At 41.7% G+C, this 115,343-nt stretch carries 106 protein-coding genes, 1 tRNA gene and 1 pseudogene (1 of these 108 running past the window's edge); 57 read left to right on the forward strand and 51 right to left on the reverse strand.

Annotation, left to right across the window (positions count from 1 at the left end):
- The 5 genes from CWC18_RS21265 to CWC18_RS14150 form a co-directional block, all read left to right on the forward strand.
- A partial coding sequence (locus CWC18_RS21265; RefSeq protein WP_212747730.1) for a hypothetical protein occupies positions 1-312 on the forward strand: 312 nt, incomplete at its 5' end.
- Between the two features lie 357 nt (positions 313-669).
- Positions 670-1,674 carry a Fe(3+) ABC transporter substrate-binding protein gene (locus tag CWC18_RS14135; RefSeq protein ID WP_138675507.1) on the forward strand — a complete coding sequence of 335 codons (1,005 nt, stop codon included), beginning with the start codon at positions 670-672 and terminating at the stop codon, positions 1,672-1,674.
- Entirely contained in the window at positions 1,674-3,305 is a 1,632-nt protein-coding gene (locus tag CWC18_RS14140) for an ABC transporter permease (RefSeq protein WP_138675508.1), read from the forward strand. The genes CWC18_RS14135 and CWC18_RS14140 overlap by 1 nt, the downstream gene beginning before the upstream one ends.
- Positions 3,305-4,351 (forward strand): ABC transporter ATP-binding protein, encoded by a 1,047-nt coding sequence (locus CWC18_RS14145; protein ID WP_138675509.1) that lies wholly within the window; start codon positions 3,305-3,307, stop codon positions 4,349-4,351. The genes CWC18_RS14140 and CWC18_RS14145 overlap by 1 nt, the downstream gene beginning before the upstream one ends.
- Positions 4,352-4,363: 12 nt before the next feature.
- Complete coding sequence (locus tag CWC18_RS14150) at positions 4,364-5,278, forward strand: Dyp-type peroxidase (protein WP_138675510.1); 915 nt, start codon at positions 4,364-4,366, stop codon at positions 5,276-5,278.
- 46 nt (positions 5,279-5,324) lie between these two features.
- Here CWC18_RS14150 and argR read toward each other — a convergent pair whose 3' ends face one another.
- A complete protein-coding gene (argR, locus tag CWC18_RS14155) occupies positions 5,325-5,792 on the reverse strand; it encodes a transcriptional regulator ArgR (protein ID WP_119861089.1) in 468 nt (155 codons plus the stop codon).
- A 481-nt stretch (positions 5,793-6,273) separates the two neighbouring features.
- Here argR and mdh point away from each other — a divergent pair, with 481 nt between their 5' ends.
- Positions 6,274-7,206 (forward strand): malate dehydrogenase, encoded by a 933-nt coding sequence (gene mdh / locus CWC18_RS14160; protein ID WP_119861265.1) that lies wholly within the window; start codon positions 6,274-6,276, stop codon positions 7,204-7,206.
- 72 nt (positions 7,207-7,278) lie between these two features.
- Here the strand turns inward: mdh and CWC18_RS14165 are convergent, their stop codons facing one another.
- The 3 genes from CWC18_RS14165 to CWC18_RS14175 all read right to left on the reverse strand — a co-directional run bounded on the left by CWC18_RS14165 (position 7,279) and on the right by CWC18_RS14175 (position 9,610).
- Positions 7,279-8,466 (reverse strand): vWA domain-containing protein, encoded by a 1,188-nt coding sequence (locus tag CWC18_RS14165; RefSeq protein WP_138675511.1) that lies wholly within the window; start codon positions 8,464-8,466, stop codon positions 7,279-7,281.
- A 3-nt stretch (positions 8,467-8,469) separates the two neighbouring features.
- Positions 8,470-9,261, reverse strand: a complete 792-nt coding sequence (locus CWC18_RS14170; protein WP_432760778.1) for an AAA family ATPase — start codon at positions 9,259-9,261, stop codon at positions 8,470-8,472.
- Positions 9,262-9,391: 130 nt separating this feature from the next.
- Positions 9,392-9,610 carry a DUF1653 domain-containing protein gene (locus tag CWC18_RS14175; protein WP_138591615.1) on the reverse strand — a complete coding sequence of 73 codons (219 nt, stop codon included), beginning with the start codon at positions 9,608-9,610 and terminating at the stop codon, positions 9,392-9,394.
- Between the two features lie 61 nt (positions 9,611-9,671).
- Here CWC18_RS14175 and CWC18_RS14180 point away from each other — a divergent pair, with 61 nt between their 5' ends.
- From CWC18_RS14180 to rpoS, 10 genes are all read left to right on the forward strand, one after another.
- The gene (locus tag CWC18_RS14180; protein WP_138591616.1) at positions 9,672-10,151 is read left to right on the forward strand and encodes a DUF2947 domain-containing protein; all 480 of its coding nucleotides are present in this window, start codon (positions 9,672-9,674) and stop codon (positions 10,149-10,151) included.
- Between the two features lie 49 nt (positions 10,152-10,200).
- Positions 10,201-10,836: a hypothetical protein gene (locus CWC18_RS14185; protein ID WP_138591617.1), complete on the forward strand. Its 636-nt coding sequence runs from the start codon at positions 10,201-10,203 to the stop codon at positions 10,834-10,836.
- Between the two features lie 37 nt (positions 10,837-10,873).
- Positions 10,874-11,158 carry a cell division protein FtsB gene (gene ftsB / locus CWC18_RS14190; protein WP_119861095.1) on the forward strand — a complete coding sequence of 95 codons (285 nt, stop codon included), beginning with the start codon at positions 10,874-10,876 and terminating at the stop codon, positions 11,156-11,158.
- A complete protein-coding gene (gene ispD / locus CWC18_RS14195) occupies positions 11,151-11,852 on the forward strand; it encodes a 2-C-methyl-D-erythritol 4-phosphate cytidylyltransferase (protein ID WP_138591618.1) in 702 nt (233 codons plus the stop codon). Before ftsB ends, ispD begins: the two co-directional genes overlap by 8 nt.
- Positions 11,849-12,325: a 2-C-methyl-D-erythritol 2,4-cyclodiphosphate synthase gene (gene ispF / locus CWC18_RS14200; RefSeq protein ID WP_138591619.1), complete on the forward strand. Its 477-nt coding sequence runs from the start codon at positions 11,849-11,851 to the stop codon at positions 12,323-12,325. Before ispD ends, ispF begins: the two co-directional genes overlap by 4 nt.
- On the forward strand, positions 12,322-13,371 hold the full coding sequence (gene truD / locus CWC18_RS14205) for a tRNA pseudouridine(13) synthase TruD (RefSeq protein WP_138675513.1): 1,050 nt from the start codon (positions 12,322-12,324) through the stop codon (positions 13,369-13,371). The genes ispF and truD overlap by 4 nt, the downstream gene beginning before the upstream one ends.
- Complete coding sequence (gene surE, locus CWC18_RS14210) at positions 13,349-14,098, forward strand: 5'/3'-nucleotidase SurE (RefSeq protein ID WP_138591621.1); 750 nt, start codon at positions 13,349-13,351, stop codon at positions 14,096-14,098. Before truD ends, surE begins: the two co-directional genes overlap by 23 nt.
- Positions 14,098-14,739 carry a protein-L-isoaspartate(D-aspartate) O-methyltransferase gene (locus tag CWC18_RS14215; protein ID WP_138591622.1) on the forward strand — a complete coding sequence of 214 codons (642 nt, stop codon included), beginning with the start codon at positions 14,098-14,100 and terminating at the stop codon, positions 14,737-14,739. Before surE ends, CWC18_RS14215 begins: the two co-directional genes overlap by 1 nt.
- A 68-nt stretch (positions 14,740-14,807) precedes the next feature.
- Complete coding sequence (locus tag CWC18_RS14220; protein WP_138675514.1) at positions 14,808-15,635, forward strand: peptidoglycan DD-metalloendopeptidase family protein; 828 nt, start codon at positions 14,808-14,810, stop codon at positions 15,633-15,635.
- Positions 15,636-15,691: 56 nt separating this feature from the next.
- Positions 15,692-16,672 (forward strand): RNA polymerase sigma factor RpoS, encoded by a 981-nt coding sequence (rpoS, locus tag CWC18_RS14225; protein WP_138591624.1) that lies wholly within the window; start codon positions 15,692-15,694, stop codon positions 16,670-16,672.
- A 63-nt stretch (positions 16,673-16,735) separates the two neighbouring features.
- Here the strand turns inward: rpoS and mutS are convergent, their stop codons facing one another.
- Positions 16,736-19,309, reverse strand: a complete 2,574-nt coding sequence (mutS, locus tag CWC18_RS14230; RefSeq protein ID WP_138675515.1) for a DNA mismatch repair protein MutS — start codon at positions 19,307-19,309, stop codon at positions 16,736-16,738.
- Positions 19,310-19,331: 22 nt separating this feature from the next.
- Between mutS and CWC18_RS14235 the strand changes: the two genes are divergently transcribed.
- The 3 genes and pseudogenes from CWC18_RS14235 (at position 19,332) to CWC18_RS14245 (ending at position 22,383) form a co-directional block, all read left to right on the forward strand.
- Positions 19,332-19,820, forward strand: a complete 489-nt coding sequence (locus CWC18_RS14235) for a CinA family protein (RefSeq protein ID WP_138591626.1) — start codon at positions 19,332-19,334, stop codon at positions 19,818-19,820.
- Between the two features lie 67 nt (positions 19,821-19,887).
- Positions 19,888-20,937: a recombinase RecA gene (recA, locus tag CWC18_RS14240; protein ID WP_138591627.1), complete on the forward strand. Its 1,050-nt coding sequence runs from the start codon at positions 19,888-19,890 to the stop codon at positions 20,935-20,937.
- Positions 20,938-21,234: 297 nt separating this feature from the next.
- Positions 21,235-22,383, forward strand: a pseudogene (locus CWC18_RS14245) (IS3 family transposase).
- A 34-nt stretch (positions 22,384-22,417) separates the two neighbouring features.
- Here CWC18_RS14245 and CWC18_RS14250 read toward each other — a convergent pair.
- Entirely contained in the window at positions 22,418-23,581 is a 1,164-nt protein-coding gene (locus CWC18_RS14250) for a DcaP family trimeric outer membrane transporter (protein ID WP_138591628.1), read from the reverse strand.
- A 364-nt stretch (positions 23,582-23,945) separates the two neighbouring features.
- Between CWC18_RS14250 and acs the strand changes: the two genes are divergently transcribed.
- Positions 23,946-25,886 (forward strand): acetate--CoA ligase, encoded by a 1,941-nt coding sequence (gene acs, locus CWC18_RS14255; protein ID WP_138591629.1) that lies wholly within the window; start codon positions 23,946-23,948, stop codon positions 25,884-25,886.
- 92 nt (positions 25,887-25,978) lie between these two features.
- On the forward strand, positions 25,979-26,632 hold the full coding sequence (locus CWC18_RS14260) for a response regulator transcription factor (RefSeq protein WP_138591630.1): 654 nt from the start codon (positions 25,979-25,981) through the stop codon (positions 26,630-26,632).
- A gap of 47 nt (positions 26,633-26,679) precedes the next feature.
- Here CWC18_RS14260 and purU read toward each other — a convergent pair whose 3' ends face one another.
- Positions 26,680-27,510 (reverse strand): formyltetrahydrofolate deformylase, encoded by an 831-nt coding sequence (purU, locus tag CWC18_RS14265; protein ID WP_138591631.1) that lies wholly within the window; start codon positions 27,508-27,510, stop codon positions 26,680-26,682.
- Positions 27,511-27,638: 128 nt separating this feature from the next.
- On the reverse strand, positions 27,639-31,076 hold the full coding sequence (locus tag CWC18_RS14270) for a PAS domain-containing hybrid sensor histidine kinase/response regulator (RefSeq protein WP_138675516.1): 3,438 nt from the start codon (positions 31,074-31,076) through the stop codon (positions 27,639-27,641).
- Between the two features lie 375 nt (positions 31,077-31,451).
- Between CWC18_RS14270 and CWC18_RS14275 the strand changes: the two genes are divergently transcribed.
- The 11 genes from CWC18_RS14275 to CWC18_RS14325 all read left to right on the forward strand — a co-directional run bounded on the left by CWC18_RS14275 (position 31,452) and on the right by CWC18_RS14325 (position 44,346).
- Positions 31,452-31,715 (forward strand): DUF4212 domain-containing protein, encoded by a 264-nt coding sequence (locus CWC18_RS14275; RefSeq protein WP_138591633.1) that lies wholly within the window; start codon positions 31,452-31,454, stop codon positions 31,713-31,715.
- Between the two features lie 9 nt (positions 31,716-31,724).
- Positions 31,725-33,449 (forward strand): sodium:solute symporter family protein, encoded by a 1,725-nt coding sequence (locus tag CWC18_RS14280; RefSeq protein WP_138591634.1) that lies wholly within the window; start codon positions 31,725-31,727, stop codon positions 33,447-33,449.
- 112 nt (positions 33,450-33,561) lie between these two features.
- Positions 33,562-35,400: a DUF294 nucleotidyltransferase-like domain-containing protein gene (locus CWC18_RS14285; protein ID WP_138675517.1), complete on the forward strand. Its 1,839-nt coding sequence runs from the start codon at positions 33,562-33,564 to the stop codon at positions 35,398-35,400.
- Positions 35,397-36,029 carry a 3'-5' exonuclease gene (locus CWC18_RS14290; RefSeq protein WP_249348224.1) on the forward strand — a complete coding sequence of 211 codons (633 nt, stop codon included), beginning with the start codon at positions 35,397-35,399 and terminating at the stop codon, positions 36,027-36,029. The genes CWC18_RS14285 and CWC18_RS14290 overlap by 4 nt, the downstream gene beginning before the upstream one ends.
- Positions 36,030-36,134: 105 nt before the next feature.
- Positions 36,135-37,148, forward strand: coding sequence for an erythrose-4-phosphate dehydrogenase (gene epd, locus CWC18_RS14295; protein ID WP_138591636.1), 1,014 nt, complete (start codon positions 36,135-36,137; stop codon positions 37,146-37,148).
- A gap of 40 nt (positions 37,149-37,188) precedes the next feature.
- The gene (locus tag CWC18_RS14300) at positions 37,189-38,367 is read left to right on the forward strand and encodes a phosphoglycerate kinase (protein WP_138675518.1); all 1,179 of its coding nucleotides are present in this window, start codon (positions 37,189-37,191) and stop codon (positions 38,365-38,367) included.
- A 176-nt stretch (positions 38,368-38,543) separates the two neighbouring features.
- Positions 38,544-39,608, forward strand: a complete 1,065-nt coding sequence (gene fba / locus CWC18_RS14305; RefSeq protein ID WP_138675519.1) for a class II fructose-bisphosphate aldolase — start codon at positions 38,544-38,546, stop codon at positions 39,606-39,608.
- 506 nt (positions 39,609-40,114) lie between these two features.
- Positions 40,115-41,071 (forward strand): porin, encoded by a 957-nt coding sequence (locus CWC18_RS14310; RefSeq protein WP_138591639.1) that lies wholly within the window; start codon positions 40,115-40,117, stop codon positions 41,069-41,071.
- 178 nt (positions 41,072-41,249) lie between these two features.
- On the forward strand, positions 41,250-41,939 hold the full coding sequence (phoB, locus tag CWC18_RS14315; RefSeq protein ID WP_010362411.1) for a phosphate regulon transcriptional regulator PhoB: 690 nt from the start codon (positions 41,250-41,252) through the stop codon (positions 41,937-41,939).
- 34 nt (positions 41,940-41,973) lie between these two features.
- Complete coding sequence (gene phoR, locus CWC18_RS14320; protein ID WP_138675520.1) at positions 41,974-43,308, forward strand: phosphate regulon sensor histidine kinase PhoR; 1,335 nt, start codon at positions 41,974-41,976, stop codon at positions 43,306-43,308.
- Positions 43,309-43,377: 69 nt separating this feature from the next.
- Complete coding sequence (locus tag CWC18_RS14325; protein ID WP_138591641.1) at positions 43,378-44,346, forward strand: PstS family phosphate ABC transporter substrate-binding protein; 969 nt, start codon at positions 43,378-43,380, stop codon at positions 44,344-44,346.
- 449 nt (positions 44,347-44,795) lie between these two features.
- Here the strand turns inward: CWC18_RS14325 and panC are convergent, their stop codons facing one another.
- The 7 genes from panC to sfsA all read right to left on the reverse strand — a co-directional run bounded on the left by panC (position 44,796) and on the right by sfsA (position 50,789).
- Positions 44,796-45,644 carry a pantoate--beta-alanine ligase gene (gene panC, locus CWC18_RS14335; RefSeq protein WP_138591643.1) on the reverse strand — a complete coding sequence of 283 codons (849 nt, stop codon included), beginning with the start codon at positions 45,642-45,644 and terminating at the stop codon, positions 44,796-44,798.
- On the reverse strand, positions 45,644-46,438 hold the full coding sequence (gene panB, locus CWC18_RS14340; RefSeq protein ID WP_138675521.1) for a 3-methyl-2-oxobutanoate hydroxymethyltransferase: 795 nt from the start codon (positions 46,436-46,438) through the stop codon (positions 45,644-45,646). The genes panC and panB overlap by 1 nt, the downstream gene beginning before the upstream one ends.
- Positions 46,439-46,471: 33 nt before the next feature.
- Positions 46,472-46,954 (reverse strand): 2-amino-4-hydroxy-6-hydroxymethyldihydropteridine diphosphokinase, encoded by a 483-nt coding sequence (gene folK, locus CWC18_RS14345; RefSeq protein ID WP_138675522.1) that lies wholly within the window; start codon positions 46,952-46,954, stop codon positions 46,472-46,474.
- Positions 46,951-48,303 carry a polynucleotide adenylyltransferase PcnB gene (pcnB, locus tag CWC18_RS14350; RefSeq protein WP_138591646.1) on the reverse strand — a complete coding sequence of 451 codons (1,353 nt, stop codon included), beginning with the start codon at positions 48,301-48,303 and terminating at the stop codon, positions 46,951-46,953. Before pcnB ends, folK begins: the two co-directional genes overlap by 4 nt.
- Before the next feature lie 242 nt (positions 48,304-48,545).
- Complete coding sequence (gluQRS, locus tag CWC18_RS14355) at positions 48,546-49,451, reverse strand: tRNA glutamyl-Q(34) synthetase GluQRS (RefSeq protein WP_138591647.1); 906 nt, start codon at positions 49,449-49,451, stop codon at positions 48,546-48,548.
- A 12-nt stretch (positions 49,452-49,463) separates the two neighbouring features.
- Entirely contained in the window at positions 49,464-49,907 is a 444-nt protein-coding gene (gene dksA / locus CWC18_RS14360; RefSeq protein ID WP_119861127.1) for an RNA polymerase-binding protein DksA, read from the reverse strand.
- A 174-nt stretch (positions 49,908-50,081) separates the two neighbouring features.
- Positions 50,082-50,789, reverse strand: a complete 708-nt coding sequence (sfsA, locus tag CWC18_RS14365) for a DNA/RNA nuclease SfsA (RefSeq protein WP_138675523.1) — start codon at positions 50,787-50,789, stop codon at positions 50,082-50,084.
- A gap of 82 nt (positions 50,790-50,871) precedes the next feature.
- Between sfsA and pepB the strand changes: the two genes are divergently transcribed.
- A complete protein-coding gene (gene pepB, locus CWC18_RS14370; RefSeq protein ID WP_138675524.1) occupies positions 50,872-52,167 on the forward strand; it encodes an aminopeptidase PepB in 1,296 nt (431 codons plus the stop codon).
- A gap of 78 nt (positions 52,168-52,245) precedes the next feature.
- On the opposite strand, the gene CWC18_RS14375 is transcribed toward pepB, so the two are convergent.
- The 5 genes from CWC18_RS14375 to gpmM all read right to left on the reverse strand — a co-directional run bounded on the left by CWC18_RS14375 (position 52,246) and on the right by gpmM (position 57,568).
- Entirely contained in the window at positions 52,246-52,665 is a 420-nt protein-coding gene (locus CWC18_RS14375; protein ID WP_138596555.1) for a CBS domain-containing protein, read from the reverse strand.
- Positions 52,666-52,813: 148 nt separating this feature from the next.
- The gene (locus CWC18_RS14380; protein WP_249930140.1) at positions 52,814-53,587 is read right to left on the reverse strand and encodes a divergent polysaccharide deacetylase family protein; all 774 of its coding nucleotides are present in this window, start codon (positions 53,585-53,587) and stop codon (positions 52,814-52,816) included.
- 39 nt (positions 53,588-53,626) lie between these two features.
- Positions 53,627-54,850, reverse strand: a complete 1,224-nt coding sequence (locus CWC18_RS14385; RefSeq protein ID WP_138675525.1) for a S41 family peptidase — start codon at positions 54,848-54,850, stop codon at positions 53,627-53,629.
- A 37-nt stretch (positions 54,851-54,887) separates the two neighbouring features.
- Positions 54,888-56,021, reverse strand: a complete 1,134-nt coding sequence (locus CWC18_RS14390) for a peptidoglycan DD-metalloendopeptidase family protein (protein ID WP_171041118.1) — start codon at positions 56,019-56,021, stop codon at positions 54,888-54,890.
- Positions 56,022-56,023: 2 nt separating this feature from the next.
- On the reverse strand, positions 56,024-57,568 hold the full coding sequence (gene gpmM / locus CWC18_RS14395) for a 2,3-bisphosphoglycerate-independent phosphoglycerate mutase (RefSeq protein WP_138675526.1): 1,545 nt from the start codon (positions 57,566-57,568) through the stop codon (positions 56,024-56,026).
- Between the two features lie 264 nt (positions 57,569-57,832).
- Here gpmM and CWC18_RS14400 point away from each other — a divergent pair, with 264 nt between their 5' ends.
- The 4 genes from CWC18_RS14400 to gpsA are packed head-to-tail and all read left to right on the forward strand — an operon-like array spanning position 57,833 to position 60,065.
- Positions 57,833-58,264: a rhodanese-like domain-containing protein gene (locus CWC18_RS14400; protein ID WP_119861133.1), complete on the forward strand. Its 432-nt coding sequence runs from the start codon at positions 57,833-57,835 to the stop codon at positions 58,262-58,264.
- A 12-nt stretch (positions 58,265-58,276) separates the two neighbouring features.
- On the forward strand, positions 58,277-58,534 hold the full coding sequence (gene grxC / locus CWC18_RS14405; protein ID WP_010362429.1) for a glutaredoxin 3: 258 nt from the start codon (positions 58,277-58,279) through the stop codon (positions 58,532-58,534).
- 34 nt (positions 58,535-58,568) lie between these two features.
- Positions 58,569-59,054, forward strand: a complete 486-nt coding sequence (secB, locus tag CWC18_RS14410; protein WP_138591653.1) for a protein-export chaperone SecB — start codon at positions 58,569-58,571, stop codon at positions 59,052-59,054.
- A 3-nt stretch (positions 59,055-59,057) separates the two neighbouring features.
- The gene (gene gpsA / locus CWC18_RS14415) at positions 59,058-60,065 is read left to right on the forward strand and encodes an NAD(P)H-dependent glycerol-3-phosphate dehydrogenase (RefSeq protein WP_138675527.1); all 1,008 of its coding nucleotides are present in this window, start codon (positions 59,058-59,060) and stop codon (positions 60,063-60,065) included.
- A gap of 49 nt (positions 60,066-60,114) precedes the next feature.
- Here the strand turns inward: gpsA and trmL are convergent, their stop codons facing one another.
- On the reverse strand, positions 60,115-60,579 hold the full coding sequence (gene trmL, locus CWC18_RS14420) for a tRNA (uridine(34)/cytosine(34)/5-carboxymethylaminomethyluridine(34)-2'-O)-methyltransferase TrmL (protein WP_138596565.1): 465 nt from the start codon (positions 60,577-60,579) through the stop codon (positions 60,115-60,117).
- 193 nt (positions 60,580-60,772) lie between these two features.
- On the opposite strand from trmL, the gene CWC18_RS14425 reads away from it, so the two are divergent.
- Positions 60,773-61,618 carry a cation diffusion facilitator family transporter gene (locus tag CWC18_RS14425; protein WP_138675553.1) on the forward strand — a complete coding sequence of 282 codons (846 nt, stop codon included), beginning with the start codon at positions 60,773-60,775 and terminating at the stop codon, positions 61,616-61,618.
- Here CWC18_RS14425 and CWC18_RS14430 read toward each other — a convergent pair.
- From CWC18_RS14430 to CWC18_RS14440, 3 genes are read right to left on the reverse strand one after another with little or no spacing between them, the layout of a single operon-like run.
- Positions 61,576-62,544, reverse strand: a complete 969-nt coding sequence (locus CWC18_RS14430) for an alpha/beta fold hydrolase (RefSeq protein WP_138675528.1) — start codon at positions 62,542-62,544, stop codon at positions 61,576-61,578. The genes CWC18_RS14425 and CWC18_RS14430 overlap by 43 nt on opposite strands.
- Complete coding sequence (locus CWC18_RS14435; RefSeq protein ID WP_138675529.1) at positions 62,541-63,944, reverse strand: ATP-binding protein; 1,404 nt, start codon at positions 63,942-63,944, stop codon at positions 62,541-62,543. Before CWC18_RS14435 ends, CWC18_RS14430 begins: the two co-directional genes overlap by 4 nt.
- Positions 63,925-64,611, reverse strand: coding sequence for a response regulator transcription factor (locus CWC18_RS14440; protein ID WP_119861139.1), 687 nt, complete (start codon positions 64,609-64,611; stop codon positions 63,925-63,927). The genes CWC18_RS14435 and CWC18_RS14440 overlap by 20 nt, the downstream gene beginning before the upstream one ends.
- Before the next feature lie 153 nt (positions 64,612-64,764).
- On the opposite strand from CWC18_RS14440, the gene CWC18_RS14445 reads away from it, so the two are divergent.
- From CWC18_RS14445 to CWC18_RS14455, 3 genes are all read left to right on the forward strand, one after another.
- A complete protein-coding gene (locus tag CWC18_RS14445; protein WP_138596571.1) occupies positions 64,765-65,190 on the forward strand; it encodes a Spy/CpxP family protein refolding chaperone in 426 nt (141 codons plus the stop codon).
- Between the two features lie 755 nt (positions 65,191-65,945).
- Positions 65,946-66,263 (forward strand): hypothetical protein, encoded by a 318-nt coding sequence (locus CWC18_RS14450; protein WP_138596575.1) that lies wholly within the window; start codon positions 65,946-65,948, stop codon positions 66,261-66,263.
- Complete coding sequence (locus CWC18_RS14455; RefSeq protein WP_138675530.1) at positions 66,260-67,873, forward strand: PepSY-associated TM helix domain-containing protein; 1,614 nt, start codon at positions 66,260-66,262, stop codon at positions 67,871-67,873. Before CWC18_RS14450 ends, CWC18_RS14455 begins: the two co-directional genes overlap by 4 nt.
- Before the next feature lie 270 nt (positions 67,874-68,143).
- On the opposite strand, the gene yacG is transcribed toward CWC18_RS14455, so the two are convergent.
- From yacG to nadC, 7 genes are all read right to left on the reverse strand, one after another.
- Positions 68,144-68,383: a DNA gyrase inhibitor YacG gene (gene yacG / locus CWC18_RS14460; RefSeq protein ID WP_138675531.1), complete on the reverse strand. Its 240-nt coding sequence runs from the start codon at positions 68,381-68,383 to the stop codon at positions 68,144-68,146.
- A 50-nt stretch (positions 68,384-68,433) separates the two neighbouring features.
- Positions 68,434-70,116, reverse strand: a complete 1,683-nt coding sequence (pilB, locus tag CWC18_RS14465) for a type IV-A pilus assembly ATPase PilB (RefSeq protein ID WP_138675532.1) — start codon at positions 70,114-70,116, stop codon at positions 68,434-68,436.
- A gap of 109 nt (positions 70,117-70,225) precedes the next feature.
- Positions 70,226-70,831, reverse strand: a complete 606-nt coding sequence (gene coaE / locus CWC18_RS14470; protein WP_138675533.1) for a dephospho-CoA kinase — start codon at positions 70,829-70,831, stop codon at positions 70,226-70,228.
- Positions 70,832-70,833: 2 nt separating this feature from the next.
- Positions 70,834-71,718: a prepilin peptidase gene (locus CWC18_RS14475; RefSeq protein ID WP_138675534.1), complete on the reverse strand. Its 885-nt coding sequence runs from the start codon at positions 71,716-71,718 to the stop codon at positions 70,834-70,836.
- 62 nt (positions 71,719-71,780) lie between these two features.
- Positions 71,781-73,013, reverse strand: a complete 1,233-nt coding sequence (locus CWC18_RS14480) for a type II secretion system F family protein (RefSeq protein ID WP_138675535.1) — start codon at positions 73,011-73,013, stop codon at positions 71,781-71,783.
- A gap of 64 nt (positions 73,014-73,077) precedes the next feature.
- Positions 73,078-73,533: a pilin gene (locus tag CWC18_RS21765; protein ID WP_138675536.1), complete on the reverse strand. Its 456-nt coding sequence runs from the start codon at positions 73,531-73,533 to the stop codon at positions 73,078-73,080.
- Between the two features lie 505 nt (positions 73,534-74,038).
- Positions 74,039-74,896, reverse strand: a complete 858-nt coding sequence (gene nadC / locus CWC18_RS14490) for a carboxylating nicotinate-nucleotide diphosphorylase (RefSeq protein ID WP_249930139.1) — start codon at positions 74,894-74,896, stop codon at positions 74,039-74,041.
- A gap of 144 nt (positions 74,897-75,040) precedes the next feature.
- Here nadC and ampD point away from each other — a divergent pair, with 144 nt between their 5' ends.
- Together ampD and ampE are read left to right on the forward strand one after the other, a co-directional pair.
- Positions 75,041-75,580 (forward strand): 1,6-anhydro-N-acetylmuramyl-L-alanine amidase AmpD, encoded by a 540-nt coding sequence (gene ampD, locus CWC18_RS14495; protein ID WP_138675537.1) that lies wholly within the window; start codon positions 75,041-75,043, stop codon positions 75,578-75,580.
- A gap of 14 nt (positions 75,581-75,594) precedes the next feature.
- Complete coding sequence (gene ampE, locus CWC18_RS14500; RefSeq protein WP_138675538.1) at positions 75,595-76,449, forward strand: beta-lactamase regulator AmpE; 855 nt, start codon at positions 75,595-75,597, stop codon at positions 76,447-76,449.
- Between the two features lie 36 nt (positions 76,450-76,485).
- Here the strand turns inward: ampE and CWC18_RS14505 are convergent, their stop codons facing one another.
- A complete protein-coding gene (locus CWC18_RS14505) occupies positions 76,486-78,981 on the reverse strand; it encodes a PilZ domain-containing protein (RefSeq protein ID WP_138675539.1) in 2,496 nt (831 codons plus the stop codon).
- Between the two features lie 206 nt (positions 78,982-79,187).
- Here CWC18_RS14505 and radA point away from each other — a divergent pair, with 206 nt between their 5' ends.
- Positions 79,188-80,558, forward strand: a complete 1,371-nt coding sequence (radA, locus tag CWC18_RS14510) for a DNA repair protein RadA (RefSeq protein ID WP_138590101.1) — start codon at positions 79,188-79,190, stop codon at positions 80,556-80,558.
- A gap of 12 nt (positions 80,559-80,570) precedes the next feature.
- A complete protein-coding gene (locus tag CWC18_RS14515; RefSeq protein WP_138590099.1) occupies positions 80,571-81,491 on the forward strand; it encodes a DUF945 domain-containing protein in 921 nt (306 codons plus the stop codon).
- An 86-nt stretch (positions 81,492-81,577) separates the two neighbouring features.
- Here CWC18_RS14515 and serA read toward each other — a convergent pair whose 3' ends face one another.
- The 15 genes from serA to rsmD all read right to left on the reverse strand — a co-directional run bounded on the left by serA (position 81,578) and on the right by rsmD (position 96,613).
- Positions 81,578-82,807 carry a phosphoglycerate dehydrogenase gene (serA, locus tag CWC18_RS14520; protein WP_138590097.1) on the reverse strand — a complete coding sequence of 410 codons (1,230 nt, stop codon included), beginning with the start codon at positions 82,805-82,807 and terminating at the stop codon, positions 81,578-81,580.
- Positions 82,808-82,819: 12 nt separating this feature from the next.
- Positions 82,820-83,473: a ribose-5-phosphate isomerase RpiA gene (rpiA, locus tag CWC18_RS14525; RefSeq protein ID WP_138590095.1), complete on the reverse strand. Its 654-nt coding sequence runs from the start codon at positions 83,471-83,473 to the stop codon at positions 82,820-82,822.
- Between the two features lie 74 nt (positions 83,474-83,547).
- Positions 83,548-84,135 (reverse strand): 5-formyltetrahydrofolate cyclo-ligase, encoded by a 588-nt coding sequence (locus CWC18_RS14530; protein WP_171041120.1) that lies wholly within the window; start codon positions 84,133-84,135, stop codon positions 83,548-83,550.
- Between the two features lie 26 nt (positions 84,136-84,161).
- Positions 84,162-84,707 (reverse strand): hypothetical protein, encoded by a 546-nt coding sequence (locus tag CWC18_RS14535; protein WP_138675540.1) that lies wholly within the window; start codon positions 84,705-84,707, stop codon positions 84,162-84,164.
- Between the two features lie 129 nt (positions 84,708-84,836).
- The gene (gene purD / locus CWC18_RS14540; RefSeq protein ID WP_138675541.1) at positions 84,837-86,120 is read right to left on the reverse strand and encodes a phosphoribosylamine--glycine ligase; all 1,284 of its coding nucleotides are present in this window, start codon (positions 86,118-86,120) and stop codon (positions 84,837-84,839) included.
- Positions 86,121-86,136: 16 nt separating this feature from the next.
- A complete protein-coding gene (locus CWC18_RS14545) occupies positions 86,137-86,970 on the reverse strand; it encodes a class I SAM-dependent methyltransferase (RefSeq protein WP_138590667.1) in 834 nt (277 codons plus the stop codon).
- A gap of 97 nt (positions 86,971-87,067) precedes the next feature.
- Positions 87,068-88,654: a bifunctional phosphoribosylaminoimidazolecarboxamide formyltransferase/IMP cyclohydrolase gene (purH, locus tag CWC18_RS14550; protein WP_138675542.1), complete on the reverse strand. Its 1,587-nt coding sequence runs from the start codon at positions 88,652-88,654 to the stop codon at positions 87,068-87,070.
- A gap of 248 nt (positions 88,655-88,902) precedes the next feature.
- Positions 88,903-89,193, reverse strand: a complete 291-nt coding sequence (fis, locus tag CWC18_RS14555; protein WP_005491017.1) for a DNA-binding transcriptional regulator Fis — start codon at positions 89,191-89,193, stop codon at positions 88,903-88,905.
- 18 nt (positions 89,194-89,211) lie between these two features.
- A complete protein-coding gene (gene dusB, locus CWC18_RS14560; protein ID WP_138675543.1) occupies positions 89,212-90,183 on the reverse strand; it encodes a tRNA dihydrouridine synthase DusB in 972 nt (323 codons plus the stop codon).
- A 251-nt stretch (positions 90,184-90,434) separates the two neighbouring features.
- A complete protein-coding gene (gene prmA, locus CWC18_RS14565; protein WP_138675544.1) occupies positions 90,435-91,319 on the reverse strand; it encodes a 50S ribosomal protein L11 methyltransferase in 885 nt (294 codons plus the stop codon).
- Between the two features lie 78 nt (positions 91,320-91,397).
- Positions 91,398-93,236, reverse strand: coding sequence for an RNA polymerase sigma factor RpoD (rpoD, locus tag CWC18_RS14570; RefSeq protein WP_119861165.1), 1,839 nt, complete (start codon positions 93,234-93,236; stop codon positions 91,398-91,400).
- Between the two features lie 104 nt (positions 93,237-93,340).
- The gene (dnaG, locus tag CWC18_RS14575) at positions 93,341-95,098 is read right to left on the reverse strand and encodes a DNA primase (RefSeq protein WP_138675545.1); all 1,758 of its coding nucleotides are present in this window, start codon (positions 95,096-95,098) and stop codon (positions 93,341-93,343) included.
- 104 nt (positions 95,099-95,202) lie between these two features.
- Complete coding sequence (locus CWC18_RS14580) at positions 95,203-95,649, reverse strand: GatB/YqeY domain-containing protein (protein WP_138675546.1); 447 nt, start codon at positions 95,647-95,649, stop codon at positions 95,203-95,205.
- Positions 95,650-95,669: 20 nt separating this feature from the next.
- The gene (gene rpsU, locus CWC18_RS14585) at positions 95,670-95,885 is read right to left on the reverse strand and encodes a 30S ribosomal protein S21 (RefSeq protein ID WP_010362466.1); all 216 of its coding nucleotides are present in this window, start codon (positions 95,883-95,885) and stop codon (positions 95,670-95,672) included.
- Between the two features lie 125 nt (positions 95,886-96,010).
- On the reverse strand, positions 96,011-96,613 hold the full coding sequence (gene rsmD / locus CWC18_RS14590) for a 16S rRNA (guanine(966)-N(2))-methyltransferase RsmD (protein ID WP_138675547.1): 603 nt from the start codon (positions 96,611-96,613) through the stop codon (positions 96,011-96,013).
- A gap of 256 nt (positions 96,614-96,869) precedes the next feature.
- Between rsmD and ftsY the strand changes: the two genes are divergently transcribed.
- From ftsY to CWC18_RS14635, 8 genes are all read left to right on the forward strand, one after another.
- Entirely contained in the window at positions 96,870-98,612 is a 1,743-nt protein-coding gene (gene ftsY / locus CWC18_RS14595) for a signal recognition particle-docking protein FtsY (RefSeq protein ID WP_138675548.1), read from the forward strand.
- A gap of 74 nt (positions 98,613-98,686) precedes the next feature.
- Positions 98,687-99,364, forward strand: a complete 678-nt coding sequence (ftsE, locus tag CWC18_RS14600; RefSeq protein WP_138593725.1) for a cell division ATP-binding protein FtsE — start codon at positions 98,687-98,689, stop codon at positions 99,362-99,364.
- Positions 99,361-100,347, forward strand: a complete 987-nt coding sequence (ftsX, locus tag CWC18_RS14605; protein WP_138675549.1) for a permease-like cell division protein FtsX — start codon at positions 99,361-99,363, stop codon at positions 100,345-100,347. Before ftsE ends, ftsX begins: the two co-directional genes overlap by 4 nt.
- 267 nt (positions 100,348-100,614) lie before the next feature.
- Complete coding sequence (rpoH, locus tag CWC18_RS14610) at positions 100,615-101,478, forward strand: RNA polymerase sigma factor RpoH (protein ID WP_138593723.1); 864 nt, start codon at positions 100,615-100,617, stop codon at positions 101,476-101,478.
- A gap of 179 nt (positions 101,479-101,657) precedes the next feature.
- Positions 101,658-102,365 carry a 1-acylglycerol-3-phosphate O-acyltransferase gene (locus CWC18_RS14615; protein WP_432760779.1) on the forward strand — a complete coding sequence of 236 codons (708 nt, stop codon included), beginning with the start codon at positions 101,658-101,660 and terminating at the stop codon, positions 102,363-102,365.
- Positions 102,343-102,678 (forward strand): ribonuclease E inhibitor RraB, encoded by a 336-nt coding sequence (gene rraB / locus CWC18_RS14620; RefSeq protein WP_119861173.1) that lies wholly within the window; start codon positions 102,343-102,345, stop codon positions 102,676-102,678. The genes CWC18_RS14615 and rraB overlap by 23 nt, the downstream gene beginning before the upstream one ends.
- A 224-nt stretch (positions 102,679-102,902) precedes the next feature.
- Complete coding sequence (locus CWC18_RS14625) at positions 102,903-104,177, forward strand: HD-GYP domain-containing protein (protein ID WP_138675550.1); 1,275 nt, start codon at positions 102,903-102,905, stop codon at positions 104,175-104,177.
- Between the two features lie 548 nt (positions 104,178-104,725).
- Positions 104,726-105,991, forward strand: coding sequence for an outer membrane protein transport protein (locus CWC18_RS14635; protein WP_138593718.1), 1,266 nt, complete (start codon positions 104,726-104,728; stop codon positions 105,989-105,991).
- A gap of 76 nt (positions 105,992-106,067) precedes the next feature.
- Here CWC18_RS14635 and CWC18_RS14640 read toward each other — a convergent pair whose 3' ends face one another.
- From CWC18_RS14640 to pepA, 3 genes are all read right to left on the reverse strand, one after another.
- Positions 106,068-108,914: a valine--tRNA ligase gene (locus tag CWC18_RS14640; RefSeq protein WP_138593717.1), complete on the reverse strand. Its 2,847-nt coding sequence runs from the start codon at positions 108,912-108,914 to the stop codon at positions 106,068-106,070.
- Between the two features lie 24 nt (positions 108,915-108,938).
- Entirely contained in the window at positions 108,939-109,385 is a 447-nt protein-coding gene (locus tag CWC18_RS14645; protein WP_119861177.1) for a DNA polymerase III subunit chi, read from the reverse strand.
- Between the two features lie 112 nt (positions 109,386-109,497).
- Complete coding sequence (pepA, locus tag CWC18_RS14650; RefSeq protein ID WP_138593716.1) at positions 109,498-111,006, reverse strand: leucyl aminopeptidase; 1,509 nt, start codon at positions 111,004-111,006, stop codon at positions 109,498-109,500.
- A gap of 195 nt (positions 111,007-111,201) precedes the next feature.
- Here pepA and lptF point away from each other — a divergent pair, with 195 nt between their 5' ends.
- Positions 111,202-112,314: an LPS export ABC transporter permease LptF gene (lptF, locus tag CWC18_RS14655; RefSeq protein WP_138593715.1), complete on the forward strand. Its 1,113-nt coding sequence runs from the start codon at positions 111,202-111,204 to the stop codon at positions 112,312-112,314.
- Positions 112,311-113,378, forward strand: coding sequence for an LPS export ABC transporter permease LptG (lptG, locus tag CWC18_RS14660; RefSeq protein ID WP_138593714.1), 1,068 nt, complete (start codon positions 112,311-112,313; stop codon positions 113,376-113,378). Before lptF ends, lptG begins: the two co-directional genes overlap by 4 nt.
- A gap of 50 nt (positions 113,379-113,428) precedes the next feature.
- Here the strand turns inward: lptG and CWC18_RS14665 are convergent, their stop codons facing one another.
- Entirely contained in the window at positions 113,429-113,926 is a 498-nt protein-coding gene (locus CWC18_RS14665) for an RDD family protein (RefSeq protein WP_138593713.1), read from the reverse strand.
- A 300-nt stretch (positions 113,927-114,226) separates the two neighbouring features.
- On the opposite strand from CWC18_RS14665, the gene CWC18_RS14670 reads away from it, so the two are divergent.
- Together CWC18_RS14670 and CWC18_RS14675 are read left to right on the forward strand one after the other, a co-directional pair.
- Positions 114,227-114,311, forward strand: a tRNA-Leu gene (locus tag CWC18_RS14670).
- Between the two features lie 271 nt (positions 114,312-114,582).
- Positions 114,583-115,343 carry the 5' portion of a sensor histidine kinase gene (locus tag CWC18_RS14675; protein ID WP_138593712.1) on the forward strand. Its footprint extends 1,072 nt past the window's final position, so only the first 761 of its 1,833 coding nucleotides appear in the window; its start codon is at positions 114,583-114,585; its stop codon lies off the right edge, out of view.

The raw sequence follows: 115,343 nt of genomic DNA on the forward strand, positions 1-115,343 counted from the left end.
CTCAGCATCCAGCTGATTGTCCATTTCCCTGTAGTGCTTGCTATATCCTATAGCGTTTCCATAAACCTCAGCATCCAGCTGATTGTCCATTTCCCTGTAGTGCTTGCTATATCCTATAGCGTTTCCATAAATCTCAGCATCCGGCTGATTGTCCGTTTCCCTTTTGTGCTTGCTACATCCTATAGCGTTTCCATAAACCTCAGCATCCGGCTGATTGTCCGTTTCCCTTTAGTGCTTGCTACATCCTATAGCGTTTCCATAAACCTCAGCATCCAGCTGATTGTCCTCTGTCATTGCGTCCGGCAGTTTTAAATAAGCTACACTGAGTACGGCTTTATTTAATCCTGACCTGTACTTGAATACGGTGTAAAGTATAGAGAGTTTTTACGGGTACAAAACAAGTAAAAGTGCTTTGAATTATTGGTGAATAATTAAGCTTTACATTAAATCTAATTATAAACAATTACTTACAGGTGCTTTGGTGGTGTTTTCAGCACTGGTATCATTGATCTCCACATCAGAAGTAAGATATTTCTCACAAGCAACTTCTGATTTGATGATACTGTTATTTGCAACAACATAAAGCTAGTTTTATTCAAAGGGTGTTTTTTAGCATCATAAGAGATATTATTAGCTGATAATAATTATTGTTTTTATCTGGAGGCTTTAATGAAAAAAGCATTAGCGATTGTTTTTACATCTTTGACGTGTTTACCCGCATTGGCAGTAGACGAAGTTAATATCTACTCTTTTCGTCAACCGTTCTTGATCCAGCCAATTTTAGATGACTTTACCAAACAAACAGGCATAAAAACTAATGTCGTTTTTGCTAAGAAAGGGCTTATTGAGCGAGTGAAGCGAGAGGGTAAGCATAGCCGAGCTGATCTAGTATTAACGTCAAACTTTAGTGCCTTGATGCAGTTAGATGATCTCAACCTAACGCAAAAAATAGAAAGCGATGTTGTAAATCGTAATATTCCTGCTGCTTTTCGTGATCCGGCAGGAGAGTGGGTTGCATTAACGAAGCGTGTGCGTAATGTTTATTCGTCAAAGGAGCGTGTTGGCAAACTTGCTGATTTAGGCTACGAAGATTTAGCGTCTTCGACTTATAAAGGTAAAATATGTATGCGTTCAGGAAAGCACCCTTACAACTTAGGGTTAATTGCATCAATGATTGCACATCATGGTGAAGCGGATACTAAGCAGTGGCTTGAAGGTGTAAAAAGTAATTTAGCGCGAAAGCCACAAGGCAATGATCGCGCTCAAGTGAAAGCGATTAAAGAAGGCTTATGTGATGTGGCGTTAGGAAATAGTTATTACTTCGGTAAGATGCTACAAGACAGCAAACAAAAAGCATGGGCGGATGCCGTGCATATTAATTTTCCAAATCAAACAAACCGTGGTGCACATTTAAATGTTTCTGGTGTTGTGATGACCAAATATGCGAAAAATCCAGAAAATGCCTTGAAACTTATAGAGTTTATGACCGACAATAAAGCTCAGAATATGTATGCGTCAATGAATATGGAATATCCAGTAAAGTCTGGAGTAGCATTGTCGAACTTAGTGGCATCATGGGGCACGTTTAAGGAAGACGCATTACCATTGTCTGAAATTAGTAAATATCGTCCATTAGCACTTAAGCTGATCGATGAGGTTAAATTTGATCTTTAATGCAAGTATCGTTTTCTCTGTCTAAATGGCAGGTATTTGCGTGGCTGATAGGCATTTGTCTATCAGCACCGCTGGCTTTTTTGATCTTTGAATCTCTACAAGGAGATTCAGAGGTATTTACACATTTGTGGAACACAGTTCTGTGGGACTACACCTTTAACACCCTGCTGCTCATTCTTGGGGTGATTGCTTTAAGTTGTGTTATTGCATTGCCGCTTGGCTGGTTAACAGCGTATTGCCAGTTTCCAGGGCGCAAAGTATTTGAATGGGCTTTAATGTTACCACTTGCCATGCCAACTTATATTATTGCCTATATTTATACAGATTTATTTGATTACGCAGGCCCGGTGCAGGTGACTCTCCGAGAATGGTTCGGTTGGCACTCGCCTGATGATTATTGGTTTTTCGATATTCGTACTTTACCTGGGGCAATTGTCATGATTGCACTCGTGTTGTACCCCTATTTATATTTGATTTTTAAAACTGCTTTGAGAGAACAATCATTTAAGTTGGTGCAAGCAAGTCAATTGATGGGAATGAGTCCATTGCAAAGTTTTTTTAAAGTGAGCTTACCCTTGGCGCGTGGTGCAATTGTAGCCGCACTTGCTTTGATCAGTATGGAAACAATGGCTGACTTTGCAACGGTACATTATTTTGCAGTAAGTACGCTAACCACCGCAGTTTACGATACGTGGCTAGGTTATTACTCACTCACCGCTGCAGCAAAAATCTCTGGGATCATGTTGTTATTTTTGTTTGTATCTTTAATGCTGGAGCGTTTAAGTCGTAAAAATGACACCCTTCATGAGCGCCAATCGTCAGTGAATGAGACTGCCTTGTATCAACTACAGGGTAAATCAGCGTGGGGAGCAACAGCGTATTGTGTTTTAATATTGATGATTGCCTTTGTTTTACCGGTTAGTATTTTAGGTGGTTATGCAATTGACTACTTTGATGAAGCGTGGAACAGTCAGTTCTTCCTCTATGCATGGCAAAGCCTTAAAGTCTCGCTTTGGGTGAGCGCTATCGCCATTTTATTCAGCGTTTTAGTTGTCTTTTACCAACGAATTGGTAAAGGTAAAAGAAAGTCTTTACCAGGACGTTTTGCCAGTACAGGTTATGCACTGCCGGGGACGGTACTTGCCATTGCGGTATTATTACCATTAACGCTACTCGACACTAAACTCAATGAGTGGTTTGCTGAAACAAGCGTCGAACCAGGTTTATTACTTAGCGGCAGTCTTTTTGCGATGGTATTTGCGTATGTAGTACGATTTTATGCGATAGCGCATGGTGCTGTTGAGGCCAGTTATGTGAGAATAAGTCCGTCACTTGATATGGCGAGCCAAAGTATGGGCAAGGGCTTTTTTCAAACTTTGACTTTGATTCATTTTCCGTTATTACGTCGAGGCATTTTAACCGCCGCTCTGCTGGTATTTATTGAATGTATGAAAGAGTTGCCAGCGGCTTTATTATTAAGACCATTTAATTTCGAAACACTTGCGACACATGTATTTCAATATGTCAGTGATGAGCAATTAGAATTGGCATCGGTGTCAGCTTTGTTTATTGTCTTGGTGGGATTAATTCCGTTATATTTTGTTAATCGGTCTATGGAGCAGCATAATTAATGAGTAGCTTACTTTTACAAAATTTATCGTATCAATATGACGGTCAATCAGTTATTAAGAGCCTAAACTTAACAGTAGAGCAAAATGAAATAGTGTGTTTATTGGGAGCTAGTGGCTGTGGTAAAACAACCACGCTTAAAGCTATTGCAGGGTTAATTCAGCCTCAGCAAGGGAAGGTCGTTATTAATGGGCAATGTATGAGTGATGCAACGCAGTTCGTTGCGCCTCAGCACCGCAATATTGGCATGATGTTCCAAGATTACGCACTGTTTCCTCATTTAACTGTGGCACAAAATATTGCCTTTGGATTAAATAAACTCGACAAATCTGATCGTGAAAAGCGTGTTGCTGAAATGCTCGAACTTGTGCATTTGAATAACTTTAAATTACGTTACCCGCATGAGTTATCTGGCGGTCAACAACAGCGTGTTGCTATCGCAAGAGCGTTAGCCTATCGACCTAATTTATTACTACTTGATGAACCATTTTCAAATATAGATGCACTAGTACGTTATCAATTAATTAATGATATTCGGACCATCATAAAAGACCAGCAAGTGTCGGCAATTTTTGTCAGTCACTCAAAAGATGAAGCATTTGCCTTTTCAGATAAATTGGCGATTATGCATGAAGGGCAAATTGCTCAGTTAGGCTGTGCGAAAACCCTATTTCAGCAGCCGAAAAATAAAGTTGTGGCGGAGTTTTTGGGGCAGGGGATTTACCTCAATGCGACCCGGTATAACGGCGCGCGAGTCACAACCGATTTTGGTGATGTGAGTTCTATAGTGCCATTATCTCAGTCTCAGCAAGAAGGTCAAATATATGTGCGACCACAGCATTTAGAGTTAATTAATGACCCTTTAGGGCAAGTCTTTGTTGAGCAGCAGCGCTTTGTGGGTACTGAATATGTTTATCGGGTACGTTTTGCTGAGCAGCTAATAGAAGTACCGGCTCCTGCAGATACAATCATTGACGCAAACCTCCCTGTTTCTTTCAAAATAAAGTCACATGCGGTAAATTTCTTTTCTGAGCAAGAGCTGAATTAAGGAAGGGCTAGCATGGCGCAAGCGCAATCAGGAGTATGTGCTGAAGCAAACCTACATGGTCTACATTTATTTTTCAATGTACTAGAAGGGCGCGACGAAGTTGTGCGCGCAGCACTGGCGAACTGTGAGCGGTTGCAAAATGAATTGAGTGACCGCTTTTCTGAATCAATGGTAAGCAGCTTTGTTGCCATTGGTGCGCAGTATTGGCCTCACATTTATCCTGAGTATATTCCTGAAGAATTAAAAAGCTTTCCTCATATTAGTCATACTGAACATTTAATACATAGCCAGCCATTTGATTTAATGTATGTGATCCGCTCCGATAGGGAAGATGTTAACCACCTATTTGCGCAAAGTGTATTACATATGCTTGCATCCAATGTCGAGTTAGTGGCCCATGTTAGAGGTTTTCGTTTCCTCGATGGCAGAGACTTTAATGGGTTTATCTATGGTGGTAATGCCCCTCATGGCCGCTTTAAACGTCAAGTGGCACTGGTGAATAACCCACAACAACCAGATCATCAAGGCAGCTATATTCATGTGCAGCGGGTGCGGTTTAACATTGATGCGTGGCAAGCATTGGCACTTGATGAGCAAGAGCAAATAATGGGACGGACTCGATTGGATAACGTATTAATTGAGCCTGCACGTGAGAATAGTCATGCGTCGTTAGCTGAGCTAACCAATGAAGCCGGGCTCGCATTATTGCTCGATCAGAGTATGCCATTTGGTGATGTCTTTGAACAAGGCAGCTTATGGATGAGCTGTTCTGCTCATGCTTCAGCCTTTGATACTGTACTCACTTCTCGATTAGGAACACCCGCTAACTATGATCAGTGGTTAGATTATAATCAAGCTGATATGGGGGCTGCATTCTTTGCGCCTTCGGTGCAATTTTTAAATGCCATGGCCAAAAGCTGCGAGTAATATCCGCAGCTGTCGAAGCCATTATGGATGATAGTGACAGCGGTTTTTAAACATTGTCGAATAAAGTTTTAACTCGCTCGAGTGTCGCGTCTATTTCAGAGATTTGTGCTGGGGCTATAAAAATAGTGTCGTCACCGGCAATGGTACCTAATACACCATCAGCAGTTCCTAAAGAGTCGAGTAATCGGGCTATCAGCTGAGCTGCCCCTGGACTGGTTCTAATGATGATCATCATTTCATTGTGAATGATATCAATGACCAGTTGGCGAAGTGGGCTTTTCGCTGTCGGTACACCCATTTCTGCGGGTAAACAGTACACCATTTCTTGTTTTGCATTACGCGTTCTTACCGCGCCAAATTTACTCAACATACGTGAGACTTTACTTTGGCTGACATTGTCAAAGCCTTGCTCTTTTAACGCGTCAACAATTTCACCTTGTGAACCAAAGTTCTCTTCTTTCAGTAAAGCTTTAAATGCTTTGACCAGCGCTTCTTGTTTTTCTTGAGGCTGCATAACGATCCATAATTCAAATTGCGATGTTGGGATTCTACACAAAAGTGCGTTATGACCCAAATTTTACCGTAGTGATAATTGATTTGCTTAGTGGCGTAAACAGTAAGTGCCGTCAGCTTTACAACTATAGTCGAAAAAATCACGAAAATAACTCGGATTAATTTGTTTTTACCTGCGCTTTTCATTATCTTTACTGCACACTTGAACCCGTTTACCTTTTTTGGCTAGATTTTTAGTAATTTGTATGAATTTTACTGAGATTAACTGCATTTTATGTGGTTACTCAGGATACCAGTTGATTAAAATTCATAGTTCCCGATTACACAAAAATTCAATGATTGAGCGCTCGTGGTTGTTTGGTTTCACACGAGATAAAGTGTGGGTTAATGCGTACCAAAATTGCGGCACGCACCACCAAGCGAATATTAGTCATAAAAGAAAAATACGTTCTAAATTTACCTTCAATGTATGGAGAATTCACATGAAAGTTGCTGTATTGGGTGCCGCTGGCGGTATTGGTCAAGCGTTATCACTGTTACTTAAAAATGGCTTGCCTGCAGGTTCTGAATTATCATTATACGACGTAGCGCCAGTTGTTCCAGGTGTTGCTGTTGATCTTTCTCACATCCCAACGGCAGTTAAAGTTGCTGGTTTCGGTGCTGATGACCTAGACGCTGCACTTGCTGGGGCTGATATTGTATTGATCCCAGCTGGTATGCCACGTAAACCAGGTATGGATCGTGCTGACCTATTCAATGTTAATGCGGGCATTATCAAAACACTTGCTGAAGGTATTGTGCGTAACTGTCCTAAAGCACTAGTTGGCGTTATTACTAATCCAGTAAATGGTACTGTGCCAATTGTTGCCGAAGTATTTAAAAAAGCGGGTACTTATGAAGCATCTCGCGTATTCGGTGTAACAACATTAGACGTAATTCGTTCAGAAGCATTTATTGCTGAATTGAAAGGTGTTGATGTGTCTGAAGTAAAAGTACCAGTAATTGGTGGCCACTCAGGTACTACAATTTTACCGCTTCTTTCACAAGTGGAAGGCGTTTCGTTCACTGATGAAGAAGTTGCAGCTTTAACGCCTCGTATCCAGAATGCAGGTACTGAAGTGGTAAATGCAAAAGCAGGTGGCGGTTCAGCAACACTTTCAATGGGTGCAGCTGCAGCACGTTTCTGCTTCTCATTGGTTAAAGGTCTACAGGGTCAAGATGTTGTAGATTATGCGTACGTTGCTGTTGAAAATGGTGATGCACCATATTTTGCTCACCCAGTACGTTTAGGTAAAAACGGCGTAGAAGAAATTCTTTCTTACGGCGAACTAAGTGCGTTTGAGCAAAAAGCAAAAGAAGACATGCTTGCAACGCTTAACAAAGACATCCAAGAAGGTGTTGATTTCATGTCTTAATAGACAATGAAAATAAAAAAAGCCGCGTATATCGCGGCTTTTTTGTAATTAAATTCCATGTGGATTATGCAATTAGGTCAGTACTTTTATTGCTTTACTAATCCCTTCTAAAGTTAATGGATACATCCGGTTATGCATAAGTTCATCGATGATGCATATAGATTGGTAGTAAGGCCAATGGGTGGTCGGCTGTGGGTTTAACCATGCGACTTTTTCGAAGTGTTGGGTCAAGCGTTGAAGCCATACATTGCCCGCTTCCTGATTCCAATGCTCAACACTGCCGCCGGGGGAGGTAATTTCATAGGGGCCCATTGTGGCATCCCCGACAAAAATGAGCCGATAATCTTTACCGAAGCGGTTTATGAGTTGGTAAGTATCCAGAGCTTCGCTATCGCGTCGTTCATTATCTTGCCAAACTTGCTCATACACACAATTATGAAAATAAAAAAACTCTAAATGTTTAAATTCACTGTGCGCTGCCCCAAATAGTTGTTCGCACAAATGAATGTAGTCATCCATTGAGCCTCCAATATCGAACAGCATAATGATATTAATGGCATTGTGTCGTTCAGGGGTCATTTTGACATCGAGCATACCTCCTTGTTTTGCAGTTGCAGCGATGGTTTCATTGAGGTCAAGCTGATCGCTGGCGCCACTTTTTGCAAACTTGCGGAGTTTCTTTAACGCCAATTTCATCGTTCTGCTGGTGATTTCAGTGTTGGCGTCTAAATTTCGGTATTGACGTTTATCCCACACTTTAACTGCTTTGCGTTGCCGGTTACCATCTTGACCTATCCGAATGCCTTCTGGGTTATAACCATAAGCGCCAAATGGGGACGTGCCGCCAGTGCCTACCCACTTATTGCCACCAGCATGACGCTTCTGCTGCTCAGTGAGGCGCTGCTTAAGTGTTTCTAGTAATTTATCAAGCCCACCGAGTGCATTGAGTTGCTGCTTTTCTTCTTCGGATAGATTTTTTTCAAACTCTTTTCTCAACCACTCATTGGGGAGCTTTGTCGTGGATTGTAATTTCGAGAGTAAGTCTTGTGATTCTATCCCTTGAAAGTAATGGGCGAAGGCACGGTCAAATTTATCAAATTGCGTTTCATCTTTGACAAAAATGATTTTACTTAATTCATAAAAAGCATCGATGTCGGCAAAGGCTAAACCTTTGTCTAATGCACTTAAGCAGTCGAGTAGTTCGCGTGGGCTTACCTTTAGCCCATAGCGTTTAAGCGTGAAAAAAAACTCAATTAGCATGGTTTATCGCTTACTCATAAAAGCCAGCTTTTCAATTAAGCTCACATCTTGTTCGTTTTTTAATAAAGCGCCAAACAGAGGCATAAGACCACCCTGATGCTGTTTATCATGCAGCGTTGCGCTGTCAATATCTTCTGCCATAAGCAGTTTAAGCCAATCAAGTAACTCACTGGTACTGGGTTTTTTCTTCAGCCCAGGCACTTCCCTCAATTTAAAAAAGCTTTCTAGTGCTTGCTGAACCAATTCGGCTTTTATATTCGGATAATGTACATCAATAATTTGCTGCATTTGCTGGGCTGATGGGAAGTCAATGTAGTGGAAAAAGCAGCGCCGTAAAAAAGCATCCGGGAGTTCTTTTTCATTATTGGATGTAATGATCACGATAGGGCGGATTTTGGCTTTTACACGCTCCCCTGTTTCATAGACATGAAACTCCATTTTATCGAGCTCAAGTAATAAATCATTAGGGAATTCAATGTCGGCTTTATCGATTTCATCAATGAGTAAAACGGGGCGTTGTACGTCGGTAAAGGCGTGCCATAGCTTACCTTTAACAATGTAATTGTTTATGTCGTGAACGCGCTCTTCACCTAACTGACTATCACGCAAACGAGATACAGCATCATACTCATATAAGCCTTGTTGTGCTTTGGTCGTGGACTTTATGTGCCATTGAATAAGGCGGGTATCGAGACTGTTTGCAAGCTCTTGCGCGAGGAGTGTTTTACCTGTGCCTGGCTCTCCTTTAATCAAAAGCGGTTTTTCTAAGATAATAGCAGCGTTAACGGCTTGCATTAATGCGCTGCTTGCAATGTAATTATTGGTTCCTTGAAACTTCACTGGGTTACCTAACGACTGGTCTGATGACAATAGCTTATCTTGCCATAAAAAGGTGAGGTGTCGCTAGTGGTTGGATTTCATTTAGCTATGAACCTACATAGTTAAAACGCGGTATTTCGATGCCATCGCGTGTGATATTTTCTACAAACATGCTGAAAGGGCGGACCCAAAAATCAAAATCTCCATACAGTGTTTGGTACACAACCATACACTCTTGTGTTTCACTGTGTGTTGCTGTGTGGAATACACGATATTGCTGTCCTTTGTAATGCTGATAAATACCGGGTTTTAGTGTTTGCTTCACTGTTCGCTCCGTTTTCTGTGCGGTATACTGCGCACTAATGTTTGCCAAACTGGCCTGTTGTATGAATTATATTGCGCTTGATGACTTTAGAAAAGCATGGGTTTTTAAACACCAAGATTTACCAATATCCGAGAGTGACTTAGCGGCCATTAAACCAATGACGAAAGAGCGTGCGGCGGTTTTATGGAGTACGATGATAAGTCGTGATCAAGATCACCCTGACTTTTTCACCCCTTCTGAGTGGGTTGGTAAAGAAGATAGTTGGTCAGAAAATGTTGATTGGGAGCAGCCTTGGGAGCAAGGTGAGGGAGCATTACCAGAGTCAATCACCACACACCTTGGCTGGGAAGCGAATACAACGGTGTATTTTTGTATGTCGCGAGACCAGGTTATAGAAACTAATTTTGCAGTATTTGAGCGGTGTTGGCAGAATTTTATGTTTTTATGTGATGGCAGTTTACTGGTTGGTAAAAAGCGTACTGCTGTGGTGCAGTTTATGGAAAACGGAGAAGCACGCTTGGGTGAAAAGCCGAAAGGCTAGCTTGCACTGATAGGCCATGCTATAACTTTCATATAAAGGGAGAGCCAGTGTGGATAAACAACGGTTAATAACATCAAGTACGCAAAGTAGTTTATGGCACGATGAGCATGAACGCTTGCAGTTTGCTGAGTTAGTTAACGTATTTTATGCACGAGAGATCCCTGCTTTAGCAAAAAAAGCAGACAATGAGCAAATATCACGCGCTTTACTGAGCCTTCCTTATTATGTTGAACGAGCGGCCCGGCATATCGTGCAAGGGTGCGTTCCTTTAGAGTTAGACAGTCACAATGGCAGCTGGTTATGTGCGCAAAAAGCCCAACCAAAGTGGCACGCTGATGTGTGCGAGCATTATTTTTCACGTCATGCATCCGTCGGGTTGGTGGTACCCATTGTTATTTCAGGTGATGGTTTAACACGCATAGTCATAGACACCATAGATCAAGTGCGAGACAATACGGTGCACTGTAATCAGTATCAGTGGTTCGATTGTTCAGGGCGAAGTCATGATTATGACTCTACCATGATGCTTAAACCTTCTAAAGCGCTTCTTAGTGCCGCATGTTGTGGGCATCAATGGCGGTTTACTAAGGCGATAAGCCCAAGGATATTAAGCTTAAGGGAAATGCTGTTAGCCAGTATGATTAACTGGGAAAACGTCAGAACAATAAAAAAACGTCCATATTAATCTTAAAAAATGCATAGCAGGCGTTAGGAGCTAAATAGTGCGCTTATTTCAATTTGCTTTAGTTTGCTTAGCGGCCTTTATTCAGTATCAGCTCTGGTTTGGCCATAATGGCTTACAAGATTACACCAGGCTCAAAGAGGCAGTCACAGCACACCAACAAATCAATGCAAAGCTGCTAAAACGTAACAAACTACTTAAAGCTGATATAGAAGACTTAAAGCTTGGTTTAGAGGGCGTAGAAGAACGTGCTCGACATGAACTGGGCATGATCAAACCGAATGAAACATTCATAAGAGTTCTGCCAAAAAAACACCATGAATAAAAATCCAAAAATAGCCATTGTTGTGCCGGCAGCGGGTGTGGGCAGTCGTATGCAGCTATCACATCCTAAGCAGTACTTAGATATTGCGGGGAAAACGGTTTTAGAGCACACATTAGACAAAATGTTACACATTCCTGCGGTGAGTATGATCGCGGTTGCTGTGAGTGAACAAGATGCCTATTTTGCTGACCTTAATATTAATAGCAGGCGCATCATTCGTACCCCTGGTGGACAGGAGCGCTCTGATTCGGTGCTCAATGCGTTAAATCGACTGGTTGAGTATGCGCCGGATTGGGTACTTGTCCATGATGCGGCCAGACCGTTGGTTACCGCCTCAGATATTACGCAGTTAATGACCCAGTGCATACACAAAGGTCAAGGTGGGATTTTAGCTGCTAAAGTAAAAGACACGATTAAACGTGGCAATGAATATAGCTTAGGTACTGTGCCGCGTGATGAGCTATGGCAAGCATTAACCCCGCAAATGTTTCCATTTGAAGCATTGCGAGCTGCACTTAAAAGTGCCTTGTTAAACAACGTCAAGATCACCGATGAAGCATCGGCGATGGAATGGAATAATGAGCCTGTACAGCTTATTGCTGGGCGCTCAGACAATATAAAAATCACTACGCCAGAAGATTATGCTTTGGCGTGTTTTTTAATATCTCAACAGCAAAAAGAGAGTGCAACATGATAAGAATTGGCCATGGGTTTGATGTACATAAATTCGGTGGTGAAGGTCCATTGGTAATTTGTGGTGAAAAAGTCCCATATCAATATGGCTTTATTGCACACTCAGATGGTGACGTTGCGGTGCATGCTCTATGCGATGCCTTGCTAGGGGCATTGGCTTTAGGCGATATTGGTAAACATTTCCCTGATACTGCTGATGAGTTTGAAAATATAGACAGTCGTATATTACTACGACGTGTTATGGCGCAAATTGTTGAATTGGGTTATCAATTGGCAAATTGCGATATCACTCTTGTTGCACAAGCCCCTAAGATGCGACCGCATATTGATGCGATGCGCGCTAATTTAGCACAAGATTGTAACGTTGCGCTTGATCAAGTTAATGTGAAAGCCACGACAACTGAAAAGCTCGGTTTTGAAGGGCGAAAAGAAGGTATTTCTGCACATGCAGTGGTATTGGTAACAAAGATATGAAGGATTTAAACTATTTATATGGTGAGCCATTATCAACGGCAGATTATAAAACCAGTGCAGAAGACTTTGTTGTAGATGAAATACTGGATATTGAGCTTACAGGTGAAGGTGAGCATGTGTGTCTACAAGTGATCAAAAAAGGCGAAAATACACAATACGTCGCTAAGATGATTGCAAAATTTGCCAATGTTGCGCCGCGAGATGTCAGTTATGCTGGCTTAAAAGATAGGCATGGTGTAACCAGTCAATGGTTCAGTGTGCCAGTCCCTATTAAGCATGATATTGATTTTACAGAATTAAATAGCCATAGTGTGTTTGTAGTTAAACAAGTCAGGCATAATAGAAAACTACGTACTGGCTGTCATTCAGGGAATAAGTTTCAAATTACTCTGCGTAATATTAGTACACCATTAGATATATTATCTCGCATCAATGCAGTACGCCAAGGAGTACCAAATTACTTTGGTGAGCAGCGATTTGGTCATGATGGGCATAATTTACACATGGCTGAGCGTATGTTTGCAGGTGAACGTATTCGAGACAAAAAATTACGCGGCATTATTATATCGGCAGCGCGCGCTCATATTTTTAATGCCATTGTAAGTCAGCGTGTTGCGGAGCATGGTTTGGCTAAAACTTGGCACAAAGAAATTTTTATGTTGAGTGGCAGCAATGCATTTTTTGAAGAAAACATCAGTGATGACACCATATCGCGGCTTACCAGTGGCGATATTCTTTTGTCTGCACCGCTTGTTGGCAAAGGTGAAAAAGGTTTAACAGAGCAAGAGAAAGCTTGGCTGCTGCCATTTAGTGCTTGGCAAGAAGGTCTGGCTGAATTAGGGTTAAAGAATGAGCGCCGGGCATTGCGTTTATTTCCGCAAGGTTTAGAAGTAAAAACACTGGATGAAACAACGATAAAATTGTCGTTTAGTTTACCAAAAGGGACATTTGCGACGGCGTTACTCAGAGAGCTGGTGAAGCACCGAGATGCCTCAAAAGATAACATAACGGACAATAATAGAGATGAGAATACTACTCAGCAATGATGATGGCGTACATGCTAAAGGGATTGCGGTATTGTACCAAGCATTGAGTCAAATAGCGCAAGTCACGGTTGTTGCACCCGATCGTAATTGTAGTGGCGCGAGTAATTCACTGACACTGATGAATCCTTTGCGGATGTCTAGGTTAGACAATGGGTTTATGGCAGTTAACGGCACCCCAACCGATTGTGTTCATATGGGGATCAATAAATTAATGACCGAACGTCCAGATCTTGTTGTGGCTGGAGTGAATAAGGGCGCTAACCTTGGTGATGATACTTTGTACTCAGGGACAGTAGCTGCTGCAATAGAAGGGCGGCACTTAGGGTTACCAGCAATTGCTGTGTCGTTGTGCTCAAAAGAGGAAGCACACTATGAAACGGCGGCCCATGTTACCGTTGAAATAATCAAAAAATTGCACTTTCACCCGTTACCCGCAGATCACATTATTAATATTAATGCCCCCGATTTACCCATTTCTGAGCTCAAAGGCGTGAAGGTCAGTCGACTTGGTTCGAGGTATCAAGCTGAAACAATGACACAGCAAGCCGACCCTTGGGGGCGGGATATTTTTTGGTATGGGCCATTGGGTCTTGAAAATGATGCGGGGCCAGGTACTGATTTTCATACTATCAGTGAAGGATATGCATCAGTTACTCCCTTAAAAGTTGATATGACTGCCCATGAAAGCTTGGCGACTATGGCAAGCTGGTTAAAAGAGTCTATGTAATGTTATTAAACAATTACGCGCGCAGTGCGAGTATTTTAATCGAGCAACTTAAAAAACTTGGAGTTGAAGACGCTAAAGTGTTAGCTGTATTAGAGCAAACACCACGGCATTTGTTCGTTGATGATGTATTAAAGCATAAGTCCTACGAAAATACGGCGTTACCAATAGGCCAAGGCCAAACGATTTCACAGCCGTTTATTGTTGGGAAAATGACAGAAATACTCAGACAAGTTGGGGTCGAAGGGTCTGTTCTTGAAATAGGTACTGGTTCAGGTTATCAAACTGCAATTTTGGCACAGTTGTTTGAGAGTGTGTGTACTGTTGAAAGGATAAAAAGCTTGCAGTGGCAAGCAAAGCGTAGAATGCACCAGCTTGATTTATATAACGTATCGATGAAACATGGTGATGGGTGGTTGGGCTGGTCGTCTAAAGCGCCTTTCGCTGGGATCATTGTTACCGCTGCAGCAAAGTCAGTACCGCACTCTTTATTGCAACAGTTAGAAGATGGTGGAGCACTGATCGTTCCTTTAGGTGAATATGAACAGGTTTTAACACTCTTTGTTCGTCAAGGTGAGCAATTTATTGAACATCCATTAGCGCCGGTAAAGTTTGTACCTTTGATCGCCGGTGATATTATTTAAAGTCTATTTTAAGTTGCGAGACAGTACTAATTTAAGCATTTATGATTATATATGGCGAACAGTAAACAATGATAAAAATGCATCTGCTAATTCTATTACTGGCTGCTTTGTTGTTGAGTGCCTGTTCTACTCGTCATAAACCAGCCCCTGTTACATCCCTAAACTCTGGTAAGACCTCTTCGACGCATAAATTTCATATTAAGAATAATCAATATAAAGTTCACAAAGGTGATACGTTATTTTCTATTGCCTTTAGTGCAAATAAAGATGTGAGGTCAGTTGCTCAGATAAATAATATAAAACCACCCTATGTGATTTATCCCGGGCAAATTATTCATTTAAAGCGTTTTGTAAATAAGAATAATAAGGTCAAAAAGCAGACAAAAAAACACAGTAACCCTAAAAATAACAAACAAAAAAGTAACAAAATACAGAAAAAAGAACTTGATAAGCCAAAACAACGGGAGTATGTTCAAAAAGAACAGAAGAGCAGTGTCAGAGTGCCTAAGCAAATGATTTCTAAAAAGGTACAGTGGCAGAGGCCAGTTTCTGGCAAGGTGATAAAACGTTTTTCTGTTAAAGATAATGGGTATAAAGGACTATTGATTGCTAATAAACATGGAACACCTGTAAAAGCTGCCGCAGCGGGCACTGTGGTTTATGCGGGAAGTGCATTAAGAGGGTATGGTAATTTAATCATTCTGAAGCACAATGATGATTATCTAAGTGCTTATGCACATAACTCGAAATTATGGGTCAAAGAGCAGCAAAAAGTTAAAGTTGGTCAAAGAATTGCCGACATAGGAAGTACAGACGCCACTGAGACTGCGCTTCGCTTTGAGATCCGTTTTAGAGGGCAAGCTGTAAACCCACTTAGGTTTTTACCTAAGGATTAAGACACTAACAGACAGTATGATGAATTTATACCATTCATTCGCTTGGGAGGATGCATATGGCTCAAACTGCAAATGTTAAGACCAAAAAAACGGAAGATTTTGAAGGAAAAAACGCTGATGTCACATTGGATGATTCTAAAACTGCGCTTTTAGAAAACATTGAAGATGAAGACATTTTCGCAAAAGACGAGATAGTAAAGAACTTAGATGCGACTCAGTTATATTTAGGTGAAATTGGTTTCTCTCCGCTGCTGAGTGCCGAAGAAGAAGTTTATTTTGCGCGCAAAGCTTTAAAAGGCTGTGAAGCTTCTCGAAAACGTATGATTGAAAGCAACTTGCGACTCGTTGTTAAAATCGCGCGAAGATACAACAATCGTGGTTTAGCGCTATTGGATCTGATCGAAGAGGGTAACTTAGGCCTAATTCGTGCTGTTGAAAAGTTTGATCCAGAGCGAGGTTTTCGATTTTCTACCTATGCAACATGGTGGATACGTCAAACGATCGAACGTGCCATAATGAACCAAACTCGTACGATCCGCCTTCCTATTCATGTTGTTAAAGAACTTAATGTATATTTACGTACGGCACGTGAGCTGACACAAAAGTTAGATCATGAACCGACGGCTGAAGAAATTGCAGAATGTTTGGATAGACCTGTAGAAGACGTTACGAAAATGCTGCGCTTAAATGAAAAAATCACCTCAGTTGATACACCAATTGGTGGTGAAAATGATAAAGCGCTGTTAGATATTATTGCTGATGAAAAAGGGCATGGCCCAGAGAATGAAGTACAGAGCAATGATATTAATAAGCACATTGTGGATTGGCTTGGTGAATTGAATCCTAAACAGCGCGAAGTGTTAGCAAGACGGTTTGGTTTACTGGGTTATGAGCCATCGACACTTGAAGATGTTGGTCGAGAAATAGGCTTGACGCGAGAGCGAGTACGCCAAATCCAAGTTGAAGCGTTACGTCGTTTAAAAGACATTTTGCAACATGAAGGGTTAAGTACAGATAGTTTATTTGAACAAGTGTAACCGTGAGCAACCTTATAATAAAAAACCACTCTGAGAGTGGTTTTTTTATAGGGAGTGTACCGGTTATAGTAATTTTTTTAGTTTATATAACATCGCATGAGCCTCTCTTGGTGACAGTTCATCTGGGTCCAGTGATTGAATGGAAAGCTCAAGTTCAGACGGTTCACTGGTTAGTGCGAGTATTTGCTGTGCTGGTGCAGCTGACTCCACGACACTTTGATGATTTTCTAACATTGTGAGCTTCTGCTTCGCCACTTTCAGTACGTCTTTTGGTACACCTGCTAGGCCTGCGACTTGTAAGCCAAAACTTTTACTCGCTGCACCATCAAGAACGGTATGCTTAAACGCAATGGTGTCGTTGTGCTCTACCGCATCGAGGTGTACGTTGACCAACTCATTTTGCTGTTCTGCTAATTCCGTGAGCTCAAAATAATGGGTGGCAAATAAAGTCTTTGCATTAATCTTACGGGATAAATAATCTGCGGTTGCGTAGGCAAGAGACAAACCATCATAGGTACTGGTTCCGCGACCTATTTCATCCATTAAAACTAAGGACTGATGCGATGCATTGTTTAAAATAGTCGCTGTTTCTGTCATTTCAACCATGAATGTTGAGCGACCTGATGCCAAATCGTCACTGGCACCAATTCGTGTAAAAATACGGTCAACTTGCCCGAGTGTTGCATGACTTGCAGGCACGTAGCTTCCTATGTGCGCCATTAGCACAATCAAAGCAGTTTGGCGCATATAAGTTGATTTACCGCCCATGTTAGGCCCTGTTATCACCAACATTTTCCGTTGTGGACTTAAATGGACAGGGTTTGCTATAAACGGATCTTTACTAACTTGTTCAACAACAGGGTGACGTCCGGCTTCAATACAAATTTCGTCAGACTCAGTTAAATGAGGTCTACAATAGTCAAGAGTTTGTGCGCGCTCAGCCAATGTATTAAGTACATCTAAGTCAGCAAGTGCAGCGGCCATAGTTTGCAGTTGTTCTAAATAAGGTGCAATAAACTCAAAGAGTTGTTCATACAACTGTTTCTCTAGAGCCAGTGCTTTGCTTTGGCTGCCGAGTACTTTGTCTTCATGCTCTTTGAGCTCAGGGATAATATAACGCTCATTATTTTTTAGTGTTTGCCTGCGGATGTACTCCACAGGAACTAAGTGTGAATTTGCGCGGCTGACTTCTATATAAAAGCCATGGACTTTGTTATAGCCAATTTTTAATGTATTGATCCCTGTGCGTTCGCGCTCGCGTTCTTCTAGTTGATCTAGTATGTCTGTGGCACCTTGGCTGAGTGATCGCCACTCATCTAGGTCGGCATTATAGCCAGTTGCTATCACGCCACCATCACGAATTAATACCGGAGGGTTATCGATGATTGCACGTTCTAGTAAATCTTGTAGCCTTGGTAAAGGGGTCGATTGTTGGCAGATTTGCGAAATGCGCGCATCGTTACAATCAGATAAAATGGTATGTAATGGCGCAAGAGCCTGTAAGGCTGAGCGTAAACGTGTTAAATCTCGTGGTCGCGCATTACACAGTGCGAGTCTCGCAACAACACGTTCAATGTCACCAATGTGTTTTAATGCATCATAAACTTCGATACTCAGTTGTGATTCGATTAAGCTTGTAATCGCAGATAAACGAGCATTGAGTTCTGAGCGGTTACGGATAGGCGTATGAATACGTCTTTTTAATAACCGAGAGCCCATTGGTGTAGAGGTTTTATCAAGTATTTGCGCAAGTGTATTATCAATGCTGCCTGATAAATTGACGGTTAATTCTAAGTTTTTACGGGTTGCGGCATCGAGGATGACCGCATGCTCGTTTTTTTCTAACGCAATAGCCCGAATATGTGGCAGTGCAGTACGTTGTGTGTCTTTAATATATTGCATAACACACCCCGCAGCGACAAGCGCCGTGTTTGCTTGTTCTACCCCAAAGCCTATCAAGTCTTTGGTGTTAAATTGTTGGCAGAGCAAATGTTTGGCTGTATCTAAGTCAAACTCCCACTCTGGGCGACGTCGGCACCCTTTAATTTGTTCAATTAAATACAAGTTTTGAAAAGACTCTGGATAGAGTAGCTCAGCAGGTTGTAACCTTTGTAATGTTGAGCTCAATGCTTCATCTGTTTGTAGCTCAACAATATTAAAGCTACCAGAGTTTATATCTAAATAAGCAAGCCCGTAATGACCTTGTTTATTTTGCCAAATACTGGCGAGTAAATTATCTTGGCGTTCTTGTAAAAGTGCTTCATCAGTGACGGTTCCAGGCGTAACAATACGTACGACTTTACGCTCTACTGGGCCCTTACTTGTTGCTGGGTCGCCAATTTGCTCACATAAAGCAACCGATTCACCCATTTGCACTAAACGAGCCAAGTAATTTTCAACGGCATGATAAGGTACACCCGCCATAGGAATTGGCGCACCACCTGCTTTACCGCGATGTGTTTGAGAAATATCTAGCAGCTGCGCGGCACGAATTGCGTCATCAAAAAATAGTTCGTAAAAATCGCCCATTCGATAGAATAATAAAATATCTTGATGTTCGACTTTGATCCTAAGATATTGCTGCATCATAGGTGTTTGTTGTTTTATAGTATGTTCAGAATATAAATCTATCGACATGCATCTACCTAAAAGGGTGAATATGGAGCTACAACAAGAGATCACGACCCTCGCTGCACAATTGGGTGCTATTTTAACGGATAAACGTCTGACAATCACTACCGCTGAATCATGTACTGGTGGCGGTATTAGTTTTGCGCTCACCGATACACCAGGGAGCTCTGCGTACGTAGACCGTTGTTTTGTGACCTATAGTAATCAAGCAAAACATGAACTGTTAGGAGTCCCCCTCCCGGTCTTAGCACAATATGGCGCGGTCAGTAAACAAACAGTGCGTGAAATGGCCCAAGGTGCAGCACACAATGCAAAAGCAGATATAGCGGTTGCTGTTTCAGGTGTTGCGGGCCCTGGCGGTGGTAGTGCAGAAAAGCCGGTTGGGTTGGTCTGGTTTGCATTTTATATTTTAGGGGATCTCGAAGTAAAAAAATGTATCTTTTCGGGGGATAGGACACAGGTTAGAATGCAAGTCATTGCTTTTGCAATAGATATTATAATTAATAAATTTAAATAGAAAATATGCTTGATACTGTGATTCCATACAGTATACTTACTCGCATTACGCAAGATTGGAGAAGCAAATGAACGATAATAAACAAAAAGCACTTGATGCTGCATTGTCACAAATTGAACGTCAGTTTGGTAAAGGTTCAATTATGAAGTTAGGTGATAGCCAAGCTTTAGATATTGAAGCTATCTCAACCGGTTCACTAGGGATAGATATTGCTTTAGGTATAGGTGGTTTACCAACAGGACGTATTGTCGAAATTTATGGTCCTGAGTCATCTGGTAAAACAACGCTTACCCTTCAAGTTATTGCTGAAGCACAAAAGAAAGGCAAAACATGTGCCTTTGTTGATGCTGAGCATGCGCTAGATCCAGTCTATGCAGAAAAACTCGGTGTAAATGTTGATGATTTATTAGTATCGCAACCAGATACAGGTGAGCAGGCACTTGAGATTTGTGACATGCTAGTTCGTTCAGGCGCAGTCGATGTTGTGATTGTAGACTCTGTTGCTGCACTTACGCCAAAAGCTGAAATTGAAGGTGACATGGGTGATCACCATGTTGGTTTACAAGCTCGCTTGATGTCACAGGCATTACGTAAATTAACTGGTAACATCAAACGCTCTAATACTTTGTGTATTTTCATTAACCAAATCCGTATGAAAATTGGTGTGATGTTTGGTAACCCAGAAACGACGACTGGTGGTAATGCATTAAAGTTCTACTCGTCCGTACGTATTGATATTCGCCGTATCGGGTCTGTAAAAGATGGTGATGAGGTCGTGGGTAACGAGACGCGTGTTAAAGTAGTTAAAAACAAAGTTGCACCACCGTTTAAGCAAGCTGAGTTCATCATTATGTATGGACAAGGTATTTCTAAACATGGCGAATTGATTGACCTAGGTGTTAAACACAAGTTAGTTGAAAAAGCCGGTGCTTGGTATAGCTATAAAGGCAGTAAAGTAGGCCAAGGTAAGTCTAATTCAATTAAATTTTTGAAAGACAACCCTGAAATCGCAAATGAGATTGAAGGTCAATTACGCGAAATGTTATTACTGCAAGCCACGATCAAACCAGAAGACGGTGAGGATCAAGGTCTTGCTGCGGTAGATGCTGAAGCATAAATTGAAATGATAGCCAGATGCAACTATATCTGGCTGCTTTGCTATATTTAGAATAATAAAAAGTGTGGCGTATAATTAATATATGCCATCCTCTGAGTCTGTAAGTAACTTTGTGTAACTGCCACCATTTACATGTAATCCGTTAAATGGTGTTCGAATTCAATCATAAAGCGATTTAAAACTGTTCGCCAATTTTTGATTGGCTTTGTCCATTTCTTAGATGCATCTATTGTTGATCTGCTTTAATCAAACAGGACACTTTAATAATGGAATATAATCCAATTATTGAGGTGTTAAATGACAAAACGAACAAACAGAAATTATACGGCTGAATTTAAGCAAGAAGCTGTGGCATTGGTAACTGGGCAAGGTTACAGCGTACCAAAAGCAGCGGCGTCTTTAGGTATCACAGATAAAATACTTTATAACTGGAAAGCTAAGTTTGAAACTGAGCAATCTGGGACCAGTTTAAGTGCAGATGAACGAACAGAGCTGTTAAGGCTGTGCAAGGAAAATAAAGAACTCAGGATGGAAAAGGAGATCTTAAAAAGGCCAGCGCCCTCCTGCTAAAGGAAACCAAGTAACGTTTAAAACCGTTAAGAAGCTCTCTTCAGTATTTCCAGTGAGTAAGCTTTGTAAAGTAATGAACGTCAGTCGCTCAGCCTATTATGCTTGGCTAAAGCGACCCGCAAAAATCATTACAGCAGAGCATTTGCATATGTATCGAAGAGCCAAAGTCATCTTCGAGCAAAGCAGAAATAGCTTGGGTTATCGAGAGCTGAAGAAGCGGTTATGCAAGGAGGGCTTTAAAGTCAGCGAATATGGCGTTAAGAAGTTAATGGCTAAGCTTGGTTTAGTTGTAACTCAGCGAGTTGCCTACAAAGTCACAACCAAGCGCAAACATAGTGATGCCGTTGCTGATAACCTGCTGGATCAGAACTTCAATCCTGTTGCACCAAGTCAGGTCTGGGCTGGTGATGTGACGTATTTAAAAACAGGGGAAGGCTGGATGTACCTAGCCATTGTTATGGACTTATATTCACGCCGCATCGTTGGCTGGCACATAGATAAGCGAATGACGACTGACTTGGTCAGCAAAGCTATGATGAAAGCTTATAACTTACGTCAGCCACCAAAAGGCTTGGTGTTTCACTCTGATAGAGGCCCACAATATACCAGTAAGCATTACCGTAAACTGCTAACCACCCACGGTATTAGAGCGAGTATGTGCGATGTTGGAGCGTGTTGGGATATGCGGTTGTTGAACGCTTCTTCGCTAGCTTAAAACACGATTGGTTGTTGAAAGCTCCTCAGCCAACACATGAGTATATGAGAGATGATGTGGCAGCGTATATGCGCTATTACAACTTAGAACGACTTCATACGGTAAATGGTGATCTGTCGCCAATTGAATATGAGCAAAGTTCCTTAAGAGAAGTGTCCTGATTTAGTTGCGCAGAACACTAAAACATAATTAGCACTAGAATGCATATTTTACTGAGAACTGTAAACGGGTGATATCTCCTTTTAAACCGCTTTGTGTTTCACGAGTACCTACTTTGTACTCAGCGCCAAAAGTAAGTTTTTTGACCGGTGAGTAAAGTAAGTTTGCACTATAGCTTATACTCGACTCCGTCGGATCGCCAGAGATCGGTAGTAGGTTAGTGTCATTGTCGGCAGAAAAGAAGGAATATAAGAACGTTGAGCGAAACTGGCTGTTCCAGTGGTGCTGATAGCCAATAAAGCCAGATGTTGAATCGATGGCGTGTAACTCATTACCATCATAAACACCTCCGTTGGCAACGTTTAGGCCTATATAACGGCCAAGACCTTTACCTTGTGTCAGCATAAATTTAAGGTTGTTCTTACCAAAGTTCACTCTACCTGATGCACTAATACCAAACGATGTTTCACTCTCATCGGCTGCACCTGTTTTATAGGTTAGCTGACGAGCTAGTGCGCTGACTACAACATTCCCCCAATCGCCTTTATGGGTATAACGCGCTGTAAAGTCGGGCATACTTGCGTCATCGGTTACAACTCGACCTTGCTGCGCGGTTGTGATTGTGCTTTCTGGGTTTTCAGCAGAAAAAGACCAATTACCCACCGCATATTTGACCATTGCTTGACGCACAAACACAGTGCCTTCACCAGGTCCAACAAAGTCTAATGTTTCAGGCAATGCACCGACATTTTGAAAATTTGACCATGCTTGACCAAATAACCATCCTTTGTAGGTGATAAACGCTTGTCTTAGACGAGGTGAATAAGAGTTACTTACTCGTTCATTACCACCGCCTGTGACAATAAAGTCTAATTCGATTTTTGTTTTGATATCACTGCCATCAGCTAGCTTAGTCGCCGTCGAAAAGTTAAATCGTGATTGACGTGCGTGCATGTCGAACACCGCATCTTCAGCGCTGCTTGCCGATACTGGCGTCGTGCCCGGAACGTAAAAGTCCCTACCTATATGGGAGCTAGGCAATGTGCCATCAGAGAAGTCACTCCACATAGCATCTAACTTTACATACCCACCATAATTTACTTTGGTGTCACCAATTGTTGCAGCGTAACTCGGAGCGCTTAAGGCTGCTGAAACGGCAATTGCTGTAAGGGTTTTTATTGCGAAATACTTTATTGTCATAATTTTTGTTCCTTATAGCCACGTTGAATAGGCAACGATTATTGAATAGGGTCATCATCACTTTCGATTAAGCATGAATTTTACTCAATTACCTATTGGTCTATGAGACTAAGGTGGCACGAATGAGAAGTTGGAAAGAGTTGTATTGGTATTGGGTATAATTTATATCATGTAAAATTATGTTATTTCATGATTTTATGATGTTAACCATCTGATTGTACTGTTTAATTCAATAAGAATGCTGCTTGCTCAAAATTACAACTCTTTTCGGGCCATATACAACTAAGGTCTAATACTCTCCTGTGCGCAGCTGAGTGATCCTTGATGAAAGCCTTTCGGCAAGTAATTTACCATGGAGATGACTATGTCACAGAGCATTTATCCTGTTCCTGAAAAAATCAAGAACGCCGCACTTATTGATAATGACCAATACAACGAAATGTATAAGCAATCGATAGAGGATCCGCACGGTTTTTGGGCTAAGCATGGACAGCGCCTAGACTGGTCGACATCCTACACCAAAGTAAAGAACACGTCTTTTGATAAAGGTCATATTGATATCAAGTGGTTCGAAGATGGACAACTCAATGCTTCTTTCAACTGTATTGACCGTCATTTAGCAGACAAAGCTGACAAGGTTGCGCTGATCTGGGAAGGCGACAACCCAGAGCATGGTGAAAATATTACTTATCAACAGCTACATGATGAAGTGGCAAAGCTCGCAAATGGTTTAAAAAAATTAGGAATTGAAAAAGGCGATCGCGTGGCGATATATATGCCAATGACACCACAAGCTGTATATGCTATGCAAGCTTGTGCACGAGTAGGGGCGGTACACTCAGTGGTATTTGGTGGCTTCTCTCCATCTGCAATTGCAGACCGGATCAAAGATTCTGGTGCAAAAGTGGTCATTACCTCAGATGAAGGACGCCGTGGCGGCAATGCTGTTCCATTAAAAGCAAATGTTGATGAAGCTGTTGCACAAGAGAGTGTTACCAGTGTAGAGCATGTAATTGTACATCAGCTAACAGGGGGAGAGGTCGAGTGGAACGCACATGATATATGGTGGCATGATCTGATTAGCGACTTGCCAGCGACATGCGAACCAACCCCCATGAATGCTGAAGATCCTTTGTTTATATTATATACCTCAGGCTCTACCGGCCAGCCTAAAGGCGTTGTTCATACAACTGGGGGCTATTTAGTCTATTCATCAATGACCCATGAATATGTTTTCGACCTAAAAGCAGAGGATGTCTATTGGTGTAGTGCGGATGTAGGTTGGATCACTGGCCACAGTTATATCGCCTATGGCCCGCTTGTTAATGGGTGTACTCAAGTTATATTTGAAGGCGTGCCTACTTATCCAACAGCTGGTCGTATGGGTGAAATAGTTGATAAGCATAACGTTACTATTTTATACACGGCACCAACGGCTATTCGTGCACTCATGGCCAAAGGCGATGAACCAACGGCAACATCAAATCGCTCAAGCTTACGTATTTTAGGCTCAGTGGGTGAACCCATTAACCCTGAAGCATGGAGTTGGTATTACGAAAGTATTGGTAATGGTACATGCCCAATCGTAGATACTTGGTGGCAAACGGAGACCGGCGGCATCATGATCACACCATTGCCAGGTGCGACAGATATGAAACCAGGCTCAGCGACTCGACCTTTCTTTGGTATTGCACCAGCACTGTTTGATGCTCAAGGTGACACACTCGAAGGCGCAACGGATGGTAACTTGGTTATCCTAGATTCGTGGCCATCTCAGGCTCGTACGGTCTATGGTGATCATGAACGTTTTGAGCAAACTTATTTCTCTGCATATCCTGGAGTTTACTTTACAGGTGATGGCTGTCGTCGTGATGAAGATGGTTATTACTGGATCACAGGGCGCGTAGATGATGTACTGAACGTGTCAGGTCACCGTCTTGGAACTGCGGAAATAGAAAGTGCGCTCGTGGCACATGAAGCGGTAGCTGAAGCGGCTGTTGTTGGTTACCCTCATGAGATCAAGGGACAAGGTATTTATGTTTATGTCACGCCAAATGAAGGCATTGAGGTGAGCGATGCGTTGACAAAAGAAGTCAGAAACTGGGTTCGTAAGGAATTAAGTCCAATAGCATCACCGGATATGATCCAATGGTCACCTGGCTTGCCTAAGACACGTTCAGGAAAAATTATGCGTCGCATTTTACGTAAGATCGCAGCAAATGAGTATCAACAGCTGGGAGATACCTCTACGTTAGCAGATCCGAGTGTGGTAGATGAATTGATTGAAAACAGGTTGAATCGTTAATATTGCGTTAAAAACTTGAATTTCATTGGATTCTAACCGTACTATATCGGCTGTCCTCTCTTAGATGACAGCCGAAATTTTAGGAGTAAAGCATGAATCAGTTTTTAATCGCGGATGATCACCCTTTATTTAGGGAGGCTTTGAAAGGCGCACTTCAAACTCAATTTGAAGGTTTAGAGGTTTTTGAGTCGGAAAACTTCGAGACAACGTTATCAGTTTTATCCTCTCAGGAAGAGTTAGATTTACTCTTGTTAGACTTACATATGCCCGGTAGTGGAGATTTGTATGGTTTGATCCGAATAAGAGAAGACTATCCCTGTTTACCTATTGTCGTTATTTCAGGCAGCGAAGACTTGACCATCATTTCAAAAGTGATGGGTTATGGTGCTATGGGCTTTATTCCTAAAGCATCTTCATCACAGGATATTGCTCGAGCAATTGCGCATGTACTCGAAGGAGATAGTTGGTTACCGGTATCAATTAAAGACAAAGTGTCAGGGTTAGAAATAGAAGACAAAGAAGTTGCGCAACAGGTTGCTTCACTGACACCTCAGCAGTATAAAGTACTGCGTTATTTACATGAAGGCTTGTTGAATAAACAAATTGCGTTTGAGTTGCACATATCAGAAGCCACAGTAAAAGCACATATTACGGCTATCTTCAGAAAGTTAGGTGTTTATAATCGAACTCAAGCAGTATTAATTGCGTCAAAGTTGCAGCTTGAACCTGTTGAAGCCATGTCGTAAAAACGTAAGCAACGAAGTGTCATAATCGCACTTCATTGCCAATTTATTTAGCTAAAAACGACAGTTTTGTTGTCGTTGATAAACACTTTGTGCTCCGATGCTAATTGAAGTGCTTTACAAAATACTGTTTTCTCGATGTCTCGTCCCATCTTTGCCATTGCTTGTGCTGTATCAGCATGACTAACTTGAGTCACATTTTGTGCAATGATTGGCCCTTCATCTAGCTCATCGTTAACAAAGTGTGCCGTTGCGCCAATGATTTTAACTCCTCTTTCAAATGCTTGATGATAGGGCTTTGCACCAATAAACGCCGGAAGAAATGAGTGGTGAATGTTGATAATTCTATTATTAAAGCGTGCGACAAACTCAGGGCTAAGAATACGCATATATTTTGCTAAGCCGATGATGTCTGGTTTGTAACTTTCAACTAAGTCGCCAACAGCTTTATCATGCTCGGCTCGCGAAAGCCCTTCGTGTGAGATAAAGTGATAAGGTACGCCAAACCCTTCAACCAATGGCGCTAAGTCTGGGTAATTGGCTACTACAGCGAGTATTTCAATATTTAGCGCTTGCTCGAATTGCTTTAATAGCACTCCACCCAGGCAGTGTGCTTCTTTTGTAGCAAGTAGCACAACCTTGGTTTTTTCTTCCCCATGCATGGTGACTTTTGCCCCAGAGGGCAATTGTTGACGTAGCTGTGTCAAAAAGTTATCGCTAGGTTGCCCGGTTAATTCTGTGCGCATGAAAAATCGTTGGCCTGCGGTATCTACAAATTCATTATTGCGTGTAATATTTAAGGTGTGTTCGAAACACAAGTTAGTTATTTTGGCGATGAGACCTACATCATCAGTGCATTCTGTTGTTAAAATATAATTCATTTTTCCTCATTCCTATATGAATAATCCCCCTCTACTTTAAAAGTAAACGCGGTATTTGGGAATGTTAATTTCTCATAGAGTGCATACTATTAATTTTTTATTTTCCAATATTTTATATTTTTGAGTCCTTAATGTTGATGTATTAATAATGCCCTGAGTTTTGCGGGTTTTATGGGTTTAGATAAATAATGAATATTGAGCGCTTTAGTTTGGGTTTTTAGCTGAGGATCGCGCATTGCGGTGATTAAAACAGCTGGTACTTGGCTTTGCCAAATTTCACGTAAGGTTTTGATGAGTGTGATGCCATCACAGTCAACTCCGAGTTGGTAATCCATCAAAATCATATCAGGCGCTTTATTTTCTTGTGCATACGTTAATGCCTCATTCATATTAATGAATAATTGGTAATTTGCTTGCCACTTATCTAACAAACTAGCCATGGCTGATAAGTTCTTAGGGTCATCGTCAACCGCAATGAGTGACAACTTGCGCTTATTATCGCTGTTGCTCTGTAATAATGTTTGTTTATCGGATCTGTGTGGTGCTAGTGCTGAATCACCATACGGAACTTCAATACTAAAACGGCTCCCTTTGTTTTGAATAGAGCGAACATCAAGTGTAACTGATAATAAATCACAGAGCCGTTTAACCACACTCAGTCCAAGTCCAACACCTTTATTATCGTCATTCTTTACACGATAAAAGTCATTAAAAATCTTTTTTTGCTCATACTCACTGATGCCAGCCCCTGTGTCCCACACTTCTATGCGTAAATTATGCTTACGTGCACGACAGGCCACCAGTACTTTACCTGTATCTGTGTATTTCACTGCATTTGACACTAAATTTTGAATAATTCGGCGTAAGTAAGTGGTATCACTGTGTACTATATGGTGGGCACTACGCACCGCCAGGATCAGCCCTTTTTCTTTTGAGAGCATTGCATACTCGTTTGCAAGTGGATTTAAAATATCGTCAATATCAAAATGGCGTGGTGAGGGCTTCATAGCGCCTTGTTCAAGTTTAGCTATATCAAGGAGTGCTGACATAAGGTGCACCGTTGAATCTAAGCTATCACCCAGTTTGTTAAAGTTTCCCTGATCTTGAGGGGTTAGGGCTTGCTCGTTGATAGCGGCGAGATAGAGTCTTGCTGCATTGAGTGGTTGTAAAATATCGTGACTGGCCAGCGCCAGGAAACGTGTTTTACTATCATTGGCCATTTCAGCGTCTTTTTTAGCATTAATGAGTGCCTGCTCGGTTTCAATTCGACTGGCTATTTGTGATTCTAAATCGGTGTTAATGGTTCTGATCTCTTGAGTCCGAGCTTCTATACGGTTTTCGAGATCCATATTGATTTCTTCAAGCGCATTTTGTGTGGCGATATGCATGGTTATGTCAGAAAAGCTGGTAACAAACCCTCCTTCAGGTAACGGGTTACCTATCATTTCATATACTTGCCCATCACGACGATGACGAATAAAGTGATGAGATGTACCATTACGTAAGTGTTGGACTCGCTTCTCCACTTGGCGCTCTATTTCACCTGGTCCACATTCTCCGCGATTGGCATTAAAGCGGATCACTTTCTCAATGGGTAAGCCAACATCAAGAAAACCTTCGGGATAATTAAACATTTCACTGTAGCGTTTATTCCAAGCAACCAGTTTTAGATCTTTATCAACAACAGAAATACCATGACTTAGGTTTTCTAAAGAAGTATAGAGTAAATTTTGATTAAATTGCAGAGCTTGTGTTGTTTCATCAAAGAAGTTAACGACTTCTTCAAATGCCATTTGTCTGCCTGAGGCAACGGTATGAATTAAAGCTTGAGCAGATGAGGCGCCTAAAACACCGGTAAGAGAACGCTCACAATAAGCGATAAATTCAGGTGTTGGATAGGCATTATTGTCATCAATATCGTGGCTTAATGAATAATGACCAAGTAATTGATTAGAGCGCTGCACGCCTAAAAAGGTTTGCAATAACACTTTAAAGTCATACACGCTGGCTTTGACATTTTTGTTTAATCTTTTGGCTAATGTGGCTTGTTCTTTGGGATTTACAAAAGCCGCTGCCTGAATTTTATCAATTAACCGTTCATGGGCAGCCAAAGAAAAGCTAATGTAGCAACAAACATTTGCACACAGAGCGATGAGTGTACCTTGAGTGATAATGCTTTGACGGGCGTCATAGCTCATTATTGCACCGGCTTCGAGTACCGGAAGCATAAGAAACACTATCCAACAGACTAAACCTGCAAACAATCCAGCATATACACCATACGCATGGCCTTTACGCCAATACAGGCCAAAAACAATGGCAGGAAGAAGCTGTGTGACAAGAGAAAAAGCGACTAACCCCATGTTGGCCAGAGCTTCTCCATGACCAAACCATTGCTGATATAAATAGGCCAATAGTAAAATAGCAGCGATGATAAAGCGTCGAATTAACAGTATCTGAGATTTATAGTTTTTGGTTAATGGGTTATATCTAAATTTACGTTTGATAAGTAATGGTAGTACCACATCGTTTGATAGCATGGTGCTTAGTGTAAGGGTTGCAACGACGATCATGGCAGTTGCAGCAGATAGCCCGCCAATAAACACAAAGGTGGTAATGATTGAATGACCATGCATAAGGGGCAAAGCTAATACAAAGCTATCAGCAGTAACACCTAAACCAATATTTGGGTGTATGGCCGCAGTGGCGATGGGAATGATCATTGCGGCGGTTAGTAACAGATAAAGTGGAAATGCCCAACGCGCAGTGTGTAAATGACGTCTGTCTTGATTGTCGACTACGGTGACGTGAAATTGGCGAGGTAAACATATAATGGCTGCAGCTGCCATAAGTGACTGACCAATGAAGTTAAAGTTAAATAATTCAAAACCTTGCCAATGCGTGCTCAGTGACAATAGCGTGTCTGGTTGTTTATAGAGTGAGATTAATGCCAGCGTTGCCACTGCGGCCAAGGCCAATAGTTTAATTAATGATTCAAATGCGACGGCCAGCATTAAGCCGGAACGATATTCGGTAACATCCACTTTTCGCGTGCCAAAAAATATGGCGAATAATGCCATGATGAGTGTACCTGTGAGCGCCAATATAGTGCCAGATACTTTTTCGTCTTGTTGTAATAATAAAAAACTACTGCTCAATGCTTTGAGTTGTAATGCAATATAAGGAATTGTAGCCAGTAATGCGATGAGCGTAACCATAATGGCTGTGGCTTGGCGTTTTCCGTAACGAGCCGAAATGAAATCGGCAATGGTAGTAATGTTTTGTTTTTTGCTCACCAATACCAGTTTTCGCAAAAAACCATGGGCAAATAAGAAAAGAATAGCAGGGCCTAATAAAATAGGTAAATAGTGCCAACTGCTGGTTGCGGCAGTACCCACAGCACCATAGTAAGTCCATGAGGTACAGTAAATTCCCAGAGAAAGAGCATAAACGTATGGGTGATGGCTTATTCTTAGCGCATTGGGGGTCGTTTTATCACCCCAATTCGCTATCCAAAACAAAATCCCGATATAACACAAGGCGACAAATGTTAAAGCTACAGTCATGGTTTTTCTTATTGTTTGCTGGTATTTCTACCATAACATATTTGTCTAATATGTCGTCATATTGATTATGGTTATTTGTTTGTAGCTTTATGTTTTATATGACTTATTTCAATTTTTGTGTCGTATTTTAGACTAATGTCTTATAAATAGTGTTTTCATTAAATCATCAATACTGCCGTGTACACAAAAGAACATAATTCTATGTTAAATATGGTGTTTTTTGTTTTCTGTTTTGGCTCAAATTCCAGTTTACGTAAACGTAATCATTAAGTTAAGACTAAGGTCTCAATTTCATATTGCAATGACGTTGCTAAGGTAAATAGTGACAATTAACACCAATACGGCTCAATCGTGAGCAAGTGAAAGGGGATAAAAATGGCTTTTAAAGACGAAGAACAAGCAAAAGCATACTGGTCAGAAAATCTCGCTCTGATGTTTAAGTTATTGGCAATTTGGTTTGTTGTGTCATTTGGTTTTGGCATTTTATTGGTCGACGTACTGAATGATGTACGTTTTTTTGGTTTTAAACTGGGTTTTTGGTTTTCACAGCAAGGCGCAATTTATACGTTTGTTGCTTTGATTTTTGTCTACGTATTCAAAATGAATTCATTAGATAAAAAATATGGCGTAGATGAGTAGGGGTATAAAATGGACGTACAAAATCTTACATTTATTATTGTTGGTTTAAGTTTTGCACTTTATATCGGCATCGCAATTTGGGCGCGAGCAGGCTCTACCAATGAATTTTATGTCGCTGGCGGCGGCGTACCCCCATTTGCTAATGGTATGGCGACGGCGGCAGACTGGATGAGTGCAGCATCATTTATTTCTATGGCTGGGATCATTTCTTTTGCCGGATACGATGGTGGTGTTTATTTGATGGGCTGGACGGGTGGCTATGTACTGCTGGCTTTATGTTTAGCGCCATATTTAAGAAAGTTTGGTAAGTTTACGGTGCCTGATTTCATCGGTGATCGTTATTATTCACAAGTGGCTCGAATCGTTGCTATTTTATGTGCCATCTTTATTTGCTTCACGTATATCGCAGGGCAAATGCGAGGCGTGGGTGTGGTCTTTTCTAGATTCTTAGAAGTTGATATCGAAACGGGCGTTTACATTGGTATGGTTATTGTCTTCTTTTATGCTGTATTAGGTGGCATGAAGGGGATCACCTATACGCAAGTGGCACAATATTGTGTATTAGTATTTGCCTACTTGGTACCGGCTATTTTTATCTCGTTGATGATGACTGGGCACTTCTTACCACAAACGGGTTTTGGCGCGACATTGGCAGATGGCTCCGGTATGTATGTACTCGATAAGTTGGATGGACTCAGTGCTGAACTCGGTTTTGCGCAATATACCGAAGGATCCAAAAGCATGATTGATGTATTCGCGATCACAGCAGCATTAATGGTCGGAACAGCTGGTTTACCGCACGTTATTGTTCGTTTCTTCACGGTTCCGAAAGTCAAAGATACGCGGATCTCAGCAGCATGGACATTGGTTTTTATTGCTATTGTTTACACCACAGCGCCTGCTGTTGCCTCGTTTGCACGAGTAAATATGGTAGATACGATTAATGGTAAAGATGGCAGCGGTACACTCTATAGTGAAGCGCCACAGTGGGTAAAAAACTGGGAAAGAACTGGGTTAATTACTTTTGAAGATAAAAATGGTGACGGAAAAATGTCTTATTCGGCAGGTAAGCTAAGTGATCCAAATAGCGCCAATGAGGTGAAAATTGACCGTGATATTATGGTATTAGCTAACCCTGAAATTGCAGATTTACCAGCGTGGGTTATTGCTTTGGTTGCCGCTGGAGGGATTGCCGCTGCACTGTCTACGACTGCGGGGCTGCTATTGGTGATCTCTACATCCGTGTCTCATGATTTACTAAAACGGACTTTAAAACCTGATATCAATGATAAGCAAGAGCTATTAGCTGCGAGGCTTGCTGCGATGATAGCGATTGTGATTTCTGCTTACTTTGGGATTAATCCGCCCGGATTTGTTGCTTCAGTGGTTGCCTTCGCATTTGGTCTTGCTGCAGCAAGTTTCTTCCCTGCGATCATTATGGGGATTTTCTCAAAGCGCATGAACAAAGAAGGCGCAATTGCTGGCATGGTAACAGGTATTACCTTTACCGCGACGTATATCATTTACTTCAAATTTGTAAGCCCGGATCTCAACTCAGCAGAGAACTGGTTGTTTGGTATTTCACCTGAAGGGATCGGTATTGTTGGTATGATTGTGAATTTTGCGGTGGCTGCGGTAGTACTTAAGCTAACAGCTGACACACCAAAAGAAGTACAAGATATGGTCGAAAGCATTCGTAACCCGAAGGGATCATTCGCGGCACAGGCACACTAACTCCGCTTGGGAATTGTTAGCCCAGCCTACTGGGCTAACAATTTATAGCAAAGCGTGTTGTGACCTCACTGTACATACTTTGCTATAAATTGTCTTTTTTCAGGATCATATTATGACTGCTCATGTACAGGATGTCATGGCATTTACGCATAAACAAATGCCGTTCAGTCACCTTCCATCTGCTGCTTGCGCGTATTTTTCAAACCATTTAAGTGTGATATATGTGACGTATGAAACGCAAGGGGAGTGGCTAAATCAAACAGAAGTGAATCTGTATTTAGTGCGTTCTGGCACATTTGATTTGGTATCGTCGCAAGGAGAGGTAGTGGTCCGGTTAGCAGAAGGAGATTACTTTGGTTTTCCTTCACTGTTGAGCGGCGATAAAATTAGTAATCGGTTACAAGTGGCAACCCCTGGTTTGGTATACGTTTTGGGTCAACATGATTTTGACTATTTACGTAGAGAGTATAAAGAGTTTGAACAGCACTTTGTGAGGGCGCACACTAATCGTTTATTAAGTACACATTATCAGTCTAGAAGTAGGAATTGGTCAGAATATAAAGTGAATGAGATGATGTCTGCGCAGGTGATCACATCAAATATGCAGATAAGTATTACTGAGGCGGCAAGAGTTATGTCACGCCACGGTATTTCATCTTTGATCATTACGGATGGAAGTGAGTTATTGGGGCTGATCACGGATAGAGATTTAAGAAATCGTGTGCTGGCTGTTGGGTTTGATCCTAGCTTACCAGTACAGACGATTATGACAGAAAAGCCAAAGTTTATTTTTGAACATAATCGTGTATTTTCTGCACTTCAGTTAATGTTGAAGCATAATATACATCACTTACCTGTATTAGATGAAGAGTACACCCCCAAAGGAATGATCACCAGTACGGACTTACTTAAACTACAAAAAAGTGATCCGGTACAACTCATTAATCAAATTTATAAAGCTCGCAGTGTACTGGAAGTAAAACGCTGTGCGAGTGAACTCCCTGAATTGCTCAAAAAGTTTTCTAACAAAATCGATGATATTTCAACCATAGGTAAAATACTAAGTGGTGTGACAGATGCATTAACGACTCGCTTAATTCAGTTATATCAAGCGGAGCATGGCATTGCGCCTTGCGACTTTTGTTGGGTATGTTTTGGCTCACAAGCCAGGGAAGAGCAAACATTACATTCAGATCAAGACAATGGCTTAGTGCTTGAAGAGGCGGTAACAGACGAACAACTTGTATATTTTGCCCGCTTAGGTGCGTATGTCTGTGAACATCTTGTCGAGTGTGGCATAAGGCGCTGCCCAGGTAATATAATGGCTAGTAATGAAGCGTGCAGAGGCACGGTGACACAGTGGATTGATCGCTTTTATAATTGGATTAGTTCTCCTACACCTAAAGCCATGCTCAATTGCAAAATATACTTTGATCTGCGATTAATTGATGGATCTGCATCGCTGTTTCGAGATTTATGCGCGCAGTTAGATCAGATCTGCAAAGATGATCTTTTTTATGCGACGATGGCGACTGACATAAACACGAATTCTGTGCCGATTGGTTTATTTCATCAATTTAAACTTGAAAAAGGGACTGTGGATCATAAATACTTGGATCTTAAACGTCGAGGTGTGGTGATCATTAATGATCTGGTTCGCTTATACGCTTTAAAAGCGGGTGTATTAAAAGCAAATACACTTGAGAGGCTTGATGCGTTGTTACAATTTAGCGTATTGAGTAAAAGAGATATTTTTGATTTGAAAGACTGTTGGCGCTACCTCACACAACTGCGTTTAAAAACACAAATAGATCGAGATGGACTCCCGAGCAACTGTATCGATCCACAAGCGCTTACTTCTTTGCAAAAACATCAGCTTAAAGAAGCTTTTTTCTTAATAAAGCAGGCTCAACAGGCGAGTGTATTTAAATTTGCTCGGGGGAGTTTATGATGGGGGTGTGTAAGTGGTTACATTCGCAATGGGTATCGTGGCAATTGAAGCAAAGCTACTTTGATCAACATGAGTATGTGATTGTAGATCTTGAGTTAACTGGCTTAGAGCCAAAAAAACATGAGATTGTGTCTGCTGGCTGGGTGACGATGCAATCGTTAAAAATAAACTTAAACACGGCGGGGTATATGTTAAATAGTGATGTGAATAGCTTACTGCAAAGTCCGATTTATCATGGGGTAGACAATACACAATTAACCGCACAAGGCGCACCTTTAAGTACATTAGTTGACACGTTTGCTGAGGCCTTAAATGACCGGATTTTGGTTTGTCACAATGCACAACTTGATTGGGCGTTTATTCAACATGTTGCAAGCGCTGAGCAGAAAGTGATTCAACCAAAAGCAATTGTCGATACTTTAAAAATTGAAAAGCACCGTTTATTAGTACAAGGAAAACACCTAAAGCAGAGTGATTTAACTCTTGCTGCGTGTCGTGAACGCTATGCTTTACCAGCCCACTATGAGCACAATGCATTAAGCGATGCCTTAGCAACTGCGGAGCTATTATTGGCACAATATCATACGATGAATATGGGCAATCGTGAAAAACTCAGTGCAATAATGTAAAAAATGTTGTTTTTCTCTTAGACATTTTTCTTTGGTCGATTACAATAGCGCCATCTTAAAGGGGAACATCCCTTCTTCTATACTAAAGGCTGGATTTTCAATTCAATGGCAATCAAACTGGCTATTAATGGTTTTGGTCGTATAGGACGTAATATTGTACGTTCGCTGTACGAATCTGGACGCCAGCACGAGATTCAAATCGTTGCGGTAAATGAACTTGCAAATCCAAAAGGGGTTGCACACTTACTCAAATACGATACAGCTCATGGTCGGTTTGCATTCGATGTAGATTATCAAGCACCTAATCTCACCGTCGCGGGTGATAATATTCAATTATTTTCTGAGCCTGATCCGAGCAACCTTCCTTGGGAAGCACTCGATATTGATGTGGTTTTAGAATGTACCGGTGTTTTTCATTCTCGCCAAGACGCTGATGTACATTTAAAAGCGGGTGCTAAAAAAGTACTATTTTCACAACCTGCAGATGCCGATGTTGATGCGACAATTGTCTATGGTATTAATGACGAAGAGCTGTCTTTTACCGATACCATAGTATCGAATGGGTCGTGCACAACAAACTGTATTGTTCCAGTGATTAAAGTCTTAGATGACGCATTTGGCATTGAGTCAGGTGCAATCACGACGATCCATGCTTCAATGCATGACCAGCAAGTGATTGATGCTTATCATAGCGATTTGCGTAGAACACGAGCTGCGAGTCAGTCGATTATTCCGGTTGATACAAAGTTGGCTCGGGGTATTGAACGTATATTACCTAAGTTTCATGGCCGTTTTGAAGCGATAGCGGTGAGAGTACCGACAATTAATGTGACCGCGATGGATTTAAGCGTGACGGTGAATCAAGATGTTGATTTAAGCTCTATAAATCAGATATTAAGTAAAGCTTCAGGTGGCCGCTTAGACGGCATCTTAAGCTACACCGAAGAGCCGTTGGTCTCGGTTGATTTTAATCATGATCCACATTCTTGTATTATTGATGGCACGCAGACACGTGTTAGTCACAAAAGGCTCGTAAAGTTATTAGTTTGGTGTGATAACGAGTGGGGGTTTGCTAACCGAATGCTCGACACATCAGTAGCCATGATGGCTGCCAAATAATAGTTTATAATCATAAGTATCGTTTAGTAAGGAGATGTTCATGTCAGTCATCAAAATGGCAGATTTAGATTTAAGCGGCAAGCGCGTATTAATTCGTGAAGATTTGAATGTGCCAGTTAAAGGTGGAAAAGTCACCTCTGATGCACGGATCCGCGCATCTTTACCGACTATCAAATTAGCACTTGAAAAAGGCGCTAAAGTGATGGTTATGTCTCATCTAGGTCGCCCTGTTGAGGGAGAGTATGATGAGCAGTACTCATTACAGCCTGTCGTTGACTATCTTAATGATGCACTTGAGCAATCTGTTCGTTTAGAAAAAGAGTATTTGAATGGTGTTGAAGTTGCTGAAAACGAAGTAGTTGTTTTTGAAAATGTGCGCTTTAATGTGGGCGAGAAAAAAGATGATGAAACATTATCAAAACAGCTAGCAGCATTGTGCGATGTGTATGTGATGGATGCTTTTGGTACAGCTCATCGTGCGCAAGCATCTACGCATGGCGTAGGTTTGTTTGCCGAGACTGCATGTGCAGGGCCTTTATTAGCAAATGAGTTAGAGGCACTGGGTAAAGCACTCGATAATCCGGCGCGTCCGCTAGTTGCAATTGTAGGTGGGTCAAAGGTATCAACAAAATTAACAGTACTAGATTCTTTGTCGATCGTGGTTGATCAATTGGTTGCAGGTGGTGGTATTGCGAATACCTTTATTGCAGCTGCGGGTAACCCCGTAGGTAAATCATTATTTGAAGCAGACTTAATTGCTGAAGCGAATAAGCTGACGACTGCGGCAAAAGCGAACAATGGTGAAATTCCAGTTCCAAGTGATGTCGTTGTCGGTACTGAATTTTCAGAATCAGCAGTAGCGACTATAAAAGACGTTGCTGATGTTACGGCTGAAGATATGATTTTTGACATCGGTCCTAATACCGCAAATACGTTGGCAAAAATCATTGAGCAAGCGGGTACCGTGGTCTGGAATGGACCTGTAGGCGTCTTTGAATTTGACCAATTTGGTAATGGTACACAGGCAATTGCTAATGCGATTGCAAAATCTGATGCATTTTCAATTGCAGGGGGGGGCGATACTCTAGCAGCTATTGATAAATATGGTGTAGCAGACAATATTTCATATATCTCGACTGGTGGTGGTGCTTTTTTAGAGTTTTTAGAAGGGAAAAAATTACCAGCAGTAGCTATGCTTGAGAAAAGAGCTAGCGTGTAAAAAGAATTATGGCCAGCGTTTGCTGGCCTAATTATTTGTCTTATATCTCTCTCACATTTGATATTTGATAAATATAGCTTCGCCGTTAGTAGGCGAGGTGACTAGGTAGTCACAGATAAAATTATCCCGTTCAAACTAGATGATAGAGACTGTCATCGACTATTGGAGAAAGCAATATGGCTTTAATCAGTATGCGTCAATTACTTGATCATGCAGCCGAGTATGGTTACGGCGTTCCTGCCTTCAACGTAAACAACCAAGAACAAATGCGCGCCATTATGGAAGCGGCACACAAGACAAACAGTCCTGTGATTGTTCAAGGTTCAGCCGGAGCTCGTGCTTATGCTGGTGCCCCATTTATTCGTCATATGATCCTTGCCGCTGTAGAAGAGTGGCCTCATATTCCAGTAGTAATGCATCAAGATCACGGTACATCCCCCGGTATTTGCCAGCGCTCAATTCAACTTGGCTTCTCATCAGTAATGATGGATGGCTCTTTGCTTGAAGATGGTAAAACACCTTCAAGTTATGAGTATAATGTTGATGTTACGCGACGTACAGTAGATATGGCACATGCATGTGGCGTGTCAGTTGAAGGTGAACTTGGTGTGCTAGGGTCTTTGGAAACTGGTGAAGCTGGTGAAGAGGATGGGATTGGTGCCGTTGGTAAGCTTAGTCTAGATCAACTACTTACCGACCCTGAAGAAGCAGCCGACTTTGTTAGCAAAACAGGTGTTGACGCATTAGCAATTGCTTGTGGTACATCCCATGGTGCTTATAAATTTACACGTCCGCCTACAGGCGACATATTGGCTATTAATCGTATTAAAGATATTCATACGCGTATTCCAAATACCCACCTAGTTATGCATGGATCATCATCTGTACCGCAAGATTGGTTAGCCGTGATTAATGAACATGGTGGTCAGATCCCTGAAACGTATGGGGTACCTGTTGAGCAGATCATCGAAGGGATCAAGCATGGTGTTCGCAAAGTAAATATAGATACAGATCTACGTTTAGCGTCTACCGGTGCTATTCGCCGTCATTTGGCAGAGAACCCAGCCAACTTTGATCCTCGTAAGTATTTGGCTGAGGCAACAAAGGCGATGACAGCAATTTGTGTTGATCGTTATGAAGCATTTGGTACCGCCGGCAATGCGAATAAGATCAAGCCAATCTCTTTAGATGATATGCACTTGAAGTACTTGTCAGGCGAACTTGAGCAACAGATCAAATAAATACTAACGTCAGTTAATTCTATATAAAGCTCCTTTAAGGGGCTTTTTTTTGGATCATTATTTTATTAACACAGCTACTGTGAGAATGAATTTAAAGTATTGATATAAAGTAATATTTTACAATTAAGTGCGTTGAGCTACCACTTGCTTATGTTAAGATCAGGTAGAGATCATTATTATACTAACGCAGTCGTGAAGAGGATCTATTAAAGGTTGATAACACCTTATATCGCGCTTGATACGCGCATTTATGACAGGGTTTAGGGCAAGTGACTTAATCTTTTTGAGTTAAATAGAAGACTTAAGCTAGTAAAATAATGATCCCAGTTTGGATCCGGTTGGTATTATTCTGATCCTTTACCCTGTTGTTGATATAAATTTGATCTGTTCTTTTTCATCAACTTGATCTATTGCAAATTGCAGCTAATTTTTAAATTAGATAAAAATTATGTAAATGCCATACGGAACTGGTGTTTACCTCTTACTATTCTGAGGCTGCGCTACTTATGAAGACTAAAATACTATTGTTCTTATCGACAGTCAGTTTACTTACTGTATCTGACATTACCCTTGCAAATGACGTTAAAGTATATGGCCGGGTCCATGCTGGCTTGCAGTTTAGCGACATAGGCGATGACGATGAAACATCCATTAAGAGCTACGCCTCGAGAATGGGTTTGAAGGGCAAGGCTAAGGTGAATGATGGCCTTGATGTATTTTTTAAATACGAATTTGAAGTAAATCCTGTTGATAATGATAAAGATGGAAAAAATGGCGACAATATTACAGCGCGATCTCAATATGTGGGGGTAAAAGGAAAGTATGGTGAAGTGCTGGTGGGAAGAAATGATACTCCTTTGAAAAAGTCGCAAGGTAAAGTTGATTTAATGAATGATTTTACCTCGGACAACAAAGCGTTGTTCGCTGGGGATAATCGGTTAGGTGATACGATTCAATATACGTCCCCATCGCTGAATCATATGAAATTTATTGTTAGTTACATTGCTGAAGACAACAGTAAGCAAGATGGAGAGACTGGGTTGTCTATGGCGGGGGTTTATGGTGATAGTAAACTGAAAAAAACGTCCATTTATGCCAGTGTTGCAAGAGACACAAAAGTAGCAGGACGAGATATCACTCGGCTTGTTGTTCAAGGAAAGCTTGGAGATGCGACTATAGGCGGCTTGTATCAACAAAGTGAGAAAGTCGACAGTGATGACTCTGTTGACAGTGTTGTGGTGAGTGCGTCATATAAGTTGCCTAACAGTTACAAGCTATTAGCCCAATATCAGGACTCTGATGGCGCAGAAGGCAAGTTGAAAGACTCTGGTAATTCAACCTCGGTTGGGGTTGAGAAAAAGCTCTCAAAGCAAGCTCGGATGTATTTATGGTACTCTAAATTTAGCTTAGATAACACACCAGATCAGGATCATATGGCATTGACGCTTCGTTATGATTTTTAAATAAAAATCCCAAAAATTGAAATAAACCTGTCATAACTTTTTGATAAAAAAATCGCTTAACATAAATAGTTAAGTGATTTTTTGGCACCTTTTGTCAATCCACGTTACACTTTCATAAAACTGTCACACTAAGTCATAATAATGAAAACATCTTCGGTAATGAAAGAGAATATTGGGAATGTCACGTAAAGTACTTGTAGTTGATGATGAAGCACCTATCAGAGAGATGTTGGTATTTGTGCTGGAACAAAATGGGTTTCAAGCAATTGAAGCAGAAGATTACGATTCAGCAATTACTGCGATGGTTGAACCGTACCCGGATATGGTATTGCTAGATTGGATGCTACCAGGTGGCAGTGGTATACAAATTGCAAAAAAATTCAAGCAAAGTGAGTACACACGACAAATACCAATCATAATGTTGACTGCACGTGGGGAAGAAGAGGATAAAGTAAAAGGCCTTGAGGTGGGAGCTGATGATTATGTCACCAAACCTTTTTCTCCAAAAGAACTGATGGCAAGAATTAAAGCCGTTATCCGTCGAGTATCTCCGACTTCACTAGAAGAAGCGATTGAAGTACATGGATTAAGATTAGACCCTATTTCACATCGAGTGACTTCTGCGGGCAGTGAGTTAGATATGGGACCTACAGAGTTCCGTTTATTACACTTCTTTATGACGCACCCAGAGCGAGTATATAGTCGAGAACAGTTACTTGACCATGTTTGGGGTACAAATGTTTATGTTGAAGACCGTACGGTGGATGTTCATATTCGTCGTTTACGCAAAGCGATAGCGCCTTTAGGACATGATCGACTGGTTCAAACTGTGCGTGGCGCAGGATATCGATTTTCAAGTAAGTTGTAAGTGCATGGCACATTGTTATTAGGGTCAATCATTTATGTACCGAGTGATTAATAAGCAGGCGTTGTTTAAGCGCCTGTTTTTGTATTTTTTGCCTTTGACATTAATCGGTATTTTGATTGGCGCACCGTTTATTTTATTGTTTATCGGTGCGTTATCATTATTGCTTTGGCATTATCACCAATTATATAGGTTAAGTGATTGGTTACTGAATCAGCGCAGTTTCAACCCGCCAGAAGGGGAAGGCGCCTGGGAACAAATATTTGAAGGGATTTACCACCTTCAGCATCGTAATCGTAAAAAACGTAACGAATTAGCTGAATTGATCCGCCGCTTTAGAGAAGGGGCTGAAGCAGTACCAGATGCTGTGGTTGTGCTGCAACAGGATTTAAGTATTGTTTGGTGTAACCAACTGGCACTAAAAGTTCTTGGTCTACAGTGGCCAACAGATCATGGTCAGCGCTTAGACAACTTGATTCGAGATCCTAAATTTATAAAGTACATGCAATCACATGACTTTGATGATCCATTAGAGCTAGATTCAGGGCATGCAGGCGAGCAAGTGCTTGAGTTTCGAGTTATGCCCTATGCTGAACAATTAATGATGGTGGTACGAGATATCACACGTTTAAAACAGCTAGAGCAGATGCGTAAAGATTTTGTCGCCAATGTATCTCATGAGCTAAGAACGCCATTAACAGTCGTTACTGGATATTTAGAGATGATGGATGCGGACAATATGCCACCTCCTATGATGTGGGAGAAAGCACATGGCACCATGATAGAGCAATGCAAACGGATGGATAGCCTTGTGAATCAATTACTGTCTTTGTCACGCATAGAGGGTGCGCGTCGACAGGAGAAAGACAAACCCGTACGTGTACCGGATATGTTGGCATTGATCCAAACTGAAGCCCATTCAGTTAATCAAGATAAGCACCATGAATTGATTTTTGAAGTAGATAAGTGTTTAGACATTCTTGGTTCTGCTGATGAACTACGCAGTGCATTTTCTAATTTGGTATTTAATGCGATCCACTATACAAAATTAGAGGGGCGAGTTGTCGTTAGGTGGCAGCGGATAGAGGATCAAGCGTGCTTTTCTGTTGAAGATAATGGTGATGGGATAGCCCCTGAGCATATTAATCGCCTAACTGAGCGGTTTTATCGTGTTGATAAAGCGCGTAGCAGAAAAACGGGCGGATCTGGTCTTGGTTTAGCGATCACCAAACATGTATTAACACGACATAATTCTAGCTTAGAGATCCAAAGTACAGTGGGTGAGGGATCGTGTTTTTCTTTTGCATTTGCATCAGAGAAAGTAAAAATTATGACAAATGATGAAAGTCATGAAAGTGTCATTTTAAAGTAATTTTTTTGTCATTAAAACGCGGCAGAATGAATCGCGTAATTTAATGGGAGAACAATTGGAGCAACCCAAATGAAATTCAAAAGTTTAGTCGCCGCAATGGGCGTAGCTGTTACAACACTTGTCGCAACACAGGCGTCAGCATTAGACAAAAATTTAGTAGAGTATAATAAAACTAGCGGTATTTCAGGTAACTTCTCTTCAGTTGGCTCTGATACACTTGCTAACATGATGACCTTTTGGGCAGAAGAGTACAAGCGTATTTACCCAAATGTAAACATTCAAATTCAGGCTGCGGGTTCTTCAACAGCGCCGCCAGCTTTAACAGAAGCGACTTCTAACTTTGGCCCAATGAGCCGTAAGATGAAGTCTAAAGAAATCGAAGCATTCGAAAAGCGTTATGGTTACAAACCAACAGAAGTACGCGTTGCAATAGATGCACTGGCAGTATTCGTGCATAAAGATAACCCAATTGAAGGCTTACGTATTGACCAAGTTGATGCTATTTTCTCTTCAACGCGCAAGTGTGGAGCAGAGGAAGAAGTAAAACGTTGGAGCGATGTTGGTTTAGCGGGGAATTGGGCTGCAAAAGATGTGCAGTTATATGGACGCAACTCAGTATCTGGCACATACGGTTATTTTAAGAAAAAAGCCCTATGTAAAGGTGACTTTCGAAATAATGTAAATGAACAGCCAGGCTCTGCGTCTGTTGTTCAGTCAATTTCATCTTCTGTTAATGCAATTGGCTACTCTGGTATTGGTTACAAAACATCTGGTGTAAGAACGGTTCCTTTGGCTAAAAAGGGCGATAACTTTGTTGATGCAACACTCGACAATGTTGCTAAAGGTAAGTATCCGTTATCAAGATTCTTGTATGTTTATGTAAATAAACACCCAAACAAGCCGCTATCACCAATTGAAGCTGAGTTCTTAAAAATGGTGCTATCAAAGGATGGCCAGAAAATTGTTGAGAAAGATGGTTATGTACCGTTATCTAGCAAGATGGCAACCATTGAATTGAAGAAACTAGGTCTTTTGTAAGATAAACTAGTTTAAAAAAAGCCGCTCAATCGAGCGGCTTTTTTGTATCTACTTCTGTGTATCAATAATTCTTAAGTATTAAAGCTAATTTTAAAAAATGACGACTACCAAAAACTGATTTTTAGAAGTCGACACCAATAAAAGTAGTATTTTTATGACTATGTTACGGTCAGTATCGACTTTATACTTAACAGGTTATTACTGATATTTTGGATTACTATTCTTTGTTAGCTTTTCGACTTGAGCTTTGCATTGATTGAAAGAATCAATACATTCGCTATCACATATATCATGCGACATAGTTCCTGGGGTGTTACTTTGCTTACAACTGCTTTCACATTGATAGTTTTGTTGAGCGCAGTGATTCAATTCCGCAGAGTTGTAATTCTGACAAGCGCTTAATAATACGATTACACAGAGTGGCAGTCCGAATTTCATCTTACTTCCTTCTAGATTGACACTTGTAAGTTATCTATTAATCTCACTGATCCTAAAAAGGCGGCAGCTAAGATCACAAAGTGATCATCATCAAGTGTAGCAGGCTTTAATGTATTATTGTTTGCAATAGCAAAGTAATCAGGCTGTAACCCTTGCTTTTGTAAGGTTGCCTTTGCTTGGTTTTCTATTAAAGTAAAATCAGTATTACCTTCTTTGAGTTTATCTGCTGCTTCTGTGAGCGTGCGATATAGCGCCTTTGCGGTATCTTTTTCACTATCGCTTAAATAACCATTACGAGAGCTCATAGCGAGCCCTGAATACTCTCGTTGTGTTGCAATACCAATTATTTCGATAGGCATTGATAAGTCACGCACCATGGTGCGGATCACTTGCAGTTGTTGGTAGTCTTTTTCGCCAAAACAAGCAAAGTCAGGCTGAACCATATTAAATAGCTTAGTAACCACGGTTGCTACGCCTTTAAAGTGACCCGGCCTTTTGCCACCGCAATAGCCAAGTGAAATATCAGGCACATCTACATAGCTTTGTGCAGTCAGCCCATTTGGATAAATAGACTCAACGGTAGGGGTAAATACCATGTCAGTACCCAGCTCGGCTAGGCCGTTTTTGTCTTCACTTAGGGTGCGAGGGTAGTTATCTAAATCTTCATTAGCACCAAATTGCATAGGATTAACAAAAATACTCACTACGACTTTATCGGCAAGTGTTTTTGCTTTTTCGACCAATGAAAAATGGCCTAGATGCAAATTTCCCATAGTTGGTACAAATGCAATGCTTAACCCTTGTTGTCGCCAGGCTTTGATTTGGCCTCTTAGTGATTTAATTTCTGAGGTTGACTGCATTAATTAAACTCATGCTCGGAAGTTGGAAATGCGCCAGATTTAACGTCTGAACAATAATTTTTAACTGCATCAGGCATATTACCGCTTTCAGCTAAGTAATTTTTAGAAAATTTAGGGATATATCCTGCAGATATGCCCACTAAGTCATGCATGACCAGGATCTGTCCATCGGTATCTTTACCTGCACCAATGCCAATGACGGGAATATTGACTCCTTCGGTAATACGCTTAGCCAATGCTGATGGAATACACTCAATAACCAGAAGCTGTGCACCGGCACGTTCTAGTGCTTGGGCATCCGCGACCATTATATCAGCTTGTTCTTGTTCCCTACCTTGGATTTTGAATCCACCGAATACATGCACAGATTGTGGTGTAAGACCTAAATGACCACAAACGGGGATCCCTTGCTGGGTGAGTGCTTGAATACTTTCATGGAGCCATTTGCCACCTTCAACTTTTACCATGTTGGCACCAGAACGCATCAATTTTGCAGCATTTTCACAGCTTTGCTGTGGATTTGCATAACTCATAAAGGGCATATCAGCAACAACAAATAAGTCTTTGCTGCCAGCGCGTACGCAGCGAGTATGGTAGGCAATTTCATCAGTGGTAACCGCTAATGTATCATCGCCGCCTTGTAGTACCATACCCAGTGAATCACCCACTAAGACAATGTCGATACCATTGTCATGAAATAACTTTGCAAAGCTAGCATCATAGGCTGTTAGTGCCGTAATTTTTGTTTGCTCTAGCTTCATTTTTGCTAAGGTCGATACAGTTATTTTAGGCATGCCATTTCCTTTTCAATACGGAAGTCGTTTTTATTAGTTAAGTGGTATTAGGTTATTTAATGCCACATTGTTACTGATGCTTTGCAATGTTCTACCGTCAGGTAGAATGAGCTCTGGTTCTAGCTCTAATAAGGGATAAACCACAAATTCACGCTGGCATAAACCATAGTGAGGAACCACTAATCGCGGTGTATTTATAATATCATTCGCAAATAACAAAATATCTAAATCGAGCGTTCTAGGACCCCAACGTTCACTTTTTCGTTGTCGACCTTGTTCAAGCTCTATTTTTTGTAATGAGTCTAACAAAGCCTCAGGCGCAAGTGAGGTGCTTAACTTCGCAACTGCATTAACATAATCAGGCTGATCTTGTGGGCCCATAGGTTTAGATGCATAAAACTTAGACACTGTTATTAGTTGACACTGAGCCAAGCTTCTTAGTGCACCAACCGCATTGTGTAGCTGCGCTATCGGATCATCTAAGTTTGCCCCTAAGCCTATGAAGACAGTGTTCATGATTCACTCGGTTTTTTTTTCGGTTTACGGCGAAAACGGCGACGAGGTTTATTTGAGTCACCATGCCCTAACCCTTTGACCATGTCTTTTTGGCCGTTTACATCTTGTTGTAGATACTCAGTCCACCACTGTGCAAGGTCAGCTTGTTCTTGCTCGCCACTTTCAACACGTAATAGTAAGAAGTCATAAGCGGCTTTAAAGCGAGGTTGTTGGCTTAATCGATAAGCTCTTTGTCCTGCGCGCTTATCTAAACGTAGTTGGATATGCCAAATATCACGGGCACCTAACGTAAAGCGTTTTGGCACCGCGACATGTTGCGCATTTTCGCTTAACACATGGTTCATTGCTTGAGCATATGCATCAAATAACGGCATATTTTCTTTTTGTAGTTGCTCACTGCGTTTTAATAGCGGGAACCACAATAACGCGGCATAAACGAAGGCCGGTGTTACTTTTTTCTCGGCATTAATTCGCTTATCCGTGTTAGCAAACATTTGCGCTATAAATTTAGTCTCAAAGCCGGTTTCACTGTTTTCAATGATGTCGTCCAGTGCTGGAAATAGCTGCTTGAATAAGCCAAATTCACGCAGTAAGTGATAATTCTCTTGCGCTTTTCCGTTTAAGAATAATTTGAGGGTCTCTTCAAATAAACGCGCTGCAGGAATGTGTGATAATAGTTCGGATAGCTCATAAATAGGGTCTTTAGTAGGCTGTGCAATTTCCATATCTAATTTTGTTGCAAACCTCACTGCTCGAAGCATACGCACGGGATCTTCACGGTAGCGCGTTTCTGGATCGCCAATTAATTCTATTTTGCGATTCGCAATTGCGTCCATACCATTGGCAAAATCATGGATGGTAAAATCTTTAATAGAGTAGTAAAGTGCATTAATAGAGAAGTCGCGGCGCTCAGCGTCTTCCTCAATTGAACCATAGACGTTATCACGCAGCAGTTGACCGTGTTCACTTGACTGACTTGTTTGATTTTTATCTGCACTGGCTTCGTGGTGTCCACGCATCGTCGCGACTTCAATAATTTCACGACCAAATACAATGTGAGCTAGGCGAAAGCGGCGACCAATCAGACGGCAGTTACGAAATAGCTTTTTAATTTGTTCTGGTGTTGCGTTGGTTACAACATCAAAGTCTTTTGGTTCAACGCCCAGTAGAATGTCGCGAATACATCCACCGACTAAATAGGCGTCATACCCACCGTCTTTTAAGCGATACAGCACCTTAATAGCATTAGGGCTAAAGTGTTTGCGAGATATACTGTGCTCACTACGTGGGATTACTTGAGGCTCAGCACAAGCGACAAGTTCTGATGATGCTTTCTCACCATTGACCAGCTGTCTGCAAAATTTTAATAGCTTAGAAATAATAACCTGTCTCCTAAAAACTCATACCAATGCATGTTTCGACTAAATATCAGACCCAGTGTATTTTAGCTAACTGCTTTATTTATGAGCGGTTAATCAGGGACCCAAAGTACTTGCTGCCAATCGCTTATAGTGTAGGCGATTTTATAAGGCTCGCTATGATATACCAGTCAAGTAAAAAAATTAAGTTACAGGCGATAAATAATCTTAGATTAGGAACATTCGTGGAGTTGTAGCTCACTAACAGACGGGATAGCCTGTAAATTAAAGTGCTCTAGCGCCCAGTTTAAAATATCCTCAGCGCGATTGTGTGCAATCTCTTTTGGCACTGATAGTCCTAAATAATCCAGTGCGCTGCATAGGGTTGGTTGAGGTGTACTTCTGTCAATAGCTGGTGCATGGTTTTGCTTTGATAACTTCAGACCTGGTTCGGTAACAATGACTGGCACGTGTGCATAATGTGGAGCCGGTTTATTAAGTTGTTGGAATAAACCAAGTTGCCGAGCCGTGGGCTCAAGTAAATCAGCACCACGCACAATGTGATTAATGTTTTGTGCGATGTCGTCAAGTACAACAACAAGCTGGTAAGCGTGCAACCCATCACGGCGTTTTACAATATAATCTTCATGTGCCAACGATGATGAGGTATTGACTTGACCTTGGATCATATCTGTAAATTGCAATACAGGGTGATGTTGTTTTAGACGCAGTGCATTACCTTCAGCAGGGTGTTGTAACGCTCTGCAATGGTTCGAGTATAATCCCCCACTGCGTTTTATTTCTTTGCGGGTGCAAACACAGGGGTAAATTAAACTTTGCTGCTGTAATTCACTGAGTACATGGTTGTAGTAGTCATGTCGCAAGCTCTGATAGATAACCTGTTCATCCCAATGCAAGCCAAACGCTTCTAACGTATGTAAAATGTGGCTATCAGCTCCTTTGAGCATTCTGGGGGTGTCAATATCTTCCATGCGAACAAGCCATTTTCCATTTTGCTGTTTTGCTGCAAGGTAACTGGCGAGTGCGGCCACTAATGAGCCAAAATGAAGTGGTCCAGATGGCGAAGGAGCAAACCGGCCACGATAGCTCCCTTCGGTTGATAATGCTGGGGTAAGCATAAATGGCAGAGTTTAACCTCTACCGTTTTGTTTTTCTTTAATTTCGGCCAGTGTTTTACAATCAACACACAAATCAGCGGTTGGGCGTGCCTCTAAGCGACGGATCCCGATTTCAATACCACAAGACTCACAGAAGCCGAAATCATCGTCTTCAATCAGTTGCAGTGTTTTTTCTATTTTCTTAATAAGTTTACGTTCACGATCTCGCGTACGTAGTTCTAAAGAAAACTCTTCCTCTTGTGCTGCACGGTCTACAGGATCTGGAAAGTTTGCTGCTTCATCTTGCATGTGCGTTTTTGTACGATCTACTTCATTTCTAAGATCTTTACGCCATGCATCTAATATTGCTTTAAAATGCGCACGTTGTGCGTCATTCATGTATTCTTCGCCTGGTTTTTCCTGATATGGTTGTAAACCGGCTTGAGCCAACAACCCTAGTTTCTTTTGGTCTGGCATAGCATTCTCCTAAATCCTTAACACAATACCCCAGCTAACGCCGGCGGCTATAAATAGCAGAATCTCACACCCTTAGCAAACACTTTGTCTCACAAATTAATGCTTGAGTGGGTAAGAATCAGTCATAGAGGTTAAATTCTAATGAGCAGCGATATGGGGGTGGTTTTTTAAAATTCAAGCCATTAATACCGGTACACGGTGTTTTATTTTTATCTCTTCAAAACTGATCGTGGTGTTATACGCGTAAATTTCCACACCCATTTCTTTAGCTTTAACAAGCAGTTTAGCATATTCATGGTCTATATGTGCAGCAGGCTTAACGGATTCTATGCCGGTGTGCATAACCATAAATAAAAGTACTGCGCGATGGCCTTGTAGTTTCATCTGTATTAACTCTCTTAGATGCTTTTGACCTCTGAGGGTTTGCGTGTCGGGAAAGTACCCTTGTTGCTGGTCTAGTAATGTGACAGATTTAACTTCGATGTAGCAGTCAGCTCGATTAGGGTCGCGTAAAAGTATATCTATACGACTGTTTTCTTTGCCATATTTCACTTCACTTTGATGTATCTCATAATCTAAAAGTTCGGGTATTTGGTGCATTTTCAATGCTTCAATAGCGACCTTATTCGCATGATTGGTATTGACACAAATTAGGTGATTGAGCGTGTTTTGCGTGAGCTCGAGAGAGTGAGGGTATTTTCGCTTGGTATTTTTACTGGTGGAGTAAAAAGCTTTGAAACCAGAGTCAGCACAGCCTGTCATTTTGCCCGTATTTGCGCAATGCACGGTGAACTCAGCGCCGTCGGCTTCGACTAAATCGACCAAAAATCGTTTATATCGTTTAATTAATTGCGCTTCGTTTAATGCGCTTGAAAATTTCATGGTTTAATCGCAAGTCAGTTGGGTGATACAAAACCCTAGTGTACACTGAGTCTTATAATATAAGCGCAAAGGTTAAGATAAAATGTCTGATAAATTTATTGTTCGTTTAAGTGAACAAGCTGCCGCATCTCATTGGGGCCAAGGTACAGGGCTATCATTTTCTGAAGATGGCGCGACTATCCATTTACAAGAAAATGAGACTTTAAAAAACATTCAAAAAGCGGCGCGTAGCATCGCACAGCAAGGGATAAAAAGCGTTTCTTTATCAGGAGACACTTGGTGCACTGAATCACAGTGGGCATTTTATCAAGGCTTTGTGAGCCCGAAACAACTGGCCGGTGTTACATTTTTTGAGAATGCTCAGTCAGATTTGACGGAATTAGCTGCTTTGCAAACAGCAGCTTCATGGGCGCGCAGTATGATCAATGGTACCGCGGAAGATGTTTACCCAGAAAGCTTAGCGGGAAATGCTGCCGAGTTTATCCAATCACTTGCACCTGAGCATGTCAGCTATCAAATTATCAAAGGTAACGCATTGCTTGAACAGCAGTGGATTGGTATTCACGAAGTAGGCCGTGGCAGTGAGCGCCCACCAGTGTTGCTTGAGCTAGATTACAACCCGACGGGAGATGCTAATGCACCAGTGAGTGCAGCTCTAGTGGGTAAAGGGATCACATTCGATTCAGGTGGCTACTCAATTAAATCGAGTGAAGGCATGCTGGGTATGAAGTGCGATATGGGTGGCGCGGCAACCGTTACTGCAGGCCTCGCTCTGGCAATTCAGCGCGGTATGAAAAAACGTATTAAGCTTTTCTTATGCTGTGCAGAAAACTTAATTTCTGGCCATGCTTATAAGCTGGGTGACATTTTAACATATAAAAATGGCACGACCGTTGAGATTGTTAACACGGATGCTGAGGGGCGTTTGGTATTAGCTGATGGCTTAATGGCGGCGGGTGAAACGGGCGCTGAATTAATCATTGATGCAGCAACCTTGACTGGTGCGGCATTAGTGGCCGTTGGCCAAGAATATAACGCGCTGTTTGGCTTAGATAAAGCACTTGTGAACGACGTGCAACAGTTTGCGAGCGATGAATTTGAAGCCGCGTGGCCATTACCGCTTGAGCCTTGGCATAAAAACAACTGCCCATCGCCGTATGCTGATACAGCAAATAGCAGGGCACAAAAAGGTGGCGGCTTTGGTGGCGCATCGAATGCGGCAGGTTTCTTAGCGCGCTTTGTACCAAATGAAGGGCAAGGTTGGGTTCATATTGATTTAGCTGCGGCATTCCAAAATAATGCGGGCAGTCAATGGTCGGCAGGTGCAACAACATTAGGTATGCGTACTATTGCACGTACATTACAAGAAAAAGCCTAATTAAATAAAAGGTTTTAAGTTAAAAAAGCATGCTCAGGCATGCTTTTTTTGCCAAAATAATGGAACTTTTCGACAGGGTTAAGACAGCAAAGCCGCAGCTAGCCTGACAAAATCGGAAGACGTTAAAATTCCTAACAAGGTATTGTCTCTATTGATCACAGGCATGCACCCATGTCGGTTATCGACAAAAAATTGGGCCACATCACTTAAACTTTGTTCGGGAGTGAGGCTGGTAAAGTCGGTTGCCATGATCTCAGTGACTGTGGTGTGTTTTTCTTTTCTCTCTAATGCATTTGGGCCGTAGTTAGCCAAAATACGCATGACTTCTGCCACCATGACTTTTTGAGTAAGCATACCGCATAGGGCTCCTTGGTGGTCAACGACGGGAATATGGCGAATGCCCTTAGTACGCATTAAGTCATGTGCATCACGTAAAGACTGATCTTGTTTCACACTAAATGGGTTTGGAGTCATTAAATCCGCAACTGTATGTAACATCTCACTACCTAAATTTCTGCTGGAGTATTTAGTTATAACCGAACTGAGTTTGTTTTGTATAAAAAAATACCGAACACCTGACTGATATCAATAAAAATGTTAAATGATGTCGATAGGTGTAATTTCGCCTTACCCGAGGCAGGGAGCGTTAATCTCTGGCGGGTACTTGTGTGAAGAGATGACTTTGCTGTTGAGCCAGTTGGATATATTTGTGCTGAACTAGCTCTGAGACGGGAACTAATTCATACCCCTGCTCAATTAACTCCGGTAGCATTTTGTGTAAAAATTTAACCGTTTCTGGGTAAGGGTGCGCAATTGCGATAACCCCATGCTGGTGTTCAGCAAGCGTTTTAAGTGCTGTTAACTGGGCTTCAAGCGCTGCTTGCGTGAGTACATTGTCTAAAAAGACATGCCGCCCGATATTTCTTACGCCAAATAAGTTGGCTGCATGTTGTGCTTGAGTTTGTTCAGTCGTGCGACTATCAAGAAAAAATAAGTCGCGTTTTTTCAAGATCTCCATGGTCCAGACCATCGGGGTGATGTATTGGGTGAGGGCAGAGCCCATATGGTTGTTCACTCCTTTAACTTGGGGGAGTGTTGCTAACGCATGCCCTAATGTGGTTTGTAATTGCCATTTGTTCATGTCTAATGTTAGCGCGCCGGGGCCGAGCTCCTTGCTTTCGATTGCTTGCATAGGGACATGCAGGAGTAATTCTTTGTTTTCTTGACTCGCAAGTCGAGCGAACGACTGTGAATAAGGGGTGTGTGGCAAGATCGAAAAAGACAACTGCCCTGGAAGGTTCAGAAGTTCAAGATCACGCTCATGATTACCAACGTCATCAATAACAATGGCAATTTGTTTTGCATAGCAAGGTGCGAGTGCCAAGCAAAACCAGAGTACTCCCCAAATTAGTGTCCGCAGCACGGTTCCTACTTATTCATTGTTTTTATAAAATAGTTATTATTTTTTGAGTCGCTTTTTCGCTGTTACTATATGTGAATCAAGCTTGGCCAATATTGCGAGATTGGTCGTTTGTTCATCAGTCATTATAACGGATTTGTCTAAATTCGAAAGGTTTTGCGGCGTTATTATCACGTCTGGTTTTATACCCACCCCTTCAATTGATCGCCCTGATGGCGTGAAGTAACGTGCGGTTGTGAGTTTTAACGCAGTCGTCCCATTCCCCAAGGGAATGAGAGATTGAACAGAGCCTTTCCCATAAGATTGTTTACCTATGATCAAGGCGCGTTCATTGTCTTGCAATGCACCCGCCAATATTTCTGCAGCTGATGCGGATTGTTCATTGATCAGCACTACGATTGGGGCGCCATTTAGAATATCACCACTTTGCGCTGTGAAACGTTGGTTTGCATCGAAGAAGCGGCCTTTAGTGGTCACGATAGTCCCTGCCTGCAAGAAAAGATCTGAAATTGCCACCGCACTACTGAGTGTCCCTCCTGGATTGTCTCTGAGGTCGAGGACAAGCCCTGTTAATGGCGAACCATTTTTACTGATCAATTTATTGATATGCCGAGAAATGTCATGATAGCTATGGTTATTAAAACTGTTTAACTCGATATACCCATTACCGCTTCTTAATAGCTGGCTATTCACGCTTTCCAGATTAATTTCTTGCCTGCGTAAGGCTAATGTAAGGTTAGTTTTAGCACGCTCGACGGTAATATTAATCGTTGCAAATTCCGCGTTTCTAAGTAGTTTAGAAACATGAGCGATATCCTTAGTCGTTACATCATCAGGCCCTATTGCGACAAGCTTGTCACCTCCTTCTATGCCAGCTTGTGCGGCAGGCGAGCCTGGTAATGTATTCACAATTACAATGCGGTCATCAACGCGCTCAACTTCGATACCAATCCCAGTGTAGCGACCATTTGCAGCACTAAAAATGGCATCTAACTCGTGCTCTGGTAAGTATTTGGAGTAAGAGTCTAATTGATCAAATAGGGTGTTAATATTATTCGATTGAATATGACTGAGTGGGATGTCTTCCACATAATAAGTATGTATGTGATAAACAATTTCGTTAATTTGTTCGTTATCAAACTGGGCCGTGGCTGCCGCATTGTGCATGTGAAAGGCGAGCCCAAGCAATATCACACAGCAGAACGTCTGCCATTGGTGGGTTACATGTTGAACATGCGCTAAAAATAGGTGTTTCTTTATCATGTGCTGCTCCAATGTCTTGGGCAGCACAGTTAATCAATTAACTTGCTCTGCACCATTTTACTGGGTCGACAGCGCTTCCCTTATGCCGTATTTCAAAGTATAGACCAGAACTAGGCTGACCGCCGCTTTGCCCGACTAATGCGATAGGTTCACCGTCAGAGACTAGGTCCCCGACATCTTTTAATAAGGTTTGTGCATGACCATATAGGCTCATAAAGCCTTTTCCATGATCAACGACGATGACCCAGCCAAAACCATTAAGCCAATCTGCATAAACAACCTGACCTTGATCAATACTATTTACTGGTTGCCCAGCAGGGGATTTAATGACAATGCCTTTCCAGTTCATACCGGCATGTTTGCGTTGTCCAAAGCGGTGCTTTATGCGGCCCTTGCTAGGAAAGAGCAATTGACCCTTTTGTTGCGCTAGGCCATTGAGGGTAATTTTTTCTGGCACTTCTATCTTGGTTAAATTTTCTAATGTCGCGAGCAGTGTTTTCTCATTTTCTTTTAAATATGAGATTGCTTGTTGTGTTTTGCCAAGTGTTTTATTAAGTGCGGCCAAACTCTCTTTACGTTGCTTTTGCAAAGCGGCTAATGCGTTTCTTCGTGAAGTTTGCTGCGTAAGTAGTTTGGCCAATTTATTTTGTGTTCGCGCCAGTTTGTTTTGATTTTCAGCCAAGTTTGCCACAACCATTTTTAAACGCTCAAGTTGTGAAATTCTCGCTTTGTTGAAGTAATCATAATAACTCAAGGTGCGCTCAAAGGTTGCACTTAATTCTTGGTTGAGCAGCATTTTTGAATAGTCATGAGTACCGGTCATATAGGCACTTTTTAGTTGAGACGCGAGTAAGCCTTGCAGCTTTTGCTTTTGCTTGTTAAGTCTTTTCGACTCATTGAGCAAGGCATATTGTTGTTGTTGATTTTCATTGATACTTTGTTGAGTCAATGACAATGCTTTAGCATTTTTGGCAATATCCAGTTCGTGTGCTTTTACCGTACTTTGTAACGCGGTGATATTTTTTTGTTGCTGTTGGTAAGTTTTTTGGCTTTTTTTTAGCTCTTTTTGTACTTCGGTTAAGTCTTGTTTAGTACGAGACTCATTGGCCGCAACATAGGTTGCGGTCAATGAACATATAAACAAAACACACCTGATCAAGGTGATGTGCATAGTTATTTTATCGTCATAATAGGAGTACCGGTCATTTCTGCAGGTTGCTCCATACCAATTAAATGCAAAATGGTGGGGGCAACGTCACTGAGCGCTTTACCTGAGTGCGGTTGTGCGTCACGGCCAACATAAATAAAGGGAACCGGTTCGCTGGTATGGGCGGTATGCGCTTGTCCTGTTGCCGGATTAGCCATTTGCTCTGCATTACCGTGATCGGCGGTGATCAGTGCTTCACCACCCACCTCTTTAAGTGCAGCAACGACACGGCCAATACAGGCATCTACTGCTTCACAGGCCTGTACAGCTGCTTCAAATACGCCTGAGTGACCAACCATATCACCATTTGGATAATTGCAGATTATCACATCATGTTCACCACTATGAATTGCTGCAACTAAAGTGTCAGTGAGTAGTTCGGAGTTCATCTCAGGTTGCAGGTCATAAGTTGCTACCTGAGGTGAAGGAATAAGTTCTCGTTTCTCACCTTCAAATAGGTCTTCGCGTCCACCGCTGAAAAAGAAAGTAACGTGTGCGTATTTTTCGGTTTCAGAAATTCTCAGTTGAGTTTTATTATGCTTAGCAAGCCACTCCCCCAGCACATTGTTGAGTGCTTCAGGTGCAAATGCAGCGGGCGCATCAATGTCTGCAGCGTATTCAGTCATCATCACAAATGCACTTAACTCAGGCGCTCGTTTTTTAGCAAAGCCTATAAACCCGTCATCGACAAATGCCCGTGTCATTTGACGCGCTCTGTCAGCTCTGAAGTTCATAAAAATAACGGTATCACCATCGTTAATGGTTGCAGCTGAGGCGTTTTGTGGTTGGATGGCAGATGCAGTGACAAATTCATCGTTCTCATCACGTTCATACGCTGCATTTAATGCATCTATACCTGAGTTATAGTGATGCTGTGCTTGGGCATCAACGATAAGGTCATAGGCTGTTTCGACTCGTTCCCAACGGTTATCCCTGTCCATGGCATAGTAACGGCCTACTACAGATGCTAATCGGCCACATTGTAACGATGCAAACGTGGCCTCAACACGTTCAATAGAAGCTGCAGCACTGCGAGGTGGTGTATCACGCCCGTCTAAAAATGCGTGAAAGTACACGTGTTGTGCACCTCGTTGTGCTGCCAATTTGATAGCAGCGACGATATGATCTTCATGACTATGCACGCCACCAGGGCTCAATAAGCCCATTAAGTGAACGGCTTTATTTGCCGCGACCGCTTTATCAATATTAGACACAAGCACGGGGTTATGCTCAAATTCACCATCATCAATGGCTTTAGTAATACGGGTAAAATCTTGGTAAACGATACGTCCGGCGCCTAAATTGACATGACCCACTTCTGAATTACCCATTTGTCCATCAGGTAACCCCACATCTAAACCTGAACCTGAAATAAGTGTATGAGGTTGGGTTTGCCATAGTTCATCTAATACCGGAGTATTTGCGGCTAAAATTGCGTTACTTTCTGTTTCTTCTCTGTAACCCCAACCATCTAAAATCATTAGAACAAGTGGTTTTTTCTGTGCAGTCATTTGAGCTCCTGAAATATGGCACGATGTCTGGGTCTAGCATACCTTGTTTTACATCAATGTTCAGCCCGTGAGCGATGATTTATGCTCACGTTGTGAAGGATTAAATAATAAGTTTACTGATGCTCACCCAGTTTGAGTTTTGATTTGTTTATGGTCGAGTTAATAAAGGGCTATACCCAAGTGATCGCAAAATGTATACTTCGGGGTTATTAAAAATCATACGTAATCGCTGCGCTTTGCTGCGAGACTAAAGTTGGAAGGTTCATGGAACAATATATTGAATTTATTGGCAATCATGCTGTATTAAGTATTATTTGGTTGGCGATAGTCGCAATGATAGTAAGCAGCTTTATTAAAAGTAAGTTTTCTGCAATTAGACAAATTAATCCTCAGCAACTAACGCTATTGGTTAATCGTGAAGAAGGTCAGGTTGTTGATATTAGGGCGATTAAAGAGTTTAATGCGGGACAAATTGCCGGCGCAAAGCATTTAAGTGCTGAAAAGGCAAAACAAAGTGAATTTGTTGGCCTTGAAAAACTCAAAAGCAAACCCATTATATTGGTATGTACCACAGGTATGACTGCTTCTGGCATCGCAAATACCATGCATAAAGCTGGATTTGAGCAGGTTTACGTATTAAATGGTGGTATGGGAGCTTGGCAAAATGCAGGCTTGCCGACTACATCAGGAAAATAAAGAGAGAATTCAATGAGCCAGGTTGTTATATACAGTAAAGATTACTGCCCATTTTGTCATCGTGCCAAAGCATTGTTTGATGCAAAAGGTGTCACATATACAGAGTATGATATTGGTGTTCAACCTGAGCTACGTGATGAAATGATTGATAAAGCGAATGGAGCATATACTGTACCGCAAATTTTTATCAATGATAAGCATATTGGTGGCTGTGATGATCTTATGGCCACAGAAGCTCAAGGTAAACTTGATACCTTGCTAACAGCATAATTATACAAACAAAAAATTTAATTTAGGAACACTCATGACTGAACAAAATCAAAACGCAGCGGCAGAGCAACAAGAAGGCGCACAATTTAATATTCAACGTATCTTTACTAAAGATGTATCGTTTGAAACGCCTAACTCTCCAGCTATCTTCCAAAAAGAGTGGACTCCTGAGATCAAGCTAGATATGGACACACGTTCAAACAAGCTTGATGAAAATGTATATGAAGTTGTTCTTGCACTGACTGTGACAGCAACGATTGGTGAAGAAACGGCATTTTTATGTGAAATTCAACAAGCGGGCATTTTCTCTATCGCTGAATTAGAAGAGCTACAAATGGCACATATGCTAGGTGCTTATTGCCCTAACATTTTGTTCCCGTATGCGCGTGAAGCCGTAGCTGCTCTTGTAAACCGTGGTACTTTCCCACAATTAAACCTTGCACCAGTTAACTTTGATGCATTGTTTTCTCAGTACATGCAACAACGAGCTGCGCAAGCAGAGCAAACTGCTGACGCATAATTGATGACATCAGCACATACAGCTGTAACTGTTTTAGGGGCGGGGTCTTATGGCACCGCCCTTGCTATTTGTTTTGCCCGAAATGGTCACAAAGTAACATTATGGGGTAGAAACCAGCAAGACGTTGAGACGCTAGCAGCTGAGCGCAAGAACCAACGTTACTTACCAGATATTACCTTTCCAGATTCCTTGACATTAGAAGCCGACTTACAAAAAGCGGTTCAAGCCAGTGAGTTAGTGTTAGTCGTAGTACCCAGTCACGCGTTTGGTCAAACGTTAGAGCAGATCCAGGGAGACCTTTTACCTAATGCAAGAGTTGCATGGGCAACGAAGGGGTTAGAGCCCGAAACAGGTCGACTACTGCAAGATGTTGCGACACAAAAGCTCGGTGATGACATGCCTTTGGCAGTTCTATCAGGACCAACGTTCGCTAAAGAAATGGCGGCTGGGCTTGTAACGGCTATTTCAGTATCGGCGACACACAGTGAGTTTGCTGCTGAACTGGCTAAGTTACTGCATTGTGGCCGTTCATTCCGTGTTTACAATAATGACGATTTTATTGGCATTCAATTAGGCGGAGCGGTTAAAAACGTGATTGCGATTGGTGCGGGTATGTCTGACGGGTTTGGGTTTGGTGCGAATGCAAGAACGGCTTTGATAACGCGCGGCTTAGCTGAGCTGTGTCGACTAGGCTGCGCATTAGGTGCGCGTTCTGAAACCTTTATGGGGATGGCTGGGTTAGGTGACTTGATCTTAACTTGTACAGATAATCAGTCGAGGAATCGACGATTTGGTATTGCTTTGGGTAAAGGCCTTGCGGTGCAAAAAGCGATGGATAGCATTGGTCAGGTTGTTGAAGGCTATCGGAACACCAAAGAAGTATACCTTTTAGCTCAACGTTCAGGTATTGAAATGCCCATTACAGAACAAATCTATCAGGTGCTATATCAGCAAAAAGATGTGAAAGAAGCGGCAATGGCATTATTAAGCCGAGAGCAAAAAGCGGAGTGATAACATCTCCGCTTTTTTGTATGTAGTCTATAAACCTGTTATAGGGTAGCTATTTAGCGTTAATGAAGTCGAGCTGTCGCCAAGATTCATAAACAAAAACAGCCACCGCGTTTGATAGGTTCATGCTACGACTGTCTGGGCGCATAGGAATACGCAAGCGCTGCTCTTCAGGTAGTGAATAAATAATATCATCAGGAAGTCCACGGGTTTCAGGCCCAAACAGCAAGCAATCACCAGCTTGATATTCTGGTTGGTGATGGTATTTAGTGCCTTTTGTTGTGCAGGCAAAGACACGTTTAGGTTGTTGCTTTTCTATGTACTCTGCAAAAGATGCGTGGCGTTGAACATCACTAAATTCATGATAATCTAACCCAGCGCGCTTGACGCGTTTATCATCCCACTCAAACCCTAATGGTTCGATTAAATGCAGTGAATAACCGGTGTTGGCACATAAACGGATTATATTACCCGTGTTAGGTGGGATTTCTGGCTGGTATAGTACAATATCTAACATAATAACCTCGAATAATGTAATAGCACTAGTATATCGAAAAGATGACAGCGCGATAACTATTTTAGAAGTGATGTCATATGCCTTTAATTTGCATGTGGTAAGTTACTTGCAGTAGTATCGCCAAGTCGTAACGGCGGAGGATAATGTGAAACGTAGTTATAATTTTTTAGTTCGGTTTGCCAGTGTCTTTACCATGTTGATGGTGAGTCTCATGATAGCGACCAAGTGTTGGGCTTGGTTATCATCGGGTAGCGCTGCAATGCTTGGGTCGTTAACTGACTCTATGCTAGATATTAGCGCGTCTATGATGAGCTTTTTAGTGTTAAGTTATGCACTGCGTCCGGCGGATGACGATCACCGTTTTGGACATGGCAAAGCTGAAGCGCTTGCCGGGCTTGGTCAAGCTGCCTTTATTGCAGGGTCTGCGTGCTTACTTGCTTTTCATGGCGTTGAACGTATATTCAACCCAGTTGAACTGGGGCAATCGCTGTTGGGTGTATGGGTGAGTTTATTTGCTATTGTCTGTACGCTGTTGGTGGTATTTGTACAGCATCAAGTGGTCAAACGCACGCAATCTATTGCAGTCAAAGCCGATGCTTTACATTATAAAGGCGATATTTTGCTCAATATTGCCGTATTGATCGCCATTTTACTGTCTTATTATGGTGTTCAATATGCAGACCCGATTTTTGCAATAGGGGTTGCTGGTTACTTACTTTATAACTGTTGGGATATCGCCAAAGAAAGTGCCGATCATTTGATGGATAAAGAATTGCCGGATGATGAAAAAACCGAAATTATATTACTCGCTTCAAGCCATGAAGACGTGTTTGGTGTTCATGAATTACGCACCCGACAAAGTGGTAAAGTGAAGTTCATTCAGTTGCACTTAGAGCTTGATGATAACTTACCTTTGATTAGGGCACACCATGTTGCTGATGAGGTAGTTCAGAGCATTGAAGCTGCTTTTGAAGGGGAGGTGGATGTGCTTATTCATCAAGACCCTGTTTCTTTAGCTGTGAATGCCAACGCATCGTAAAAGTGATACATTTGCGATAAGACGGCATGGCGAATGTCGTCAACCTCGCATAACAGCTCATGGCGTGCACTTGTATAATGGCTAATTGAAATATTGCGATGTAATTTGGCCATGTCTGTTTGTGCCTGATTATTTACAATAAGGTCATTCTCGGCGCTGGCAATATGGATTGGGATGTTAGGCGTGAAAGTGGGTAGTTTAGTAATTAGGTTGAATGTTTCAGATAGCCAATTAAAGCTCACCCCCCCTAAGCGCAGTTCCGCTTCGTTTTGGTACAAAGTTCGAAAACGTTGATAGCGTGTTGCGCATTGGGTTAATTTATTGTCCCAAAAATCGGGTGGTTCATAGTCACCTTGGCCAAACGCATAGTGTTTAGCAAAGCCAAGCATACTGCCAAGCCGTGCTATGATTTTAGCTAACCAATAAGGCACGTCATGCGTTTGAATATCAAACATGGGCGCGCTTAAAAACGCACCACTTACAGCATGTGGGTAGTTGGCGAGGTAATCGTAACTGATAGCTGCGCCCATTGAATGGGCTAACATAAACGTCGTGCCGACGGCGTTAGGCTCTACAATATTTTGCATAAAACAGTGTAAATCGTCAGTGTAATCATTAAAGCGGTGTACGTGCCCAATATGAGGATTGGTTAATGTACGAGGGGACAGCCCTTGGCCAATATGATCATAACTGAATACGGCAATATTATTTTTTGCAAGCTCCCATAATAACTCTTGATACTTCCACACGGATTCAATACGACCATTGATAAGTACAATACTGTACTTAGCCGCTTGTGGGACATGATAAGCGTAAAATAGTTTGCCGCTTTTTGCTGAAAAATAGCCTTGTCGGCATGACTGCCAGTGCTGCTCTATCTCTTTTTGGTGCTGTACAAGGTGTTTACTGTGACTATAAAAGTTCATAGTGGGAGCCTGATCTCTACCGCTAGCCCGTTTGGGCTGTTGTGCTTAAGTATAAGTTTACCATTATGTGCAGAAACTGCGCGTTTTGTAATCGCTAAACCTAAACCAATTCCGCCGGTACTTCGGTTGCGTGAATCGGATACCCGATAAAATGGCTGACAAAGTCGCATTAATGCTTCGTCACTCACACCATGGCCATCATCACAAACAAAAATACTGACAGATGTATCTGTGTGTTTAAAAGTGACAGAAACTTTACTCTGTGCATATTTTATCGCATTACGTATAACGTTCTCGATGGCACTATTGAGCAATGCCGCATCACACTGTAACAGTAAAGTAGGAGGCGCATCGTGAATAAATGTACAGTCTTTTTGTTGCGCTTCAAAGAGGGCGTCGCTGAATAAATTTTGAACGAGCGCACCAAGGCTAATATCTTGAATTTGTAAGGTTTGTTGGTTTTGCTCTAAGCGGGATAAAGTTAAAACATCTGCTAGCATGTTATCTAAACACTTGGCTTCTTTTTCAATACGTATTAAATAATCTTTTTGTGTTTCACCTTGTGTATCTTGTGCCATGGCGTTTGCCAAGGTTAATCGCGTCAAAGGAGATCTGAGTTCGTGAGATACATCCGCTAAGAGTTGTTTGTGGGCATGGACACTACTTGATAAACGTTCAGCCATAAAATTAAAGTCATGCATTAAAGATGCAATTTCATCGCGGCGCTTAGTTGGGGCGTTTACACGAGTGGATAGTTCCCCTTTTGCTAGCTGCTTAGCGGCGTGCCCAAGTTCACTCAAGGGGGCAATTAAGCGTCGGCTAAACAAAATACTGAGCATGATAGAGGGCAGTAATACGGCCAGCGCTTTGAGCCAAAAAGGCAGCATTTTAATCCGGGTAACAAAAGGGGGATCGCGTAACGGCTTTATTTGAAATAATTGATATTGTTCGTTGTTTAGAGTAATCGCAAGTGGGCCGTATGCATAATATCTATCAGTGACGATAAACAGCGCAGGCGTTGGAGTGTCAAAGTACAACAGCGAGAGATCAATGTTTTGTTTATTTGGTTTAGAGCTAATACTTTGCTCTATTTTTTGATGGGATAAGTACAGCCATTTATTTTCCGTAAAGCGAGCGTGTTTTAATACCTTGTCAATTGGTTTATGTTTAATGTTGACGAGGCGTTCAATGTTGCGTTGTAAATGTGATAATGAGCCGAGCACTTTCCCATGTAGTGGCTTGGATTCTAGTTGCTCTGGGTGTAATTGGCTCAGCAGCAGCAACATTAAAAATACACCCAAAATAGTCAGCCAGAACCCAAAGAACGCTTGGTAAAATAGTGAGCCAGGTTGGCTAAAATGGCAGTGTACAAAGTGATGTTTATTCCGCCAAAAAGACATAACCACTCCCGCGAATAGTCTGAATACACTGAATGTCACTATATTGCGCTATTTTTTTTCGTAGATTACTGACGTGCATGTCGATAGATCGGTCAAAGGGCGCTAACCGACGACCAAGTACATGTTGACTTAACACATCTTTACTGACGACGTCACCAATTCTCCCCATGAGCTTTTGCAAGATTGAAAACTCGGTGCCAGTGAGTATGAGTACATGCTCATTGACGATGACTTTGCGTGCGGCAACATTTAAGGTGACGTGCGATGATGATAACAATTGCTCATGCTGATCGGTTTGTTTTATAAAATCAACCCTGCGACAAATTGCATGTATTCTGGCAAGCAGCTCTCTATGATTAAAGGGTTTGGGTAAATAGTCATCGGCGCCGAGCTCGAGGCCAAATATTCGGTCAAAATCATCACCTTTTGCGGTAAGCATAATGATAGGGGTTAGGTGTGTGAGGCGTATGCGTTTGAGTACTTCAAATCCATCTAAATGCGGTAACATCACATCCAATAAAATAACGTCATAATGGTGAGAAGTTGCTTGTTCTAACCCAGCTAAACCATCAAAAGCTTGTTCTACTGTGCACCCTTGTGAGGTTAAATAGTCACTTAATAAGTCACTAAGTGCATGGTCATCTTCAATTAAAAGTAATTTGCTCATGAGGTCCAGTACAAGGTCTATTTTCTCTTAGTTTACCGCGCTGAATATTAAATTGCAGATCTTTACACGGCCTTTACATTGCTTTTCGTTGCTTTTCATTACAGCGAATACACTGGGTTGGTCGTTTAATTCTTCACTGCAAAGGTCAATAATATGAATATTAAAACTAATTTAACCTCAATTATACTGTGCTCAGGCATGTTATTTACGTCACTGGCACATGCTGGAAACTCACACCACAGTGGTAAGCACTTTTTACTTACCGGCCATGCTGCCGCTAAGTTATCTTTAACTGATGAACAGCAAACAAAAATAGCAGAAATATTGTCTGAAAAACGTTCGCAAATGAAAGCCGCAAAAGCCATGCGCTCCGACAATAAACAAGCTTTTAAGAATATCGTTGAATCAGATACTTTTGACGAGCAACAGGCCAAAGAAACCATAACTCAAATGCAAACGGTAAAAGCGCAAATGTTACTTGCTAAACTGAAAAGCAAGCAGCAAATTTGGCATCTTTTAGATGAGCAGCAGCGTGAAAAGTTGGCACATATTCAGAATAAAAGAATGCGCCGAAACTAGGGGCTGTTGATCTTTGCTGTTCTATTTTTGTTCTCTTTGAGCGTGTTTTTATCACGGCGCTTAATGTGTGGCCTAGTAATCTAAGCGAATATTAAGCAACAAAGAGAAAAGGGCGCTCAAAAGAACCGTTAGGCAGCGCTTGATTGGCTTTTCTACTATGTTATCGGCTGACTCTCATGGAATAACCATGCTACGCAGCCTCTGCCTTGTATAAAGGCCAATCAAACTGCTGCAAAAATGAACCTGAAAGATCAACAATCCCTAATACTCCCCTAGTTAGTTTTCTTTATATCTACAATTATTAGCGTGCATACCTTAAAGGCACGCTTTTGTTCTATTTATGCTTAGCGCATTCACTTGTGTACCTTCAACCCCCTAACATTAAATGCAAATGATATTTAATGTCTTTTTGTTTGGCGTTGTTGTGCCTTTAATACTTGGGTATAATTCGAGCTGTTTCCATAGTAGATACTCACTATAGTAAAATTAAACGGAGTTTGTGTGATCATAAGTTTATTAGTTGGCCTGATTTTGTGTGCCGTTTTTTTATTATACGGCAGTAATAAACACCAGCACTTGTATGCAAAACCACTGCCTAAATATTGCAAGTGGCTTGGTTTCTTATTTATAAGCTGTGCGTTGTATATAGCAACGCTGCAGTTTAGTGGTGTGGCTGTTTTACTTAGTTGGTTGATGGTGAGCATGTTGTGCTTAGTGATATTACCCAGTGTTATTTTTTTCAGTAAGGTCAAAAAGTGAATACACATAAAATAGCAACAAGCCGCACTCAGTGGCTATGGAAAACATTGATTGGTGTTGTGCTTGGTTTAACGTTGAGCTTTGGGTTGGTAGGGCTTTTTGCTTGGGCTGGCCCAGATAATCTGCACAGCGACCTCAGTAGTGAACGTTTACTATGGAAATCACAAATGCATATGTGGATGGTAACGCCGCTATGGATGCTGATTGTGACGTTTAGCTACTTATTTAAAACTGCAAAAGAAGCCGCCATTAGTTTAGTGATAGGAAACCTATGTGTGTTTGGCTGCTTATTCATTATTAAGGATCTATTATGAAAATTCGCGCCGATATAATACGAACATATCAAACGCTTCATACGTGGACCGGTATTTGTGCAGGGTTATTGCTGTTTATTGGCTTTTTTGCGGGTTCATTAACCATGTTCCGAGGGGCAATCGACCAGTGGGCGACGCCGGCAAGTTATCAATTGCCACAAGTACAAGAGGCGCAATATGATGAATTATTGCAAAAAGTGTTAGCCGCTTACCCGAGTGCGGCAGACTCTGTGAGTTTGCATTTCTCAGAAGACCATTCACCTATTACTTGGTATGAGACGGGCAGTGCACGCGGGCTCTCTTTGGACGATCAAGTCTATCATGCCACGCTCAATGATAACGGAGAATTAGTTGCTGAGCTTCGCCACGTCAATGAGTTATCAATGCTGGTGGATTATTTACATCGTACCGCAGGTATCATTGGTGAAATAGGGCATGATCAGGCGGGGGTCTATGTATTAGGGATCGCCTCATTTTTATATTTTATCGCGTTAGTTTCTGGTGTGATCTTCCTATTGCCGACGCTGACAAAAAGCTTTTTTGCTCTACGCCATACTAAGTCTAAAGCACGCTTTTGGCTTGATACCCATAATTTAATTGGTGTGAGTAGTTTACCGTTCCATATCATTATTTCTTTCACTGTATTTGTCTTTGCCTTTCATGATTTACTTTATGGTGGGTTGTCTCAGGTATATGGCGACAAACCGATGTTTAAGCGCAATGCTGAGTCTGAAATTGTGTATCAGGTTGCCGATTTACCAAAGCTCGCTGAGCTACGACAGGCTGTAACTGAGTATGCGCCCAACTATACGATTGAAAACATCGACTTTAGTGGTTTGATTGAGCAAGGGCCAAGTGCAGCCATTAAAATAGTGAACTTAGATACCGTAATGCGCGGCCCAATTACAGACTTTCTTTATATGCAGCCTTATACGTTTGAAATATCAACCAGTAGCGTACAAGGGGGCGATCAAGGCGTGTGGAGTAGTATTGTCTCGAGCTTTTTTGGTCTGCATTTTGGCAGCTTTGGGGGAGATTTCGGTCGTTGGGCGTATTTTATTATGGGCCTATTAGGCGCGATTCTGTTTTATAGCGGCAATTTATTGTGGCTTGAAAAGCGCCGCAAAGCACAAGTTTTAGAGCAATCTAGAGCCAGTATAATATTAGCTAAATTAACGGTAGGGATCAGTTTGGGCTCTATTGCTGGTATTGCCAGCGCTTTTGCCGCATCGAAATGGTTAAGTATTTCAAGTTTAAACATTAATGTGGCTTACATGTGGTTATATTACATCACATTTTTTGTGACGCTTGGCACTGCGTTTATTTATGGTGCGCCGAGAACCGCCATTGCCGGTATGCGAGCGATAGCATTGCTGTGTTTTAGCATTCCAATGACTTCACTGTTAGCCTTTTTGGTCCCTGCTATTGGTATTTGGCCTGCATATGATTTAACAACCGTTAGTGTCGAAGTTGTTGCCGCTACATTTGGTGCAGCCTTTTGGGGGATGAGTCATAAAACTCACAAGCGTGCTCTGGGCAGTGATATAAACAGTGTCTGGTATATTCCACCTCATAACAAGGTGGCCAGCAGTGCACTTAAGGTTGCATAAGCAGAGGGTGTTCAGAGCTTTCTGAACACCTCATGTGCTTTGCTTATTATTGGTGAGTTCAGTGTGATGACTTATTATTTAACCTCAGCTCTGGATAAGCAAATTTGTCCAATAAAGCTATTTTTCTTACTCTCGGCGTTGCTTTTATTTGTAATAGCCCGCTATTACAAATAAAAGCGCCTTGATATTGAGTAAAATATCATCATTGGATTGTAGGTAAGTTTGTTTTCAAAACATTTTCTATTCTAAAACTCTTATCCAAACCTGAGGTTATTTAAAAAAGTCATCATTTTTGGCGAGCAAAGCTTCCATATCTTCAATTAAGTCTTGCGCGGCTTTTGGATCTAGCTCTGCATCGGCTTGAATTGTGGTGGAGATTTTATTATTTTCAAAAGACCATTCGCCTAGGTCAATAAGCTGACATCGTTTTGAACAAAAAGGGCGAAATTGACTTTCTTCAGACCAAGTAACTGAAGAAGAGCAGGTGGGGCATTTTACTACTGTGGGCATTATAATTAACCATGTCGTTAACTCAGCCCACAGTGTAATAAACTCCTCGCTTAGAAGCTAGTGACACGATTTATTTCAGATAAAGATGTTAGGCCTGCAGCTGCTTTTTTTAAGCCTGATTTACGTAAATTATCAAACCCGAGTTGTTCTGCCATTTGTGCAATTTTAATTGAGTTTCCGCCTTCCATAATAACTTGTGCTATTTCAGGGGTTATTTTTACAACCTCATACACACCCACTCGGCCTTTGTAGCCATCGGTGCAGCTTTCACAGCCTTTTGGTGAAAAGAGGGTAATGTCTTTCAATTGTTCAGCAGTAAACCCCTGCTTAAGCAGTTCTTCTTCTGGCAGTGTTTCAGCTTGTTTGCATTTAGGGCATAAGCGCCGTGCTAAACGCTGTGCAATAATTAGGCTTATTGAGCTAGCAACGTTGTAGGCAGGTACTCCCATATTCAACAAACGTGTTAGTGTTTCGGGTGCTGAGTTGGTGTGTAACGTGCTTAATACTAAGTGACCTGTTTGCGCCGCTTTAATGGATATTTCGGCTGTTTCTAAGTCTCGTATTTCCCCGACCATAACAATATCAGGGTCTTGACGTAAGAATGCTTTGAGCGCATTGGCAAAGGTCATATCGGCACGAGGGTTAATTTGTACTTGGTTTACACCCTCTAAGTTTATCTCGACCGGGTCTTCAGCGGTGCTGATATTACGCTGTGGCTGATTTAAAATATTGAGACCCGTATACAAAGACACGGTTTTACCAGAACCCGTTGGACCAGTAACTAAGATCATACCTTGCGGTTGCTCTAACGCATTCATGTACAGTTCTTTTTGCTCTGGCTCATACCCCAATACATCAATGCCGAGCATGGCACTGGATGAATCTAGAATACGCATTACAATTTTTTCACCCCACAGCGTTGGTAGCGTACTGACACGAAAATCAATACTCTTGCGCTCTGAGATTTTTAATTTAATACGGCCATCTTGTGGTTTGCGTTTTTCGGCAATATCAAGTCGTGCCATAACTTTAATACGTGCAGAGAGGCGTGATGATAGGCTGGTGGGCGGGCTTGCCATTTCATGCAGCAGTCCATCAATACGAAAGCGCACGCGATATTTGTGCTCATAGGGCTCAAAGTGTAAATCAGAGGCACCTTTTTTAATGGCATCCATGAGGATTTTGTTGATGTATACAATGATGGGGGCATCATCTTTGTCACCTTCATCATTCTTTTGCTGTGCACTTTGTGCGTCTTCAATGTCTAAATCTGCAAATTCTTTGTATTCTTCATCACTGAGCGACAGGCCACCTGTTGAGTCAAACAGCAAATCAATTTTTTGCTCGAGTTGTTTATAGTCGACAACCACAGCTTCACACTGTAATCCGGTACTGAATTCAAAGTTTTCAAATGCGCCATAATCGGTTGGGTCTGATGTGGCAATATAGAGCTTTCTGCCCTTTTTAACCAAAGGGAGCAAATGATGCTGTTTTATCAGCTTTTCTTTTACCAGATCTGAAGGCAACTGCTCTACATCAAAGTCCGTTAAATCGAACAGCGGGACTCTAAATAAGTCGAGGCACTGCTCAGCAAGCTCTTTACCACTCATACCAGTGCACAAACAAATGAGTTCTGCAGTGGAGTGGGCTTCTGCTTGTTTTAGCTTAAGCTGCTCTGGGGTGACTTTACCTAGCGTAATAAATTTACGCAGTAGCGGTGAATGATGCTCCATAATGCCTCTAAGACCTACGTGTACTGAGTTAAGCTTAGCAAAAATATACGTTACTAAACTAGGGGATAACCAATTAATTTATACAGTGCATGTTGTTAGTGCGCTGTATTTATAGTGATTGTGCTTGTTTTAAGAAGCCCTGGTGTAATATTTCTAACTTGGCGTGCATGTGTGCGAGTGAGCCATTGTTATCTAGTATGGTGTCCGCTTTATGGCATTTATCCTGCCTCGACATTTGAGCTGCAATTATCTGTTTGACTTGTGTAATAGCAACTTTGTCTCTTTGTGAGGTTCTGTGAAGTTGTATTTCTTCACTGACATCCACCAGCAATGTGTGATTACACAGAGCATCCAGTTGATTTTCAAACAGTAATGGGGCCGACAGCACCACATAATGAGAATCAGCGTTTGCAAGTTGGCTGAGTATTGTTTCACGGATCATAGGGTGTAATAAATTGTTCAACCAGCTTTTATGTGTTTCATTGCTAAAAATCAGTTCTCTGAGGGCTGCTCTATTAAGCATGCCATCACTTTGTAACATATCACGACCAAATTTATCGACTATGGCTCGTAGCCCATCGCTATTGGGGGCAACAACATCACGAGCGATAACATCAGCATCAACAATACAAATACCTTTATCAGCGAGTGCGTTACTCACGGCTGTTTTTCCGGCACCAATGCCACCGGTTAATCCTAAAATCCATTGTGCCATTTTTAATACCCCAGTAAATTAAAATACCAAGTATGTATTTGTTCACCATACAAAATACATAGCCAGCCTGCGATAGCGAGGTAGGGGCCAAATGGAATCGGGGTACTTTTGTCTTTCCCTTGAATCGCCAATTGCACACTGCCAATAATAGCACCCACAAAACTAGAGAGTAAAACAATAGTAAGAATTGCCTGCCACCCTAAAAGCGCACCAAAAATAGCGAGTAATTTGAAATCGCCAAAGCCCATCCCTTCTTTACCCGTTGTGAGTTTAAAAAGCCAATATACACTCCATAAACTCAAATAACCTACCGCTGCACCGATTATGGCCTCTGAAGGAGGGATAGTCATATCGAAACAGCTAGCCAGTAATGCTAACCATAATAAGGGTAAGGTAATTTGGTCAGGCAACAGCATATGATCAATATCAATAAAGATTAACGCGATCAATGCCCAAGTTATGATGAGATAAAGCACGGTGAGAGGCACTGGGCCAAAGTGTTGCGCAAGCAATAGAGATACCAACGCAGTGCCCATTTCAATTAAGGGGTAACGCACTGAAATGGATGTTTTACAATGGAAACAACGCCCTTTTAACAGTAGCCAGCTAACCAAAGGGATGTTTTGCCACGCTTTTATCGCATCGCCACATTTTGGGCAGCTAGAGTGGGGAGTAGAGAGGTTAAAGGTTTTGGTATTCTCTAATTGGCTTTTTGGTAGTTCGTCAGTGAGTAATAAGCGACATTCAGACTGCCATGTGTTATTCATCATAATCGGCAAACGATAAATCACCACATTTAAAAAGCTACCAATACATAGGCTAACTAAGCCGACGGTCAGTAAAAAAAACCACGTTTCGGTTTGTAAAAGCTGTATTACATCTTGCATGCTTTTTCTTATTTATTGTTTAATTTAAAAATTAGTAGGGCAAAATATTTAAGTTGTATAGATTAAATCACGGAGCCTAACTGGAAAATCGGTAAATACATGGCAATGATCAAGCCACCAACTAATACGCCCAATACCGCCATGATAAGCGGCTCTAGCAAACTTGATAACCCGTCAACTAAGTCATCAACTTCTTGCTCGTAAATATTGGCAACTTTAGCCAGCATGCTATCAAGCGCGCCAGACTCCTCACCAATTGCGACCATCTGGATCACCATATCTGGAAATATTTTAGAGTTGCGCATAGCCCAATTCATTTGGTTACCAGAACTAACTTCATGTTTGATTTCTAAAATAGCATCTCGATAAATTATATTACCAGACGCGCCAGCAGCGGAGTCTAACGCATCTACAAGTGGCACACCGGCTGCAAAAGTGGTGGATAAAGTTCTAGCGTAACGGGCAACTGCAGCTTTGTCTAAAATAGCACCTACCACAGGAAGCTTTAGGAGCAATCTATCATTAAAGTTGCGAACTGCCTTTGATCTAACCTTCGCTTCTTTGTACGAGTAACCACAAATACCGATTATTATAAGGGCTACCCACCAGTACTTTTGCATAAACTCAGAAATAGCGATGACCATTAGTGTAAATGCTGGCAGCTCTGCGCCAAAGCCATTAAATATGTCTTGAAATTGTGGTACTACAAAAATGAGTAATATAGAGGTAACAATCATTGCGACTATAACAACTGCAATTGGGTAAAATAGTGCTTTCTTTATTTTTGATTTTAAAGCTTCTGCTTTTTCTTTATAGAGTGCGACGCGATCAAATATTCTATCTAATGAACCAGATTGTTCGCCTGATTGAATGAGATCACAATACAAGTCATCAAAATAACGCGGGTGTGCGCGTAATGAGTGTGACAGTGGGTGACCCGCTTTTACCTCATCCGCAATATTCTTGATTAATTTACTGAGCGCTTTGTTTTTTACACCATTGGCAATCATTTCTAATGCTTGGATCAGGGGGACACCGGCCAATAGCATAGTAGCAATTTGACGAGTAACAATAGATATATCTTTGGCTGTGATCTTTTGAGTATTATTTAATCCAAACAGAGGTTTTGGCTTTCTTTTTACTTTTGAAGGGGTTATGCCTTGTTTACGCAATTGTGCTTTTACCAAGGCAACACTACTCCCTGCGATTTCACCATCTAGGCGCTTGCCTCGTGAGCTTACACCTACCCAAATGAAAGTATCTAAATTATTCTCTGTTGGTTTTGGTTTATTCATTAGAGGACGCTATGTTAATAGAAGTCGCATAATGCGACTTCTATATAAGTAAAGAAGATTCCAGTTATGTGCCAACAGCACAAGTACTTGGTAACCAAGTTGCTTTGGCATTGGCACCAATTTTTCCTGTGCATACCCATGAAGAAATATTTGTACCACTCGTAAAATCAGTGTCTTTCATTGCTGTACCTGTCGCACTCTCCGGAGTTAATATAATGTCGAAGCCTGCCATATCAGACTGGCCTGTAACGGTAATAACCCCTGCTGCAGTAATTGCTAATGTCGCAGCATATTTTGTCGCGGTAAAGCTTGCATCACAGCCTGCTGGGCTTCGTCCTACTTGTGCCTTTTCTGTTGCACATACTTTTGCTGTGGTTGCAGCAAGTAGCACCTCAGTGCCCTTCGCTCGGTTTGTATAATCTTGATACGCAGGCAATGCCACAGCTGCCAGAATACCGATGATTGCGATTACAATCATTAATTCAATAAGGGTAAAACCACCCTGTTGTTGTTTAGTCATGATGTGTCTCCTAAAGGATGTATACCTAACTTCGATTCTAAGCTAGATGATTATTAAAATTATTGCAATAACTTGAGCTGCCACATTATTAGCACGTCGCTAAGCGCGTTACCCCAGCTACAATCTCCTTCGTTAGCATGCAATGTTGTTAACAAAGTTTAGAGTATCAAACCATTTACCCCAAATTAATCTATGATAATTATCAAGGTTTTATTTTCAGGGCTATCTTACTTTGCTAACACTAGCGTGCACCGTATCTGTATTATCGGATTGCATTAGCCAATACTTTAATAACATTTACTGAGTGTAACAAGACAAAATACGACTTTTTTGGTTTTAAAGCATTTACATAAATCAATAATTACTACTTTATCATGGTTTGTGGTTGCTTTGATAAATTATTTGTTACAATCTCATTCTTTGTTCGTATTAGATGGTTTTTTTGTCTATTTGTCAATCTATTAGGTGATGACTTTGCATCTAATCACCACCTATTTGATTTTGATTAAGTATCGAAGCGCATTGATAGGTCGATACTTTGTAAGTTTTTTGTGAGTGCACCACTGGAAATAAAATCAACGCCTGCTTGTGCATAAGTGGTGAGAATTTCGAGGGTCATATTACCTGACACTTCAAGTTTAGCTTGGCCTTGTGTCAGAGAAACTGCACTTTTTATATCTGCGACGCTGAAATTATCGAGCATAATAATGTCAGCACCTGCGTCTAATGCCAGCTGTAGCTCAGGTAAGTTCTCTACTTCGACTTCAACAGGCTTATTTGGGTGACTTGCTCGGGCTTGTTTTACTGCTGCAGCAATACCACCGCAGGCGGCAATATGGTTTTCTTTAATTAAAAAAGCGTCAAATAAACCTATTCTATGGTTTTTGCCTCCACCACATGTCACCGCATACTTTTGTAAAGCGCGCAGCCCAGGAATGGTTTTTCTGGTATCTAGCAGGCGGGTGTTGCTGTCTTTTAATACTGCAACATAGTGCGCGGTAGTCGTGGCTGTACCACTAAGTGATTGCACAAAATTTAAGGCTGTTCTTTCTGCGGTGAGTATTGAACGCGCTGAGCCTACGGCGGTAAATAGCTTGCTGTTGGCAGTCACTTGCTCGCCGTCTTTTACTAGCATTGTGACTTTAACGCTTGCGTCGACTTGTTTGAATACTTCTAATACCAGCTCTTCACCACAAAATACACACTCTTCTCGGGTGATCACAAACGCGTTCGCTTGTTGAGACTCTGGGATTAATTGTGCTGTAATATCGCCATCACTGGCTGATTGAAAGTTGAGGTCTTCGTTGAGTGCTTGCTTTACTAATAAAGTAATGTGTTCAGGTGTCATGAGTTCGCTGTGCATAGTACGTCACTTGTAAGTTGTATTGACCAGAATGATTTGATACAAATTTTACTGTGTAGCGCGCTATTACACAATCAAGGTAGTGCATTTAAATAAAGCTTGGTATGGTTAAATTAAAGAGACAGACAATAATAAGTGATTATTATGAGTGAGTTTTTCTGGTCTGATATCGCGCAGCGACGGCCTTGTATATTTTTTGATGACAGACCTGATAATGAAGAGATATCATTATTGGTGATCCACAATATTTCGCTTCCGGCTGGTGAGTTTGGTACATCCTATGTTGATGACTTATTTACAGGACAGATTGATTGTCATGCGCATCCAAGCTTTGTTGATTTAGATGGGTTAAGAGTATCAGCGCATTGCTTTATTCGCCGTGATGGCACTGTCTTACAGTATGTGCCATTTAATAAGCGCGCTTGGCATGCTGGGGTGTCTGAATTTGCAGGGCGAGGTCGATGTAATGACTTTAGTATTGGCATTGAGCTTGAAGGGACTGATTATACGCCCTATACCGATGCGCAATATATTGAACTTGGTAAGCTCGCAAAAAAGTTGATGCGTGAATATCCAGCAATTAGCCATGAAAAAATTGTGGGTCATTGTGATATTGCACCAGGTAGAAAAACAGATCCGGGCGCTGCGTTTGAGTGGCAAAGGTTTTTTGATTTAATTAAATGAAATGAGACAAGGTCATGATTCTAATCTCGATTATTTTAGCATTAACCCTAGAGCGATTAGGTGCTCGAAGTGCACATTGGCAAATTGACTATTATTTACAGCGATATTTGAACTTGGGGTATGGTAGTAAAATAATAAAAAAACAGCTAAATAATGGCGTGGGGTTTATGTGCTATTTAGTGTTGCCTGTTATTGCTGTGGCATTTATTTATCAATTGTCTGACTTTGCATTGTGGCAGTTTGTGCTCAATATATTGGTTCTGATTGTTTGTTTTGGGTGTAATGAACCCAGAAGAAAGTATAAAGGGTATTTAAACGCGTTAACACGGGGTGATGATGAAGCGGCAACTTTGTACGCTTTGCAAATGGGTCAAGTGCGCACAGAGCATGAGCATGGCGGTGAATGGTTTGGTCAAACGCTGGCGTGGGTGAACTTTCGTCATTATTGTGCCGTGATGTTTTGGTTTGTTGTATTAGGCGTACCGGGGGCGGTGTTATACGCGTCTATTCGCACCGCGTTTGATTTGACTGTTGCACAGCAAAAATCTGCGGCGCACTATCAGCATCAATCTCGGTTAGACGGACTATTGTTTTGCTTAAACTGGTTACCAGCGCGTTTAACCAGTTTTGGTTATTTGATCATTGGGAACTTTTCAAAAGGTACCCACTATTGGGTTAAATACGCGTTAAACTTCTCTGTTACCAATCGTAAATTGGTCACGACCACAGCTTTGGCTGCCGAGCAAATTGAGCAGCAATACGCCGGTTGTACCTATGAGGCAACGTGTATGATGCGGCTGGTTAAACGCAATGTCTTGTTGTTTTTAGCATTGGTGGCGGGTTTAACGCTTTTCGGGCAGTTGGCTTAAGCGAATTCAAACTTGGCTTGGACTACACATTATGGCTTAATGTAGTAGTCCATCAAGCCATGCACTCTTGCGTTCTTGCATGGCCTTAACATACCTTGGCTCTATGTCGAGTTGGCGTATTGCTTCATCACTGATATCTATTAAATCACATACCCCAGTTACAGACCATAACGCCTCTTCTAAATCCTTTGCTTTATGCAGTGCGTAGTGGCTCACGTATTTTAACTCGTTGGCGAGGTAGTCGGTATCTGGTCGGCCTGTTTTTGAAATGTGTAAGTGAAAAACAAACAGCATGTCTTTTTTTACGGCTTTTTTCAAAAATAGATAAAGGGGGTCAATCGGCTCATCATAGGCAATACATTGGCTTTTAATCGCTTCAGATAGCTGCTCTTTCATACAGTCAAATCGAACAAATACGGTATATTTTAATGGTTTATCTTGACGGGATGTATGGCGAAAAGCCTCGTTTAAATGCTCTTCTATAAAGTTTTCTGGAAATAAGCTTGTTGCGTCTAGGTGTTCAGGGCCGCCTTTGTGGTAAGCCATTAAAAGCCTATGTAGGTTGGTTGGGTATAAACCTAGCCCAATGGCCCCAATATTAAACAGTGCCGACTCTTTGTGAATATACAGCGGAAATTGGCAGACTGTTTTTGTCACCATATTACGAAGTGCTGTCGAAAGGCCTGGAATTTTAGGGCTTTCTTCACACGCATGTAATTTGCTTTTATTCATCTCTATTAATTGTTTAAAAAAGGCCATTCCAACATGCGGCAAGTCTGTTAATTTACTTACTTTGAGATTAATAATGGTTTTTGATTTACTGACCGCCATGACTTCATAGCGCAAATTGTTTAATTGGTGCTGCTTGGTTATTTTTTGTAAATCAGGCAATTCAAGGTGGACAATATCGCCCTTTTTAACCGTCGAGGGGTGGGGGGTTTCTAATTGTAATCCCATGACTGAAAAGTCACGGGTGTTACCCGCAAGGGTATGTTCTGCGTCTATATGCATAGTGACGGCTGTTTTGTATAAGTAGCGCTTATGCGAACGTAAATTGACGTATTCAAGGGCAACGACCTCTAACGCTGGCGGGTTAGCAGCTCTTCCATGGCCAAATGTTTTGAGCTTATTGACAGAGTTACTATCAAATTTATGTTTTTGATAAACATCGAGCTGTTGTTTACTTGAAATGTCGGTTAGCAACATTAAAAACTTCACATCTTGAATGATGCCTTGTACACGAGGTGCTGGGCGCTTGTTGAGCTTTTCTACGCTCTTACCAGCACTGAGTGGCAGCGATAACGGAATATAGGCATCTTCATGGTGGCTTGGCATTAGCTGCACTTTATATGTGCGCCAACTGTCTTTTTGGCTACCAAAGCCTAGAAATAGTGCCTTTAACTCGGGATGTTCATCAAGTTCATACCCAAACGCCGAGTAGTAGTATATTTTACCGCCATTTGAATGCGTGAATGTATAAACTGTGGCTTCTTTTACAGCATTGGGAAACGCAAGGATCTTCGTCAGCCGGCTTTGACTAAAGATGCTATATAGGGATGAAACCTTTCGTTCATCTTCAAAGTAATAGTTAATAAACGCATTGTTTTCATTTGTTAACGCAATAGTAGGCAGTAGGTGCTTGCCTTTTTTTGAAAAATAAACAAATAGTGAACTGACCCTCGGTAGATAAAACTGCTCATAGCCCTTACAAACGACGGCATCCATGGTGTTATCTAAATTTATTTTGTAGCGGCGTTTATTTCCATGAATAAAGCTTTGTAAAAAATCGTCAAAACCAGAGTTGTTTTCAATGAAGGTGCGTTTTAAACGAATATGCTGATAATCACGAGAAACAGGCTCTACAGCGACCACTTCATATTGAATACCGTCTTTTAGGCCCAGTTCAAAATCTTGTTCAAGGCCAACCAATCGAATGCCGATTAATTGCCCAGGGGTGACGCTGTAGTTAGGAGATACTTTAATTTTTGCGCCACTGAGAGAGATATCTGAGGTGGTGGCAGAGACAGTACCACTTTTACCAAAGTCGACGTTTATTTTGATTGAGTAGTTCATTCGTTCTTCACAGCGACTTTCATATGAGGCGAAACGAATTAACTTAGTGCCACTGTCAGTATTCGATTCTGATTGCGGTGTATTCTCTTGCTCATCTTGTTTTTTTTGCATCACTTTATAGTTATTTTCGGTGTGCATAACGGCTTCGTATACCGCTAGTGTGTATTTACCGTGGCGGGCTAACTCTTCTTCAAATACATCAATGGCTACATTATCCATAAAGTGCTGTTTGCCATCATGCTCATAAGGCTTAACTTCTCCGGCCACTTGTCCACGTAAGTCGATGAATCTAGCGACAGGTTGAGAGAGTCGCGACATTTCCATTTTTAATAAAAATTGATCTGGCTTGGAAAGAGAAGAGGTGGTTTGTGCAAAAATTTGGTCAAAATTAGGATCGCCTAATTGCAACTTTAAATCGTCAATGAGGGGTTGATATTTTTGCAGCTTATCTTCAGCCATAATGAACCGTATTCATACCTGTATTCTTGCCGTGAGGCTATATCGTTATAATTTTCTAAATACTAGCCAATACTATGTCAATATTAGGTCATAGTTAACATTATTCTTAAATAATTAAAGAAACTCAGCTTGTTAGTGCCAGTTTTTCGTATATATTGCCAAATAAGTTGGATTAAAACTAATTAAGCAAAAAGTGTGCCTGTATTATGGTGAAAAAGAAAACTGCGTTTGTATGTAATGATTGTGGTGCGGAATTTGCTCGTTGGCAAGGTCAATGTTCAGAATGTCGTGCTTGGAATACCGTCACTGAATTTAGGGTGCCTTCCGTTAAAGCTCCACCTAAAAGCGCTGCGATGTCGGGTTATGCCGGTATGGTTGAAGCCACAGTACAAACACTCGATGAGGTTAATCTAGAGAGCCTACCGCGTTTTACGACGGGCTTTAAAGAGTTTGATCGAGTATTGGGGGGAGGGGTTGTACCTGGCAGTGCTATTTTAATCGGTGGCTCACCTGGAGCCGGTAAGAGTACTGTGTTATTACAAACTATGTGTTTGTTAGCGGAATCTATGAATACGTTGTATGTCACTGGTGAAGAATCTTTACAGCAAGTCGCCATGCGTGCACACCGATTAGGCTTGCCTACTAATAAATTACGCACATTGGCTGAAACTAATGTCGAGACAATTTGTCAGTTAGCGCTAAAAGAAAAGCCAAGCATCATGGTTATCGACTCTATTCAAGTGATGCATATGAGTGATGTTCAGTCAGCACCGGGTAGTGTGTCGCAGGTAAGAGAAAGTGCGGCCTACTTAACGCGTTTTGCGAAGCAAAATCAGGTGGCCATTTTTATGGTTGGCCATGTGACCAAAGATGGCTCTTTGGCTGGCCCTAAAGTACTTGAGCATTGTATTGATTGCTCTATTTTACTTGAAGGCAGCAGTGATAGCCGATTTAGAACATTGCGTGGTAACAAAAACCGTTTTGGTGCGGTCAATGAGTTGGGCGTATTTGCAATGACAGGGCAGGGCCTTAAAGAGGTGAGTAACCCGTCGGCAATATTCCTTAACCGAGGAGAAGAGCAAACGCCTGGCTCTTTAGTGATGGTGATTTGGGAAGGGACAAGGCCATTACTTGTTGAGGTACAAGCATTGGTTGATTATTCTCAACTGGCTAACCCTCGACGCGTGACGGTTGGCTTGGAGCAAAACCGATTGGCTATGTTATTAGCTGTACTGCACCGTCACGGGGGTTTGCAAGTTGCGGATCAAGATGTTTTTGTGAATGTGGTAGGGGGCGTAAAAGTCTCTGAAACCAGTGCCGATCTGGCTTTGATCACTGCGCTTGTGTCTAGTTTTAAAAACTATGCCCTTAATCGGGAGTTAGTTGTTTTTGGTGAAGTAGGTCTGGGTGGTGAGATCAGGCCAGTGCCAAGTGGGCAGGAAAGGTTGAAAGAAGCAGCCAAGCATGGCTTTAAACGTGCTATTGTACCGAGCGCAAATAAACCAAAGGAAATCATCGAAGGGATGGAGATCATTGCAGTTAACTGCTTGAGTGACGCCCTTGAAGCTTTATTTTAAACGGAAAAGTAAATGAAAAAATCAGTCATTATTTTGTTAGCCTCAGGCGCACTTGCTGCGGGTTATGTGGCAATGCAATCACATGTAAATCAGCTTGTTGATGATAAGCTACAAACACAATTCGCTTTGGCGGCTGGTGATTCAGGGTTGCAGTTTGATTATGCGGATGCGTCAGCAAATGTATTTAATGGCAATATTGTGGTGAATGGTTTGACTGTCGCAGATCCTGAAGGGGTTGCAGCATTTAGCATTGATGAAATTGTCTTGATTGGGTATGAAGAAGACAAAATCAGCGAGTTCACACAAATCAATGTGCAAGGCTTTACCCTGTCAGACGCCATTAAAGCAGATAACATAGATGCGCCTAAAGCTTTGTTAGATGCACATTATAACTTTGGAACATCTTTAGCCTATGATGCCCAGACTGGGTACAGTCGACTCAAAATGGATCTCGTCGCACAAGGTCTGACAGGTCTTAATCTTGATATGGAACTGAGCAATAGCACACCGCTAATGGAAGTGTCTTTTGAGATGCAAAAGGCACAAGATGCGTCGACATTAACGGTTGAAGAGCAGTTGCAGATGCAAACCAAAATAATGGAGGCGATGCAGCAGTTAGCGCCTAAGTCTTTGAAGCTTAATGTTGAAAATAAAGGTCAGTTAGCTCAGTTGCTCGATGAACAACTTGCGGTTGCGGGATTAGATCAAGCCAGCTTTGAAAATATGCTCCAAATTCAGTTAGCACAAGCACCTCTTCCACAAGCTGCTAAAGAGGGGGTTATGGCATTTGCTCAAGGAAAAGAGCTGCTAAGTCTGTCAGTATCTTTGCCAGAGAATATGGATATTGAATCACTGTCTCAGCAAGCAATGATGTTGGCAGGTCAACCTGAAGCGTTAGCTAAATTACTTAATTTAGAGGTTCAAGGAAAGTAACTTGACCGCTGAAGTATGAGTAAGTGTGAATAGTTAAGATAAGCAAAATGGCACCCGTGCCATTTTGCTTTTTAAGGTGTCGTCGATTAGTGTAAAATACGTGCTCTGATCGTGCCTTCCACGGCGCTTAATTCTTTTAATGCCACTTCTGAATGATCACTGTCTACGTCGATGACCACATAACCAATTGATTCATCGGTTTGTAAGTACTGAGCTGCGATATTAATACCATGCTGAGCAAAAGCTTGGTTAATTTGTGTTAGTACACCAGGTCGGTTTTGGTGCACATGTAGCAATCGACTGCGATTAGCGAGCTCAGGTAGAGAGACTTCTGGGAAGTTCACTGCGCTCAGAGTTGAACCATTATCTGAATATTTTGCTATTTTCCCAGCGACTTCGATGCCAATATTCTCTTGTGCTTCTTGCGTTGAGCCGCCAACATGCGGTGTTAAAATCACATTATCGAATTCACGCAATGGCGAAATAAACTCTTCGTCATTTGATTTTGGTTCTGTTGGGAACACGTCAATCGCTGCACCAGAGAGCTTTTTATCTCTTAATGCTTCAGCTAATGCATCAATGTCCACAACAGTACCACGCGATGCGTTTATTAAAATGGCATCTTGTTTCATAACTTCAAGTTCAGCCATTCCGATTAGGTTTTTAGTTGATGGTGTTTCTGGTACGTGAAGGCTGATCACATCTGCACGCTGCAATAGGTGCGTTAAGTTTTGCACTTGCTGTGCATTACCCAGTGTGAGCTTGTCTTCAATATCGTAAAACTCAACGCGCATACCAATATTTTCTGCCATGATCCCAAGCTGAGTACCAATATGGCCGTAGCCAATGATCCCAAGCGTTTTTCCACGGGCTTCATAAGATCCTACTGCAGATTTTAACCATTCACCACGGTGTGCCATGGCATTGCGTTGTGGGATCCCACGTAGCAGTAGTAAAATCTCACCTAAGACGAGTTCAGCAACTGAGCGCGTGTTTGAAAAAGGCGCATTGAATACTGCAATACCGCGTTCTCTTGCTGCGTCGAGTGCCACTTGGTTGGTACCAATACAAAAGCAGCCCACAGCGACTAATTTTTCAGCGGCGTTTAAGACGGTTTGTGACAAATGAGTGCGTGAGCGGATCCCGACAAAATGAACGTCTTTGATCCGCTCCATAAGTTCATTTTCAGGTAACGAGGTTTTGACATAATCAATGTTGCTATAACCATTACGCTTTAGCGTTTCGACGGCGCTTTGGTGAATACCCTCTAACAACAATATTTTGATTTTCTCTTTTGCTAACGATACCGTACTCATGACTCATTCCTGTTAATTTATGTTTGGCCCCTTCTGGGTACCAGTTATCACAATGTCAGCGCCGCGTTGTGCAAATAAGCCATTTGTCACTACGCCCACGATTTGGTTAATTTTCTCTTCAAGTTGTTTTGGTTCTGAAATACTTAAGCCATGAACGTCTAAGATAACGTTGCCATTATCAGTTAATACGCCATGCCTATACACTGGGTCACCACCCAGTTTTAGTAATTCCCGCGCCACATAGCTTCGCGCCATTGGAATAACCTCAACGGGCAATGCAAATGCACCGAGCGTTTCAACATGCTTAGTATCATCAACGATACAAATAAATTTATGTGCCACAGCGGCAACAATTTTTTCTCTAGTTAACGCGGCACCACCGCCTTTTATCATGTCGTTACTATGATTAATTTCATCCGCGCCATCTACGTAAACATCGAGTTGAGCGACATCATTTAGCTCAAAGACTTCAATACCAAGTGCTTTTAACTTCTCTGTTGACGCTTCAGAACTCGACACAGCACCTGTAATGGTGTCTTTAATTGAGCCAAGTGCATCAATAAAATGATTAACGGTAGAGCCTGTGCCCACGCCAACTATGGTATTTTCTTCTACGTAATCCAGTGCGGCCCATGCTGCGGCCTTTTTCATTTCGTCTTGGGTCATAACGCAATTCACTTTGTTGTCAAAATTTACCGCAGTATACCCTAAAAAATGTCATAAAATACTGGCTAGATGATTTACCAAGTATAAAGTTTGCTTGGTGTTAATATATGCTTTAATGGTACATCCCACGCTGCAATTGGCAGCTGATGGACCTTTTGACAATCATGGGCTAACCCAACTATAACCGGCTTCGTTGCGCCAGTTTTGTGATAATTTGCCAATGTTTTATCGTAGTAACCGCCGCCCATTCCTAAGCGGTTGCCAAACTCGTCAAAAGCAACGAGCGGCGTAAATAGGTAATCAAGCGAATAAAGAGGGCATATATGGCTACAATTCAACTTAGGCTCCAAGATAGCATAGCGATTGGCGATCATGGGTGAATTTTTCTCATATCTTTGAAAGAGTAAAGTTGTGCCATCGAAGGGGTGAATTATAGGGAGGTAAACGTGATGGTTTTTATCTATAAGATATTGAATTAATTGATTTGTATCTAACTCACCATCATTACTCAAATACAGGGCTATATGGGCAGGTTTCGGGAGTTTTATATAATGAAAAAAATTAATACATAAAGCTGCTTCAGCGTCTTTTTGTTCAGATTTAGATAAAGTATTACGCGCATTTCGTACAGTTTTGCGAATTAATGCACGTTCTTCTTGAATTGTTCCTGATATGATTGTGCTCATACCTAGAAAGCAACGACTTCTGGAAACGCAATCGCGATAGCCAGAATGGCCAATAAGAAAATAAGAATAACACCTAACCCATATTGTACTGTCTTACTTCGCTTGGGTGCTGGGCTGTCTAATTCAAGTTCTTCAAATAGTTCATCACCTTCCCATTGCTCTGGTGTTTGTTCTGTATGCTCAACGGGATGTTCAGGTAAGCGCTGTTCCAACTCTTCTAAGCGTTCTTCAATCCTTATTAAGCTGCTAGTAATGTAATCGAGTGCGCCAAATAGTCTTTCATCACGTTGGCCTTGAGTGGTTTGCTCTGTAGTTGAAGAGGGAGTGCCAAAGGCTTGTAATTTAGCATTGATCCCCATAGTGCTGAGTAATTTAATTTGTTTTGCACTTTTTTCCTTATCTGCGGGTGAAAATAAGGGTTTATTAGCAAAGAATGCTTGTACTTTTGACTCGGGAATCTTCAGTCTTTGGCTTAAATTGGTAATGGCATCAGAGGCAGCTATTCCATCATTTAAGCTCGCAAATACGACACGGTATTTGTCAGTCATGAGCGCAATCCTAATTATTTTACTAATACACTCAGTATACCCAATTTTTAGTGTGATGCGAATGACGTAAGTTACGAGAGAGTAAAGAAAAGGCCAGCGAGTGCTGGCCTTATATAGTAACTTCGTTGCCTATTGTTCTCTGGCAATAGCGCGGTAGGCGATATCAGTGCGGTATTCAACACCATTCCACTGGATATCCTTTACCAACGCATAAGCGCGTTTTTGTGCTTCGGTCACGGTATGACCTAGTGCTGTTGCACATAGCACACGACCACCTGCAGTGACGACGCTTTCACCATCTTGTTTTGTACCTGCATGGAAGACTTTTTCACCTTCAGCATAACTCACCTGTAATCCAGAAATCACATCCCCTTTAGGGTAACTTGCTGGATAACCTTTGGCCGCAAGCACTACGCCAACAGCTGCGCGCGGGTCAAACTTAATAGGTGTGTTATCAAGTTCTTGACGGTTAGCGGCTTCAATCAGTTCAACGAGATCGGATTGCAGGCGAAGCATGATAGGCTGCGTTTCTGGATCACCAAAGCGGCAGTTGTACTCAATGACTTTAGGTGTCCCATCGGCGGCAATCATAAGGCCTGCGTACAGAAAGCCCGTGTATGGATTATCTTCACTCGCCATACCATTAACGGTTGGGAAGATAACTTCATCCATAATACGTTGATGAATGTCAGCTGTGACCACCGGAGCAGGAGAGTAGGCACCCATCCCGCCTGTATTCGGCCCTAAATCGTCATTAAATGCACGTTTATGATCTTGGCTAGTGGCAAAAGGTAAAACGTTCTTGCCATCTACCATGACGATAAATGAGGCTTCTTCACCTTCAAGAAACTCTTCAATTACAACTCGGCTGCCAGCTTCACCAAAAGCATTGCCAGCAAGCATATCGCGAATGGCTTCTTCTGCTTCGGCTTCTGTCATTGCGACAATAACGCCTTTACCTGCAGCTAAACCATCTGCTTTGATCACGATTGGTGCACCTTTTTCTTGCAAGTAGGCAAGCGCAGGCTCGATTTGTTCAAAAGTTTCATAGTCAGCAGTCGGAATATCGTGGCGTGCTAAGAAGTCTTTTGTAAATGACTTTGACCCTTCAAGCTGCGCAGCCGCAGCGGTTGGGCCAAAAATCGCAAGACCTTCTTCACGAAACCTATCAACTACGCCAAGTACCAGAGGGACTTCAGGACCCACAATGGTTAACTCAACATTGTTTTCTTTTGAAAATGACACCAAGGCATCGAGGTCTTCAACCTTAATAGCTACATTTTCTAATTTAGGCTCTAGGGCTGTCCCCGCATTACCAGGTGCAACAAATACCGTTTTTACTGAAGGGTTTTGAGCGGCTTTGAACGCAAGAGCGTGTTCACGGCCGCCACTGCCAATGACCAAAACATTCATGGCTTAATTTTCCTATTTAAAGCTTTTTAAATTTGAGAGTCATGCGGTCACTTTCCCCAATCGCTTTATATTGATCAGCATTTTTATCACCTAATGCTAAGCGTGGTGGCAGTGTCCAAACACCTTTAGGGTGATTAGCACTGTCTAAAGGGTTAGCGTTCACATCACTTTGAGCCACTAATTCAAATCCTGCTTGTTTCGCAATATCTACCACATAACTTTGTTTCATGTAGCCAGAGCTTTTTTGATCCGCGTTATCACGGTGCTCAGGTAAACGGTGCTCAACCACGCCTAAAACGCCACCGGGCTTCAGTGCTTTATTAAACGCTTGAAATGCATTTAATACACCTTCATCACCTTGGCGCATATACCAGTTATGGACGTTTCTAAATGTAAGCACCATATCCGCAGAGCCTGTTGGGGCAATGTCTGAATGAGTAAGTGGTGCAAATTCGGTTATTTTCACTTCACTGAAACGGCTATCTTTGGCAACTTTACTTTTGAAGCCAGCTAGCGAGCGCTGGTAGTATTTCACCTTAGAATCTGCGGGAAAGTGTGCAGCGTATAAAGTGCCAGACCCTTTAACTGCAGGTGCTAAGATTTCTGAATACCAACCACCACCGGGTGCAATTTCGACCACGGTCATGTCCGCTTCTAAACCAAAGAAATCAAGGGTTTCTACCGGGTTTCTATATTGGTCACGCGCGCGATTTTTCTCAGAGCGTTCTGTATTGCTGGCAGCTGAAACAAGCTCAGATGCCACATTCGAATTTGAGCTACCATTGCTTGCGCAACCTGCGATAGCGGTAACAATACTTGCAGCAAGAAGTGTTTTTAATCCAAATTTCATTTTTCTGTCCTTCACTTTTGTGATTGTGTTTTAAGCAGAATACTTGAATTTAGGGCAAACAAAAAGCACGAAACGATAAACGTTTCGTGCTTATAGATTAATGGCGGAAGTGACGCATGCCAGTTAATACCATTGCCATGCCAGCTTCATCTGCTGCGGCAATAACTTCTTCATCACGCATTGAACCACCTGGCTGTATAACCGCGGTTATCCCGGCAGCGGCAGCGGCATCAATGCCGTCTCTAAACGGGAAGAATGCATCCGATGCCATAACTGAACCTTTTACCTCAAGGTTCTCATCAGCGGCTTTAATTCCGGCAATTTTTGCTGAGTATACGCGGCTCATTTGACCTGCGCCTACACCAATTGTCATTCCGTCACGGGCATAAACAATGGCGTTCGATTTAACAAACTTGGCAACTTTCCAGCAAAATAGTAAGTCTTTAAGCTCTTGCTCTGTTGGCTGGCGTTTTGATACTACAGTCAAGTCATCAAGCGTTACCATGCCTTGATCACGATCTTGAACTAAAATACCACCATTGACACGTTTAATATCAGATTGCGTGGTTTTTGCATCCCATTGTCCACATTCTAATAAGCGAACATTTTTCTTAGCAGCAACGATTTTGGCTGCTTCTTCACTGATGCTAGGAGCAATGATCACTTCAACAAACTGGCGTGCAACAATCGCTTCAGCGGTGGTTACATCAAGCTCGCGGTTAAATGCAATAATACCGCCAAAGGCCGATGTAGGATCGGTTTTAAATGCTCGGTCATAAGCGGTTAAAATGTTCTCGTCAACGGCAACACCACATGGGTTTGCATGTTTAACAATAACACACGCAGGTGCGTCAAATTCTTTGACACACTCAAGGGCGGCATCAGTATCAGCAATGTTGTTGAAAGAAAGCGCCTTACCTTGTAATTGTGTTGCTGTTGCAACTGAAGCTTCTTGTAAGTCATTCTCTACATAAAAAGCTGCATCTTGATGCGAGTTTTCACCGTAGCGCATGTCTTGCTTTTTAGTGAACTGCATGTTGATAGTACGTGGGAACTTAGTCTCAACCGCGGCTTCTTCAGTGTAGTCAGGCACCATTTTACCAAAGTAATTGGCAATCATACCGTCGTACTGTGCTGTGTGCTCATAAGCGGCAATAGCAAGATCAAAGCGTGTTTGGTAGGTTGTTGAACCATTGTTTTCGCTCAGTTCAGCAATAACACGAGCATAGTCTTGCGCATTAACAACAATCGTCACATCTTTGTGATTTTTTGCTGCTGCACGCACCATAGTTGGGCCGCCGATATCAATGTTTTCAATTGCGTCTTCAAGGCTGCAGTCAGCTTTTGCAACAGTTTGTGCAAAGGGGTATAAGTTAACCACAACCATGTCAATTGCAGAAATATCGTTTTCGGTCATAACGCCTTCATCTTGACCGCGACGGGCTAAGATACCGCCATGCACTTTTGGGTGAAGTGTTTTAACGCGGCCATCCATGATTTCAGGGTGACCTGTATAGTCAGATACTTCCGTGGCAGCAATGCCGTTATCAGCTAATAGTTTATATGTACCGCCAGTTGATAAAATTTCAACGCCTTGCGCACTGAGTGCTTGGGCTAATTCAACGATACCGGTTTTATCTGACACACTTAATAGTGCGCGACGAATTGGACGATGTATATCCATGATGGTTAGGGTTTCCTCAATGATACGTTAAGGGCTAGCTTAGAAGGGCGCTATTTTAGCCTATCTAGGAGAAGAAAACGATGGAAAAGACAAAAGTGCTGTTGAGAAAATTACAATTTATTTTGTTAGCAAGGGTTTAATGGAAAGATAAGGTGTTAGGCTAGAATAAAGTAGGCAAGAAAAATGTGCTATAAAATACAAAAAGCACAATAAAGTGCTTTTTGTATTTAGTATGAATTAAGCTGTGCTTAGTTCATACCGTATTTTTTAAGCTTCTTGCGAAGAGTACCACGGTTGATACCTAGTAAGATCGCTGCACGTGTCTGATTGCCACGTGTGTATGTCATTACTTCTTCAAGCAATGGCGCTTCTAGCTCAGAAAGAACAAGGTCGTATACGTCTTGTACATCTTGACCATTAAGCTGCTTTAAATAGTGGTGTACAGCTTTTTTTACTGCATCACGTAAAGGTTGCGGTTTCTCTTGTGACTGAACATGAGCGTTAGTAATAAATGGAGAAGTCACATTTTGTTCGAACATCGTATGTCTCTTTCTTTCTTAGTTAGCTGCTAGTGTTTCAAAGTATTTTTCCAAAGCCTCGATTTGCTCATTTGGCGCTTCGAGGGCATTGAATACTCGCCTAAACTGACCTGCTTGGTCATGGGTTTGCAAATACCAAGATACATGTTTTCGTGCGATGCGCGCTCCCATAGGCTCCCCGTAAAACTGATGAAGATTAATTAAATGCTCCATCAAAATACTACGTACTTCAGATATCTCTGGTGTAGGTAGGTGTTCTCCAGTTCGCAAAAAGTGGTCTATCTCCCTAAAAATCCAAGGGCGACCTTGGGCGGCTCGACCAATCATGATGGCATCTGCACCCGTATATTCCAGTACCTGTTTCGCTTTCTCTGGAGATGTAATATCACCATTGGCAACCACAGGTATTGATACTGAACGTTTAATATCCCTAATCGTGACATATTCTGCGTCACCTTTGTACATACACGCTTTTGTGCGTCCATGTACAGCGAGTGACGCAATGCCATTTCGTTCAGCAATTTTGGCAATCTCTACGCCGTTACGATTATCCGGATCCCATCCTGTACGAATTTTAAGTGTAACAGGCACTTCTACGGCTTTTACCACCGCATCAACTATCTCTTCCACTAATTCCGGATACTGTAACAGTGCTGAGCCTGCCAGTTTTTTATTCACTTTCTTTGCGGGACAGCCCATATTGATATCTATGATCTGTGCCCCGTTTGCAACATTAAACTGAGCTGCCTGTGCCATTAACTCAGGATCAGCACCTGCAATTTGTACTGAACGTACACCCGACTCGCCACTATGATCCATACGGTTCATTGATTTGTCAGTTTTCCATACCTTTGGATTCGAAGACATCATTTCCGATACAGCCAACCCAGCCCCTAATCGGCGGCAAAGTTGTCTAAACGGTCTATCTGTGATCCCTGCCATAGGAGCCACAATAATGTTGTTATCAAGTTGGTAAGGACCAATACGCACAGTAGTTTAATCTGCCTCTTTTCAAGGGGCGCTAAGTTTACGGTTTTTTTTGCAAAAATCAAAGGCTATAAATTGAACATTATTGTTTTTTTTTGAACTTAGTGGGTTGACTTTTTATAACAGTTTGAGAGTTGGATTTATTTGTTTGTTTTTTGAGCTAAAAAATTCAACTTGGTTGCAAAATAGTCAGGTTGATTTGTGATAATAAAAGGTAAAGCCTGTTACGTAGAGGCTTTACCAGTTACAAACTACTAACCCTCGGTGATATTTTTACGACCACTCACTCGTGTCCATTCGCCTTCTTGGGCAATGCTATCTAAGCTAATATGTGGGGCATAAACATGAGCAACAGACTGAGCTTGCTCTTCTAAAATACCTGACATGGCGATTTCACCATCCGGCTTTAGAAACGCTAAAATGATTTCATGCAGTTCTCGCAGCGGTTGAGCAAGAATATTGGCTACCACAATATCAGCACTAAATTCAGGCTGGTTTTCTGGTAAATAGACTTCAAGCTTATCTGCAACACCATTACGCCCTGCATTATCTTTACTTGCAGCGAGTGCTTGAGGATCGATATCGATACCGATCACGCGCTCAGCACCAAGCTTAATGGCTGCAATGCCTAAAATGCCTGAGCCACAGCCAAAATCAACGACGGTTTTACCGGTTAAATCTTGGCGTTCTAGCCACTTTAAGCACAGTGATGTGGTCGCATGAGTCCCGGTGCCAAACGCAAGGCCAGGATCGAGTAATACATTGACTGCATCTGGTTCAGGAATATCTCGCCAGCTTGGACAGATCCACAGGCGCTCGCCAAACTTAATTGGGTGAAAGTTATCCATCCATTCACGCTCCCAGTCTTTGTCCTCAAGCTGCTCAATCTTATAGGTAAGCTCAGAGTCACTATTGGCTTTGAGGTAAGCAACGACTACATCCATATCATGAGCTGCATCGAAAAGGCCAATAACAAGCGTATCAGGCCATAAGATCACTTCGCCTGGTTTAGGCTCGTAGACAGGATTATTACTGGCGTCCATAAAGGTCACTGAAGGGCAGCCAACATCAAGTAATAAGTCACTTAACTGATCTGCTGAGTCTTTGTTTGCGTGAATTCGGATTTGGATCCAAGCCATGATTATTCCTAATAAGTATGTCAACAAAAAGGCCGCTAAAGCGGCCTTTTTAGATAAAAATCTTGTTGTAAAAAGAGATTAGCCTTTTACATCTAAGAAACTTTTTAATAGATCTGAGCGAGAAGGGTGGCGTAATTTACGCAATGCCTTAGCTTCAATCTGACGAATACGTTCACGAGTTACGTCAAACTGCTTACCGACTTCTTCAAGTGTATGGTCGGTATTCATATCAATACCAAAACGCATACGTAATACTTTTGCTTCTCTTGCTGTTAAGCCTGCCAAGACTTCATTGGTGGCACCACGAAGGCTTTCCATCGTTGCTGAATCAATCGGAGACTCAATCGTTGTGTCTTCGATGAAATCACCAAGATGTGAGTCTTCATCATCACCAATTGGTGTCTCCATTGAGATTGGTTCTTTGGCAATTTTCAGTACTTTACGAATTTTGTCTTCTGGCATCATCATGCGCTCAGCCAGCTCTTCAGGGCTAGGCTCACGACCCATTTCTTGCAGCATTTGACGTGAAATACGATTTAATTTATTGATCGTTTCAATCATGTGCACAGGAATACGGATTGTTCGTGCTTGGTCAGCAATTGAACGGGTGATAGCCTGACGGATCCACCATGTTGCATAAGTTGAGAACTTATAACCACGTCGGTATTCAAACTTATCTACCGCTTTCATCAAACCAATGTTACCTTCTTGGATCAGATCTAAGAATTGTAAGCCTCGGTTGGTGTATTTTTTGGCAATAGATATTACAAGACGTAAGTTTGCTTCAACCATTTCTTTTTTCGCTCGGCGAGCTTTGGCTTCACCAATGCTCATGCGGCGGTTGATGTCTTTGATACGCTCGATGCTTAAGCCCGTACTTTCTTCAATTACACTCAGCTTATTGATGCAACGTTCGATTTCAGGTTTTACTTCTGCTAGTTTTGCAGAGTACTTTTCGCCAGCAGCGATTTCAGCGTCAACCCACGCCATGTCGGTTTCATTATTAGCAAAATGTTTTACAAATGTTTTCTTTGGTACTTTTGCAATTTGTACAGCTTGCTTCATAACAATACGTTCTTGAACTCGAACACGGTCCATCATTTCACGCATGTTATTTACCATACGGTCAAACTGTTTTGGTACCAGTTTGAATGTACGGAATAAATCACCGATTTCTTGAATAGCTACTTGAGCATCTGGGTGTGAACGGCCTTTCGATTCAAAAACTTTACGTGCAGCTGTATATAACTCACGTAGTTTCTCAAAATGTTCACGTGCTTCTTCAGGATCAGGGCCAGTGTCGACTTCGTCTTCATCGTCGTCGTCATCAGACTCATTGTCTTCGTCTGCTAAGTCTTTATCACTTAGCTCTGAGCCAATGTGTGTGGCAGAAATTTGCGTTTCTTCTGCATCAGGATCAAAGAAACCAGAAACGATGTCGCTAAGACGCATTTCTTCCGCTTCAAATTTATCCCACTGCTCAAGTAAATACGTAATTGCCTCAGGGTATTCAGCAACTGATATCTGTACCTGATTGATACCTTCTTCAATTCGCTTGGCAATTTTTATCTCGCCTTCACGAGTTAATAGCTCAACTGTACCCATTTCACGCATGTACATGCGAACAGGATCCGTCGTACGACCAATTTCTTTTTCTACCGTTGCCAATGCAGCCGCCGCAGCTTCTGCCGCGTCTTCATCGGTGGTGGTTTCCTGCATCATCAATTCATCGGCATCCGGTGCGTTTTCAGCAACCTTAATACCCATATCATTGATCATGCTTATAATATCTTCGACTTGATCTGAGTCTATTATGTCTTGTGGAAGGTGATCGTTAACTTCTGCAAACGTTAAGTAACCTTGCTCTTTACCTTTCTGAATCAGAAGTTTGAGTTGTGACTGAGGAGTTTGATCCATAGAGAATTATGCTTCCACTCTGATAAGTTGATACAACAGGCGCCAACTACTACACCTAATAATTTTACATGACGCACGTGAATAGAACAGTATAACAGCAAAAATTAATTTTGACTAGGTTTTCTATTGGTTAATGCTTGAGTTAATAGTGCGCACTCAAGTCGCTCTGCGCTGTTTAAGCCCTGGGTTTTGTCTTTTATTAATAGTGTCTCTAAGCGAAAATTTAAACACTGATCTTCAATAAATTTAAAAGTGTGTTGAAATTCTGTTACTAATGCTTGTTCATTGATGTCATGTTGCCATACCGCAAGCTTTTTTAAAGGCTCATATTCAGGCTGTTCCCTGAAGTATTCAAGTAACTGCGCACTGGTGTATTCTGGGTGTTGCAAACACACCAATTGTAGCTGCAATAGCAGTTCGATGCCCGGTATTTTCATTTGCACTAAATCAGGTAAATACTCAATATCGGTTGCTAATTTAGGATATTGGATCAGTAAACCAATGGCTCTGCGCATCGGTGTTACTTTGAATTTACGCTCAATATTGTGCTGTTGTTTTGGTGTTGTGAGCTTGGTGCTTAATTGTTCACGAGTACGACCAATTAATTTAGCGAGCGTATTAAGCAAGCCCTCTTGGTAATATTCACTCGGTACCTTGCTAATTAGTGGGAGTGCTTCGCTCATTAGCTTTGCTTTTCCTGCATCAGTGGTGAGTTCGCAGGTTTGCGCAAGCTTATTAAATAGCACTTTTGAGAAGTCATCCGCAGAATTATAGCGGGCTTCAAATGCGTCTTTACCTTCTTGCTGAACCAAAGAATCAGGATCTTCACCATCGGGTAAAAATACAAATTGTAAAGACTTCCCGTCTTTTAGATTTGGTAAAGCATGCTCTAGTGCACGCCATGCAGCATCTCGTCCAGCTCTATCACCATCGTAACAGCAAATTACTTTGTCTGTTGTTCTGAATAACGTTTGCATGTGTTCAGCCGTCGTGGCAGTGCCTAACGCTGCCACAGAGTAAGAGATACCTTGCTCTGCAAGTGCCACCACATCCATATATCCTTCAACAATTAAGATTTGTTCTAGCTTATTGTTCGCTTGTTTGGCTTCATATAAACCGTAAAGTTCAAAGCCTTTGTGGAATATTCTGGTTTCAGGCGAGTTTAGGTATTTAGGCCCCTGATCGGCTCCCATAACGCGTCCACCAAACGCAATAACACGACCACGTTTATCACGAATAGGGAACATCAATCGGTCGCGGAAAAAATCAAATTGTCGACCAGGTGTTTTTTCTGATGCGAGTTTGAGTTCAACGAGTTGTTTTTTATGCTCAGCCGTACGGCCAATTTGTTTACATAGGCTTTCCCATTCAGGAGGTGCATAGCCCATCATATAACGCTGGACTGTTTCTCCTGATAAACCACGACCTTTCACATATTCAATCACATTGCTCGCATTTTTATGGTGCTTTAATTGGTGTTGATAAAATTTTGCGCTTTGGAGCATCAGATCATAATCAGAACGTTTCTGTTCGATACTTCGTTCTGGGGCGCCAGAAGCGTGCTCACGTGGGACTTCTAGATTAAGTAAACTTGCAAGTTCTTCTATTGCATCAACAAACTCGAGTTTGTCGTATTCCATAATAAATGAAATGGCATTGCCATTAGCACCGCAACCAAAACAATGGTAAAACTGCTTGTCTCTTGCAACAGTAAAAGAGGGGGACTTTTCGTTATGGAATGGACAGCAAGCTTGGTAATCTTTACCTGCTTTTTTTAATCCGATACGAGCATCAATCAGATCGACGATGTCAGTTCTAGCAAGCAAGTCATCAATAAACTGTCTTGGGATTTTTCCAGCCATACCTTATGCCGCTAAGATAGCGTTCCTAACAAAAATTTAATGCCTATACGAAGAAACCGAGCGCGAGGCTCGGTTTACTTAATCATACTCTGTGTATGTGGGGATTATGCGCTCAATCGTTGCTTTATTAAGCCAGAGATTTTGCCCATGTCGGCGCGACCTTCAGCTTTAGACTTGATTATGCCCATAACTTTACCCATGTCTTGCATACCTGCTGCACCAGTGTCGGTAACGGCAGAATCAATCAAAGCAATGATTTCTTCATCAGTCAAAGGCTGAGGTAAGAAAGTTTCAAGTACTTTGATCTCATTAGCTTCAATTTCAGCTAAATCTTCGCGACCAGCATCAGTAAACTGAGTGTATGAGTCACGACGTTGCTTAACCAGTTTCACTAGAACAGAGGTAATACCTGCATCATCAAGTGTTACGCGGTTATCAATTTCACGCTGTTTAATTTCAGCAAGTACCATACGTATTGCACCAAGACGAGCTTTGTCTTTTGCACGCATAGCATCTTTCTGTGCGTCTTTTAGCTTAATTAAAAGGCTCATTTATACAAGACCTAAACAGATTAGTATAATTTAACGCGACGTGCGTTTTCACGAGAAAGCTTCTTCATGTGACGCTTTACTGCAGCAGCTTTTTTACGCTTACGCTCTGCTGTTGGCTTTTCATAGTGCTCGCGACGACGAACTTCTGAAAGGATACCTGCTTTTTCACATGAACGCTTGAAACGACGAAGTGCTACGTCAAACGGTTCGTTCTCTCTTACTTTAATTACTGGCATTAAAAATTCACCTACCTAATTAATGAGCTATGCTCACGCTGATCAAAGATTGATCAAGTGGTTCAAAAATGGTGCGGTATTGTAATCCGAAGCATTACCACATGTAAAGCTTAAATTATCGCTAATTATTGATGGCTTAAAGGTGAGCGTTGATATAGCTGGCAAAGTACTTGTCCTGCTTGCTTTTCTTTAATAACTTGCCAAGTTTTTGGGGCTGAAAAAGCCAATTCTTTCTCAACTTCTACATAAATTAACGCATCACTAGTAAGCCAGTTTTGTGCCTCTAGCGCTTCGCAACATGGTTGGGCTAATCCTTTTCGAAATGGTGGGTCAACAAATACTAAACTATATGGGGTTGCTGAGTTATTTTTTTGTAGAAAAGCCAGTGCATTATCGTTAATTACATGCGCATTATTGAGTTTTAATGTTGTAATATTTTTTTGTAACTGAGTCGCTGCTAGTTTATCTAACTCAATAAAATCAGTGTGTGCTGCAAATCGAGACAAAGCTTCAAAACCAAGCCCGCCAGAACCAGCAAAGCAATCTAATACTTTAGCATTTCTTGTGTCTTGCATAAGCCAATTAAAAACAGTTTCTTTTATTCTGTCAGTTGTGGGTCTTAACCCTTCAACATCTTTTACAGGCAGTTTTCGACTTTTGAATTTACCGCTAATAATTCGAATAAATCCATCGGTACTTACTTTTTTTACGGGGGCTTTTTTTCTCATTCTCAGCTTGTTCGCAATTTCTTAATGTTTCATGTGTTATAAATCATTCGGCGTGCATTTTTCATCCCTTCGGATCATGTTACACTGCCTAGCAATTTTGAAATGAAGATTAGGTTTATTGTATTTCTGTCTATGTATTATGTAGAGATAGAAAATAGTAACCTGATCATACACGGTGTTTTTGCATTGCTTTTAAAGATCAAGGCGAAAACAGAAGTTTAGTTTATCAGATTTATTGAAATGGTATTTAGCGAGTATGGGAAAAAAGAATAAATTTTTGTCTTGGTTAGGATTTGGCAAAAAAGATGCTGAGCAGCAATCACAGATACAAGAGCAAGAAGCGCAACTCGCTAAAGAGCAAGAAGCACAAGCTAAACTTGACCAAGAACAATTAGAGGCTGAAGCGCAGGCCAAGCTTGAACAAGAAAGAGTTGAAGCAGAAAAACAAGCTGCAGAACAAGCCGCAGAGCAAGAAGCAGAACGTCAACGCCTTGCAGCAGAAGCGCAAGCCAAGCTTGAACAAGAAAGACTTGCTGCAGAACAAGCCGCAGAGCAAGAAGCCGAACGTCAACGCCTTGAAGCAGAAGCGCAAGCCAAGCTTGAACAAGAAAGAGCTGAAGCAGAAAAACAAGCTGCAGAACAAGCAGCAGAGCAAGAAGCCGAACGTCAACGCCTTGAAGCAGAAGCCAAGCTTGAACAAGAAAGAGTTGAAGCAGAAAAACAAGCTGCAGAACAAGCCGCTGAGCAGGAAGCCGAACGTCAACGCCTTGAAGCAGAAGCGCAAGCCAAGCTTGAACAAGAAAGACTTGCTGCAGAAAAACAAGCCGCTGAGCAGGAAGCAGAACGTCAGCGCCTTGCAGCAGAAGCGCAAGCCAAGCTTGAACAAGAAAGACTTGAAGCAGAAAAACAAGCTGCAGAACAAGCCGCAGAGCAAGAAGCAGACCGTCAGCGCCTTGAAGCAGAAGCGCAATCCAAGCTTGAACAAGAAAGAGTTGAAGCAGAAAAACAAGCCGCTGAGCAAGAAGCAAAAGCGAATCTAGATGCCGAGCAAGCAGCTAACAAGGAAAAGCCAAAAAAGGAAGGCTTCTTTGCACGCCTTAAAAAAGGCTTATTAAAAACTAAGGTTAACCTTGGGTCAGGCATTGCGTCGATTTTCAAAGGCAAGAAAATTGATGATGATTTATTTGAAGAGCTAGAAACACAGTTACTGACAGCTGATTTAGGTGTTGATACGACGATGAAGTTGATCGATAGCTTAACGGATACGGCTGATCGCAAGCAACTAAAAGATGGTGATGCACTTTACGAATTAATGAAGCAGGAAATGGCTGAAATGCTTAAAGAAGCAGAAAAGCCATTAGAGATCCCTGAAAATAAAAAACCATTTGTTATTCTCATGGTGGGCGTAAATGGGGTGGGTAAAACCACAACCATAGGTAAATTAGCGAAGCAGTTTCAACAAGAAGGTAAATCTGTCATGTTGGCGGCGGGTGATACATTCCGGGCTGCGGCGGTTGAGCAGTTACAAGTGTGGGGAGAACGTAATGATATTCCTGTTATTGCACAACACACTGGTGCTGATAGTGCGTCAGTAGTGTTTGATGCTTTTCAAGCAGCGCAAGCGCGCAACGTTGATGTTCTAATAGCGGATACGGCTGGACGCTTACAAAACAAAGATAACTTGATGCAAGAGCTCGAAAAAATTGCGCGAGTCATGAAGAAGCTTGACCCTAATGCTCCACATGAAGTGATGCTGACGATTGATGCAGGTACAGGGCAAAATGCGATTAGCCAAGTAAACCTATTCAATCAAGCGGTTGGCTTAACTGGAATTGCTTTGACTAAATTAGATGGCACCGCCAAAGGGGGCGTTATTTTTGCGGTTGCTGATAAATTCCAAGTGCCTATTCGTTATATTGGTGTTGGTGAAGGCATTGATGATTTACGTACGTTTAAAAGTGATGACTTTATCGACGCACTATTTAGCCAAGATGATTAAAGTCACGCCTTAATAAAAGGGAGCGCCGGCTCCCTAAATTTTGCTCTAAAAATAACATAAAAAGTGAGCTTATCATGATTAAATTTGAGCAAGTCAGCAAAACTTATCCTGGTGGTCATCGTGCGCTTGAGAAGGTGACTTTTCAATTAGCTAATAATGAATTAGCTTTTTTAACTGGGCACAGCGGTGCAGGAAAAAGTACTCTACTTAAATTGATCAGTGTGATGGAGCGTCCTTCTGCCGGTCATGTCTATATTAATGGGATCGATTTGAATGCAATCAACAATCGGCAAATTCCTTTTATTAGACGTGATATTGGTATTATTTTTCAAAACCATCGTTTGCTAGAACGTTACAATGTGTTTGATAACGTGGCATTACCTTTAGTGATAGAAGGGATGCATCATAAGCATATTGCGAAACGCGTCCATGCCGCCTTAGATAAAGTGGGCTTGTTAGATAAAGTGAAATGCCAGCCTAGTACTTTATCTGGTGGAGAGCAGCAACGGGTCGGTATTGCACGCGCCATTGTTAATTCACCGCCGCTATTATTGGCTGACGAACCGACCGGCAATTTAGATCCTGAGCTATCTATGGAGATCCTCAAATTATTTGAAGATTTTAATCGCCATGGTACGGCTGTTTTGATAGCAACACATGATTTAGGTCTGATCGCGAGAATGAAATACCGTAGTTTAACCTTAAATCACGGGCGCTTGATGCAAGACCCCTTAGCTGAGAATCGTTTATGAGTTTGTTATTTAAAAGCCGAGATAAGCAAAGTAATACTCAGACAAAACCACGGTTATTAGTCGTCTACTTTTTTATGCTTACCATCATTCGCCAAGGTATACATAGCCTGGGGGAAATGTGGCGTACACCAATTGCTTCGTTAATGACTATATTGGTATTGGGGTTAAGTTTAACATTGCCTGCCACGTTATATGTAGTGGTGAAAAATGTGCAGCAAGTGAGCAGTGGCTTTAATGATGCAGCAGAGATATCGTTATTTGTGAAAGAGCAAATGAGCGAACAACAAACACAAACGCTGGTTAAAAGGTTGGCGCTGTATCCTGAGATAGAGAGTGTGAGTTATATATCAAGTGCGCAAGCGTTAACTGAATTTAAGCGGGTATCAGGCTTTGGTCAAGCGCTTGATTATTTAGAAAGTAACCCTTTACCAAGTGTTGTATTGGTTACGCCAACCAGTAGGTATAGAAAACCACAGGCGGCTCAAAAATTGTTAGATAAGTTAGAAACGGAACGTGAGGTTGAGTTCGGTAAACTTGATATAGAGTGGCTAGAGAGATTAAATGCTTTACTGAGTCTATTGAAAGAAAGTGTCTTTACGGTGGGTCTACTGTTGTTAATCGCCGTTATACTCATTATTGGTAATACAATACGACTCTCTATTATGGACAAAAAGGAAGAGATCCAAGTATTGAAGTTAGTCGGTGCGACAAATACGTTTATTCATACACCATTTATTTGGACGGGTGTATGGTATGGCGTTATTGGCGGTTTAGTGGCCTTTATTTGTGTGGTACTCATGCTGTGGTGGTTAGAGTCAGCGGTAAGCATGGTGGCAGGTGTATACCAAAGCAGTTACATATTACAGGGTCTAAATGGTCAAGAGTTAATGATATTATTAGGGCTTGCGGTAGGGCTTGGCTTTAGTGGTTCATTTATTGCTGTCGCGAAGTATATTAAAGAAATAGAGCCAGATAGAGTCTAATAAACAGAGGCAGAGGGCTGCTACATAAACGTATTAGCAGTCTTTGAAGTCATTTTAAAGTCACAATTTTGACTTATAGTGCAAGTAAGGACAAATTTGCCCTGTAGTTTAAATCTAAAAAATTCAATAATTTCATCATGTTATTTTTTTCTTTTTTTTAGATAATAAAAAACTTGCTTTTTAATTGGAAAACCTATTATATACACATTAGCACTCTCAGGGAGAGAGTGCTAATTTGAACTAAGATACTTATCACCGAGGTGAAAAATGAGTAAAGATTTATACGCAATGGCATTAATGTCTGGACAGCAAAGCGCAAGCATGGAAGGTTACTTACAAACGGTAAGTACAATCCCTATGTTAGACGCGGAGCAAGAAAAAGTGTTAGCTACTCGCCTTCAACAAGAAGGGGACTTAGAAGCGGCTAAGCAACTTATTGTGTCTCATTTACGTTTTGTTGCACACATTGCGAAAAGCTACTCGGGATATGGTCTGCCTCAGGCTGATCTTATTCAAGAAGGTAATATTGGCCTGATGAAGGCTGTTAAACGCTTCAACCCAGAAGTGGGTGTACGTTTAGTTTCTTTCGCAGTGCATTGGATCAAAGCTGAAATACATGAATATGTATTAAAGAATTGGCGTATTGTAAAAGTTGCGACAACCAAAGCGCAGCGTAAATTGTTTTTCAATTTGCGTAAAAACAAAAAGCGTTTAGGTTGGTTTAACCAAGATGAAGTATCAACTGTGGCATCAGAGTTGGGTGTTAGCGAGAAAGAAGTACGCGAAATGGAGTCGCGCATGAGTGGTCAAGACATGGGTTTTGATTTAACTAACGATGATAATGACGACACGCCAGCTTCAAGTTTTTCTCCTGTCCAGTACCTAACTGATGCAGCGAGTGATTTAGCTGAAGAGGTTGAACAGGACCAATGGAAAGAACAGTCACAAAACCGCTTGTTTTCTGCATTGAAAACGTTAGATGAACGCTCGCAAGATATTGTTAGTGCGCGTTGGTTGGCAGATGAAAAAGCCACGCTTCAAGAGTTAGCTGAAAAATACAATGTATCGGCTGAGCGTGTTAGACAACTAGAAAAATCAGCAATGAAAAAGCTACAGGCTGCAATGAGCTAAGCTCTTCATTTTGTCACAAACTTACTGTACAAATATAAGAATGCCGCTTTATAAGCGGCATTTTGCTTTTATGTGTTTAGAAAAAATTTGAGCTTACAAGTGTTTACTATTTTGATTATAATGCGCAGCAATAAAAATGAGGAGCGTCTATTTTGTTAGTCTTATTGCGTATTGTCGCGATGGCATTATTTATTGTTGTAAGTTGTCTTTTGGGGTTGTTGATATGTCTGGTGAGGCCTTTTCACCGTAACAACGTTCACGTTATTGCTAGTTGGTTTGGCAAAATGTCACGTGTGCTTGGGGTAAAGCTAGAAATTACACGCCACCCAGATAGCGAACAAGCAGGGCCTGCTATTTACGTTGCTAATCACCAGAATAACTATGATTTATTCACACTCCCTGCGGCGGTGCCAAAGAGTACAGTAAGCATGGGTAAAGAGAGTCTTAAGTGGATCCCCTTCTTTGGTCAAATGTATTGGCTATCAGGCAATATATTAATTAATAGAACCAATCGTTCTAAAGCAATGGGTACTTTGGGCAAGTCAGCAGATAAAATTAAACAGCAAGGGTTATCGGTATGGATGTTCCCAGAGGGAACACGCAGCTATGGCCGTGGCCTATTGCCTTTTAAAACAGGTGCATTCCATACAGCAATGAATGCTGACGTACCGGTGATCCCTGTGTGCATGAATACCACACATCATTGTATTAAGCTAAACCGATGGGATAATGGTACAATATACATTGATATGTTAGCGCCGGTTTACCTTGATAAAGAAACCAGCGCTCGAGACCATGCTGGTGCAGTTCAGATGTTGATGCGTGATAGAATTGTAGAGCTTGATGCGAAAATGAGAGAAAAAAATGGAAAACTGGCGCGAAATTAGTGAAGAGATTGTTGAATCATTACTTGAAGATGGTTCATCAACAGACACATTGTATGAAGTTGAGCATCACTTTGTTTGTGAAGATTTCGATAAATTAGAAGGTGCGGCATTGGCTGCATTTAAACTCGGTTATGACGTAGAAGAGCCTGCTGAGCTGGAGCTTGAAGACGGTGGCAAGATATGGGGCTTTGACGTTGTGGTTGAAGTTGAGTTGGATGCTGACGTTATTATGGAAGATGTTGATAAGTTAGCAGCGTTAGCCGTTGAACATAATATTGAATACGATGGCTGGGGCACTTACTTTCAAGAGTAAGTATCCTCTCAATTGAGTATTGCTGAAAAAAGGAAGCGGCTGCTTCCTTTTGTGGTTTGCTAATTCATTCCTAATTAATAACCTTAGTTAAGCACCTTGGAATGAGGTGTATTCTTTCTTTCTTTACTACGAAAAAGATATTAAATATTGTTCGTATTATAGACTTTTTATAGCAAAAAGTGCTATTAATCACTTTTCTTATTTAATAGTGTATTAAATCTAATATGCGGGTAACGCTTCCTATATCAGAACTTCTGCCAGGCATGTTTGTTGACAGTGTTAGCAAGCAGCGCAGCGATGCCGGTATTAAAATCAAATCACGTGGCATGGTTAGAGATCAAGCCATTATTGCCAAACTTCTTTCTGAAGGGGTATTAGAGCTTAATATTGACTTTGCACAAAGTGATATTGAGATCCCTGGAAAGTACCAGTTAAAGGAAGTTGAACGCTCAGCCCCTGAACCTACACCCATTGCCAGCTCTGCAGAAAAGCCGCCAACTGAGAAGGAGATCTCGGAACCCGTTGTTAAGAAAGTCAGTAAGTTGATTTCGCCACAATCACTTGAGAAAGAATTTGAACGAGCCAGCCAGCATTTCGAAATGCACAATCGTAAAATTCAGTCTTTATATGGTGATATAACAGCGGGTGGAAAAGTCGATATTAGCTTGATCAGCGATGTTAGCAAAGAGATCGTGCAGTCGGTGCTACGTAATAGTAGTGCAATGGCGATACTGACTCGGTTGAAAGACAAGGATGGTTACAATTGGCGGCATATGATCAACTGTACCATTTTGATCAGTGTTTTTGCTAAGTATTTAGGGTTGAAAAACTCAGTAATACAGCAATTAGCGATGGGTGCTATGTTGCATGACATAGGGCATGCACGACTGCCACAAGGGATAATCAATAAAGAAGGTAAGTTGACAGCTTTGGAATATAAAGCGGTTAAAAAGCATGTTGTACAATCTTTGGGATTAGTAAAAGGTGAAAAAGGGATCACCCCGATTATGATGGATGTCATTATTAATCATCATGAGCGGGTTGACGGCAGTGGGTATCCTAGAAGGTTGAGTGGGAGTAAGGTCAGTAAAGCCGCACGTATTATGGCTATTGTTGATGTATATGATGCGATCACATCTGATAGGCCTTACCAAATGAGTGAAGAGCCAGTTCATGCGCTTCGATACTTATTAGCGAACAAAGAGCAGTTTGATGCTGAGCTCGTACAGCGGTTTATCAAATGTATGGGTGTACATCCTGTTGGAACCATTGTAAAGCTTACGAACGAGCGTTTGGCATTAGTTTTAGAGGGTAATAAGCAGGCGCCGACGGCACCTAAGGTACGGGTTTTTTATAACACGAAGCATATGCATCATATTACCGCAAAAGAGCTTGATTTAAGTGATGAGGAGCAAGAGGTAAAAATTGTCGCCAGTGTGAGGCCATTAGATTACCAAATTAATTTATCCCGCCTGTTAAGAGATCATCTGTTGGTTTAGTTTTGTCGCATTGTTTGAGCTTTTGTTTTCGCGCTGACAATATAGCCCCAGATAAACAACTACTCATTAATACTAACCACAGGTACGTTCCATTTTGTGCATGTAGCGCAATACAGCAGCACGCCAGTGCAAATAATGAAAACACTATAGAAGCGAGCCAATAATGGTTTATTGGGTTGTCGCATTCCCCCGCGTGATTGCATGCACAGTAATTTGCCTTACAAAAACTAAATACACTGGCGCCGGAAAACAGCAGCGCTGCGACTACGAGTATTGCCATCGTTATCATTATTTAGTTCCCCACACTGAATCAAGCCTGTGTAAGTGTATACAAAGTTAAGTTGGTTCGTCAATACAAATAAGAATTAATATCAATTGGGTTGATTGTTAAGTCATCCGATCTGTTCCTATAATCATTATCTTGGTGTTAAATTGTGCGATTGGATAGTTAAGATTCGTTAAGTTGCAGATCTTTGTTGTAAATTTAGGTAGTGTGTAGGCGATTAAGAAGATGACGGTTCAAGCCGGATTTACACATAGGATTGAGAATGACAGGATTTAAGAAAACTATATTGGCATCGAGTATGATGCTGTTATCTGGACAAACATTTGCAGCGGCATTTCAATTAGCTGAGCAAAGTGTATCAGGGTTAGGGCGTGCATATGCCGGTGAAGCTTCGGTGGCGGATGATGCGTCGGTTGTGGCACGAAACCCAGCATTAATGAGCCAGTTTAAAGGGTCACAAGTGAGTGTGGCTGCAATGTATGTTAAACCTGATGTTAGCTTGTTAGGTACTTCGACCAATAATGGCTTGAGCCCATCTGTGCTTGATAGTGACAGTATTGCGCCAAGTGCGATCGTACCCGCTGCATTTTATACGACAGGTCTAGGAAATGACTGGTATGTTGGTGTTGGTTCATATTCACAGTTTGGGCTTGCAACCGAATTTGCAGCCGATTACGCACCTGGTCAGCTTGCTGGCGAAACTGAGATTGTCACGATTAACACAAAATTAAGTGTTGCTTATCAGGTTAATGATGCTCTGACAGTTGCATTGGGCTTAAACCATGTCTACGCAGATGCAAAAATTTTGCGTACTTTTGGCGCATCACCAACGGCGATACCTGCTGCAACAGAGGCCGTTAATTTAGAAGGGGATGATCATGCTTATGGATGGGATGTGGGTGCTAGTTATCAGTTAGACAAGTATACTCGTTTTGGTGTGCATTATAGAAGTGAAACTGATGTGCGCTTTGAAGGCGAGTTTAGTAACCAGTTGCCAGCTGGTGCACCTTTTTATGGTACGCAAGGTCAAGCGCTATCAGGCTTTGTTGAGCTGACCTTACCTGCGATTGCTGAAGTATCTGGCTCTCATCAAATTAATAAGCAAGCGGCTTTGCATTACAGCGTTGTATGGACAGGCTGGAGTAGTTTTAAAACTTTAGCGGCGCACGTTGAAGAACGTGGCACCGTGTTCAGTAAAGATGAAAACTTCTCTAACTCGCTGCGTTACGCTGTTGGGGGGGATTATCAATATAACGAACATTTAAAGTTACGTGCTGGTATTGCTTATGATGAATCTCCAGCTGATCAGCATCATATGTCAATTTCTATTCCTGATACAGATAGAACCTGGTTTTCATTTGGTGGTGAATATCAATTAACAGCCAAGAGCAGTGTTGATATTGGGGTGAGTATATTACGCGGAAAAACGCAGAACTTTGTAGAATCAGACAACCTAGGTCAACAGTGGGGTTTTGAATCGAATGGGCACGCGACGGTCTTAGGTGCTCAGTACAACATGCACTTTTAATTAGCGTTTTGTTAAAAAGAAAAGGGCAGTATTCACCGCCCTTTTTTATTAAATTTAAGAATACAAAACGGTGGTTTTATAAACTTTCAATTTTTGTTTTTTGCTCTAACAACTTGCTTTTAGCATCTGAAAATTCAGCGAGCTTTTCTTTCTCTTTCGCTAATACAGCTTCAGGTGCATTATTTACAAACTTTTCATTTGCAAGTTTCTTTTCCACTTGCGCTAGGCCTTTTTCGGCTTTTTCAAGTTGTTTTGCAATACGTGCCAGTTCAGCTTCAACATCGATAAGGCCAGCCATTGGGATTAATATCTCGAGGTTACCAACAAATGCAGTTGCACACGCAGGGGCATCATCTGCATTTTCAAGTATGGTAAACTCTTCAAGCTTAGCAAGCGCACTTAAGAATGCTTTGTTTTGTTCTAAGCGACGCAAATCTTCAGCATCTACTTTGGCCAGTAGAACACTTAATGGTTTGTTTGGACTAATGTCCATTTCACCTCGAATGTTCCGAATGGCCAGGATGAACTGTTTCACCCATTCTAAGTCAGACATCGCTTGCGCATCTACTTGGCTTGCATCAAATTTAGGGAAGCTTTGTAGCATGATGGTATTTGCTTCAATACCGGCCAGTGGTGCAACACGTTTCCAGATAGTTTCTGTAATGTATGGCATGAGTGGGTGCATTAAGCGCAGTAAACCTTCCAAGACGGTGATCAGTGCATGGCGTGTACCACGTTGCTGAGCTTCATTACCTTTAAACAGAACCGGCTTTGTAAGCTCTAAATACCAATCGCAGAATTGGTTCCATGTAAACTCATAAATGGTATTGGCAGCAAGGTCAAAACGGTAATTATCAAGGTGCTCAGTAAACGTTTGTACGGTATTTTGGAATTGACCCAAAATCCAGCGGTCGGCTAATGAGTATTCTTTTTCACCACCACTAAAACCACAGTCTTGCTCTTCGGTATTCATTAACACATAGCGGCTGGCATTCCACAACTTATTACAGAAATTACGATACCCTTCTAAACGGTTCATATCCCAATTGATATCACGGCCAGTCGATGCCATTGCTGCAAGGGTAAAGCGGAGCGCGTCAGTACCGTGTGGCTCGATGCCATCAGCAAAGGTCTTACGGGTTGTTTTCTCAACTTTCGCAGCGACTTTTTCTTGCATTAAGTTACTGGTACGTTTGGTCACTAGGCTTTCTAAGTCAATACCATCGATCATATCGAGTGGGTCAAGTACATTCCCCTTCGATTTTGACATTTTATCGCCATTTTCGTCGCGAATAAGGCCAGTGACATAAACCGTTTTAAATGGTACCTGTGGTTTTCCATCGTCATCTTTAACAAAGTGCATGGTCATCATGATCATGCGGGCAACCCAGAAGAAAATAATATCAAAGCCAGTGACGAGTGTATCTGATGGGTGGAATACTTTTAAATCGTCAGTATTTTGTGGCCAACCTTGGGTTGAGAAAGTCCATAAAGCAGATGAGAACCACGTATCAAGTACGTCTTCATCTTGAGTTAGTATTACGTCGTCAGCAATATTATTGTCACGGCGAACTTCTGCTTCATCACGACCAACAAATACATTACCTTTTGTATCGTACCAAGCTGGGATACGATGGCCCCACCAAAGTTGTCGTGAAATACACCAATCTTGTACGTCGTTCATCCAAGAGAAATACATATTCTCGTACTGTTTAGGTACAAATTGAATGTCACCATTTTTTACAGCATCTTTTGCAGGTTCAGCAAGGGGTGCTACACGTACATACCATTGATCTGTAAGCAGTGGTTCAATTACAACCCCTGAACGGTCGCCGTAAGGAACGGTTAGACTGTGATCGTCAATTTTTTCTAGTAAGCCAGCTTCTTCAAATTCAGTGATGATCTGCTTACGTGCATCAAAGCGATCAAGCCCATGGAAACGTTCAGGGATTGGCGCATCTAGCTCAAGTTCTTTGCCATCAAATGTATAGCCTTCACCCGCTGTTAATACGGCGGCGTCTTTATTAAACACGTTGATCATAGGTAGTTGATGGCGCTTACCCACTTCATTATCATTGAAGTCATGAGCTGGTGTGATTTTCACACACCCAGTGCCTTTTTCCATATCAGCATGTTCATCAGCCACAATGGTAATACGGCGATTCACAATCGGCAGCAAAATGTCTTTGCCGACTAAATTTTGGTAACGTTCGTCATCAGGGTTAACCGCAACACCAGTATCGCCAAGCATGGTTTCAGGACGCGTGGTAGCGACAACAATGTAGTCTTTACCATCGTGGGTTTTAACACCATCAGCCAGCGGGTAACGTAAGTTCCACATATGGCCTTGCTTATCTTTGTTCTCAACTTCTAAATCAGAAATGGCAGTATGTAGTTTTGGATCCCAGTTTACTAGGCGCTTACCACGGTAGATCAAATCTTCTTTATGCAAGCGAACAAAGACTTCTTTTACCGCTTCAGACAAGCCATCGTCCATGGTAAAACGTTCACGTTCCCAATCAACTGATGCGCCAAGGCGACGAAGTTGTTTGGTGATGGTGCCACCTGATTGTTTTTTCCATTCCCATATTTTGTTAATGAACTCATCGCGGCCTAAATCATGGCGCGTTTTACCTTCTTCGGCTGCGAGTTTACGTTCAACAACCATTTGTGTTGCGATACCTGCATGGTCTGTACCGACTTGCCATAAAGTATTGTTGCCTTGCATACGCTTGTAACGCGTTAGGGTATCCATGATAGTGTCTTGGAATGCATGGCCCATATGTAGGCTACCCGTGACATTTGGTGGTGGGATCATAATTGAATATGCGTCACCTTTGCCTGATGGCTTAAAGTAGCCATTTTCTTCCCAGTCTTGGTATAAAGACTGTTCTATATCTTGTGGATTATAGGTTTTATCCATTTCACAGAACCTTAATAAAATACTTTAATTTTCAATTTCTTTGGTAGAAATATTGGCACCAAACTGACGCAAACGTTTAAATCGTTCGCGAGCGGCTTGCTTGGCATTTTGTTCAGCGGGTACAAAATCGTACACCATACTGAAGCGTCGAATAAAATCAGGTAGATGAGTCGCTAAATTGATCAGTACCGTCCGTTTTCCTACTGGCGGTGTTTGACCAATTTCGACCGGAGCGCCGCCCTTTGGACCTTCACCTTGTAAATTGTGCGGTACAAAACTATCGGGCTCAAAACACCATAAATGTTCATCAATAACATGTGCATCATCAATCGAGTCTACATAAATAAATATGCGCTGCCCGGCACGATACTGTTTGGCTGCCGTTCGAGCGGCTAGATCAAAATGAGCCGGGCATGTTGCTCCCAGCTCATTGTCATGCTTTAACACATAAAACTGTGCATTGATGGTCATGGCGTTGGCTTAATCTTAGGCAATAAGTGATGTTTTATATCATCCTTTACTGCGTTCAAAATAAAGCCGCATTTTGACACAGAAAGCCCGCGCCATCAATCTAGCACCATGCTTAATCCTGTTGTGCGTCGCTCACTTCAATACGGTTTAATAAATATTGAGTTAACATCGGGACAGGGCGACCTGTGGCGCCTTTGTTCTTGCCACTTTTCCATGCTGTTCCAGCAATATCTAAATGTGCCCAATTGTACTTCTTAGTAAACTTAGACAAGAAACAAGCTGCTGTAATGGTGCCAGCGGCACGACCGCCCAAATTGGTGAAATCAGCAAATGGGCTGTCTAGCTGGTCTTGGTAATCATCCCATAGAGGTAATTGCCATGCTCTGTCGCCACTTTGTTCACCGGCTTTGAGTAAGTCGTGGGCGAGTGGGTTATGACTCGATAATAAACCGGTAGCATGCGCACCGAGGGCAACAATACAGGCACCGGTCAAGGTGGCAACATCGATGACGATTTCAGGCTCAAACTTTTCAACGTAAGTCAGTGCATCACACAGTACCAAACGTCCTTCGGCATCGGTATTGAGTACTTCGACTGTTTGACCCGACATGGTGGTTAGTATGTCACCCGGACGGTAGGCATTTGAGCTTGGCATGTTTTCACACCCTGCAAGAATACCAATGACGTTTATTGGTAACTGCATTTCGACCAATGAGCGCATCAAACCAATAACGCCTGCGGCACCCCCCATATCGTACTTCATTTCATCCATGCCTTCGCCAGGCTTAAGTGAAATACCACCTGAGTCAAAGGTGAGGCCTTTACCGACAAAGATAATGGGCGCTTGATCTTCACTGCCGCCTTTATAGTGTATGACCGACATAACCGATTCATTTACACTGCCGCGGCCTACCGCTAAGTATGAATGCATACCTAGCTCTTCCATTTCTTTCTCGCCGATGAGATCCACAGAGACATTATTAAACGCTTCAAGCGTTTTGGCTTGCTCGCCTAGATAGCGAGGATTACAAATATTAGGTGGCATATTGGCGACGTCTTTACATAGCTTAGCGCCTGAAGCAATGGCTAAACCATGTTCAATCGCTGTTTCGCCAATAGTCAGTTCACGTCTTGTGGGTACATTAAAAACGATTTTACGTAATGGACGACGAAGATCTGTTTTTTTGCTTTTTAATTGATTGAATGTGTATAAACAATCTTGTGTTGTTTCTACAGCTTGGCGTACTTTCCAGTATGTATCGCGCCCTTTTACGTGTTGCTCAGTTAAGAAGCAGACCGCTTCCATTGAGCCTGTATCGTTAAGTGTATTGATGGTTTTAGAGATGATCTGTTTGTATTGCTTGTCATCAAGCTCACGCTCTTTACCGCAACCAACTAAGAGTACACGTTCACTTAGTACATTGGGTACATGGTGCAATAATAAAACTTGTCCAGGCTTCCCTTCTAAGTCGCCACGACGTAGTAAATTTGAGATGTAGCCATCACTGATTTTATCCAGCTGCTCACCGATTGGAGATAAGCGGCGCGGTTCATATACGCCAACTACGATGCACGCACTGCGTTGCTTTTCGGGGCTACCACTTTTAACGCTGAATTCCATTACGACTCCTGAGTCTATGTTATGTCTTTTTGAACTTTATATGTCTTCTGCAATCAATACCATAAATGCAGAATTATCTCTTGTGTGTCGGTATAATAATTAGGTTTGATGACATATAATAAAGTGACTAAAATAACCAGTTTACTCAAAATTTCCTACTATTCCAGTGAAACAAGACGTTTATAGGGGCAAGCATTGCTAATCTTTCGTTATTTAACTGCTGAGGTACTGAAATCGCAAGTTGCGGTGTTCCTGACATTAATGACCATTTTCGTATCTCAAAAGTTTGTGAGAATTTTAAGCGATGCGTCAGAAGGGGGCTTACCGTCACAAATGGTCGCGGCTTTTTTACTGTTAAAATTGCCTCAATTAGCGGTCTATATTTTGCCTTTGAGTTTATTCTTGGGGATCATCTTAGCTTACAGCCGTGTTTACGCAGACAGTGAAATGACGGTGCTACGTGCTTGTGGTGTGAGTGAGTGGTATGTTGTTCGGGTTACATTGATCTCTAGTGTATTATTTGCACTCATTGCAGGTTCGGTTAGCTTGTATGTGGCGCCTTGGGCCAGTGAAAAAGAGTATCAGCTTAAAGAGCAAGCGGACGCTGAATCTGGTTTATCTGCATTACGTGCTGGACGTTTTCAGCAAACGGGCAATGAGAAGGCCGTAGTCTTTGTGCATAATATTATTGATCAAGGGCGTGAACTCAACAAAGTATTTGTGGCACAAATGCCTGATAAAGGGTCAAATCAAGGTGCACGAATCGTCTACGCACAAAAAGGGCAAGTGATTGAACTTGAATCCGGTGAGCAACAACTGTTACTCGACCAAGGAAAGCGCTATGAAACCGATGGACTCAGTCAAGCGCTCAACAAAACGGAGTTTGCGAGTTACCAAGTACAAATTCGTGAGCAAGAAATTGAGCATCAGCGACGCAAGCTAGAAGCAATTCCTTCTTTGACCTTACTCGATATGGATACGCCTGAAGCGCTCGCGCAGTTTCAATTACGTTTATCAGTGCCTATTTCTATTATTTTACTGACATTAATGGCTGTGCCATTGAGTGTGGTTAATCCAAGGCAGGGAAAGTTTGCTAAGTTAGTACCTGCTATCTGCTTATATCTAGGGTATTTCATTTTACTGAATGCGGGTAAGTTTTTAGTGGCTGAAGGTAAAATTCCTGCGGCTGTAGGTTTATGGTGGATCCATTTAAGTGTGCTATTTATTGGGACTTATTTAATTGTGAAAGGGCGGCCGATGGGGGTGTGGATCCGATCGTTGTTTGCTAACAAGGAGCAACCAACATGATGAAAACACTCGATTGGTATTTAGGTCGCAGTATTTTACAAACAACCGGTTTTGCACTGCTGGTATTTGTTGGGATCAATACTTTAATCAAATATATTGAACAGCTTAAGTCGGTTGGTCGAGGGAGTTATGACATGACGACTGCATTACTATACACACTGTATAGTATGCCTTCAGATATTGTGGTGTTTTTCCCTATGGCTGCGCTTATTGGTGGTTTAACAGGGCTTGGCGCCTTGGCTTCAAGCAGTGAGTTAGTGGTGATGCAAGCGGCAGGGATGTCTCGGTTACAAATTATCGGCTCAGTAATGAAAACTGCCACAGTACTTGCAGTGTGTATGATGGCATTGGGCGAATGGGGCGTACCAGAATCTGAGAAGCAAGCTAAGCAGCTCAGAAATAACGCCATTTATGGTGGAGAAGTCTTCAATGCACAAAAAGGCGTATGGGCTAAAGATGGCAATAACTTTATCAACATTGATAATATAGAGGCGTCAGGTGATTTAAAAGATGTCAGTATTTATCATTTCAACACCTCTTTAGAGCTAGAAAAAATTACGCGAGTAGCCAAAGCGCAAAGTGTTCCGCAAGGGTGGCAGTTTAGTGGTATTGAAGAGGTGAATATGGGCGAGTCGCATATTGTTACTGAATACAAAGAGTCGATGCTTTATACATCACAATTAACCTCTGAAAAATTAGATGTGGTGTCTGTAGAGCCTGAGTCACTCTCATTCAGTGGACTTTGGTCCTATTTATCGTATTTAGAGCAGAATGAACAAGACACAAGTACCTATGATTTAGCTCTGTGGCGTAAAGTGATGCAGCCATTTACAATTGCCGTGATGCTGCTGGTCGCGCTCTCATTTATTTTTGGGCCACTGCGCTCGGTCAGTATGGGGGCGAGGATCATCATGGGCGTTGTAACAGGATTAGTATTTCATTTAAGCAATGAAATATTTGGCCCTATTGTGATGGTTTACACTGTCCCAGCAGTGTTCGGTGCGGCTATGCCGAGTGTGCTCTTTATTGGTATTGCGAGTTATTTGCTGCAGCGCAAGCAATAGTCAATGAAATTAAAAGGCGCGCAGCGCCTTTTAATACAAGCACGCTGGTTTTAATCTAAGCTGTTATATACTTTTTTATTTTCTTCTTTAGTTAAAAAGACCACTTCGGTTCCGCAAATCATATCTTGTAACGCGCGCTTTTGTTTAAAATCAATTAAGACCAATAAATTACCTAGCCCTAGCACTGCGGTTAAGCTGCGTAGTATTGCTTTTGGCCAGCTGAGTAAAGCGCCATCTGGTGTTTGTACTTTGAGACGCCATGCTCGCATACCGATTGTTTGGCCACTTTTGGTCCAAAAGTAACTGAAAAAAAGCACACTGACTAACACCAATAAAATGGCTCGCAATCCATATAATAGTGATGAACCTTGGATAAGCGCTGACACATCTTCATACTTACCAAGAGATAGCACATCAAAAGAGATGAGGCTCTGAATAAAAAATAAATACATAATAGTGGTTAACATCGCAAATGCGATAACCACGAGGCCATCATACATTAATGAGGCTAAACGACGTAAAAGACCTGCTTTTGGTAAATCTGACATAACAATACTCGCAGTGTGGCAGAGGAAACAAAGTTGGGTCATTCTACACAAAGGTTTTAGCAATGGCGAAACCTATTAGCTTTACTACAAATAAGAGCATTTAATCGTGTATTTGTTATTTAACACATCATTATTGCACAAATGTTAAGCAGTTGATGTAAATAAGCAAAAAAACAGCTTGCCGGGCGGGGTTATATTTGTATAATGCATGGCATAGAGACGAGGGCATACAAACAAAGCCTTAGCTCAAAGTGGTTTTTCTTTATTTTCTCTTGCTTTAGAAGATGAAAGAAAAATTATGCCAGTGTGATGGAATTGGTAGACATGACGGATTCAAAATCCGTTGCCTTCGGGCGTGGCGGTTCAAGTCCGCCCACTGGTACCACTTTTTATAGCCTGCTGATTTATCAGCGGGCTTTTTCTTGTCTGAATTTTGAGTATGGTCCCGTGCGTGAGCTTTATCTGCTTTTCTACACCTTATTCCCTTACTCGTCGCTGTACCTCGCCATCTATTTCATTTAGTTGCCATAACATATTTTGCATAGCTTGGTATAAGGCAACATGACGTTATTCCCTCCACAAAGACAGTTGTTATAACTGGTACTCACACTTATCTGAACTAAACTCAAACAAATAGTGATCAGAGGATGAGTCGTGTGCAATTAAGACATTCAGTATTACTGTTTAAGAGTGCAACATTGATAAGCGCTGTTGTGGTGTGTGCGATGAGTTGGTTTTTATACTGTGAAATTACCAATGGCATAAAACTAGAACGCAAATTTAGCGAATTAGAAAGCGCCATTAGTCGGATCATTTCACAAAAAGAACGGTATATCGTTGAGCGTGAAAAACACATTGCTCAGGGGGTTGAGCCACTTTACCTTAATTTTGAAGATAATTTTAATCAGCTCCTGATATTGATCATTGATGAGCCTGAACAAGTTGAACAATTGGTCAAATTAGATGAAAAGGTAAAGGCGTTCAAACAGGTTTTTACCCAGTTTGAGCAGTCTCAAACTAAGCTTGGCTATAGCGAGAATGATGGAGTATATGGCGAATTTCGTTATCATGCTCATCAACTTCAATCAGTGGCCAGTAAAACGTCGTTAACTGATTTAGAGATTCTGGTACTGGAACTAAGACGTGCCGAAAAAGACTATTTATTAAGGTTCAAACCACACTATTTAACATTGCATCAGCAATACTTTGAAAAGGCCACGTATTTAGTTAAAACAGCCTCGTCAGAACGTGCAGCGATTAACTTACAGTATTTAGCCAAATATCAGCATGGCTTCTTGGAATACGTTGCTTTGATGCAGCAACAAGGGCTTACGCACAAACAAGGGCTCAGGGCGGCGCTAAACCAGAATATTGAAGAAATAAAAACACAACGAAAAGTTCTCAGTGAAGGGTTGTT

This window comes from Pseudoalteromonas aurantia (genome assembly GCF_005886875.1).
Classification (GTDB): Bacteria; Pseudomonadota; Gammaproteobacteria; order Enterobacterales; family Alteromonadaceae; genus Pseudoalteromonas; species Pseudoalteromonas aurantia_A.

Excerpts from the sequence above, each read along its gene's own strand:
- CWC18_RS14135 (WP_138675507.1), top strand. The coding sequence starts at position 670 with ATGAAAAAAGCATTAGCGATTGTTTTTACATCTTTGACGTGTTTACCC.
- CWC18_RS14140 (WP_138675508.1), top strand. The coding sequence starts at position 1,674 with ATGCAAGTATCGTTTTCTCTGTCTAAATGGCAGGTATTTGCGTGGCTG.
- CWC18_RS14145 (WP_138675509.1), top strand. The coding sequence starts at position 3,305 with ATGAGTAGCTTACTTTTACAAAATTTATCGTATCAATATGACGGTCAA.
- CWC18_RS14150 (WP_138675510.1), top strand. The coding sequence starts at position 4,364 with ATGGCGCAAGCGCAATCAGGAGTATGTGCTGAAGCAAACCTACATGGT.
- argR (WP_119861089.1), bottom strand. The coding sequence starts at position 5,792 with ATGCAGCCTCAAGAAAAACAAGAAGCGCTGGTCAAAGCATTTAAAGCT.
- mdh (WP_119861265.1), top strand. The coding sequence starts at position 6,274 with ATGAAAGTTGCTGTATTGGGTGCCGCTGGCGGTATTGGTCAAGCGTTA.
- CWC18_RS14165 (WP_138675511.1), bottom strand. The coding sequence starts at position 8,466 with ATGCTAATTGAGTTTTTTTTCACGCTTAAACGCTATGGGCTAAAGGTA.
- CWC18_RS14170 (WP_432760778.1), bottom strand. The coding sequence starts at position 9,261 with ATGCAAGCCGTTAACGCTGCTATTATCTTAGAAAAACCGCTTTTGATT.
- CWC18_RS14180 (WP_138591616.1), top strand. The coding sequence starts at position 9,672 with ATGAATTATATTGCGCTTGATGACTTTAGAAAAGCATGGGTTTTTAAA.
- ispD (WP_138591618.1), top strand. The coding sequence starts at position 11,151 with ATGAATAAAAATCCAAAAATAGCCATTGTTGTGCCGGCAGCGGGTGTG.
- ispF (WP_138591619.1), top strand. The coding sequence starts at position 11,849 with ATGATAAGAATTGGCCATGGGTTTGATGTACATAAATTCGGTGGTGAA.
- truD (WP_138675513.1), top strand. The coding sequence starts at position 12,322 with ATGAAGGATTTAAACTATTTATATGGTGAGCCATTATCAACGGCAGAT.
- surE (WP_138591621.1), top strand. The coding sequence starts at position 13,349 with ATGAGAATACTACTCAGCAATGATGATGGCGTACATGCTAAAGGGATT.
- CWC18_RS14215 (WP_138591622.1), top strand. The coding sequence starts at position 14,098 with ATGTTATTAAACAATTACGCGCGCAGTGCGAGTATTTTAATCGAGCAA.
- CWC18_RS14220 (WP_138675514.1), top strand. The coding sequence starts at position 14,808 with ATGATAAAAATGCATCTGCTAATTCTATTACTGGCTGCTTTGTTGTTG.
- rpoS (WP_138591624.1), top strand. The coding sequence starts at position 15,692 with ATGGCTCAAACTGCAAATGTTAAGACCAAAAAAACGGAAGATTTTGAA.
- mutS (WP_138675515.1), bottom strand. The coding sequence starts at position 19,309 with ATGTCGATAGATTTATATTCTGAACATACTATAAAACAACAAACACCT.
- CWC18_RS14235 (WP_138591626.1), top strand. The coding sequence starts at position 19,332 with ATGGAGCTACAACAAGAGATCACGACCCTCGCTGCACAATTGGGTGCT.
- recA (WP_138591627.1), top strand. The coding sequence starts at position 19,888 with ATGAACGATAATAAACAAAAAGCACTTGATGCTGCATTGTCACAAATT.
- CWC18_RS14250 (WP_138591628.1), bottom strand. The coding sequence starts at position 23,581 with ATGACAATAAAGTATTTCGCAATAAAAACCCTTACAGCAATTGCCGTT.
- acs (WP_138591629.1), top strand. The coding sequence starts at position 23,946 with ATGTCACAGAGCATTTATCCTGTTCCTGAAAAAATCAAGAACGCCGCA.
- CWC18_RS14260 (WP_138591630.1), top strand. The coding sequence starts at position 25,979 with ATGAATCAGTTTTTAATCGCGGATGATCACCCTTTATTTAGGGAGGCT.
- purU (WP_138591631.1), bottom strand. The coding sequence starts at position 27,510 with ATGAATTATATTTTAACAACAGAATGCACTGATGATGTAGGTCTCATC.
- CWC18_RS14270 (WP_138675516.1), bottom strand. The coding sequence starts at position 31,076 with ATGACTGTAGCTTTAACATTTGTCGCCTTGTGTTATATCGGGATTTTG.
- CWC18_RS14275 (WP_138591633.1), top strand. The coding sequence starts at position 31,452 with ATGGCTTTTAAAGACGAAGAACAAGCAAAAGCATACTGGTCAGAAAAT.
- CWC18_RS14280 (WP_138591634.1), top strand. The coding sequence starts at position 31,725 with ATGGACGTACAAAATCTTACATTTATTATTGTTGGTTTAAGTTTTGCA.
- CWC18_RS14285 (WP_138675517.1), top strand. The coding sequence starts at position 33,562 with ATGACTGCTCATGTACAGGATGTCATGGCATTTACGCATAAACAAATG.
- CWC18_RS14290 (WP_249348224.1), top strand. The coding sequence starts at position 35,397 with ATGATGGGGGTGTGTAAGTGGTTACATTCGCAATGGGTATCGTGGCAA.
- epd (WP_138591636.1), top strand. The coding sequence starts at position 36,135 with ATGGCAATCAAACTGGCTATTAATGGTTTTGGTCGTATAGGACGTAAT.
- CWC18_RS14300 (WP_138675518.1), top strand. The coding sequence starts at position 37,189 with ATGTCAGTCATCAAAATGGCAGATTTAGATTTAAGCGGCAAGCGCGTA.
- fba (WP_138675519.1), top strand. The coding sequence starts at position 38,544 with ATGGCTTTAATCAGTATGCGTCAATTACTTGATCATGCAGCCGAGTAT.
- CWC18_RS14310 (WP_138591639.1), top strand. The coding sequence starts at position 40,115 with ATGAAGACTAAAATACTATTGTTCTTATCGACAGTCAGTTTACTTACT.
- phoB (WP_010362411.1), top strand. The coding sequence starts at position 41,250 with ATGTCACGTAAAGTACTTGTAGTTGATGATGAAGCACCTATCAGAGAG.
- phoR (WP_138675520.1), top strand. The coding sequence starts at position 41,974 with ATGTACCGAGTGATTAATAAGCAGGCGTTGTTTAAGCGCCTGTTTTTG.
- CWC18_RS14325 (WP_138591641.1), top strand. The coding sequence starts at position 43,378 with ATGAAATTCAAAAGTTTAGTCGCCGCAATGGGCGTAGCTGTTACAACA.
- panC (WP_138591643.1), bottom strand. The coding sequence starts at position 45,644 with ATGCAGTCAACCTCAGAAATTAAATCACTAAGAGGCCAAATCAAAGCC.
- panB (WP_138675521.1), bottom strand. The coding sequence starts at position 46,438 with ATGCCTAAAATAACTGTATCGACCTTAGCAAAAATGAAGCTAGAGCAA.
- folK (WP_138675522.1), bottom strand. The coding sequence starts at position 46,954 with ATGAACACTGTCTTCATAGGCTTAGGGGCAAACTTAGATGATCCGATA.
- gluQRS (WP_138591647.1), bottom strand. The coding sequence starts at position 49,451 with ATGCTTACCCCAGCATTATCAACCGAAGGGAGCTATCGTGGCCGGTTT.
- dksA (WP_119861127.1), bottom strand. The coding sequence starts at position 49,907 with ATGCCAGACCAAAAGAAACTAGGGTTGTTGGCTCAAGCCGGTTTACAA.
- sfsA (WP_138675523.1), bottom strand. The coding sequence starts at position 50,789 with ATGAAATTTTCAAGCGCATTAAACGAAGCGCAATTAATTAAACGATAT.
- pepB (WP_138675524.1), top strand. The coding sequence starts at position 50,872 with ATGTCTGATAAATTTATTGTTCGTTTAAGTGAACAAGCTGCCGCATCT.
- CWC18_RS14375 (WP_138596555.1), bottom strand. The coding sequence starts at position 52,665 with ATGTTACATACAGTTGCGGATTTAATGACTCCAAACCCATTTAGTGTG.
- CWC18_RS14385 (WP_138675525.1), bottom strand. The coding sequence starts at position 54,850 with ATGATAAAGAAACACCTATTTTTAGCGCATGTTCAACATGTAACCCAC.
- CWC18_RS14390 (WP_171041118.1), bottom strand. The coding sequence starts at position 56,021 with ATGCACATCACCTTGATCAGGTGTGTTTTGTTTATATGTTCATTGACC.
- gpmM (WP_138675526.1), bottom strand. The coding sequence starts at position 57,568 with ATGACTGCACAGAAAAAACCACTTGTTCTAATGATTTTAGATGGTTGG.
- CWC18_RS14400 (WP_119861133.1), top strand. The coding sequence starts at position 57,833 with ATGGAACAATATATTGAATTTATTGGCAATCATGCTGTATTAAGTATT.
- grxC (WP_010362429.1), top strand. The coding sequence starts at position 58,277 with ATGAGCCAGGTTGTTATATACAGTAAAGATTACTGCCCATTTTGTCAT.
- secB (WP_138591653.1), top strand. The coding sequence starts at position 58,569 with ATGACTGAACAAAATCAAAACGCAGCGGCAGAGCAACAAGAAGGCGCA.
- gpsA (WP_138675527.1), top strand. The coding sequence starts at position 59,058 with ATGACATCAGCACATACAGCTGTAACTGTTTTAGGGGCGGGGTCTTAT.
- trmL (WP_138596565.1), bottom strand. The coding sequence starts at position 60,579 with ATGTTAGATATTGTACTATACCAGCCAGAAATCCCACCTAACACGGGT.
- CWC18_RS14425 (WP_138675553.1), top strand. The coding sequence starts at position 60,773 with ATGTTGATGGTGAGTCTCATGATAGCGACCAAGTGTTGGGCTTGGTTA.
- CWC18_RS14430 (WP_138675528.1), bottom strand. The coding sequence starts at position 62,544 with ATGAACTTTTATAGTCACAGTAAACACCTTGTACAGCACCAAAAAGAG.
- CWC18_RS14435 (WP_138675529.1), bottom strand. The coding sequence starts at position 63,944 with ATGTCTTTTTGGCGGAATAAACATCACTTTGTACACTGCCATTTTAGC.
- CWC18_RS14440 (WP_119861139.1), bottom strand. The coding sequence starts at position 64,611 with ATGAGCAAATTACTTTTAATTGAAGATGACCATGCACTTAGTGACTTA.
- CWC18_RS14445 (WP_138596571.1), top strand. The coding sequence starts at position 64,765 with ATGAATATTAAAACTAATTTAACCTCAATTATACTGTGCTCAGGCATG.
- CWC18_RS14455 (WP_138675530.1), top strand. The coding sequence starts at position 66,260 with ATGAAAATTCGCGCCGATATAATACGAACATATCAAACGCTTCATACG.
- yacG (WP_138675531.1), bottom strand. The coding sequence starts at position 68,383 with ATGCCCACAGTAGTAAAATGCCCCACCTGCTCTTCTTCAGTTACTTGG.
- pilB (WP_138675532.1), bottom strand. The coding sequence starts at position 70,116 with ATGGAGCATCATTCACCGCTACTGCGTAAATTTATTACGCTAGGTAAA.
- coaE (WP_138675533.1), bottom strand. The coding sequence starts at position 70,831 with ATGGCACAATGGATTTTAGGATTAACCGGTGGCATTGGTGCCGGAAAA.
- CWC18_RS14475 (WP_138675534.1), bottom strand. The coding sequence starts at position 71,718 with ATGCAAGATGTAATACAGCTTTTACAAACCGAAACGTGGTTTTTTTTA.
- CWC18_RS14480 (WP_138675535.1), bottom strand. The coding sequence starts at position 73,013 with ATGAATAAACCAAAACCAACAGAGAATAATTTAGATACTTTCATTTGG.
- CWC18_RS21765 (WP_138675536.1), bottom strand. The coding sequence starts at position 73,533 with ATGACTAAACAACAACAGGGTGGTTTTACCCTTATTGAATTAATGATT.
- nadC (WP_249930139.1), bottom strand. The coding sequence starts at position 74,896 with ATGCACAGCGAACTCATGACACCTGAACACATTACTTTATTAGTAAAG.
- ampD (WP_138675537.1), top strand. The coding sequence starts at position 75,041 with ATGAGTGAGTTTTTCTGGTCTGATATCGCGCAGCGACGGCCTTGTATA.
- ampE (WP_138675538.1), top strand. The coding sequence starts at position 75,595 with ATGATTCTAATCTCGATTATTTTAGCATTAACCCTAGAGCGATTAGGT.
- CWC18_RS14505 (WP_138675539.1), bottom strand. The coding sequence starts at position 78,981 with ATGGCTGAAGATAAGCTGCAAAAATATCAACCCCTCATTGACGATTTA.
- radA (WP_138590101.1), top strand. The coding sequence starts at position 79,188 with ATGGTGAAAAAGAAAACTGCGTTTGTATGTAATGATTGTGGTGCGGAA.
- CWC18_RS14515 (WP_138590099.1), top strand. The coding sequence starts at position 80,571 with ATGAAAAAATCAGTCATTATTTTGTTAGCCTCAGGCGCACTTGCTGCG.
- serA (WP_138590097.1), bottom strand. The coding sequence starts at position 82,807 with ATGAGTACGGTATCGTTAGCAAAAGAGAAAATCAAAATATTGTTGTTA.
- rpiA (WP_138590095.1), bottom strand. The coding sequence starts at position 83,473 with ATGACCCAAGACGAAATGAAAAAGGCCGCAGCATGGGCCGCACTGGAT.
- CWC18_RS14535 (WP_138675540.1), bottom strand. The coding sequence starts at position 84,707 with ATGACTGACAAATACCGTGTCGTATTTGCGAGCTTAAATGATGGAATA.
- purD (WP_138675541.1), bottom strand. The coding sequence starts at position 86,120 with ATGAATGTTTTGGTCATTGGCAGTGGCGGCCGTGAACACGCTCTTGCG.
- CWC18_RS14545 (WP_138590667.1), bottom strand. The coding sequence starts at position 86,970 with ATGAAATTTGGATTAAAAACACTTCTTGCTGCAAGTATTGTTACCGCT.
- purH (WP_138675542.1), bottom strand. The coding sequence starts at position 88,654 with ATGGATATACATCGTCCAATTCGTCGCGCACTATTAAGTGTGTCAGAT.
- fis (WP_005491017.1), bottom strand. The coding sequence starts at position 89,193 with ATGTTCGAACAAAATGTGACTTCTCCATTTATTACTAACGCTCATGTT.
- prmA (WP_138675544.1), bottom strand. The coding sequence starts at position 91,319 with ATGGCTTGGATCCAAATCCGAATTCACGCAAACAAAGACTCAGCAGAT.
- rpoD (WP_119861165.1), bottom strand. The coding sequence starts at position 93,236 with ATGGATCAAACTCCTCAGTCACAACTCAAACTTCTGATTCAGAAAGGT.
- dnaG (WP_138675545.1), bottom strand. The coding sequence starts at position 95,098 with ATGGCTGGAAAAATCCCAAGACAGTTTATTGATGACTTGCTTGCTAGA.
- CWC18_RS14580 (WP_138675546.1), bottom strand. The coding sequence starts at position 95,649 with ATGAGCCTTTTAATTAAGCTAAAAGACGCACAGAAAGATGCTATGCGT.
- rpsU (WP_010362466.1), bottom strand. The coding sequence starts at position 95,885 with ATGCCAGTAATTAAAGTAAGAGAGAACGAACCGTTTGACGTAGCACTT.
- rsmD (WP_138675547.1), bottom strand. The coding sequence starts at position 96,613 with ATGAGAAAAAAAGCCCCCGTAAAAAAAGTAAGTACCGATGGATTTATT.
- ftsY (WP_138675548.1), top strand. The coding sequence starts at position 96,870 with ATGGGAAAAAAGAATAAATTTTTGTCTTGGTTAGGATTTGGCAAAAAA.
- ftsE (WP_138593725.1), top strand. The coding sequence starts at position 98,687 with ATGATTAAATTTGAGCAAGTCAGCAAAACTTATCCTGGTGGTCATCGT.
- ftsX (WP_138675549.1), top strand. The coding sequence starts at position 99,361 with ATGAGTTTGTTATTTAAAAGCCGAGATAAGCAAAGTAATACTCAGACA.
- rpoH (WP_138593723.1), top strand. The coding sequence starts at position 100,615 with ATGAGTAAAGATTTATACGCAATGGCATTAATGTCTGGACAGCAAAGC.
- CWC18_RS14615 (WP_432760779.1), top strand. The coding sequence starts at position 101,658 with ATGGCATTATTTATTGTTGTAAGTTGTCTTTTGGGGTTGTTGATATGT.
- rraB (WP_119861173.1), top strand. The coding sequence starts at position 102,343 with ATGGAAAACTGGCGCGAAATTAGTGAAGAGATTGTTGAATCATTACTT.
- CWC18_RS14625 (WP_138675550.1), top strand. The coding sequence starts at position 102,903 with ATGCGGGTAACGCTTCCTATATCAGAACTTCTGCCAGGCATGTTTGTT.
- CWC18_RS14635 (WP_138593718.1), top strand. The coding sequence starts at position 104,726 with ATGACAGGATTTAAGAAAACTATATTGGCATCGAGTATGATGCTGTTA.
- CWC18_RS14640 (WP_138593717.1), bottom strand. The coding sequence starts at position 108,914 with ATGGATAAAACCTATAATCCACAAGATATAGAACAGTCTTTATACCAA.
- CWC18_RS14645 (WP_119861177.1), bottom strand. The coding sequence starts at position 109,385 with ATGACCATCAATGCACAGTTTTATGTGTTAAAGCATGACAATGAGCTG.
- pepA (WP_138593716.1), bottom strand. The coding sequence starts at position 111,006 with ATGGAATTCAGCGTTAAAAGTGGTAGCCCCGAAAAGCAACGCAGTGCG.
- lptG (WP_138593714.1), top strand. The coding sequence starts at position 112,311 with ATGATGAAAACACTCGATTGGTATTTAGGTCGCAGTATTTTACAAACA.
- CWC18_RS14665 (WP_138593713.1), bottom strand. The coding sequence starts at position 113,926 with ATGTCAGATTTACCAAAAGCAGGTCTTTTACGTCGTTTAGCCTCATTA.